The 112,810-nt window shown below is 65.7% G+C and carries 103 protein-coding genes and 1 tRNA gene (2 of these 104 running past the window's edge); 55 read left to right on the top strand and 49 right to left on the bottom strand.

What is annotated here, in order from left to right; all coding sequences use genetic code 11:
* The 4 genes from XH93_RS13275 to XH93_RS13260 all read right to left on the bottom strand — a co-directional run.
* Positions 1-43: the beginning of an ABC transporter ATP-binding protein gene (locus XH93_RS13275; RefSeq protein ID WP_139481698.1), read on the bottom strand. Its footprint begins 743 nt before the window's first position; 43 of the gene's 786 nt are visible here — the first part of the coding sequence; it begins with the start codon at positions 41-43; its stop codon lies off the left edge, out of view.
* The gene (locus tag XH93_RS13270) at positions 40-2,010 is read right to left on the bottom strand and encodes a long-chain fatty acid--CoA ligase (RefSeq protein ID WP_194473845.1); all 1,971 of its coding nucleotides are present in this window, start codon (positions 2,008-2,010) and stop codon (positions 40-42) included. Before XH93_RS13270 ends, XH93_RS13275 begins: the two co-directional genes overlap by 4 nt.
* An 802-nt stretch (positions 2,011-2,812) precedes the next feature.
* Entirely contained in the window at positions 2,813-3,751 is a 939-nt protein-coding gene (gene puuE / locus XH93_RS13265; RefSeq protein ID WP_194473844.1) for an allantoinase PuuE, read from the bottom strand.
* A gap of 1 nt (position 3,752) precedes the next feature.
* The gene (locus XH93_RS13260) at positions 3,753-4,166 is read right to left on the bottom strand and encodes a DUF3830 family protein (protein ID WP_194473843.1); all 414 of its coding nucleotides are present in this window, start codon (positions 4,164-4,166) and stop codon (positions 3,753-3,755) included.
* A 199-nt stretch (positions 4,167-4,365) separates the two neighbouring features.
* On the opposite strand from XH93_RS13260, the gene XH93_RS13255 reads away from it, so the two are divergent.
* The 3 genes from XH93_RS13255 (at position 4,366) to XH93_RS13245 (ending at position 6,645) form a co-directional block, all read left to right on the top strand.
* Entirely contained in the window at positions 4,366-5,100 is a 735-nt protein-coding gene (locus tag XH93_RS13255; protein WP_194473842.1) for an SDR family NAD(P)-dependent oxidoreductase, read from the top strand.
* Between the two features lie 259 nt (positions 5,101-5,359).
* A complete protein-coding gene (gene trpS, locus XH93_RS13250) occupies positions 5,360-6,361 on the top strand; it encodes a tryptophan--tRNA ligase (RefSeq protein ID WP_194473841.1) in 1,002 nt (333 codons plus the stop codon).
* Between the two features lie 83 nt (positions 6,362-6,444).
* Entirely contained in the window at positions 6,445-6,645 is a 201-nt protein-coding gene (locus XH93_RS13245; protein WP_194473840.1) for a hypothetical protein, read from the top strand.
* 12 nt (positions 6,646-6,657) lie between these two features.
* On the opposite strand, the gene XH93_RS13240 is transcribed toward XH93_RS13245, so the two are convergent.
* Positions 6,658-7,527, bottom strand: coding sequence for an aldose 1-epimerase family protein (locus XH93_RS13240; protein WP_194473839.1), 870 nt, complete (start codon positions 7,525-7,527; stop codon positions 6,658-6,660).
* A gap of 278 nt (positions 7,528-7,805) precedes the next feature.
* Here XH93_RS13240 and XH93_RS13235 point away from each other — a divergent pair, with 278 nt between their 5' ends.
* From XH93_RS13235 to XH93_RS13200, 8 genes are all read left to right on the top strand, one after another.
* A complete protein-coding gene (locus XH93_RS13235) occupies positions 7,806-8,705 on the top strand; it encodes a CHAD domain-containing protein (RefSeq protein WP_246799609.1) in 900 nt (299 codons plus the stop codon).
* Positions 8,706-8,834: 129 nt separating this feature from the next.
* On the top strand, positions 8,835-9,107 hold the full coding sequence (locus tag XH93_RS13230) for a helix-turn-helix transcriptional regulator (protein WP_194473838.1): 273 nt from the start codon (positions 8,835-8,837) through the stop codon (positions 9,105-9,107).
* Positions 9,104-11,119 (top strand): hydrogenase 4 subunit B, encoded by a 2,016-nt coding sequence (gene hyfB, locus XH93_RS13225; RefSeq protein WP_194473837.1) that lies wholly within the window; start codon positions 9,104-9,106, stop codon positions 11,117-11,119. Before XH93_RS13230 ends, hyfB begins: the two co-directional genes overlap by 4 nt.
* On the top strand, positions 11,110-12,066 hold the full coding sequence (locus XH93_RS13220) for a respiratory chain complex I subunit 1 family protein (RefSeq protein WP_194473836.1): 957 nt from the start codon (positions 11,110-11,112) through the stop codon (positions 12,064-12,066). The genes hyfB and XH93_RS13220 overlap by 10 nt, the downstream gene beginning before the upstream one ends.
* Positions 12,066-12,728 (top strand): hydrogenase-4 component E, encoded by a 663-nt coding sequence (locus tag XH93_RS13215; protein WP_194473835.1) that lies wholly within the window; start codon positions 12,066-12,068, stop codon positions 12,726-12,728. Before XH93_RS13220 ends, XH93_RS13215 begins: the two co-directional genes overlap by 1 nt.
* On the top strand, positions 12,725-14,173 hold the full coding sequence (locus tag XH93_RS13210; RefSeq protein WP_194473834.1) for a hydrogenase 4 subunit F: 1,449 nt from the start codon (positions 12,725-12,727) through the stop codon (positions 14,171-14,173). The genes XH93_RS13215 and XH93_RS13210 overlap by 4 nt, the downstream gene beginning before the upstream one ends.
* Before the next feature lie 14 nt (positions 14,174-14,187).
* Positions 14,188-15,702, top strand: coding sequence for an NADH-quinone oxidoreductase subunit C (locus tag XH93_RS13205; protein ID WP_194473833.1), 1,515 nt, complete (start codon positions 14,188-14,190; stop codon positions 15,700-15,702).
* A gap of 13 nt (positions 15,703-15,715) precedes the next feature.
* Complete coding sequence (locus XH93_RS13200) at positions 15,716-16,249, top strand: NADH-quinone oxidoreductase subunit B family protein (RefSeq protein WP_194473832.1); 534 nt, start codon at positions 15,716-15,718, stop codon at positions 16,247-16,249.
* Positions 16,250-16,319: 70 nt separating this feature from the next.
* On the opposite strand, the gene XH93_RS13195 is transcribed toward XH93_RS13200, so the two are convergent.
* Positions 16,320-17,327, bottom strand: coding sequence for a LacI family DNA-binding transcriptional regulator (locus XH93_RS13195; RefSeq protein WP_194473831.1), 1,008 nt, complete (start codon positions 17,325-17,327; stop codon positions 16,320-16,322).
* A 110-nt stretch (positions 17,328-17,437) separates the two neighbouring features.
* Between XH93_RS13195 and XH93_RS13190 the strand changes: the two genes are divergently transcribed.
* The 4 genes from XH93_RS13190 (at position 17,438) to XH93_RS13175 (ending at position 22,424) form a co-directional block, all read left to right on the top strand.
* On the top strand, positions 17,438-18,310 hold the full coding sequence (locus tag XH93_RS13190; RefSeq protein ID WP_194473830.1) for a phytanoyl-CoA dioxygenase family protein: 873 nt from the start codon (positions 17,438-17,440) through the stop codon (positions 18,308-18,310).
* Between the two features lie 138 nt (positions 18,311-18,448).
* A complete protein-coding gene (locus XH93_RS13185; RefSeq protein WP_139486197.1) occupies positions 18,449-19,792 on the top strand; it encodes an MFS transporter in 1,344 nt (447 codons plus the stop codon).
* A gap of 3 nt (positions 19,793-19,795) precedes the next feature.
* Positions 19,796-20,665 carry a sugar phosphate isomerase/epimerase gene (locus tag XH93_RS13180; RefSeq protein ID WP_194473829.1) on the top strand — a complete coding sequence of 290 codons (870 nt, stop codon included), beginning with the start codon at positions 19,796-19,798 and terminating at the stop codon, positions 20,663-20,665.
* 307 nt (positions 20,666-20,972) lie between these two features.
* Positions 20,973-22,424, top strand: a complete 1,452-nt coding sequence (locus XH93_RS13175) for a hypothetical protein (RefSeq protein ID WP_194473828.1) — start codon at positions 20,973-20,975, stop codon at positions 22,422-22,424.
* Between the two features lie 2 nt (positions 22,425-22,426).
* On the opposite strand, the gene XH93_RS13170 is transcribed toward XH93_RS13175, so the two are convergent.
* The gene (locus XH93_RS13170; protein WP_194473827.1) at positions 22,427-23,278 is read right to left on the bottom strand and encodes a division plane positioning ATPase MipZ; all 852 of its coding nucleotides are present in this window, start codon (positions 23,276-23,278) and stop codon (positions 22,427-22,429) included.
* 204 nt (positions 23,279-23,482) lie between these two features.
* Positions 23,483-24,271 carry a crotonase/enoyl-CoA hydratase family protein gene (locus tag XH93_RS13165; protein ID WP_194473826.1) on the bottom strand — a complete coding sequence of 263 codons (789 nt, stop codon included), beginning with the start codon at positions 24,269-24,271 and terminating at the stop codon, positions 23,483-23,485.
* Positions 24,272-24,383: 112 nt separating this feature from the next.
* On the opposite strand from XH93_RS13165, the gene XH93_RS13160 reads away from it, so the two are divergent.
* The 3 genes from XH93_RS13160 (at position 24,384) to XH93_RS13150 (ending at position 27,001) form a co-directional block, all read left to right on the top strand.
* Positions 24,384-24,953, top strand: coding sequence for a TetR/AcrR family transcriptional regulator (locus XH93_RS13160; RefSeq protein ID WP_194473825.1), 570 nt, complete (start codon positions 24,384-24,386; stop codon positions 24,951-24,953).
* A 37-nt stretch (positions 24,954-24,990) separates the two neighbouring features.
* Positions 24,991-25,749: an SDR family NAD(P)-dependent oxidoreductase gene (locus XH93_RS13155; protein WP_194473824.1), complete on the top strand. Its 759-nt coding sequence runs from the start codon at positions 24,991-24,993 to the stop codon at positions 25,747-25,749.
* Positions 25,750-25,966: 217 nt separating this feature from the next.
* Complete coding sequence (locus XH93_RS13150) at positions 25,967-27,001, top strand: LLM class flavin-dependent oxidoreductase (RefSeq protein ID WP_194473823.1); 1,035 nt, start codon at positions 25,967-25,969, stop codon at positions 26,999-27,001.
* Positions 27,002-27,106: 105 nt separating this feature from the next.
* Here the strand turns inward: XH93_RS13150 and XH93_RS13145 are convergent, their stop codons facing one another.
* Together XH93_RS13145 and XH93_RS13140 are read right to left on the bottom strand one after the other, a co-directional pair.
* Positions 27,107-28,672, bottom strand: coding sequence for a porin (locus XH93_RS13145; RefSeq protein ID WP_194473822.1), 1,566 nt, complete (start codon positions 28,670-28,672; stop codon positions 27,107-27,109).
* 736 nt (positions 28,673-29,408) lie between these two features.
* Positions 29,409-29,483: transfer RNA gene (locus XH93_RS13140), tRNA-Gln, on the bottom strand.
* 226 nt (positions 29,484-29,709) lie between these two features.
* On the opposite strand from XH93_RS13140, the gene XH93_RS13135 reads away from it, so the two are divergent.
* A complete protein-coding gene (locus XH93_RS13135; RefSeq protein ID WP_194473821.1) occupies positions 29,710-31,488 on the top strand; it encodes an acyl-CoA dehydrogenase in 1,779 nt (592 codons plus the stop codon).
* A 427-nt stretch (positions 31,489-31,915) separates the two neighbouring features.
* Here XH93_RS13135 and XH93_RS13130 read toward each other — a convergent pair whose 3' ends face one another.
* Both XH93_RS13130 and XH93_RS13125 read right to left on the bottom strand, forming a co-directional pair.
* Positions 31,916-33,232, bottom strand: coding sequence for an ATP-binding protein (locus tag XH93_RS13130; RefSeq protein ID WP_194473820.1), 1,317 nt, complete (start codon positions 33,230-33,232; stop codon positions 31,916-31,918).
* Entirely contained in the window at positions 33,229-33,939 is a 711-nt protein-coding gene (locus XH93_RS13125; protein WP_139486282.1) for a response regulator, read from the bottom strand. Before XH93_RS13125 ends, XH93_RS13130 begins: the two co-directional genes overlap by 4 nt.
* A 526-nt stretch (positions 33,940-34,465) precedes the next feature.
* Between XH93_RS13125 and bamA the strand changes: the two genes are divergently transcribed.
* From bamA to XH93_RS13110, 3 genes are all read left to right on the top strand, one after another.
* The gene (gene bamA, locus XH93_RS13120; protein ID WP_194473819.1) at positions 34,466-36,982 is read left to right on the top strand and encodes an outer membrane protein assembly factor BamA; all 2,517 of its coding nucleotides are present in this window, start codon (positions 34,466-34,468) and stop codon (positions 36,980-36,982) included.
* A gap of 106 nt (positions 36,983-37,088) precedes the next feature.
* Positions 37,089-37,652, top strand: a complete 564-nt coding sequence (locus XH93_RS13115) for a DinB family protein (RefSeq protein WP_194473818.1) — start codon at positions 37,089-37,091, stop codon at positions 37,650-37,652.
* Between the two features lie 110 nt (positions 37,653-37,762).
* Positions 37,763-38,491, top strand: a complete 729-nt coding sequence (locus XH93_RS13110; RefSeq protein WP_139486183.1) for an alpha/beta fold hydrolase — start codon at positions 37,763-37,765, stop codon at positions 38,489-38,491.
* 186 nt (positions 38,492-38,677) lie between these two features.
* Here the strand turns inward: XH93_RS13110 and XH93_RS42725 are convergent, their stop codons facing one another.
* Positions 38,678-38,809, bottom strand: a complete 132-nt coding sequence (locus XH93_RS42725) for a hypothetical protein (protein WP_256436608.1) — start codon at positions 38,807-38,809, stop codon at positions 38,678-38,680.
* 223 nt (positions 38,810-39,032) lie between these two features.
* On the opposite strand from XH93_RS42725, the gene XH93_RS13105 reads away from it, so the two are divergent.
* Entirely contained in the window at positions 39,033-39,419 is a 387-nt protein-coding gene (locus tag XH93_RS13105) for a VOC family protein (protein WP_194473817.1), read from the top strand.
* A gap of 241 nt (positions 39,420-39,660) precedes the next feature.
* Here the strand turns inward: XH93_RS13105 and paoC are convergent, their stop codons facing one another.
* The 3 genes from paoC to paoA are packed head-to-tail and all read right to left on the bottom strand — an operon-like array spanning position 39,661 to position 43,475.
* Positions 39,661-41,868, bottom strand: a complete 2,208-nt coding sequence (gene paoC, locus XH93_RS13100; RefSeq protein WP_194473816.1) for an aldehyde oxidoreductase molybdenum-binding subunit PaoC — start codon at positions 41,866-41,868, stop codon at positions 39,661-39,663.
* Between the two features lie 15 nt (positions 41,869-41,883).
* Positions 41,884-42,834: a xanthine dehydrogenase family protein subunit M gene (locus tag XH93_RS13095; protein ID WP_194473815.1), complete on the bottom strand. Its 951-nt coding sequence runs from the start codon at positions 42,832-42,834 to the stop codon at positions 41,884-41,886.
* Complete coding sequence (gene paoA / locus XH93_RS13090; protein ID WP_194473814.1) at positions 42,831-43,475, bottom strand: aldehyde dehydrogenase iron-sulfur subunit PaoA; 645 nt, start codon at positions 43,473-43,475, stop codon at positions 42,831-42,833. Before paoA ends, XH93_RS13095 begins: the two co-directional genes overlap by 4 nt.
* Positions 43,476-43,903: 428 nt before the next feature.
* Here paoA and XH93_RS13085 point away from each other — a divergent pair, with 428 nt between their 5' ends.
* The 11 genes from XH93_RS13085 to XH93_RS13035 all read left to right on the top strand — a co-directional run bounded on the left by XH93_RS13085 (position 43,904) and on the right by XH93_RS13035 (position 54,787).
* Positions 43,904-44,665, top strand: coding sequence for an enoyl-CoA hydratase-related protein (locus tag XH93_RS13085; RefSeq protein WP_194473813.1), 762 nt, complete (start codon positions 43,904-43,906; stop codon positions 44,663-44,665).
* A 62-nt stretch (positions 44,666-44,727) separates the two neighbouring features.
* Positions 44,728-46,395 (top strand): bifunctional UDP-sugar hydrolase/5'-nucleotidase, encoded by a 1,668-nt coding sequence (locus XH93_RS13080; protein ID WP_194473812.1) that lies wholly within the window; start codon positions 44,728-44,730, stop codon positions 46,393-46,395.
* A 241-nt stretch (positions 46,396-46,636) separates the two neighbouring features.
* Positions 46,637-47,563: a histone deacetylase family protein gene (locus XH93_RS13075; RefSeq protein ID WP_194473811.1), complete on the top strand. Its 927-nt coding sequence runs from the start codon at positions 46,637-46,639 to the stop codon at positions 47,561-47,563.
* A gap of 144 nt (positions 47,564-47,707) precedes the next feature.
* Positions 47,708-47,959 (top strand): exodeoxyribonuclease VII small subunit, encoded by a 252-nt coding sequence (locus tag XH93_RS13070; protein ID WP_139486281.1) that lies wholly within the window; start codon positions 47,708-47,710, stop codon positions 47,957-47,959.
* 552 nt (positions 47,960-48,511) lie between these two features.
* Positions 48,512-50,440, top strand: a complete 1,929-nt coding sequence (gene dxs / locus XH93_RS13065; protein WP_194473810.1) for a 1-deoxy-D-xylulose-5-phosphate synthase — start codon at positions 48,512-48,514, stop codon at positions 50,438-50,440.
* 36 nt (positions 50,441-50,476) lie between these two features.
* Positions 50,477-51,046, top strand: a complete 570-nt coding sequence (locus XH93_RS13060) for a nucleoside 2-deoxyribosyltransferase (protein ID WP_194473809.1) — start codon at positions 50,477-50,479, stop codon at positions 51,044-51,046.
* Complete coding sequence (locus XH93_RS13055; RefSeq protein ID WP_194473808.1) at positions 51,043-51,801, top strand: TlyA family RNA methyltransferase; 759 nt, start codon at positions 51,043-51,045, stop codon at positions 51,799-51,801. Before XH93_RS13060 ends, XH93_RS13055 begins: the two co-directional genes overlap by 4 nt.
* Positions 51,794-53,035 carry a class I SAM-dependent RNA methyltransferase gene (locus XH93_RS13050; RefSeq protein ID WP_194473807.1) on the top strand — a complete coding sequence of 414 codons (1,242 nt, stop codon included), beginning with the start codon at positions 51,794-51,796 and terminating at the stop codon, positions 53,033-53,035. The genes XH93_RS13055 and XH93_RS13050 overlap by 8 nt, the downstream gene beginning before the upstream one ends.
* Before the next feature lie 52 nt (positions 53,036-53,087).
* The gene (locus XH93_RS13045; protein WP_194473806.1) at positions 53,088-53,921 is read left to right on the top strand and encodes a nucleotidyltransferase domain-containing protein; all 834 of its coding nucleotides are present in this window, start codon (positions 53,088-53,090) and stop codon (positions 53,919-53,921) included.
* Positions 53,922-53,987: 66 nt separating this feature from the next.
* Positions 53,988-54,290, top strand: coding sequence for a DUF1778 domain-containing protein (locus XH93_RS13040; protein ID WP_139486170.1), 303 nt, complete (start codon positions 53,988-53,990; stop codon positions 54,288-54,290).
* A gap of 2 nt (positions 54,291-54,292) precedes the next feature.
* Entirely contained in the window at positions 54,293-54,787 is a 495-nt protein-coding gene (locus XH93_RS13035) for a GNAT family N-acetyltransferase (protein WP_194475133.1), read from the top strand.
* A gap of 5 nt (positions 54,788-54,792) precedes the next feature.
* On the opposite strand, the gene XH93_RS13030 is transcribed toward XH93_RS13035, so the two are convergent.
* Complete coding sequence (locus tag XH93_RS13030; protein ID WP_139861118.1) at positions 54,793-55,644, bottom strand: DUF1194 domain-containing protein; 852 nt, start codon at positions 55,642-55,644, stop codon at positions 54,793-54,795.
* A gap of 228 nt (positions 55,645-55,872) precedes the next feature.
* Here XH93_RS13030 and clpS point away from each other — a divergent pair, with 228 nt between their 5' ends.
* Both clpS and XH93_RS13020 read left to right on the top strand, forming a co-directional pair.
* Complete coding sequence (gene clpS, locus XH93_RS13025; protein ID WP_139486168.1) at positions 55,873-56,178, top strand: ATP-dependent Clp protease adapter ClpS; 306 nt, start codon at positions 55,873-55,875, stop codon at positions 56,176-56,178.
* A 231-nt stretch (positions 56,179-56,409) separates the two neighbouring features.
* Complete coding sequence (locus XH93_RS13020; protein ID WP_246799608.1) at positions 56,410-57,174, top strand: hypothetical protein; 765 nt, start codon at positions 56,410-56,412, stop codon at positions 57,172-57,174.
* Between the two features lie 17 nt (positions 57,175-57,191).
* On the opposite strand, the gene XH93_RS13015 is transcribed toward XH93_RS13020, so the two are convergent.
* The 4 genes from XH93_RS13015 to XH93_RS13000 all read right to left on the bottom strand — a co-directional run bounded on the left by XH93_RS13015 (position 57,192) and on the right by XH93_RS13000 (position 61,522).
* Entirely contained in the window at positions 57,192-58,070 is an 879-nt protein-coding gene (locus tag XH93_RS13015; protein WP_194473805.1) for a DMT family transporter, read from the bottom strand.
* Positions 58,071-58,341: 271 nt separating this feature from the next.
* On the bottom strand, positions 58,342-59,535 hold the full coding sequence (locus tag XH93_RS13010; protein WP_194473804.1) for an adenylate/guanylate cyclase domain-containing protein: 1,194 nt from the start codon (positions 59,533-59,535) through the stop codon (positions 58,342-58,344).
* 50 nt (positions 59,536-59,585) lie between these two features.
* Positions 59,586-60,674, bottom strand: coding sequence for a chorismate synthase (gene aroC / locus XH93_RS13005; RefSeq protein WP_194473803.1), 1,089 nt, complete (start codon positions 60,672-60,674; stop codon positions 59,586-59,588).
* A 248-nt stretch (positions 60,675-60,922) separates the two neighbouring features.
* Positions 60,923-61,522 carry a histidine phosphatase family protein gene (locus tag XH93_RS13000; protein WP_194473802.1) on the bottom strand — a complete coding sequence of 200 codons (600 nt, stop codon included), beginning with the start codon at positions 61,520-61,522 and terminating at the stop codon, positions 60,923-60,925.
* Positions 61,523-61,697: 175 nt separating this feature from the next.
* Here XH93_RS13000 and XH93_RS12995 point away from each other — a divergent pair, with 175 nt between their 5' ends.
* Together XH93_RS12995 and XH93_RS12990 are read left to right on the top strand one after the other, a co-directional pair.
* Positions 61,698-62,186, top strand: a complete 489-nt coding sequence (locus XH93_RS12995; RefSeq protein WP_139487421.1) for a sigma-70 family RNA polymerase sigma factor — start codon at positions 61,698-61,700, stop codon at positions 62,184-62,186.
* A 69-nt stretch (positions 62,187-62,255) separates the two neighbouring features.
* On the top strand, positions 62,256-63,020 hold the full coding sequence (locus tag XH93_RS12990) for an anti-sigma factor (protein WP_139487420.1): 765 nt from the start codon (positions 62,256-62,258) through the stop codon (positions 63,018-63,020).
* A gap of 579 nt (positions 63,021-63,599) precedes the next feature.
* Here the strand turns inward: XH93_RS12990 and XH93_RS12985 are convergent.
* Both XH93_RS12985 and XH93_RS12980 read right to left on the bottom strand, forming a co-directional pair.
* Positions 63,600-64,556: a DnaJ C-terminal domain-containing protein gene (locus XH93_RS12985; RefSeq protein WP_139860518.1), complete on the bottom strand. Its 957-nt coding sequence runs from the start codon at positions 64,554-64,556 to the stop codon at positions 63,600-63,602.
* 174 nt (positions 64,557-64,730) lie between these two features.
* On the bottom strand, positions 64,731-65,138 hold the full coding sequence (locus XH93_RS12980) for an RT0821/Lpp0805 family surface protein (RefSeq protein WP_233286747.1): 408 nt from the start codon (positions 65,136-65,138) through the stop codon (positions 64,731-64,733).
* A 105-nt stretch (positions 65,139-65,243) separates the two neighbouring features.
* Between XH93_RS12980 and pdxH the strand changes: the two genes are divergently transcribed.
* Both pdxH and XH93_RS12970 read left to right on the top strand, forming a co-directional pair.
* Positions 65,244-65,885, top strand: coding sequence for a pyridoxamine 5'-phosphate oxidase (gene pdxH / locus XH93_RS12975; protein WP_194473801.1), 642 nt, complete (start codon positions 65,244-65,246; stop codon positions 65,883-65,885).
* Positions 65,886-65,985: 100 nt separating this feature from the next.
* The gene (locus XH93_RS12970) at positions 65,986-66,738 is read left to right on the top strand and encodes an SDR family NAD(P)-dependent oxidoreductase (RefSeq protein ID WP_139487416.1); all 753 of its coding nucleotides are present in this window, start codon (positions 65,986-65,988) and stop codon (positions 66,736-66,738) included.
* A 142-nt stretch (positions 66,739-66,880) separates the two neighbouring features.
* On the opposite strand, the gene XH93_RS12965 is transcribed toward XH93_RS12970, so the two are convergent.
* Together XH93_RS12965 and XH93_RS12960 are read right to left on the bottom strand one after the other, a co-directional pair.
* Positions 66,881-67,102 carry a hypothetical protein gene (locus tag XH93_RS12965; RefSeq protein ID WP_194473800.1) on the bottom strand — a complete coding sequence of 74 codons (222 nt, stop codon included), beginning with the start codon at positions 67,100-67,102 and terminating at the stop codon, positions 66,881-66,883.
* Between the two features lie 222 nt (positions 67,103-67,324).
* Complete coding sequence (locus tag XH93_RS12960) at positions 67,325-68,302, bottom strand: magnesium transporter CorA family protein (RefSeq protein ID WP_139487414.1); 978 nt, start codon at positions 68,300-68,302, stop codon at positions 67,325-67,327.
* A 341-nt stretch (positions 68,303-68,643) separates the two neighbouring features.
* On the opposite strand from XH93_RS12960, the gene XH93_RS12955 reads away from it, so the two are divergent.
* A complete protein-coding gene (locus tag XH93_RS12955) occupies positions 68,644-69,321 on the top strand; it encodes a L,D-transpeptidase (RefSeq protein WP_139487413.1) in 678 nt (225 codons plus the stop codon).
* Between the two features lie 23 nt (positions 69,322-69,344).
* On the opposite strand, the gene XH93_RS12950 is transcribed toward XH93_RS12955, so the two are convergent.
* Entirely contained in the window at positions 69,345-70,508 is a 1,164-nt protein-coding gene (locus XH93_RS12950; protein WP_371814996.1) for an extensin family protein, read from the bottom strand.
* Positions 70,509-70,584: 76 nt separating this feature from the next.
* Between XH93_RS12950 and XH93_RS12945 the strand changes: the two genes are divergently transcribed.
* Both XH93_RS12945 and XH93_RS12940 read left to right on the top strand, forming a co-directional pair.
* A complete protein-coding gene (locus XH93_RS12945) occupies positions 70,585-72,213 on the top strand; it encodes a fatty-acid--CoA ligase (protein ID WP_194473799.1) in 1,629 nt (542 codons plus the stop codon).
* Between the two features lie 244 nt (positions 72,214-72,457).
* The gene (locus tag XH93_RS12940; protein ID WP_194473798.1) at positions 72,458-73,312 is read left to right on the top strand and encodes a DUF1499 domain-containing protein; all 855 of its coding nucleotides are present in this window, start codon (positions 72,458-72,460) and stop codon (positions 73,310-73,312) included.
* A gap of 173 nt (positions 73,313-73,485) precedes the next feature.
* On the opposite strand, the gene XH93_RS12935 is transcribed toward XH93_RS12940, so the two are convergent.
* From XH93_RS12935 to XH93_RS12920, 4 genes are all read right to left on the bottom strand, one after another.
* On the bottom strand, positions 73,486-74,406 hold the full coding sequence (locus XH93_RS12935) for an MBL fold metallo-hydrolase (RefSeq protein WP_194473797.1): 921 nt from the start codon (positions 74,404-74,406) through the stop codon (positions 73,486-73,488).
* A 135-nt stretch (positions 74,407-74,541) separates the two neighbouring features.
* Entirely contained in the window at positions 74,542-75,756 is a 1,215-nt protein-coding gene (locus XH93_RS12930; RefSeq protein WP_139487409.1) for an acyl-CoA dehydrogenase, read from the bottom strand.
* Between the two features lie 188 nt (positions 75,757-75,944).
* Complete coding sequence (gene ribB / locus XH93_RS12925) at positions 75,945-77,021, bottom strand: 3,4-dihydroxy-2-butanone-4-phosphate synthase (RefSeq protein ID WP_194473796.1); 1,077 nt, start codon at positions 77,019-77,021, stop codon at positions 75,945-75,947.
* A 244-nt stretch (positions 77,022-77,265) separates the two neighbouring features.
* Positions 77,266-79,017 carry a cation:proton antiporter gene (locus tag XH93_RS12920; RefSeq protein ID WP_194473795.1) on the bottom strand — a complete coding sequence of 584 codons (1,752 nt, stop codon included), beginning with the start codon at positions 79,015-79,017 and terminating at the stop codon, positions 77,266-77,268.
* Between the two features lie 58 nt (positions 79,018-79,075).
* Between XH93_RS12920 and XH93_RS12915 the strand changes: the two genes are divergently transcribed.
* Together XH93_RS12915 and XH93_RS12910 are read left to right on the top strand one after the other, a co-directional pair.
* Positions 79,076-79,618 (top strand): DUF3124 domain-containing protein, encoded by a 543-nt coding sequence (locus tag XH93_RS12915; protein ID WP_371814994.1) that lies wholly within the window; start codon positions 79,076-79,078, stop codon positions 79,616-79,618.
* Between the two features lie 60 nt (positions 79,619-79,678).
* A complete protein-coding gene (locus XH93_RS12910) occupies positions 79,679-80,917 on the top strand; it encodes a PLP-dependent aminotransferase family protein (protein WP_194473794.1) in 1,239 nt (412 codons plus the stop codon).
* A gap of 115 nt (positions 80,918-81,032) precedes the next feature.
* Here the strand turns inward: XH93_RS12910 and XH93_RS12905 are convergent, their stop codons facing one another.
* Positions 81,033-82,313 (bottom strand): amidohydrolase family protein, encoded by a 1,281-nt coding sequence (locus XH93_RS12905; protein WP_194473793.1) that lies wholly within the window; start codon positions 82,311-82,313, stop codon positions 81,033-81,035.
* Positions 82,314-82,540: 227 nt separating this feature from the next.
* On the opposite strand from XH93_RS12905, the gene XH93_RS12900 reads away from it, so the two are divergent.
* Complete coding sequence (locus XH93_RS12900; protein ID WP_194473792.1) at positions 82,541-82,768, top strand: hypothetical protein; 228 nt, start codon at positions 82,541-82,543, stop codon at positions 82,766-82,768.
* A gap of 144 nt (positions 82,769-82,912) precedes the next feature.
* On the opposite strand, the gene XH93_RS12895 is transcribed toward XH93_RS12900, so the two are convergent.
* From XH93_RS12895 to XH93_RS12885, 3 genes are all read right to left on the bottom strand, one after another.
* Positions 82,913-84,487 carry an alkaline phosphatase gene (locus XH93_RS12895; protein WP_194473791.1) on the bottom strand — a complete coding sequence of 525 codons (1,575 nt, stop codon included), beginning with the start codon at positions 84,485-84,487 and terminating at the stop codon, positions 82,913-82,915.
* Between the two features lie 398 nt (positions 84,488-84,885).
* Positions 84,886-85,356 carry a hypothetical protein gene (locus XH93_RS12890; protein ID WP_194473790.1) on the bottom strand — a complete coding sequence of 157 codons (471 nt, stop codon included), beginning with the start codon at positions 85,354-85,356 and terminating at the stop codon, positions 84,886-84,888.
* Positions 85,357-85,483: 127 nt separating this feature from the next.
* Positions 85,484-88,957 carry an indolepyruvate ferredoxin oxidoreductase family protein gene (locus XH93_RS12885; protein ID WP_194473789.1) on the bottom strand — a complete coding sequence of 1,158 codons (3,474 nt, stop codon included), beginning with the start codon at positions 88,955-88,957 and terminating at the stop codon, positions 85,484-85,486.
* 210 nt (positions 88,958-89,167) lie between these two features.
* On the opposite strand from XH93_RS12885, the gene XH93_RS12880 reads away from it, so the two are divergent.
* The 4 genes from XH93_RS12880 (at position 89,168) to XH93_RS12865 (ending at position 91,956) form a co-directional block, all read left to right on the top strand.
* Positions 89,168-90,121: a hypothetical protein gene (locus XH93_RS12880; RefSeq protein ID WP_194473788.1), complete on the top strand. Its 954-nt coding sequence runs from the start codon at positions 89,168-89,170 to the stop codon at positions 90,119-90,121.
* 46 nt (positions 90,122-90,167) lie between these two features.
* Positions 90,168-90,722, top strand: coding sequence for a carboxymuconolactone decarboxylase family protein (locus XH93_RS12875; protein WP_194473787.1), 555 nt, complete (start codon positions 90,168-90,170; stop codon positions 90,720-90,722).
* Position 90,723: 1 nt separating this feature from the next.
* A complete protein-coding gene (locus XH93_RS12870) occupies positions 90,724-91,524 on the top strand; it encodes an SDR family NAD(P)-dependent oxidoreductase (protein ID WP_194473786.1) in 801 nt (266 codons plus the stop codon).
* A gap of 213 nt (positions 91,525-91,737) precedes the next feature.
* Complete coding sequence (locus XH93_RS12865; protein ID WP_194473785.1) at positions 91,738-91,956, top strand: hypothetical protein; 219 nt, start codon at positions 91,738-91,740, stop codon at positions 91,954-91,956.
* Positions 91,957-92,056: 100 nt separating this feature from the next.
* Here XH93_RS12865 and XH93_RS12860 read toward each other — a convergent pair whose 3' ends face one another.
* Complete coding sequence (locus XH93_RS12860) at positions 92,057-95,239, bottom strand: efflux RND transporter permease subunit (RefSeq protein WP_194473784.1); 3,183 nt, start codon at positions 95,237-95,239, stop codon at positions 92,057-92,059.
* A 106-nt stretch (positions 95,240-95,345) separates the two neighbouring features.
* Positions 95,346-96,590: an efflux RND transporter periplasmic adaptor subunit gene (locus tag XH93_RS12855; protein ID WP_194473783.1), complete on the bottom strand. Its 1,245-nt coding sequence runs from the start codon at positions 96,588-96,590 to the stop codon at positions 95,346-95,348.
* A gap of 207 nt (positions 96,591-96,797) precedes the next feature.
* On the opposite strand from XH93_RS12855, the gene XH93_RS12850 reads away from it, so the two are divergent.
* Positions 96,798-97,403: a TetR/AcrR family transcriptional regulator gene (locus tag XH93_RS12850; RefSeq protein ID WP_194473782.1), complete on the top strand. Its 606-nt coding sequence runs from the start codon at positions 96,798-96,800 to the stop codon at positions 97,401-97,403.
* A 205-nt stretch (positions 97,404-97,608) separates the two neighbouring features.
* Here the strand turns inward: XH93_RS12850 and XH93_RS12845 are convergent, their stop codons facing one another.
* From XH93_RS12845 to phnG, 9 genes are read right to left on the bottom strand one after another with little or no spacing between them, the layout of a single operon-like run.
* On the bottom strand, positions 97,609-98,220 hold the full coding sequence (locus XH93_RS12845) for a pyridoxamine 5'-phosphate oxidase family protein (protein ID WP_194473781.1): 612 nt from the start codon (positions 98,218-98,220) through the stop codon (positions 97,609-97,611).
* The gene (gene phnN, locus XH93_RS12840; RefSeq protein ID WP_194473780.1) at positions 98,207-98,836 is read right to left on the bottom strand and encodes a phosphonate metabolism protein/1,5-bisphosphokinase (PRPP-forming) PhnN; all 630 of its coding nucleotides are present in this window, start codon (positions 98,834-98,836) and stop codon (positions 98,207-98,209) included. The genes XH93_RS12845 and phnN overlap by 14 nt, the downstream gene beginning before the upstream one ends.
* Positions 98,833-99,987 (bottom strand): alpha-D-ribose 1-methylphosphonate 5-triphosphate diphosphatase, encoded by a 1,155-nt coding sequence (locus XH93_RS12835; protein ID WP_194473779.1) that lies wholly within the window; start codon positions 99,985-99,987, stop codon positions 98,833-98,835. The genes phnN and XH93_RS12835 overlap by 4 nt, the downstream gene beginning before the upstream one ends.
* A gap of 13 nt (positions 99,988-100,000) precedes the next feature.
* Entirely contained in the window at positions 100,001-100,699 is a 699-nt protein-coding gene (phnL, locus tag XH93_RS12830; RefSeq protein WP_194473778.1) for a phosphonate C-P lyase system protein PhnL, read from the bottom strand.
* Between the two features lie 8 nt (positions 100,700-100,707).
* Positions 100,708-101,505, bottom strand: a complete 798-nt coding sequence (gene phnK / locus XH93_RS12825; RefSeq protein WP_194473777.1) for a phosphonate C-P lyase system protein PhnK — start codon at positions 101,503-101,505, stop codon at positions 100,708-100,710.
* A complete protein-coding gene (locus tag XH93_RS12820) occupies positions 101,498-102,382 on the bottom strand; it encodes an alpha-D-ribose 1-methylphosphonate 5-phosphate C-P-lyase PhnJ (protein ID WP_194473776.1) in 885 nt (294 codons plus the stop codon). The genes phnK and XH93_RS12820 overlap by 8 nt, the downstream gene beginning before the upstream one ends.
* The gene (locus tag XH93_RS12815; protein WP_194473775.1) at positions 102,379-103,482 is read right to left on the bottom strand and encodes a carbon-phosphorus lyase complex subunit PhnI; all 1,104 of its coding nucleotides are present in this window, start codon (positions 103,480-103,482) and stop codon (positions 102,379-102,381) included. The genes XH93_RS12820 and XH93_RS12815 overlap by 4 nt, the downstream gene beginning before the upstream one ends.
* A gap of 3 nt (positions 103,483-103,485) precedes the next feature.
* Positions 103,486-104,094 (bottom strand): phosphonate C-P lyase system protein PhnH, encoded by a 609-nt coding sequence (gene phnH, locus XH93_RS12810; protein ID WP_194473774.1) that lies wholly within the window; start codon positions 104,092-104,094, stop codon positions 103,486-103,488.
* A gap of 4 nt (positions 104,095-104,098) precedes the next feature.
* Complete coding sequence (phnG, locus tag XH93_RS12805; RefSeq protein WP_194473773.1) at positions 104,099-104,560, bottom strand: phosphonate C-P lyase system protein PhnG; 462 nt, start codon at positions 104,558-104,560, stop codon at positions 104,099-104,101.
* 116 nt (positions 104,561-104,676) lie between these two features.
* Between phnG and phnF the strand changes: the two genes are divergently transcribed.
* The gene (gene phnF / locus XH93_RS12800; protein WP_194473772.1) at positions 104,677-105,402 is read left to right on the top strand and encodes a phosphonate metabolism transcriptional regulator PhnF; all 726 of its coding nucleotides are present in this window, start codon (positions 104,677-104,679) and stop codon (positions 105,400-105,402) included.
* Between the two features lie 217 nt (positions 105,403-105,619).
* Complete coding sequence (locus XH93_RS12795; RefSeq protein ID WP_194469913.1) at positions 105,620-106,972, top strand: ISNCY family transposase; 1,353 nt, start codon at positions 105,620-105,622, stop codon at positions 106,970-106,972.
* Positions 106,973-107,334: 362 nt separating this feature from the next.
* Here the strand turns inward: XH93_RS12795 and phnE (XH93_RS12790) are convergent, their stop codons facing one another.
* The 4 genes from phnE (XH93_RS12790) to phnC form a co-directional block, all read right to left on the bottom strand.
* Complete coding sequence (phnE, locus tag XH93_RS12790; protein WP_194473771.1) at positions 107,335-108,183, bottom strand: phosphonate ABC transporter, permease protein PhnE; 849 nt, start codon at positions 108,181-108,183, stop codon at positions 107,335-107,337.
* Complete coding sequence (gene phnE / locus XH93_RS12785; protein WP_194473770.1) at positions 108,180-109,064, bottom strand: phosphonate ABC transporter, permease protein PhnE; 885 nt, start codon at positions 109,062-109,064, stop codon at positions 108,180-108,182. Before phnE (XH93_RS12785) ends, phnE (XH93_RS12790) begins: the two co-directional genes overlap by 4 nt.
* Positions 109,065-109,150: 86 nt before the next feature.
* Positions 109,151-110,086, bottom strand: a complete 936-nt coding sequence (phnD, locus tag XH93_RS12780; protein ID WP_194473769.1) for a phosphonate ABC transporter substrate-binding protein — start codon at positions 110,084-110,086, stop codon at positions 109,151-109,153.
* A 75-nt stretch (positions 110,087-110,161) separates the two neighbouring features.
* Entirely contained in the window at positions 110,162-110,977 is an 816-nt protein-coding gene (phnC, locus tag XH93_RS12775) for a phosphonate ABC transporter ATP-binding protein (protein ID WP_194473768.1), read from the bottom strand.
* Between the two features lie 190 nt (positions 110,978-111,167).
* Between phnC and XH93_RS12770 the strand changes: the two genes are divergently transcribed.
* Entirely contained in the window at positions 111,168-111,833 is a 666-nt protein-coding gene (locus tag XH93_RS12770; RefSeq protein WP_194473767.1) for a chloramphenicol acetyltransferase, read from the top strand.
* On the top strand, positions 111,830-112,810 hold the 5' portion of the coding sequence (locus XH93_RS12765; RefSeq protein WP_194473766.1) for an alpha-D-ribose 1-methylphosphonate 5-triphosphate diphosphatase. Its footprint extends 192 nt past the window's final position; 981 of the gene's 1,173 nt are visible here — the first part of the coding sequence; it begins with the start codon at positions 111,830-111,832; its stop codon lies off the right edge, out of view. The genes XH93_RS12770 and XH93_RS12765 overlap by 4 nt, the downstream gene beginning before the upstream one ends.

Raw genomic sequence — 112,810 nt, 5'->3', positions numbered from 1 at the left:
CCTCGACCTGCAGCAGGATTTCGTTGCTGTCCGGCGCTCTCATGCCGCTCGTCCCAACGCTTCTGCCGGACCGACGACTTGCATGTCGCGAACCTTGACCCGCGCCGCGATCGTGCCCTTCCGGCCATCCTCAAACGTCACTTCCGTGGAAATGTCGGCGTCTTGCGCTCCGCTGTAGAGTGCCGTGATCAACGAAGCATAGCGTTCGGCAATGAAGCGGCGGCGCACCTTCTGCGTGCGGGTCAGTTCGCCGTCATCCGCATCGAGTTCCTTGTGCAGAATGAGGAAGCGGCGAATCTGGGCGCCCGCAAGCAGCTTCTCCGCGGCCAGGGAGCGGTTCACCGCGGCAACGTCCTTGGCGACCATATCGTAGACCAGCGGATGCCCGGCAAGCTCGTGATAGGACCCGTAGGCGACGTTGTTGCGTTCCGCCCAATTCGCGACCGCGACCGGGTCGATGTTGAGCATCGCGCATACGAAATCCCTGGAGTCGCCGAACGTGATCGCTTCCTTGATGTTGGGATAGAACTTCAGCTTGTTCTCAAGGTACTTGGGGGCAAACATCGTGCCGTCAGCCAGCCGACCGACGTCCTTCGCACGATCGATGATCTTCAGATGCCCGGTCTTCTCGTCGAAAAAGCCGGCATCGCCGGTCCTGACGTATCCGTCGGATGTGATGGCCTCCGCCGTTTTTGCCTGATCCTTGAAATATCCGAGGAACATGCCGGGCGAGCGAAACTGCACTTCGCCCGATTCCGCGATGCGGATGTCGACATTGGGCGCCGGCGGACCAACCGTATCCGAGTAGATTTCGCCATCGGGCTGGCACGTCACATAGAGGAACGCTTCGGTCTGGCCGTAGAGCTGTTTCAGGTTCAGTCCGATCGAGCGGTAGAACGCGAACAGATCCGGGCCGATGGCCTCACCTCCGGTGTATGCGACCCGCAGCCGGGACATGCCAAGAACGTTCTTGAGGGGCTCGTAGACCAGCCAGCGCCCGAGTGCGTAGAGCAAGCGGCCTGACAGCGGCACCGGCCTTCCGGTCAGGACCTGCTCGCCATACCGGCGCCCGACGTCGAGGAAGTAGTTGAACATCCGCCGCTTGATCGGCGCAGCGTCCTCCATGCGGACCATCAGCCGGGTCAACATGGCCTCGAAAATTCGTGGCGGAGCCAGGTAGAAGGTTGGTCCGATCTCATGCCGGTCCTGCTCGATCGTGTCGCGGCTTTCGGGACACGCCATGCAGTATCCAGTCACGAGGCCCTGCACATAGCTGACGTAGTGATCGCCCGCCCAGGCAAGCGGCAGATAGGCGAGCACCACGTCCTGGTCGGTCAGTCGATCGAATCGCGTGGTATCGATTGCGGCATCGATGCCGCCTCGCGACGACACCATGACGCCCTTCGGCGCGCCGGTCGTTCCCGAGGTGTAGAGGATGACCGCGACGTCAGAACCGTCGCCTGTCCGAACCAGTTCATCGATCCGTTCGCCCAGCGCGGCGTCGGCGGCAAGGGCCGCGCGACCGTCCTCGATGACATCGTCGATCGCAATCGATCGATCATGATCGTAGCCCTCAAGCCCGCGCCGCTCGTCATAGACGATCTTGTCGAGTTGCGGCAGTCGATCGGACACCGACAGGACCTTGTCGACCTGCTCCTGGTCTTGCGCGGCGACCAGCTTCGCCTCGGCATGGGCGAGAACAAAGGCAAGTTCGTCGGCCACCGCATCCGCGTAGACCGGAACGGGAATTGCGCGCAGCACCTGCGCTGCCATCATGGTCCAGTAAAGCTTCGGCCGGTTGGAGCCGACCACGGCGATCGTGTCGCCCGGCCGCAGGCCCAGGCGATGCAAACCCGCGGCATAGGCGCGCACGACCCCGGCAACTTGCGCCCAGGTCCAGCTCTGCCAGATGCCAAGATCCTTGTGCCGATACGCCGGACGCGTGCCTAACTGCGCTGCATTCCGCAGCAGCAATTTGGGGAACGTGTCAAACGATCCGCCACCGGCCATGTCGGTCTCGATCCCAAAAACCGGCGCGTTGGTTCGCTCCTGTTTTGGTGACGCCTGCCCTCTACTGGCAACAGCCATGCGAGTGCCGCATGTTCCAACATTACAGCGGATCGAAAATCCTACAAGTCCCACATTGATGGATCTTCCTCGGATCCGCAGGGGAGACCCTCGCGATAGCGGACTGGCCATCGAGCCCCGAAGCAAATCTCATGGACGACCAATCCGGAAAAGTCTTGCCTGCAAGGCGGACGCTGATCGGCTCGGAAGGGGTAGTCCCAATGGCTGGCAGGCCTACTGTTCGGCCGGCGGAGTGCCAGACTGAATTCTCCGTCGTTCGATCTGCCCTTCCCCAGTCTGTGGCGCGCTGTCACCAATTGAAGATCGCCGTCTCGGCGTCTGCATTCCGCCGAGGTTTGCCGCCTCATCGACTGAGTCACCGACCTTGGGGTAGCCGGACAAGACTGGATGCTGCTGAAGGTCTGTATCGGGGTGCTTGGGAGCAGGCGGATCGCGTGCAGGACGTCATTCGGCGGGCAACTGCTGGGCCGCTAACGCACAGAATCGGCGATCGCTTCCGGTATCGGTGCAACGCAGCAATTCATCCAATGCATCTCGGGGTGCAATGGAACCATGGTCGCGCCGGCACGATTTCGGAATATTGGAAGATTAACCCTGACTTGCCCGACGTGTCAAGTCGCTACGGACAGCCGCCTTCTCGAACGCCGGCCGCCGCCGCCGGCTACTTTGCATGGGGTTGTTTTTCGGCATTTGTTCAGCGCCCCCTGCGGGAGGGTATCGCAACTCAGCTGATCTCGAACGCGTGCTCGGCGAGGTGCTTCAGATTGGCGTGCCAGTGCTCGGCGATCGCAAGCCGAGTCGGCACCCAGACATGCTCGTGCTTGCCGATGTAGTCGAGAAACCGCATCAAGGCGGCGGCGCGGCCGGGACGGCCGACGACGCGGCAATGCAGCCCGACCGACATCATCCTGGGCTGCGTCGCGCCCTCGGCGTAGAGCACGTCAAAACTGTCCTTCAGATAGGTGTAGAACTCGTCGCCGCCGCCAAAGCCCTGCGGGTTGATGAAGCGCATGTCGTTGGCATCGAGCGTGTAGGGGATCACGAGATGCGGCTCGGTCCCCGGGGCCTTGATCCAGTACGGCAGGTCGTCGGCATAGGAGTCGCAGAGATAGCGCAGGCCGCCCGCTTCCATCAAAAGCCGCAGCGTGTTGATCGAGGAGCGGCCGGTGTACCAGCCGAGCGGCCGCGCGCCGGTCGCCTCGGTGTGCACGGCAATAGCGCGCGCGATCTCGTCGCGCTCCTCGACCTCGGTCATGTCCTTGTGCTCGACCCAGCGCAGGCTGTGGCTGGCGATGTCCCAGCCTGCCTCCAGCATCGCCGCGACGGCGTCCGGATTGCGCTTCAGCGCCATCGCGACGCCGAACACAGTCGCCGGCAGCCTGCGCTCGCTAAAGATCCGCCACAGCCGCCAGAAGCCGGCGCGTGAGCCATATTCGAACATCGATTCGATATTGGCGTGGCGCTTGCCGATCCAGGGCTTTGCGCCGAGCACGTCGGACAGAAAGGCTTCCGAGGCGGCATCGCCGTGCAGGATGTTGTTCTCGCCGCCCTCCTCGAAATTGACCACGAACTGCACCGCGACCCGCGCCGCATCCGGCCATTTCGGATCGGGCGGGTTGCGGCCGTAGCCGCGGAGATCGCGCGGGTAGCGGGGCTCGGTCACATCAAACTTCCTCGAAGCGGATCTTTTGCGCGCCCTTCCACAGCACCGTTTTGCCGAACGTGGTGAGGTTCTCCAGGCCCGAGGTCAGCGTGATAAAGTGGTTGCCGGCGAGCTGGCCCATCTTGCTGGCGAAATGCACGCCGCCATAGGCGAGCAGGATCTCGGTCTCGCTGATGCCGCCGGGATAGAGGATGATCTGGCCGGGCGCCGGATAGCTGGTGTGGTTCTCGTAGGGGACGCCGAAATCGAGATCGCCGAGCGGCATCCAGACGCCCTCGCCGCTCCAGCGCACATGGATCGCCTGGCTTTCGAACGGCATCGCCTTGCGGAACGCAGCGACCGTCTTCGGCGCCAGCTGCTCCTCGAAACGGGCGTCAAAGGTGAAGTCGCCGGCGTGGACAATCAGTTTGCTCATCGATCTCTCGTGGGTGCGCTTTTGAGGAAATGACGCCCCAGCATTGCCGCCGGGTGGCGCCGGACGCAAGGCCGATTCCGGCAATTTGGGCCGCTTTTCGTCACCCTGGGTCTTCGCAACGCAGATGTGAGCGCCGTCGCGTTGCGCCCCGCCGTCCCGTTTGCGAACCTGACACCGAGCGCCAAATCAGGAGATCGCGATGACGACAGGCAGCCTGCACGGACATGTGGCCCTCGTGACCGGAGGCTCGCGCGGCATCGGCGCCGCCATCGTCAAGATGCTGGCCGAGGCCGGCGCCGCGGTCGCGATCAACTATCGCGAGCGCGCTACCGAGGCGGAGACGCTGGCCAAGGGCATCGTTGCGGCCGGTGGCCGGGCCGTCGCGATCGCCGCCGATGTCTCCGAGGCCGCCGCCGTCACGGAGCTGGTCGAGCGCGCCAGGAACGAGCTCGGTCCGCTCGACATTCTGGTCAACAATGCCGGCATCGCCATCGTGCGCGGCGTCGACGATCTCACCGAGGAGGATTTCGACCGCACCATCACGGTCAACCTCAAATCGGCGTTCCTGTGCACGCAGGCCGTGCTGCCGATGATGCGTACAAGGAAATGGGGCCGCATCGTCAATATCTCCTCCGGCGCCGCGCGGGGCGGCGGCGCGATCGGGCCGCATTACAACGCGTCGAAGGCCGGCATGGAGGGAATGACCCGCGGCTACGCGGCGCGCCTGGTCAAGGAAGGCATCACCGTGAATGCGGTGGCGCCCTCGCTGATCGAGACCGACATGATGAAGGGACAAAGCAGCCTGGTCGGCCGGATTCCGATGGGCCGCTTCGGCACCGCCGAGGAGGTCGCGCAAGCCGTGATGCTGCTGGTCAACAATCCCTACATGACCGGGCAGACCATTGCGATGAGCGGCGGCATGGCGTTCAACTAGAGCATGATCCGGAAAGTGCGTTGCGGTTTTCCGAAAAGATCATGCTCAACAATGAGCCGGCGGCTTGACCACACGGTCGGTTTGCCTTAACGGCTTGCCGCATGAAGCGCTCGATCCTCATCGCCAATTTCTGGTGGCTCGCCGACTGACCGGCGGGCCGAAACGCGTTCATGCATTTTCGGGGCCGCCGCATGGGGCGGCCTTTTTCATGTCAGCAACCCGCATGCGGTGCCCCCGTTCAACCGAAACGGAGACACCTATGGCAAAACCAATCATTCTCACCGGCGACCGCCCCACCGGGCCGCTGCATCTCGGCCACTATGCCGGCTCGCTCAGAAGCCGGCTTGCGTTCCAGGACACCCATCAGCAATTTCTGCTGCTGGCCGACATGCAGGCGCTCACCGACAACGCCCATGACACCGGCAAGGTCCGCAACAACGTCGTCGAGGTCGCGCTGGATTACCTTGCCGTCGGCATCGATCCCGAACGCAGCTCGATCTGCCTGCAATCGCAGCTTCCCGCGCTTGCAGAATTGTCGATGCTCTATCTCAACCTCGTCACCGTGGCGCGGCTGGAACGCAATCCCACCATCAAGGACGAGATCCGCGCGCGCGGCTTTGGACGCGACATTCCGGCGGGTTTTCTGTGTTATCCGGTGGCGCAGGCGGCTGACATCACCGCGTTTCGCGCCACCGTGGTGCCGGTCGGCGAGGACCAGGCGCCGCTGATCGAGCAGACCAACGAGATTGTCAGGCGCGTCAATGCGCTGGCCGGCCACGCGCTGCTGCCGGAAGCACAGGCGATCATTCCGCGCGCGGGACGGCTGCCCGGCGTCGACGGGCGCGCCAAGATGAGCAAATCCGCCGGCAATGCGATTGCGCTCTCGGCTTCACCAGATGACATCACCGCCGCCGTGCGCGCGATGTTCACCGATCCCGACCACCTGCGGGTCGCCGATCCCGGCAAGGTCGAGGGCAATGTCGTCTTCACCTATCTCGACGCGTTCGACGACGATCACGATGCCGTCGCCGAATTGAAGGCGCGCTATCGGCGCGGCGGCCTCGGGGATTCCACCGTGAAGCGGCGGCTGGAGGATATCCTGCAGGCGCTGATCGCGCCGATCCGCGCGCGCCGCGCCGAACTCGCGCGCAATCGCGATCATGTCGTCGACGTCATCAGGCGCGGAACCCTCAGGGCGCGGGAGATCACGGAGCGCACCAAGCGCGACGTCATGCAGGGGCTCGGCCTGTTCCAGCTCTGACGCACTTGTCATCAAACCATGGGGGAACTGTGCTTGCCTCGGCGCCGTTATCTCTCGGGCGAAAACTGAATCTGGAGTTCGTCGTGATCGAACCGAAAGCGCTTCTCGAGCGCGCCGCGCAACTGGCCGATCAGGCCAAGAGCGAAGAGGACGCCGCCATCCGCGAACGGCTGCTGCGCATGGCCGACCATTACCGCGATCTCGCCGCGCATGAGGCCTGGGCCAGCGAGAACCCGCCGTCGGTCTCGGCGCTCACGAGCGCACTCGGCAGCCGGGCGCAGTAGCCTGATCTTCTTTCAGCTGACGCGGATGCGGTAGCTCAGCGAGCGGCGCGCGCCCGGCGCGATATGCATCAACCCGGGCTTGTCGGCAAACTCGCCGTCGAACGCCGCGGGGCTCGCAAAACCGTGCCACGGCTCGATGCACAGGAAAGGGGCGCCGCCCGGCTTCGACCAGATGCCGAGCTCGCGAAAGCCGCTCCAGGACATCTCAATCGCAGGGCCTTGCATAGCCGCAAAGCGGACCGACGGGCTCGCGACCTGATCGAGGATCACCGCATCGTCATCGAACAGCCGCTCCGACAACACGAGCGTCCTGCCTTCGACCGGACTTGGTTCGGCCTGCGGCCGCATCAGCCCGTCCTGCAGCCTCCGGACCGGCGCAGGTTCTTCGTTTGCGAAGGTCAGCGTGTAGGCTTCCTTCGGCAATCCCGCACGCAGCGGCCAGTTGAAGGCGGGGTGACCGCCGAGCGAGGCGGGCAGCATCTCGTCACCGGTGTTGATGACATCGAAAGCGACCTCGAGCGCGGCGCCGGCAACGGCGTAGGTGACCTCGAGTTTGAAAGCGAAAGGATAGCGCGCCCTGGTCTCCGCATCGTCGGTCAGCACCAGCTTGCAGGCGCGCGCTCCCTGCTCCAGCCAGGCGAAGCGTCGGTCGCGTGCGAAGCCGTGCTGCGTCATCCGATAAATCTTGCCGTGGTGACGCAGCGTGTCGCCCTTCAGCTTGCCGACGATCGGGAACAGCACGGGCGCGTGACGCGGCCATTGCGCGCCCGCCTGCCAGAGCAGTTCGACGTCTTCGGCGTTCCTGAGTGACGATAGTTCGGCGCCTTGCGCCAAAATGGTCGCGGCGATCCCCTCGCCGCGCAGCGTGTGACTGTCGCTCATTGCCTCACCTCGCCGGAACGCACTCTGCCGGGAAGCAGATGTTGGATCTTCGCGGCGGCGTCAACCCCGGCCGATCCGCAACTCCTGCGAGCGAGCACCGGTATCGACCGCAAAACCTTCTCCAATAGGCGATTTCTGTTGCGACATTTTGATCGCGCACCCCATCAATGCGGCGTCCAGGGGTAGAAACCCCTTGATCGAGATCGATCAAACGGGAATTCTTTCCGCCCGGGACGCCGCGTGTTGCGTTGCGGCACCGACCGGGATCAGGGAGAGTGATGACGTTAACGGCAAGTCCGGCCAAGGAGCGCGCTGTCCGCCCGAAACGGCCACGCCAACTCAGCCAGGCGATGCGTTGCGAAACCGCGTTTCGTCTGATCCTGTCAGAATGCCTCGAGGAAGTGGCGATCAACCACGCGGCAGTCCTTGCCGGCGATCCCAACGCGCTGCACCACACCCGTATCGCGCTGACGCGGCTGAAGGCGGCGATCGCGTTCTACGGACCGATGGTGGCGGACGGCGAATGGACGCGGCTGAAGGCCGAGCTGAAATGGCTGAGCGTCTTTCTCGGCGCAACGCGCGACCTCGACGTCGCGATCGAGAACAGCAAGGGCTCGCCGGAAGAGCGGATGTTCAGGACGGCGCGGACCGAGGCGTTCGAAGCCCTCAAGGACACGCTGCAGAGCGAGCGCTACCAGCAATGGTTCGACGGCATGTGGGACTGGGTCGGCAGCGGGCCATGGACCACGACCCAGGATCGCCGCGCCGCGCAGCGGCGGGCCGTGCCGGTCGCGGTGTTTCATGCCCGCCGGCTGGCACGGTGGCATCAAAAGCTCTGTCAGAAGAGCCGCGGGCTGCAGGGCATGGGCAGAAACAAGCGCCACCGCGTGCGGCTCGCCAGCAAGCGGCTGCGCTATGCCATCGAGTTTTCCGAGGGCGGTTTGCCTGCCGACGAATACGCCTCGTGGCGCATCGTCCTGAAGCATCTGCGCAAGGGGCAGCAGCTCCTCGGCGAGCTGAACGATGACGAGGTGCGCCGCGAACTGGTCGAGAGCGCCGACGCGCGCGAATTGCGGAAGCGCAAGCGCAAGGCGAAGCGCCGCAAGGAGCACGAGCGGAAGCGCAGGAGCCACCTGCTGCGCCGCGCCGCGTCGGTCTATCGGAAGGTCGCCGGATGATTGCCGCGCCGCGGCGTCCAGCGCGCGAATATGATGTATAAAACATCATATATCCCACTTGCAGCATCATTAGTTGGCGTGCATAAATGAAAATCGAATTCACGCCAGCCTCAATCGACGACCGGATCGATGATCACTGCGGCGCAGCTCCGGGCTGCCAGAGCCTTGCTTGGTATCGACCAGCGGCAACTCGCCGAACTGTCGGACCTCTCGGTACCGACCATCCAGCGCATGGAGGCGAGCGAAGGCACCATTCGCGGCAACGTTGACTCGCTCGTCAAACTGATCGACGCGCTCGGCGCGGCCGGCGTCGAGGTCATCAACGAGGGAGCGCTCAGCAGCGGCGGAGGCCGCGGCGTGCGGCTCAAGGCCGGATCGAGCTCGCCGAAGGTGCGGACGTGACGTCGGCGGTCGCCCAGCAGTTATGGTGTGTAGCCACGCTGCTGGGAACGACCGTTCTGGCGATTGCAACAAGCCGGTCGCGCAGATCGACGGCGATTGTCTATGGCGCAACGCTGGCGATTTCGCTGATCGCGCTGTCGCGGTGCCTGCCCGTGCTTGTGGCGGGCGGCAATGCGACAGAACTGGTGCTGCCGGTCGGCCTGCCCTGGCTCGGGGCGCATTTTCGCCTCGACGCGCTCGCCGCTTTCTTTCTTGCGGTGGTCAATCTCGGCGGCGCGGCAGCCAGCCTTTACGGCCTCGGCTACGGCCGCCACGAAACCGCGCCGCATCGCGTGCTTCCCTTCTTTCCGGCATTCCTCGCCGGGATGAACCTCGTCGTGCTTGCGGACGATGCGTTCAGCTTTCTGCTGTGCTGGGAATTCATGTCGCTGGCATCGTGGGCGCTGGTCATGGCGCACCACCGCGAAGCGGACAATGCGCGGGCGGGATATGTCTATCTCGTGATGGCAAGCTTCGGGACGCTGGCCTTGCTGCTGGCCTTTGGCCTGCTGTCGGGGGCCGGAGGCGGCTATGGGTTTGCCGCCATGCGCGCCGCCCAGCATTCGCCGTCCGAAGCTGGGCTGGTGCTCGCGCTGATGCTGCTCGGCGCCGGATCGAAGGCCGGGCTGGCGCCGTTGCATGTCTGGCTGCCGCTCGCCCACCCCGCGGCGCCGAGCCACGTCTCGGCGCTGATGAGCGGTGTGATGACGAAGGTCGCGATCTACGGATTTATCCGCGTCGTGTTCGATCTGCTTGGACCGCCCAACTGGTCGTCGGCCGTCGTCGTGCTCGTCCTCGGCAGCGCCACCGCGGTGCTGGGAATCCTCAGCGCGCTGATGGAGAAGGACCTCAAGCGTCTCCTCGCCTACTCCACCATCGAGAACATCGGGGTGATCTTCGCCAGCCTCGGCCTCGCGCTTGCCTTTCAGGCGAACGGCCTCGGCCTCGCCGCTGCCCTCGCCTTCACGGCGGCGCTCTTCCATATCCTCAACCACTCGTTCTTCAAGAGCCTGCTGTTCTTTGGCGCCGGCGCCGTGCTGTCGTCGACCGGCCAACGCAACATCGAGACGCTCGGCGGCCTGATCCACCGCATGCCGCTCACGAGCTTTGCCTTTCTCGTCGGCTGCGTCGCAATCTCGGCGCTTCCCCCGTTCAACGGGTTTGCGTCCGAATGGCTGGTCTTTCAGGCCATCCTGCAGAGCCCCGACCTGCCGCAATGGGGCCTCAAGGTCATGGTGCCGGCGGTCGGCGCGTCATTGGCGCTGGCCGCGGCGCTGGCGGCGGCGTGTTTCGTCAAGGCCTTCGGCATCACTTTCCTCGGCCGCGCGCGGAGCCCGGTCGCGGAGGCCGCCGGCGAGGTCGATCGTTGCTCTCTCGCCGCGATGTTCGCCCTGGCGGTGCTGTGTTTCCTGGCCGGAATTCTGCCGGGACTCGTGATCGACATCCTCTCACCGGTCGCCCAGGCCCTGCTCGGTCATCGCATGCCGGTCCAGGCAAGCGACCCCTGGCTTTCGATCGTTCCGATCGAAGAGAGCCGCAGCTCCTACAACGGGCTGCTCGTCTTCGTCTTCATCACGGCAACGGCCTCGCTTGCGGTCTACTTCATCCATCGCTTTGCGTCGCACGCGATCCGGCGGGGGCCGGCCTGGGGTTGCGGCTTCACCGACCCCACGCCGGCGGCGCAGTATTCTGGCGTCAGTTTCGTCCAGCCGATCCGCCGGGTTTTCGGAACGCTGGTGTTTCAGGCCCGCGAGCATGTCGAGATGCCGCCGCCCGGCGACCTCCGGCCGGCCCGCCTCAAGGTCGAGATGCATGATCCGGTGTGGGAGGGGCTGTACGCACCGGTGAGCGGGGCGGTGTGGTTTCTTGCCGATCGACTGAACCAGCTCCAGTTCCTGACCATCCGCCGCTATCTCAGTCTGGTCTTTGCCACGCTCGTCACGTTGCTGCTGGTGCTCGCGATATGGTCGTGATCTCGGACATCCTTGTGCAGTTGGTGCAGATGACGCTGGTGCTGCTGCTCGCGCCGCTGTTCACCGGCTTCGTTCGCAAGATCAAGGCCCGCCTGTTGCGCCGCAAGGGAGCGTCCGTCTTCCAGCCTTACCGGGACCTGCTGCGATTGCTGCGCAAGGAGGTCGTGCTCGCCGAGAACGCGTCGTGGCTGTTCCGCGTTACGCCCTATATCACGTTTGCCGCGATCTGGGTCGCAGCAGCGCTGGTCCCGACCTTTGCGACCGGCCTGCAGTTCAGCTGGAGCGCCGATCTGATCGCGATCGTCGCCCTGCTCGGGAGCGCGCGCTTCTTCCTCGCGCTCGCCGGCATGGATGTCGGCACCAGCTTCGGCGGCATCGGCTCCAGCCGCGAGGTGATGATCGCCGCCCTGGCGGAGCCCGCCATGCTGCTGATGGTGTTCTGCGTCGCGCTTATTGCCGGCTCGACCCAGCTCTCGACCGTCGCCACCTTCATGGCGTCGTCCGAAGTCGGACTGCGCATCTCGCTCGGCATGGCGATGATTGCGCTGATCATGGTGGCGCTCGCGGAAAATGCGCGCATTCCGGTCGACAATCCGGCGACGCATCTGGAGCTGACCATGGTGCACGAGGCGATGATCCTCGAATATTCCGGACGCCATCTGGCGATGATCGAGTTCGGCGCCTTTCTCAAGCTGCTGCTCTACGTCTCCCTGATCATCTGCGTGTTCTTTCCTTGGCAGATCACCATCGTCGGCGCGGGCCCCGCATCCTACCTGGCCGGCGCCGGCGCCTACATTTTCAAGCTCGCGGTCGCCAGCCTGCTACTTGCCGCGTTCGAGACCGCGACGGCGAAGATGCGGGTGTTTCGTGTCCCCGAATTTCTCGGCGCGGCGCTCATGCTCGGCCTGCTCGGGACGCTGCTTCGGTTCGTGTCGCGGAGCTTCTGATGCCTAATCTCGCCTTCGACATCGCCCATCTGCTCGCCGGCAGCCTGGTCCTGGTCAGCTTCATGATGCTGTATCAAGACCGGCTTTACGCGCTGCTCAACGTGTTCGCGCTGCACGCATTGGTGCTGGCCTGCTCGGTCGCCTGGCAGGCATACATCCAGAATGCGCCGCACCTCTATGTGACGGCGGTCATCGCGCTGGTGTTCAAGGCGGTCATCATCCCGGTGGCGCTGCACCGGATCATCAAGCAGCTCGGCATCCATCGCGACATCGAGACCGCGGTCGGCATCGGCCTTACCATGCTGGCGGGAATGGGATTGGTCGCCCTTTCCATGGTGCTGATGCTGCGGGTGACCGGCACTGCCGATCCGCTGGCGCGGGAAGATCTGGCGTTCGCGTTGTCGGTCGTGCTGCTCGGGCTGCTGGTCATGGTGACGCGGCGCAACGCCGTCAGCCAGGTCGTCGGCTTCATGTCGCTGGAGAACGGGCTGGTGCTGGCGGCGACGGGCGCCAAGGGCATGCCGCTGGTCGTGGAGATCAGCGTGGCATTCTCGATCCTGATCGCGTTCATCGTGATCGGCGTGTTCCTGTTCCGCATTCGGGAAAGGTTCGACACCGTCGACGTCGGCGCTCTCGACGAATTCAGGGGGGAGCGACGATGACCGCCGCGTCGGATGCCGCGGCCTGGGTTCTGCTGATACCGATCGGCGCCGCGGCGGTGCTTGCGGCGCTGCCCGGCTACCGGCTGACCGCGGGGCTCAACATCCTCGCGAGCCTCAGCACGTTTCTGGCCGCGCTGTCGCTGTTCGTCCTCGAGCGCCCGCAACCCGGGCACTACCTGCTGGTCGACGACCTCAACATCGTCTTCATCGTGCTCAACACCTTCGTGGGCTTCACCACCAGCGTTTTCAGCGCGAGCTATATTGCCCACGAGATCGAAACCGGGCGACTGACGCCCGGTTACCTGCGCTTCTACCATGCCATGTACCAGATCATGATGTTCGGCATGAACCTCGCGTTCGTGTCGAACAATATCGGCCTGATGTGGGTCGCGGTGGAGATCGCGACCCTCACCACCGTCCTGATGGTCGGCATCTACCGAACCCACGCCGCGCTCGAGGCCGCCTGGAAATATTTCATCCTGGGCAGCGTCGGCATCGCGCTCGCGCTGTTCGGCACCATCCTCGTCTACATGGCGGCACGGCCCGTCGTCGGCGAGGGCCAGGACGCGATGGTCTGGACGCTGCTGATCAACCAGGCGGCGACGTTCGACCCCGCGCTGCTCAACCTCGCCTTCATCTTCCTGCTGCTCGGATACGGCACCAAGGTCGGCCTCGCGCCGCTGCATGCCTGGCTTCCGGACGCGCACGCGGAGGGCCCCACTCCGATCTCCGCCGTGCTCTCCGGCCTGCTGCTGAACGTCGCGCTTTATGCGGTGCTTCGCTTCAAGATCCTGCTCGCCGCCAACCCTTACGCGATATCGCCGGGCCCATTGATGGTGACGATGGGACTGACCTCGCTGCTGTTCGCGGCCTTCATGCTTTACCGGCGCCGCGACATCAAACGGCTGTTTGCCTATTCCTCGATCGAGCACATGGGCATCATCGTGTTTGCGTTCGGAATGGGCGGCCCGCTCGCCAACTTCGCGGGGCTGCTTCACATGGTGATGCATAGCCTGACCAAGTCGGGAATCTTCTACGCGGTGGGCCACATCGCCCAGGTAAAGAGCACGCAGCGGATTGCCGACATCCGGGGCCTGACCGAAACGCATCCCGCGCTCGGCTGGGGCCTCGTGGTCGGTGTTGTTGCGATCGCCGGCCTGCCGCCGCTCGGCATCTTCATGACCGAGTTCCTGATCGTCAGCTCCACGTTCGCACGCCAGCCGCTGCTCGCCATTCCGCTCGTTCTTGGTCTCCTGCTCGCCTTTGGCGCCTTGATGCTGCGCCTCACCGGCCTTGCCTTTGGTGAACCGGAGGGCAACGCCAAACCCGCCGAAGCGTCCTACGTGCCGATGTTCGCGCATTTCGCGCTGGTCCTGACAGCAGGCGTGTACCTTCCGGGACCGCTGGTCGTCTGGTTCCAGCATGTCGCCAGCCTTCTGGGTTAGCGAGGGAGAACGGTATGCGTTCATTGATCGACGTGATCAGAGCGGGCCGTACAGTTGAACGGCACCATCCGTGGCCGCGCGTCACAGTCGATGGCGATAGCTGGCTTGCCGTCGCCGGCCTGCTCGCGGACGGCCGGTTGAGCCTCTGCGGACTGTGGGGCGAGCCGTCGCGCGTGCATATGGCGATCGGCGCGGAGGATGGATCCGACGTCTGCGTGATCAGCCTTGACTGCCCCGATCGGCGCTTTCCCTCGATCGCGGCGCATCACAGGCCGGCGCTTCGGTTGGAGCGCACGATCCACGACCTGTTCGGACTGGAAGCGATCGGCACGCCGGATGCCCGTCCCTGGCTCGATCACGGCCGATGGCAAATGCGCTTTCCGCTGGGCGAACGCCGCGCGGCGGCAGCGCCGGATGCGCCGCCGTATCAATTCCTTTCAGCAGAAGGCGAAGATCTGCACCAGATTGCGGTCGGTCCCGTGCATGCCGGCATCATCGAGCCCGGGCATTTCCGCTTCACCGCGAGCGGAGAAGCGGTGGTCAGGCTGGAGCAACGGCTCGGCTACACCCACAAGGGCGTCGAAGGATTGATGGCGGGAAGCAGCGTTGAACGGGCCGCGCGGCTCGCCGGGCGGGTGTCCGGCGACAGCACGGTCGCCTACGCCCTGGCGTTCTCGCAAGCTGTCGAGGCCGCGCAGCAGATTGCCGTGTCGCCGCGCGCGCTCTGGCTGCGCGCGCTGTTGGCCGAGCTCGAACGTCTGGCCAATCATCTCGGCGACATCGGCGCGATCTGCAACGATGCGTCGTTTGCGCTGATGCACGCGCATTGCGGTATGCTGCGCGAACGCGTGCTGCGCGCCGCCGACATCGCGTTCGGCCACCGCTTGATGCGCGACGTTGTCGTTCCGGGAGGCCTGGCGCACGACATCGCCGACGCAGGACCGGCCGCAATCCGCGCCGCGCTCGGCGAAATTCGCCGGCATTTTCCCGCGCTGATCGATCTCTACGACAACACCGCGTCGCTTCAGGACCGCACCGTCGGCACCGGCAGCCTCAATCCCGCGCTCGCCAGGCAATTCGCGGCCGGCGGCTATATTGGACGCGCGAGCGGCCGCAACCACGACGCTCGACGCAAGCCGGGCTATCGCCCCTACGACGTGCTGCGCTTCGAGGTTCCCGTCCTGGACGACGGCGACGTCAACGCCCGAGTCTGGATTCGGATCCGGGAGGTCGAGCAAAGCCTTTCGCTGGCGGATCAGATCATGGACGGGCTCGAAAGCGGCCCGGTCAGGGTGCCGCTGCAAAACCCCGCAGAGCCGACGGAAGGCATGGCGATCGTCGAAGGTTTCCGCGGAGACATCCTGGCATGGCTGCGCCTCGACGGCGACCGGATCGAACGATGTCACTTGCGTGATCCGTCGTGGTTTCAATGGCCGCTGCTCGAAGCCGCCATCGAAGGCAACATCGTGGCGGACTTCCCGCTCTGCAACAAATCGTTCAACTGCTCCTATTCCGGGCACGACCTCTGAAGAGCCGGACGACATGCGCAAACTCCTGTTTCAGAGCCTGTTCCGCCAACCGCTGACCGAGCAGGCGCCGCGCCCGGACGACGCCGCGCTGGCGGAGCTGGCAGCCATGGTCGGCGACAGCGCAAGACGGCGCCTCGGCCGCAGCCTCTCGATCCGCGAGGTCGATGCGGGATCATGCAACGGATGCGAGCTGGAAATTCACGCCCTGAACAACGCGTATTACGACGTCGAGCGGTTCGGAATCCGGTTCGTCGCCTCGCCGCGTCACGCCGATGTCCTGCTGGTGACCGGCCCGGTCACACACAACATGCGCGAGGCGCTGGAGCGCACGTATCATGCGACCCCTGATCCGAAGTGGGTTGTCGCGGCGGGCGACTGCGCCAGGGACGGCGGATGCTTCGCCGGCAGCTACGCCGTGGTTGGCGGCGTCTCCGCGGTCGTACCGGTTGATCTCCACATTCCAGGCTGTCCTCCGCCCCCAATGGCGATTCTGCGCGGCCTTCTTGCCTTGCTTGAGCAGGTGGACACCGCAAGCGCGGCACGGTGAAAGCAGAGCTGGCGACGATCGCGCAACGCTCGCTCCAGGTTCGTTGCATCGGTCAATGGGCTCTCTGCATCTAGCCGCTGTCGCGCAGCACCAGCTCGAAGCCGAGATCGACGCGGCGCTCGCCGCCGCGCTCCAAGGTCAGCGTCGCCGCGGTGCGGCCGATCGCATCGCCATGCACGCTGATCGTGCTTAGTGTCGGCGAGATCAGCCGGCCCATTTCGAGATCGCCGAGGCCGATCACCGCGACCGGCTGCTCCGACGCCGGCCCGTCGCGCAGCAGGCCGGCGCTGCGCAAGCCCGCCATGAAGCCGATCGCATGCGCGTCATTGGCGGCGAACACCGCGTCGACGTCAGGCAGCCGCGCATGCGCCACCACACTGCCCGAGGCGTTGCGCTCGAGGATCAGCCGGCGCGGCTCGGCAAGACCGCTCGCCAGGATCACGTCCCTGAAGCCGGACCAGCGCCGCGTCGCGCGCGGATCGTCGCCGCCGATGAAGGCGAGGTGCTTGCGGCCCTGCGCGACCAGATGTTTCGCGACCGCTACGCCGGCCTTGTAATTGTCAAAGCCTGCGACCGCGTCGATCGGCGCCGGCGGCAGCTCCCAGGTTTCCACGATCGGGATGCGCGCGTTGCGCAGCAGGCGGCCGCCCTCCTCGGTCGCGGGCGAGCCGACCATGATGATCGCCTCCGGCCGCCGCGACAGCAGCGCCGCCAGCATGCGATCCTCGCGCGCCGCGTCGTAGCGCGACTGCGCCAGGATCACCGAGAAGCCGCGCGGCTCGAGCGTGTCGGACAAGCCCTGCACGGTGTCGGCGAAGATCGAGTTGGCGATGGTCGGCACCAGCACGCCGACCGAATTGGTGCGCGCGCTCGCCAGCGCGCCCGCCACCAGGTTCGGCACATAGCCGAGCTCGCGCATCGCGCGCTCGACCCGCGCGCGGGTCTCCGGCGCGACCAGATCGGGCAGCCGCACCACGCGGCTCACCGTGATCGAGGAGACGCCGGCGCGCTTGGCCACCGCTGACAGCGTGGGCGCGGCGTCGGCCGGGCCGATCTCGGGAGGCAGGTCGGAGCTCATGGGCAGAGGGTGCACGATTCCGGGTTGCCAAGCCATGATGTTAGCGCTAACATGACCTTATGTTAGCGCTAACATAGCGTCAACCGACTGAAGTATAGGGAGAAAGCGGGATGATTTCGGACGAGCAGGTTCAGGCCTACAAGCGCGACGGGGTGATCGTTGTCCCCGAAGTGCTCGATCAGGAGACGCTCGGGCGGGTGCGCACGGTGCTCGCGGAGCTGGTGGCCGGCGCCGCCGCGGTGACCGAGCACACCGACGTCTACGACCTCGAGCCGGGTCACACGCCGGAAAATCCGCGGGTCCGCCGCATCAAGGCGCCGCAGAAGGTGCATCCGATCTTCGACGAGATCGTGCGCAGCCCGGCGGTGATCTCGATCCTGACCAAGCTGATCGGCCCCGGGCTTCGCCTGCACGGCTCCAAGCTCAACATGAAGTCGGCGCAGTACGGCTCGCCGGTCGAGTGGCACCAGGACTGGGCGTTCTATCCGCACACCAATGACGACATCCTCGCGATCGGCGTGCTGCTCGACGATTGCGATATCGAGAACGGCCCGATGCTGGTGACGCCTGCAACGCACACCGGCGATACGATGTGGGACCATCATGGCGACGACGGCCACTTCGCCGGCCTGATCGATCCCGATCTGATCCAGGACGAGATCAAGCGCGCGGTGCCCTGCATGGGCAAGGCCGGCAGCATGTCGTTCCACCACGTCCGCGCGCTGCACGGCTCGGCGACCAACACCTCGAACCGGCCGCGCAACCTCTTGCTCTACGAAGTGGCGGCGAGCGATGCCTGGCCGCTGATGGGCGTGAAGGATTTTGACGAGTTCAACAGCCGCCTGCTCGCGGGCCCGCCGGTGGTGACGCCGCGGCTCACCGATGTGCCGGTGCGGATGCCGCTGCCGCCGGCGAAACGGCAGGGCTCGATCTACGAGACCCAGTCGGCGTCGAAGAAGTCCTACTTCACGCGCGCCGCCTAGAGAACGACGACGATGCCCGCGGCCACGCCGCGGGCATTGCTGCTTCACGAGCATGATCCGGTAAAGTGGGTACCGGTTTTCCGAACGGATCATGCTCAAACAAGACGATCCATAAAAACAGACATAACGGGGAAACGAATGACCAAGATGGCAGATGGCGCCAGCAAGTCGCGGTTGCGTGTGATTCTCGCCGCCAGCGTCGGATCCGCGCTCGAATGGTATGACTTCTTCCTCTACGGCACCGCCGCGGCACTGGTGTTCGGCGAGCTGTTCTTTCCGAAGAGCGATCCGGTGGTCGGCACGCTGCTGTCGTTCCTGACCTTCGGCGTCGGCTTCGTGGTGCGGCCGCTCGGCGGCCTGCTGTTCGGCATCCTCGGCGACCGCTATGGCCGCAAGCCGGTGCTGGTCGCAACGCTGCTGATGATCGGCATCGGCACCACCGCGATTGGTTTCCTGCCGACCTATGCGCAGATCGGCATCTGGGCGCCGATCCTTCTGGTCGCGATGCGCGTCGTGCAGGGTCTCGGTGCCGGCGCCGAGTACGGCGGCGCGGTGATCTATCTGGTCGAGAACGCGCCGCCGAAGCATCGCGGCTTCTGGGGCGGCTTTGCGCCGCTCGGCGTGTCCGTCGGCAATCTGCTCGCCGCCGCCGCGTTCGCGCTGGTGACCATGCTGCCGCGGGAGGATTTGATGAGCTGGGGCTGGCGGCTGCCCTTCCTGGCGAGCTTCCTGTTGATCCTGGTCGGCATCTTCGTCCGCATGCGGGTGAGCGAGACGCCTGTTTATACCGACGCGGTGGTCGCGCGCGGCAAGGTCGAGAGCAATCCGGCGATGGAGGCGTTGCGCCGCCACCCGCGCAACTTCTTCGTCGTGCTCGGGGCGCGGATGGCCGAGAACGGGCTCGGCTATTTCTTTCCCGTGTTCGGCCTAAGCTACATCATCAACACCGTCGGCGTGCCGAAGGCGGACGCACTCAGCGCGCTGATGCTGGCCTTCGCCATCGAGCTGTTCGCGATCCTCGGCTTCGCGGCGCTGTCGGATCGGATCGGACGGCGGCCGGTCTACATGTTCGGCGCGCTGGCCGGCGTGGTGCTGGCCTTCCCGTTCTTCTGGATGGTCGGCACCAAGCAGTGGATCATGATCGCGCTCGCCTTCATCCTGGCCCGTGCGGTGGTGACGGCGGCGATGTTCGGACCGCAGGCGGCGTATTTCGCCGAGCTGTTCCCGCCGCAGCGCCGCTTCGCCGGCTTTGCGTTCGCGCGCGAGCTCGGCTCGCTGCTGTCGGGCGGCCCGGCGCCGTTCGTCGCCACCGCGCTGGTGGCGGCCTACGGCACCTGGTGGCCGGTCGCCTGCTACGCGATGTTCCTGTCGCTCTGCACGGTGGTGGCGATCTGGATCGGGCCGGAGACCTATCAGGAGAACATCGAGGCCGACGAGACCACGGCGAGCGAATTGCCCGCGGCGATGCCGGCGCGGGCCTGATCCGTGGCGCAGCAGCTTCGTGTCCTGCAGTCGCTCTGGGCGATGGAGCGGCGGCTGGCCGATGAAGGCGAGTGGCCGCTGCAAACCCAGCTCGCGATGATCCGCGACGCCGGGTTTGACGGCGCCGGCGTCCGCTTCATCGATCCTGCCTTCGCGCGCGAGGTGACGAACTTCCTTCGCGCGCACGGCATGATCTGGCAGGCGCAGTGCTACCCGAAGACGGTGGACGATCTGAAGCCGGTGCTCGAGCTGGTCAGCCAGCTCGGCGCCGATCACGTCAATCTGCAGCCCGACGTCCGGCCGCGCCGGCTCGCCGACTGCATTCCGCTGCTCGAAGGCTGGCGACGGCTGGCCGAGCAGGCCGGCATCGCCGTGCATGTCGAAACCCATCGCGACCGCATGACGACCGATTTGTTCTTCATGCTCGACCTGCTCGACTGCTTCCCCGATCTGCGACTGACCGCCGATCTCTCGCACTATCTGGTCGGCCGCGAATTCGCCTGGCCGGTCGATGACATCAACCACGCAATGATGCATCGCGTCCTCGACCATAGCTGGGGCATCCACGGCCGCGTCGCGAGCCGCGAGCAGGTGCAGATCTCGCATCGTTTTCCGCAACACCAGGGCTGGGTGTCGCTGTTCATGGGCTGGTGGGAATATGCCATCCGCTCCTGGCGCAAGCGCGCCGGCCCCGACGCGACGCTGACCTTTTTGTGCGAACTCGGCCCGCCGCCCTATGCCATCACCGGGCCTGACGGCAAGGAGCTGTCCGACCGCTGGCAGGACGCGCTGGTCATGAAGGACATGATCCGCGCACTGTGGGACCGCATCGCACGCGAGCCGGTCAGGCGTCAGGCGCCGGGACTTCGGTAAGGGACGCACCGGCGAAAGGGTTCCCCCTCCCCCTTGCGGGGTCCGAGGCGAGCGAAGCTCGCTCTCGAGGTTAGGGAGAGGGGTTCACACGGCGTACTCTCTCGACATGTCCCTTGACGACCCGCGATTGTTGATTGCGATGGCAGCGCATCCCGACGATCATCTCACCCGGGGCTCACCCCTCTCCCCAACCTCGAGAGCGAGCTTCGCTCGCCTCGGACCCCGCAAGGGGGGAGGGAGCCTGACCGGAGTGCTCGCCTTACGCCGTGCATCTGCGCTCAAACGTCTCCCAGGCGTCGTCGCTTCGATGATCGTCGCCTTTGCCGGCGCACAGGCGCTCGCGGCCGAGCTCGTGCTCGATGTCGCGACCATGCCGCGCGTTGCCGCGATCGATCCGCGCTTCCAGTCGTACAATATCGAGATGGTCGAGGTGACCGGCGGGCGTTTCTGGAAGCCCTATGCCGAGGCACGGGCCGGCACCAAGGCCGGCCGGCTCGCTCCGCGTTCGCCGATCGATCTCGGCGACAGCAGGCTGCGCAACCTCGCAGCTGCGCTGGCGCCGGCCTATCTCCGCGTCAGCGGGACCTCGGCCAACAGCACCTTCGTTGCGGATTCCGACACGCCGTCAGCCGCCGCGCCCGGCGGTTTCAATAGCGTCCTGACACGGCAACAATGGCAAAGCGTGGTCGACTTCTCGCGCGCCGTCGACGCGCCGATCGTGACGTCCTTTGCGATCAGCGCCGGCACCCGCGATGCCGGCGGACGCTGGACGGCGACGCAAGCCGAACGCCTGCTCGCGCACACGCTGGCCTTTGGCGGGCACGTCGCTGCAGCCGAGTTCATGAACGAGCCCGACCTCCCGGCGATCGGCGGCGCCCCAAATGGCTACAACGCTGCGGCCTACGCGCGAGATTTCGCCACGTTCCGCAACTTCATAAAGCGCGCCGCGCCTGATGTGACGATTCTCGGGCCGGGCACCGCAAGCACCGGCGCAGATGCCGCCGCGCTGTTTGCCGCGACCGCGCACGGCATCGATGCGGTCTCCTATCACCACTACGGCGCACTCTCGGCCCGATGCGGCAGCGATCGCACGGCGGAGGCCGCGCTGTCGGACGAATGGCTGGCACGAACCGGCAAAGCCCATGCGTTCTATCGAACGCTGCGCGACCGTCTCGCGCCGCGCAAACCGATCTGGCTCACCGAGACCGCCGAGTCGGCGTGCGGCGGCAACCGCTGGGCCGCGACCTTCCTCGATACGTTCCGCTATCTCGACCAGCTCGGGCGGCTCGCAAAAGCCGGCGTTCAGGTGGTGATGCACAACACGCTTGCCGCGAGCGACTACGGCCTGCTCGACGAGCGAACCCATCTGCCGCGGCCGAACTACTGGGCCGCGCTGCTGTGGCGGCGCCTGATGGGAATGACCGTGCTGGATGCCGGCGTCGCGCCGTACCCCGGGCTGCACGTCTATGCCCATTGCGCCCGTGACATACCGGACGGCGTCGCGCTGCTCGTCATCAACAATGATCGAAAGATCGAGCGCAAGCTGACGCTGCCGGCCGGCGCGCTGCGCTATACACTGACAAGCGCGACGCCCGAGGACGGCACCGTTCAGCTCAACGGCAATACGCTTTCGCTGGGAACCGAAGATCAGATTCCACCGCTCGCCGGGGAAGCCACTGCAGCAGGGACGATCACAATAGCACCGGCAACGATCAGCTTCCTGATCGTTGCCAATGCGGGGAATGCCAACTGCCGGTAGCGCTAAGCCGCGTAGCGGCTGACGTCGGACACCTCAGGCGGCCGCGCAATCAGATGACCGAGCATGATCGCGGTCATCAGCCGCTCCATCTCGAGCCGGGCGGTGACGTGCGACATCGTCGGCCGCGCGCCGAGCGCGAGCTGATTGACCTCGTCGATCGCGGTCAATCCGCGCGGGTAGAACTCGCGGAAGATCACCCGCTCGGCCAGCCCATCGACCAGGCGGAAGTTCAGCGTCTTCGACAGTTCGCTCAGGGCCTCGCCGACCAGGCGCTTGTTGCGCGAGCCGAGCGTGGAGAGGCGATTGCGCAGCACCACCCACTCGAACGCCGGCTGTTCGTGGCTGGCGCGCTCGCGCCGCGCCTCCTCCACCATCTTCGAATAGTGGCTGATGCCGGTCACCTTGAAATCATTCGCGTCGACCATGCCGAGCACGTCGAAATCGACAAAGCTGTCGTTGAGCGGCGTGATCAGCGTATTGGCGAGCGAATGCGTGAACGTGGTCAGGTAGGTGTCGTGGCCGGGACAGTCGATGACGACGAAATCATGGGAACGGCCGAGCCGCTCGACGATCTCGGCCAGCGCGCTGCGGCCGAGCGTCTCGACCTCGCTGCTCCTGCCGCTCACCGTCTCGAAGCACATATGCGTCGGGACACCGAGTTCCTGGTCGGTCTCCCGCGCCCAATCCCGCCGATGATCGACGTAATGGGTGAGCGATTTCTGCTTGTTGTCGAGATCAATGGTGGCGACACGCTGACCCGCCTTGATCAGCGCGATGGCGACGTGCATGGCAATGGTCGATTTGCCCGAGCCGCCCTTGTTGTTTCCTACGACAATTATGCGTGCGTTTGTCATGCGAATCCATACCGGACGCTTGAGCCAAAGCGGGACGAAATTGACTAAATGAATGTTTGCTGATTACCGAATCGAATCTCGCTGATTCGACGAATCTCGACAAGAGTCGTCGCAGCAACGTCACGAATAAAATGCGGCGGTTGCGACATCATAGTCACAACCACCTCTTGCACATATCGTGAACGCAGCTAGCGGCCTTAAAATCTAGCGGCCCTGGAATATTGCGGCGCGGCGTTCGACGAACGACTTGATGCCTTCGGCCGCATCTGCGGTGTTGAGCACGCGATTGCGGATCTCGGGAATGATCGCGATCGCGGCCTGCTCGCCGGCCTCGATGAATTTGCGGCCCGCCTCCTTCGTCACCTGGATGCCAAGCGGCGCGTTGCGCGCGATGATCGCGGCCAGCGCCATCGCGCGCTCGATCTGCTGGCCAGCGGGGACGACCTCCTGCACGAGACCGATGCGATGCGCCTCGGCCGCTGAGAACTCGTCGCACAGCAGCAGATGATACATCGCATCGCCCCATCCGGCGCGGCTGATGTAGCGGAAATGCGCGCCGGCCAGCGGCGCGATGCCGCGCTTGGCTTCCATCTGGCAGAAGCGGCTGTCGTCCGCGGCAATCACGATATCGCCGGCCAGCATCATCTCGATGCCGACCGTGAACACGATGCCCTGCACCGCGGTGATGATCGGCTTCCGGCACCGCTTCGAGAGGCCGAACGGATCGACATTGCCCTCCGGCAACGGCTTGCGTGACGCGGTCGGGCCGAAGAACTTTGGCATGTCGAGGCCCGCGGTGAAGCTGCCGCCGGCGGCGCAGAGCACGCCGACCCAGAGGCCGTCGTCATTGTCGAGCAGCGTCAGGGCGTCGGACAGCTGCTCCATCATCTCCGGGCTGAAGGCGTTCTTCTTGGCGGGATTGTCGATGATGATCTTCAGGATGCGGTCATGCCGTTCATGATGGACCCGCCCTTCGCTCGCGCTGCCGGACATCCGTTCCTCCCGTCCTTGTGATTGCCGAATATTCTGGATGATGCTTGTCATCCAGATGGATGATGGTCATAATCCTGACTGAGAGTCAAACGCCGGCGCGAGGTGACGCGAGATGGGCCATTCCCAGGCCGACAAGGCCAGGAGCCGCGAACGCATTCTGAACGAGGCCGCGACGCAGATCCGCGATGCAGGGCTGGATGCGCTCAGCATCGGCCGCCTGATGCAGCGGGTGAAGCTGACCCATGGCGGCTTCTACGGACATTTTGCCTCGCGTTCGGAGCTGATCGCCGCGGCGCTCGAGCAGGCGCTGGCGGCGGGCGAAGCCGCGGCACACGCAGCGCGCGCCCCCGACAAACCGGTCAGCGTCAACGCGATGGCGCGCAGCTATCTCAGCCGCACCCATCGCGACAGCCGCAAGTCCGGCTGCGCGATCTCCGCCCTGATCTCCGATGTCGGTCGCGCCGACGCAGAGTGCCGCGCGGTGATGGAGCCGCACATCGAGGCTTTCATCGCCAAGGTCGCGGAAAGCTTCGGCGACGATGACGACGCCCGCGCCACCATGGCGGTGAGCGCAATGGTCGGTGCGCTCGCGATCTCGCGCGTGCTGACCGATCAGAAGCGCTCCGACGCCGTGCTGCGTACGGTGCGCGACGCCGTCATCGCGATGGAATCGGATGAGTGAATTGCCCGCGACGCGGGCGCATTGACGGAGTGAAGCCATGAACGATCGAGCTGTCCTCGAGCCGACTGCGGTGCAGGGAAGCGTGCTGATTGCCGGCGTCGGCGCCTCGCACGGACTGGGCGCTGCGATCGCGCGCCGCTTTGCCGCCGGCGGCTATCCGGTTGCGATCGCCGGCCGCAACGCCGACAAGCTTGCCGCGACCGCGGCCGAGCTCGCCGCCACCGGTGCGAAGATCGCGCACGTGGTTGGCGATGCCTCCATCGCCGCGGATGTCGCGCGCTTCGTCGCGGCGGCTGAAAAGCTCGCGCCGCTCGCGATGGCCGTGCACAATGCCGGCTCCAATCGCCCGGCGCCGTTCCTCAAGGTCAGCGAGCAGCGCTTCGAGGAGCATTGGCGCGAGCACGCGCTCGGCGGCTTCCAGCTGGCGCAGGCTGCGATCCCGGCGCTGCTCAAGCGCGGCGGCGGCACGCTGGTGTTCACCGGCGCCTCCGGCTCGCTGCGCGGCAAGGCCAACTACTCCCCGTTCGCCTCGGCCAAGGCCGCGCTGCGGGCGCTGGCGCAGAGTGTGGCGCGCGAATTCGGGCCGCAAAACATTCATGTCGGGCACGTCGTCGTTGACGGCGGCATCGAGGGCGATCGCCTGTTGAGCCTGCGTCCGCAATTGAAGGATGACCGCGGACCGGACGGGCTGCTCAACATCGCCGCCATCGCCGACGCCTATTGGGTGCTGCATCACCAGCACCGCAGCGCCTGGACGCTGGAGCTCGACCTGCGGCCGTGGGCGGAGCAGTTCTGAGGGGCGCTGCCCTGCATCGCTCCATCCCGACGGAAACCCAGCGTTTCGCGACACGGCCTTGTTCCGCCGTGAACAGTCTCTAGTTGCTCGGTATCTCCAACCGAAGGCTCCACAGCGCAGGCTTGCGGACATGTCCGCATCAATACGACCTCTCAGCCCTGCGTGCGATGGGTGGCCCGTGGCGGATGCTCCGCCACGTCGACAACTGGACTGACCGATGACGACCTCTCTCGAATTTGGCCTCGACACATTCGGCGACGTCACCAAGGACGCCGCCGGCGCGCCGCTGCCGCATGCCCAGGTGATCCGCAACGTCGTCGACGAGGCGGTGCTGGCCGATCAGCTCGGCATCGATTTCATCGGGCTCGGCGAGCACCACCGGGCCGATTTCGCGATCTCCTCTCCCGAAACCGTGCTGGCAGCGATCGCCGCGCGCACCGAGAAGATCCACCTCGGTTCGGCGGTGACGGTGCTGAGCTCGGACGACCCGATCCGGGTGTTCCAGCGCTTTGCCACCGTCGATGCGGTCTCGAACGGCCGTGCCGAGGTGATTCTCGGCCGCGGCTCCTTCACCGAATCGTTCCCGCTGTTCGGCTTCGATCTGCGCCAGTACGGCGAGCTGTTCGAGGAGAAGCTCGACCTGTTCACCGCGCTGCTCAAGCAGGAGCCGGTGAGTTGGCAGGGCAAGCTGCGTCCGCCGCTGCAGAATCAGTCGGTCTATCCGCCGGTCGAGCGCGGCCGGCTGAAGACCTGGATCGGCGTCGGCGGCAGCCCCGAATCGGTGGTGCGCGCGGCGCATTACGATCTGCCGCTGATGCTCGCCATCATCGGCGGCGATCCCAGGCGGTTCGCGCCCTATGTCGACCTGCACAAGCGCGCCTACGAGCAGTTCGGCCGCGCGCCGCAGCCGATCGGCGTGCATTCGCCGGGATATGTCGCCGAGACCGACGAAAAGGCCCGTGAGGAGCTGTGGCCGGACTACAAGGTGATGCGCGACCGCATCGGCAAGGAGCGCGGCTGGCCGCCGATGGGCCGTGACGAGTTCGTCTCGGAGGCCGAGCACGGCTCGCTCTATGTCGGCTCGCCGGAAACCGTGGCGCGCAAGATCGCGGCGACGGCGAAGGCGCTCGGCATCGCGCGCTTTCAGCTGAAATATTCGGCGGGGCCGCTGCCGCACGAGAAGCTGATGAAGAGCATCGAGCTCTACGGCCGCAAGGTGGTGCCGCTGGTGCGCGAGCTGCTCGCGGCGTGAGCCGCAGGCCTGTGCCGGATTCAAGGGAAACTTTCTGTCAAAAGCAAAACCCCCGGCGGTCTCCCGCCGGGGGTTCTGTTTCTATCGAGATCAGATCAACCGGTATTACCAGTTGCGCTGAGCGCGCAGGAGCAGCTGATAGGTCTCCTGATCCTTCACTTCGTACAGAGCAGCCGGCTTGCCGATCGATCCGCTCGGGGCAGAGACGACACCCGCATACTTCTGGTCCAGGTGGGTGTACACGAAGTCGGCCGAGAAGGTCAGGTTCTTGACCGGGGTCCAGCGAGTGATCACACCGATCTGGGCAATGTTGTAGTCGGGGTTGCAGGAGGTGAGACCCGTACCAGCCGCCGAAGCGAACGTGGTGCGAACCGTACCGCCGACGCCACCGACGCCGCAGAGCAGGGTCTTGGACGTGTCGTTGTACATGATCTGGGCGTAAGCGCCGTAGATCGCAGTGTTCCAGTAGGCGTTCCAGTTGTGGGTGTAACCACCACGGAAGCCCCAGGTCTTGATGGTCTGCTGCTGACCGCCGGCCACGAAGACCGTGTCAGGAGCGAAGCCGAAGCCAACGCTCTGATAGAGGCCGGGAACGCCCGTGCCGCTGTAGATCGTGTTGGCACCAGCACCACCCGCCAGGTCCTGGATGTTGTAGCGCGTCGCACCGTCGGTGTAGACGCCCTGGACGTTGATGGTGTCGCCAGGTCCGGTCGGGATGTTCTTGATCGACAAGGCCAACTGACCAGCCCAGCCCCACTTGTCGTCCGGATGACCGGTCAACTCGGTCCCGCCGTAGTAGGCCGCGTGGTTGTCATGCGCAGCGACCGATGCCTGGAACAGACCCCAAGCCTGGTCAACACGCAGCATACCGACGAAGTCCGGCGAGATCGTGCCGGCATAGTCGCTGAGGCCGTAAGCACCACCGGCGCTGAGGTTGTTCACGCCAGCCTGGTAGTAGGCAGCCTGATCCTGAGCCGAGACCGAGAGCGACACGCCGTTGCCGAACTCAGCGGTGTAGGTGAACTGGTTCACACCAGTGACCGTGCCGCCGCCGCCGACGAGACCGTCGTAGATGTTGCCCGGATAGTTGGTCCAGGGAGCGCTGAACTGCGAGACAGCCTTACCCATGGTGAAGCCGGCGAACTGGATGAAGGCGTAGTAGACGCCGACCGTGCCGTAGGAACCGTTGCCGGCGCCCGCGTTGTTAGGAGCCGAAGCCGGAGCAACCGTGCCGCCGCCGCCGAGCGGAGCATAGACGGTCGCGCCAGGAGCCGCACCGTTCACGCCGTAGTTGTCGGTGGTCCAGGTGAAGGTCGCATCGAAGAAGGTGCGGACCACGCCGTACTCGGTCGCGGTGCGCGTATCGATGTTGAGGTCTTCACGCGAACGCCAGGTGTAGCCGTTGGTGAAACGGTTGTTGGCGCCGCCGGCGCCGCTGGTGTTGCCGGTGTAGACCGAGTTGGTGTTCACCGCGATTTCAGCACGCAGGTAGCCACCCAGCTTGATGCAGGTGTCGGTGCCCGGGATGTAGTAGAATCCGGGACCATACAGGGAGCAAACCTTCACGTACTCGACCGCTTTGGCCTTGACGGGAAGATCGGCCGCCTGAGCTCCGCCGACCGCGACGAGAGCCGCCGCCGAGCCGAGGATAAGGCTCTTAACCATCTTCATGTTAAACCTCCAAGTTGCTCTATCTCAGGGAAGGTTCCGGATCCGCCGGGTTAACACCCTCAGGTTGGTTCCCTTGTCCCCATATCCCCGCTTAGCCATTTCGCGCCTTCGGACACACCCGCTGAACGCGAGGGACTTAAGCGAACCACCTAGAACGGGACGACCTTGGGATGCCCCCCTCCGTCGCAGTTCCATATGAGACAGAAGGCCCCCGATCACGCAACAAAAGACCGCTCGGTTTCGGCCCAGTTGCGGCTGTTTTCGGGCAAATGTTGCACAAATATCACGGGCATTTGAACTCCCGTGTCCTCACAAGCTATTGAAATATAAAGATAATATTTCCAATACCGGCGACCGGCGGAAATTTGGGCAACACCGAGTGGAACGGTGTGTAAAACGCGTAGTCCTACGGAGAAAACGAAAATCGAGGCGGGCTGCAGCCGCGGTGATTCCAGCGCGCCGGCCGGCCGGCGGCGTCAAAAACACCGCCATCTGAGCAACATAACACGCCCCCACGGACGCCGGCCGATCCCCGGAATCGGCGCCGGCAGAGCGTCCTGCACAGCGCGGCAGACCGCAGGCGGATCGCGGCAGTCGCCGGATACTCGAGTTCCATGTCAGGGAGATGTCGCCGCGGAGACTCGATCGGTTTGTTCTCCGCGGGCGCGATCCGATGAAAGATATCAACTCCCGGCGAAGCGCCGGAGAGGGACGCGCGTACGGCTGCGATCACGACTGGCTGGGGCGGGAGGGATCGAACCTCCGAATGGCGGAATCAAAATCCGCTGCCTTACCGCTTGGCTACGCCCCAATGCGCCGACCGAAGGCCACGCCGGTCTACAGAGTGCAACAGGCCATTTCAACAGGGCGACGATCGAAATCAGGCGAAAGCCGCCTGCTGATGTCGGCACCGTCATTATAGAGAGACGCTGCGACGGCTGAAACCCGATCCTGCTGCGCGAGCCCGCTCCGCAGAGTTGAGAGGCGGCGGGTTTCATGGGATGACAATCGGCAAACGCCTCATCGGGAGTAACGCCATGACCTACCGTGCACCGATCAACGACATCCTGCTGTCTCTCAATCATGGCGCCGGGCTCGCGGCCGCCGTGCAGGCCGGCCACTACGGCGATTTCGATGGCGATATCACCGCCGCCGTGCTCGAAGAGGCCGGCAAGTTCGCCTCCGATGTGCTGGCGCCGCTGAACAAGGTTGGCGACGAGCATGGCATCAAGCTCGACGACGGCAAGGTCACCACCGCGCCCGGCTGGCCCGACGCCTACCAGCGCTGGACCGCCGCGGGATGGAACGCAGTGTCGGGACCGGAAGCGTTCGGCGGCCAGGGCCTGCCGCTTGCGATCAACGCCGCCTGCACCGAGATCTGGAGCGCCTCCAATGTCGCCTTCGGCCTCTGCCCGCTGCTGACGCTGTCGGCGATCGAGGCGCTCGACGCCCACGGCAATGCCGAGCTGAAGCAGATCTATCTGGAAAAGCTGGTCACCGGCGAATGGACCGGCACGATGCAGCTCACCGAGCCCAATGCCGGCTCCGACGTCGGCGCGCTGCGCACCCGTGCCGAAAAGCAGGCCGACGGCACCTACCGGCTCAAGGGTACGAAGATCTTCATCACCTATGGCGAGCACGACATGACCGACAACATCGTGCATTTTGTGCTCGCGCGATTGCCCGATGCGCCCGCCGGCACCAAGGGGATCTCGCTGTTCCTGGTGCCGAAATTCCTGGTCAATGCCGACGGCTCGCTCGGCGCGCGCAACGACATCCATGCGAGCGGCGTCGAGCACAAGCTCGGCATGCATGCGTCGCCGACCTGCACCATGACGATGGGCGATAAGGGCGGTGCGATCGGCTATCTGATCGGCGAAGAGAACCAGGGCATGCGCTGCATGTTCACGATGATGAACCAGGCCCGGCTCGGCGTCGGCCTGGAGGGTGTCGGCATCGCCGACCGCGCCTATCAGCAGGCGCTGGCCTATGCCCAGGAGCGCCGGCAGGGCAAGGCGCTCGGCCGCAAGGGCGACGGCATGGATCCGATCATCGTGCATCCCGACGTCAAGCGCATGCTGATGCAGATGCGCAGCCAGACGGCGGCGGCGCGCACCATCTGCTACGCCACCGCGGTTGCGCTCGATATCTCGGTGCGCGCCAAGGACGCCAAGGTGCGCGCAGACGCCGCCGCGCGCGGCGCGCTGCTGACGCCGATCGCAAAAGCGTTCTCCACCGACACCGGCAACGAGGTCGCCTATCTCGGCGTCCAGGTCCATGGCGGCATGGGGTTCATCGAGGAGACCGGCGCCGCGCAGCACTATCGCGACGCCCGCATCACCTCGATCTATGAGGGCACCAACGGCATCCAGTCCATCGACCTCGTCACCCGCAAGCTCGGCGCCAATGGTGGCGCGTCGGTGTGGGCGCTGCTCGACGAGCTCGATGCAACCGTCAAGCAGGTCGAAACCTCCAACGACCCGGCCTTCGGCTCAACCGGCGCAAAGCTGCGTGACGCGCTCGGCGCGCTCGAGCGTTCGAGCAAATGGCTGCTCGAGCGTCTCGCCGCATCCCCGAACGATGCGCTTGCCGGCGCGACGCCGTATCTGCGGCTGTTCGGCGCCACGCTCGGCGGCTGCATGCTGGCCGGCGAGGCGCTGGCCGCCAAGGCCAATGGCGAGGCCGAGCCGCAGCGCTACGTCGCGCTGGCGCGGTTCTTCGCCGAGAACATCGCGGTGCAGGCGCCGTCGCTGGAGAAGACGGTGACGGAAAGCGCCGAAGCGGTGACCGGCGCGGACGTGGTGCTGGCGGGGTAAGGCGCGCATCACGACGTGAAGGGCGCTGCTGTTCGTCCCGTCATCCTGAGGTGGCCACTTCTTCAGCATCCTTCGAGGCTCGCCGAAGAGGCTCGCACCTCCAGCGACAAAGGCGAAGCCTTTGCGCGGGGATGACGGGTTGGTTTGGTTCGATGTCGAACAACTTTCTCGGTGTCATCACCCGCGCAGGCGGGTGATCCAGTATTCCAGAGGCAGTGGTGAATGAACCGAAAGGCCGCGGCGTACTGGATCGCCCGGTCCATGTGCGCAGTTGCGCACAGGCCGGGCGATGACAGGTGTGGGTGAGGACAAAGCTTCACACCCTCTCAGGATGACGGCTTGGTTTGGTTCGATGTCAAACAAACTTGTTCGGCGTCATCACCCGCGTTGAGTTGCCCGTCGGGCTGTTTTGCGCACCTCGGCACCGTCAAGCTGGATGAGCGCGCGGCAGACGAATGCTGACGCGGAGCCCCTGGGGCGCGTTGTCGTGCAGTGAAAATTCCCCGTCATGGGCCTGGACGACGGCCTGCGCGATCGACAGGCCAAGTCCGAAGCCGCTGCTCTCGTCCATGGTGCGGGCCTCGTCGCCGCGCACGAAGGGCTCGAGCATGGCGGACTTGCTGTGCTCCGGGATTCCAGGCCCGTTGTCTGCGATCTCGATGGTCGCGGCTTTGTCGGTCTCGGTCAGCGTCACCGTCACCTCGCTGGCGAAGCGGACCGCGTTCTCGACCAGGTTGGTGACGGCGCGCCTGATCTCGTCGGGCCTGACCGTCAGCTTGCAGCGCTTCGGACCATCATAGCGAACGGCGTGGCCGCAGTCGGAAAACTGCTCGCAGACCAGCTGCACCAGCGCCGCGACGTCGACCAGCGTCGGCGTGACCGCATTGCCGCTGCGCAGCAGCGTCAGCACGGATTCGAGCATCGACTGCATCTGGTCGAGGTCGCGCAGGGTTTGCGTCCGGTGCGCCTCGTCCGCGATGAATTCCGAGCGCAGCCGCAGCCGGGTGATCGGGGTTCGCAGATCGTGACTGATCGCGGCGAGCATGCGGGTGCGGTCGCGCATCAGCGCCGCGATCCGGTCCTGCATCGCATTGAGCGCCCGCGCCGCCGACCTGATCTCCTCGGGACCGCTCTCGGGAAACGGCGGCGAGATCCGGTCGACGTTAAAGCTCTCCGCGGCACGGGCGAATGCCGACAGCGGCGCGCGCAGCGCGCGGCCGGCCCAGACCCCGAGCAGGGTCACGCTCATGATGAGAAACAGCAGCGTAGAGATCCACAGGCCGGTGAAGAACGGCGGCATATGCGGCTTGCCGACGGTGGCCTCGAGCAGGCCGCCATCCGCGAGATGAAACAGCACGCTTTCTGCCTCCGAGGCCGATCCGCGCACCAGTTCGATCTGGCCCTCGAACAGCGTGCGAATGACGATCGGCGTTGCCGCAGTCAGGCGTGCGGCGGCGGACGCAGCGTCCTCGATCAAGCGCAGCTGCAGGTTCGGAAGTCCGCGGCCGATATTGCTGACCAAGAGCGGGCGCTCGGCCGCGGGCGTCCGCGAGACGATGCGTGCGATCAGCACGAACTGCTGCACCGGCTCATCCGTCAGCAGCCGTGGCTCCTGGCGGCGGAGCAGGAAATATCCCGCCATCAGCACGTGAATCAGCACCAGCGTGATCAGGATCAGGGCGGCAATCTGACCACTGATGCGCCGGAAGCTGAAGAGGCCCGCGAGCTTGCCGGACCAGCTCACGCGTCTTCCACCAGCGGCGTGAAGATGTAGCCGCCGGTCCGCACCGTCCTGATCATGGACGCCCCCTCGGCACGGTCGAGCTTGCCGCGCAGCCGGCTGACCAGCACGTCGACGCTGCGCCCGAACGACCCACCCGGGCGTCCGGTCAGGCTGAGCAGACTGTCGCGGCTGAGGATGCGGCCGTGCCGCTCGCAGAACGCCTGCAGCAAGTCGAACTCGGCGCTGGTCAGCGGAATCTGCGCGCCTTCCGGATCGCGCAATTCGCGTAGCCGGAAATCGATCGTCCAGCCCTCGAAGCGCAAGCGCTGCGATCCGCTCCCCACCAGCGCAGTCAGGCCCGCCGCCTGCCGCCGCAGCACGGCGTTGATGCGCGCCAGCAATTCGCGCGGATTGAACGGTTTGGTCAGGTAGTCGTCGGCGCCCATCTCGAGGCCGAGGATGCGATCGACCTCGTCGCCCTTCGCGGTGAGGAAGATGATCGGCGTCGAACGGTCGGCGCGAATCCGACGGCACAGGCTGAGGCCGTCCTCGCCGGGCAACATCAGATCGAGCACGACGAGGTCGACGCGATGCTGCGCCATGTAGCGATCCATTTCGCGGCCGTTCGCCACCATGCCGACCGAGAAGGCGTGCTCGCTCAGATAGCGTGCGATCAGATGGCGGGTCTCCTGATCATCTTCGACGATCAGGACGGTCTGCGGGGTCATGGAACGGTCGAGGCCGTGCTTGCGTTCAACTACGTGCGAATCGATGCGGTCGAAATTCATCGTCCAGTCCGGTGGGTGAGATCTGAACCGCGGCTGGCGCGGCAAAATCCGGTCGCGTACGGCGAGCGAAACAAACGCCAATAGCATGCCGATCGTGGCCATTCAGCAACCTGAATGTTGCGTAATGTAGACTAATATTGCCGCTTTGTTGCCGTCCTGAGCTTGGGCCCAATCCGGCGCTTCCGCCTAGCTGCGCAAAAACGCATCGCGAAAAGCCCGTGACGCGACCGCTTCGCTTGTTGCCGAAGTTTGCTTGCGCCGCCGGCATGTGAGCCCGCGTCGGCGTGGCGGCGTGCGTTCAAGGCAATGAATTGCGAGGCGCCGCCGATCCGCCCGCTACTCGCCGCGCACGGCCGCGATGACAAATCCAAACCACTTGAAACGAACCCGCAACCGACAAGCCACACCGCCGCCATCGCGCTCCCGTTTCACAACGGAGGGACGTTGATGTGGAAGGATTCAGTTGATGCGGGGCGCGACGTTCGCGGTGGCGATGGCCGGATTATTGCTTGTGGCGTCACCGCTTGCGGCGCTGCTGCCGGCGCGGGCGATCGCGCAGACCGCGCAAGGGACCGTTCAGGGCATCGTCGTGGAGGGCAATCGCCGGATCGAGGCCGAGACCGTGCGGTCCTACTTCAAGGCCGGCAGCGATGGACGGCTGGACCAGGCGGCGATCGACGACGGGCTGAAGGCGCTGATCGAGACCGGGCTGTTCCAGGACGTCAGGATCGACCGCAACGGCAGCCAGATCGTCGTGCATGTGATCGAGAACGCAGTGATCGGCCGCCTCGCCTTCGAGGGCAACAAGAAGATCAAGGACGAGCAGCTCTCCGCCGAGATCCAGTCCAAGCCGCGCGGCACCTTCTCGCGCGCCACCGTGCAATCCGACACGCTGCGCATCGCCGAGATCTACCGCCGCTCCGGCCGCTACGAGGTGCGCGTCACGCCGGAAATCATCGAGCAGCCGAACAACCGCGTCGATCTGATCTTCAACATCGAGGAAGGCGCCAAGACCGTGGTCAGGACGGTCGAGTTCACCGGCAACAACGCTTATTCCGCAGCGCGGCTGCGTGACGTCATCAAGACCCACGAGAGCAATTTCCTGAGCTTCCTCGGCAATAACGACGTCTACGACCCCGACCGCGTCGAGGCCGACCGCGACCTGATCCGGCGCTTTTACCTGAAGAACGGCTACGCCGACGCCGTCGTGGTCGCGGCGCTGACCGAATACGACCCCGGCAAGAAGGGCTTTCTCGTCACCTTCAGGATCGAGGAAGGCCAGCAGTACCGCGTCTCCTCGGTCGACTTCCGCTCCAGCATCGCCAATTTCGACATCTCGACCCTGCGCGGCTATTCGCGCGTCAGCGTCGGCTCGCTGTACAATGTCGAGCAGGTCGAGAAGTCGGTCGAGGAGATGCAGATCGAGGCGTCGCGCCGCGGCTTTGCCTTCGCCATGGTCCGCCCGGCCGGCGACCGCAACTTCGATGCCCACACCGTGTCGATCGTCTTCAACGTCGACGAAGGGCCGCGCAGCTATATCGAGCGCATCAATTTGCGCGGCAATACGCGGACCCGCGACTACGTGATCCTGCGCGAGTTCGACATCTCGGAAGGCGATGCCTACAACCGCGCGCTGGTCGACCGCGCCGAGCGGCGGCTGAAGAACCTCGACTTCTTCAAGTCGGTCAAGCTGACGACCGAGCCGGGCTCCTCCAGCGACCGCGTCGTCCTCAACGTCGACATCGAGGAGAAATCGACCGGCGATTTCTCGATCTCGGGCGGCTATTCGACCACCGACGGCGCGCTGGCCGAGGTCTCGATCTCCGAACGCAACCTGCTCGGACGCGGCCTCTACGGCAAGGCATCGGTGACCTACGGCCAGTACACCCGCGGCGCCTCGCTGTCGTTCGTCGAGCCGTATCTGTTCGGGCAGCGGCTGGCGCTCGGGCTCGACCTGTATTATCGGCAGCAGCTGGCCAGCGACTACACCAGCTACGGCGTCACCACGCTGGGGTTCTCGCCGCGGATCGGGCTGGCGCTGCGCGAGGATCTCTCGCTGCAGCTGCGCTACTCGCTCTATGAGCAGAACATCTCGCTGTCGAGCGCGTACAACAACTGCAACAACAACCCGAACAACGCCTCGCTGGCCTTCAATCCGACGCCGAACTACATCAAGAACGTGCTCGGCGGCGTCGATCCGACCAACGCGGTCGATTCCGGCTTCTACGGCTACGGCTGCTATGCCGACGGCGAATCCGCGCTGCCGGTGCGCAAGGAACTCGCCGACGGCACGTCGTGGACCTCGTCGGTCGGCTACACGCTGACCTACAACACGCTCGACAACAACAAGAACCCGACCGACGGCCTCCTGATCGACTTCAAGCAGGACTTTGCCGGCGTCGGCGGCGACGTCAGCTATCTGAAGACCGCGGTCGACGCGAAATACTATACGCCGCTGGTGTCCGACCTGGTCGGGCTGATCCATCTGCAGGGCGGCATCCTGAGCAAGATCGGCGACCAGGACCTGCGCATGCTGGACCACTTCCAGATGGGTCCGAACCTGGTGCGCGGCTTCGCCACCAACGGCATCGGTCCGCGCGACATCACCTATTGGAATTTCGGCGCCGCCGGCGACGCGCTCGGCGGCACCAAATACTGGGGCGCCTCGTTCGAGCTGCAGATGCCGTTCTGGTTCCTGCCCAAGGAAGTCGGCCTCAAGGGCGCGGTCTATGCCGACGCCGGCTCGCTGTGGGACTATCAGGGGCCGACGTCCTGGAGCGCGACCGGCGAAGTGAACACCGCGGCGTGCCCGAACTGCGGCCTGCAGTATGACGACAGCAGCATCGTGCGCACATCGGTCGGCGTCGGCCTGATCTGGGCCTCGCCGTTCGGACCGCTGCGCTTCGACTACGCGGTGCCGCTCTCCAAGGGCAAATACGACATCGTGCAGGAGTTCAGGTTCGGCGGCGGCACGTCGTTCTAGGGCTGCGTTTCGGGGCGGGAGCGTGCGGCAGCAAGAGGCGCGCCGTCGCACGCCATGCGTGCTAGGATTCTCATCGGTATCGAGCGCTCACCTGATGAGGACAGACATGCCGCCAAGCCTGGTTCAGACGTTTCGCGCCTTTGCCTATAACAATGCATGGGCCAACCACCGCCTGCTCAAGGCCTGCGCCGCCCTGAGCCAGGCGGAGTTTGCCGCCGCGCGAACCGGGTTCTTCCCAAGCCTGCAGGCAACGCTGAACCACATCTACATCATCGACCACTTCTACATCGATGCGCTCGAGGGCGGCTGGCTCGGACCGGCGGCGTGGGCCAACGAGGTGCCGTTCCGGTCGATCGCGGGCCTGAAGCCGGCGCAGCGCGCGATGGACCAGCGCCTGATCGACATCTGCGACGCGCTGACGCCGGAGCGGCTGGAGACCATCGTCAAGATCAATCGCGACACCTCGGTGCAGACCGAGCGGCGCGACCGCCTGCTGATGCATCTGTTCCAGCACCAGATCCATCACCGCGGCCAGGCCCACGCCATGCTGTCGGAGACATCCGTCAAGCCGCCGCAGCTCGACGAGTTCTTCGCCGCCGGCGAAGCGCCGCTGCGGGCGCAGGAGTTCACCGAGCTCGGCTGGACCGAAACCACGGTGTGGGGCGGCTGACGGCACGGCGCGCAGACCGATGCGCATGACGGGTTCCCGCATGCAACTGGGGGCTTGAATCCCGCGCCTTCCACCCTCACCTCCCGTTGGAACGTGGGGAACCTGCCAAAATGCCATTTGCCTGCCATCGCGGCCAACGCATCCATTATACGGTCGAGGGAACAGGGCCGCTGATCGTGCTGCAGCACGGCCTGCTGCTCGACGCCGCGAGCTGGCGAGAATGTGGCGTTGTTGCGGCACTCGCCGATCGCTTCCGCGTCGTCTGCGTCGATTCACTCGGCCATGGTCTGAGCGACAAGCCGGCCGACCCTGAGCTGTACGGCCAGGCGCAGCGCGCCGGCGACATCGTCGCCGTGCTCGATGATCTCGGCTGCGAGCGCGCGCATGTCGTCGGCCACTCGATGGGCGGCTGGCTCGCCGTCGGCGTCGCCAGGTATTTCCCGAAGCGGCTGGCGTCGCTTGCGATCGGCGGCTGGGATTTTCAAACCGGACTGCCGCGCGGCAATAGCGGCCCGTTGACCTACAGCGCCTTCATCACCTTCGCGCGGCGCACGGTGCCGGAGCTCGTGGCATGGGTGACGCCGGATCTCGAAGGCGGCGTGCGCGCCTGCTTCAATGCGCTGGACCAGCTCGACGGCGCGGAGGATGCCGTGCTCGCCTCCCGAGTGCCGGTGCTGCTCTGGAACGGACGCGAGGATGGACCGCACGATCCGATGCTGCGCTTTGCCGAGGACAATGGCCTGCATGCGATGTCGATCCCCGGCGACCACCTCGGCGCGCTGTATCAGAACGGCGCCGTGATCGGCGAGCGCATCGGCGCCTTCATCAGGCAAAGCTAGCGAGCGATGAGATTAGATCAAGCTGGAGCGGCATCGGAGGCTTCACCTCTCCCTTGGGAGAGGTCGATTTGCGCAGCAAATCGGGTGAGGGGTTACGGTCCATCGAGAGAGCGAGCGCCCTCACCCGGCGCTTCGCGCCGACCTCTCCCCGAAGGGGAGAGGTGAACTGAGACCGCAGCAGCCGCGTCACGAAAACAGAAAGGTGCCGATCAGCAGCCCCGCCGCAAACGCCCACAGCCCCAATGTGCAGGCTGAAATGACGCGGACGAGGTTGCGCAGATCTACGTCCTGGAAGGTCTCGTAGAAGCGATCCGGCAATTGCAGGCACCCCCCTGTGGTGGCCGCCGTGGCATTCCGTTTGCACCCTGCGTAACGGAACCAGTGTCCTCCCCGGGAACGCCCAAATCAAGGCGTCAATGATCACGCCGGATCACGGATTCGCACGAGCTGCGCTGCAATATTTCGAGGCCGGCAGGCCTCAGGCCGGTATGATTGCCAAAAAAGCCGGCGCATCGTCGCCTGCGACCACAGCGGAGGCATCATGAAGCGGATCTGGACGATCATCGGTGTCGCCGACGTGCCACAGAGCTTTGCATGGTACCGGTCATTGCTTGGCTTGCCGGCGGCGGCGCCGGCCCACGACTATTTTGGCCAGATCGTCGATTCCGACGGCACCGTCCTGCTCTGCCTCCATGCCTGGGGCGCCCATGAGCATCCTACGCTGACCAGCCCGCGCAACGCCACGCCGGGCAACGGCCTGCTGCTGTTCTTCCGGGTCGACGATTTTGAGCTGGCCTTGCCGCGGGCACGCGCGCTGGCCGAGCGGCTGGACGAGGAGCCGCATGTCAATCCGAACACCGGGACGATGGAGTTCTCGCTCCGCGACCCCGACGGATACTATGTGACGATCAGCGCGCTCGCCTCGTAGCCCACACGAGCAGAGCGACATGCAGGGCCGCCACCCGGATATCGCGGAGCCTGTCATCGGGCGCGTTCGCGCGACCCGTCGGGACGCCACCCTCCGCCACGTCATTGCGAGCCACCCGGTCGGCGCAAAGCGCCGCCGGATGACAGGCTCCGCGAAGCAATCCATTCTCACCGCGCGTGAGGAGGGATGGATTGCTTCGCTGCGCTCGCAATGACGGGAGATCCGGGCTACGCTTCCGGGCTCACCCGACCTCCGGCATCTTGTCCAGCAGCTTGTCGAGCATGATCGGATAGTCGCGCACGCGAATGCCGGTTGCGTTGTAGACCGCGTTGGCGACCGCGGCGGCGACGCCGCAGATGCCGAGCTCGGCGACGCCCTTGGCCTTCATCGGCGACGACATCGGATCGGTCTCGTCGAGGAAGATCATCTCCTGATGCGGGATGTCGGCATGGACCGGCACCTCGTAACCGGCGAGATCGTGGTTGATGAACAGGCCGTGCCGCTTGTCGACCACCAGATCCTCCATCAGCGCCGCACCGACGCCCATGGTCATGGCGCCGATCACCTGGCTGCGCGCCGCCTTCGGATTGAGGATGCGGCCGGCAGCACACACCGCGAGCATCCGCCGCACGCGAATTTCCGCGGTGTCGGCATCGACGCCGACCTCGACGAAATGCGCCCCGAAGGTCGACTGCTGATAGGTTTTGGCAAGGTCGCCATATTCGATGGCGTCCTCCGCGACGATGCCGTCGCGGCCGGCGGCCTGCGCCAGCGGCACGCTGCGGTTTCCGGCGCGCACCAGGCCGTCGGTGAACTCGGCCTCGGCCGAGTTAAAGCCGAGCTTCTGCGCGATCGCCTCGCGCAGCTTGATACAGGCGGCATAGACGCCGGCGGTGGAGTTGTTGCCGCCCCACTGCCCGCCGGAGCCGCAGGAGACCGGGAAGTCGGAATCGCCGAGATGAACCGCCACCTTCTCCAGCGGCACGCCCATCATCTCGGCGGCGGTCTGCGCGATGATGGTGTAGGAGCCGGTGCCGATATCGGTCATGTCGGTCTCGACCGTCACGGTGCCCTGCTGATCGAGCCGCACCCGCGCCGCCGAATTGGTCAGGAGGTTGTTGCGGAAGGCCGCGGCAACGCCCATGCCGACCAGGAAGCGGCCGTCGCGCAGCTTGCCGGGCTCGGCATTGCGCCGGCCCCAGCCGAAGCGCGCGGCGCCGTCGCTGAGACAGCGCACCAGTTGGCGCTGCGAGAAGCGCCGCTCCGGATGCTCGGGATCGACCTGGGTGTCGTTGACGATGCGCAGCGCGACCGGATCCATGCCGAGCTTCTCGGCGAGCTCGTCGATCGCGATCTCGAGCGCCATCATGCCGGACGCTTCGCCGGGCGCGCGCATCGCGTTGCCCTCGGGCAGATCGAGCGCGGCCAGCCGCATCGCCGTCATCCGGTTGGCGCCGGCATAGAGCAACCGGGACTGGCTGACGGCCGTCTCCGCCTCGCCGTCCTTGACGTTGCCGGACCAGCTTTCGTGGCCAATCGCGGTGATCTTGCCGTCGCGCTCGGCGCCGATGCGGATGCGCTGGATCGTTGCCGGCCGGTGCGTGGTGTTGTTGAACATCAGCGGCCGCTGCAAGGCGATCTTGACCGGGCGCTTCGCCGCACGCGCCCCGAGCGCCGCGAGCAGCACGTCGGCGCGCAAGAACAGCTTGCCGCCGAAACCACCGCCGATATAGGGCGACACCATCCGGACCTTGTCCTTCGGGATGCGAAGCGTTTTCGCCAGATCGCCGGCACCCCAGGCGATCATCTGGTTGGAGGTCCAGACCGTCAGTCTGTCGCCATCCCAGGCGGCGATCGAGGCGTGCGGCTCCATCATCGCGTGCCCCTGGTCGGGCGTCGTGTAGCGCGCGTCCAGTTGCACCGGCGCGGCCGCGAAAGCCGAACCGAACTCGCCGACGGCCGTGTCCGCCGGACCGCCGAATGAAGGCTTCGGCGTGATGGCACCATCAGCGGCCGCCGCGAGATCGAACTTGCCCTCGCCCTTCGCATAGTCGATGCGGACCAGCTGCGCCGCGGCGCGTGCCTGTTCAAAGGTCTCGGCAACGACCACCGCGACAGCCTGATGATAATGCGCGATCTCGGGGCCGCCGAGCAGCGGCGCCGCATTGCGCTCGCCCTTGTCGAGCTTGCCGGCGTTCTCGGCCGTGACGATGGCGAGGACGCCGGGCGCATCGCTAGCGGCGGCGAGATCGATCGCCTTGATCCGCCCTTTGCCGATCGCCGATCCGATCACATAGCCGTAGGCCTGGTTCGGCACGACATCATGCCGCTCATAGGCGTAGGGCGCGGTGCCGGTGGTCTTTTTCGGTCCGTCGATCCGGCTGGTCGGATGGCCGACCACCTTGAGCTGGTCGATCGGGTTGAAGGTCGCGGGATGTTCGAAGCGCATGGATTATCCCCTCCTCTATCCCCTTGCCTCGCGCAGCACCGCCGCCAGCGTTCGCTCGGCGAGCGGCAGCTTGAATGCATTGTCCTGTGTCGGCTTGGCATCGGCGAACAGCCGCGCGGTGACCGCCCTGGCGCCGCGCGGTAATTCCGCATCCGCCGCCTCGACCCGCCACGGCTTGTGCGCGACACCGCCGAGCGCAACAGAACCGGTGCCGTCGCGCTGCACGATCGCGGCCACCGACACCAGCGCAAACGCATAGGAGGCGCGGTCGCGCACCTTGCGGTAGGCCTGGGTGCCGCCGACCGGCTTTGGCAGCGTCACCGCGGTGATCAGCTCTCCTGATGCCAGCGTGGTCTCGATCTCTGGGCTGTCGCCCGGGAGCCGGTGCAGCTCGGCGATCGGAGTGCTGCGGGTGGCACCATCAGGGCGCACCGTCTCCACCGTCGCGTCGAGCGCGCGCATCGCCACCGCCATGTCGCTTGGATGGGTCGCGATGCAGGCCTCGCTGGCACCGATCACCGCGTGCTGGCGGCTGAAGCCGCCGATCGCGGCACAGCCGCTGCCGGGCTTGCGCTTGTTGCAGGGCAGATTGGTGTCGTAGAAATAGGGACAGCGCGTCCGCTGCAGGAGATTGCCGGCCGTTGTCGCCTTGTTGCGCAACTGGCCGGAGGCGCCGGCGAGCAGCGCACGCGACAGCACGCCATAGTCGCGGCGCACCCGTGCATCGGCGGCCAGATCGGTATTGCGCACCAGCGCCCCGATGCGCAGCCCACCTTCCGACGTCTCCTCGATCCGGTCGAGCGCAAGGCCATTGACGTCGACCAGGTGCGTTGGCGTCTCGATCTCGAGCTTCATCAGGTCGAGCAGGTTGGTGCCGCCGGCGATGAATCTTGTGTTCGCATCGCGCGCGCCGGCCGCAGCCGCCGCGGCCGGCGACGTGGCGCGCTCATAGCTGAATGATTTCATGCACTCCTCCCGGCGACCTCGCCGATCGCATCCGCAATGTTGGAATAGGCGCCGCAGCGGCAGATGTTGCCGCTCATGCGCTCGCGCAGCTCGGCATTGGTCAGGCGCAGCGGCGCGGTGAGATCGGCGGTCACATGGCTCGGAATCCCGGCCCTGACCTCATCGATCACGGCAACCGCCGAACAGATCTGGCCCGGCGTGCAGTAGCCGCATTGATAGCCGTCATGCTTGACGAAGGCCGCCTGCATCGGATGCATCCCGTCCGGCGTGCCCAGCCCCTCGATCGTGGTGATCTCGTCGCCCTCATGCATCACCGCGAGCGTCAGGCAGGAATTGATCCGCCGGCCGTCGACGATGACCGTGCAGGCGCCGCACTGGCCGTGGTCACAGCCCTTCTTGGTGCCGGTCAGATGCAGGTGCTCGCGCAGCGCATCGAGCAGCGTAGTCCTGGTATCGAGCTCGAGCTGATGGGTCTCGCCGTTCACGTCAAAGGACACTTTTGCCATTACGGGCGCTCCGGTCGGGGCAGGTTGGGCAGCCGCGTACGCCGCAGGCGGCGCGACGGACGACGCGGCCAGCGAGGCGGCTCCCACAATCAACAGATTGCGCCGCGATAGTTCCAAACGTCCGGAAATTTGCATGCCGCGCTCTCCTGATGCGCAGCCGTGCCTGGCGGAACCGAGCGTGATCGCCGCACGCGCCTGTCGGCTGCATCGAATGAATGCGTCGGCATGGGGAATGTTTCTGCGCGGGACTTAAACAAGTCGCGAGCGGAGCGTGAGGCTGGCGCGACGCCGTAAAGCGGCATCGCTCACTTTGACTTGCGCTCTTGCTCCCCGTCCGAACGGCCGCCATGCGGCATATCGCCCGAGCCCGGCGTCCGGCCAAACTCCCCGCTCGCGAGAAGGTGAATTCCGGTTAACTGCCCTGCGTGGCCGACATGCTGGCCGGTGGGAAAAGCCGTCGGCATCATTTGGGGCTAGCGGCGGATCATGTAGGATGACCGGCACGCGCCGGCGGCAACGATGCCGCCCGCCGACGTGTTGACCGGGTGACTGGGGACTGGCCGATGACCGCGCATGTCATAGTGACCGACGACGCCGCTGCTCGCGTGATCAAGCTGCGCCGGCCCGAGAAGAAGAACGCGATCACCCAGGACATGTATCGCGCGATGAGCGACGCGATCGACACCGCGCAGAACAATCCGAAGATCCGCTGCCTGATCATCACCGGCGGCTCCGGCGTGTTCACCGCCGGCAACGATATCGAGGACCTCTTGAGCGAGGGCACCTCGAGCGCCGACCCGCCGGTCGCCTCCAACCTCGTCAAATTCCTCTACTCGCTGGCCCATAACGTCAAGCCGATCATCGCCGCGGTCGACGGCGTCGCGATGGGCATCGGCACCACCATGCTGTTTCACTGCGACTACGTGCTGGCCAGCAAGACCGCGCTGTTCTCGACCCCGTTCTCCAATTTCGGCCTGGTGCCGGAGGGTGCCTCGAGCCTGCTGATGCCGCGCACGATGGGCCACCAGCTCGCCTTCGCGATGCTGGTGATGGGCCGCACCATGACCGCGGACGACGCCCGCGTCGCCGGCTTCGTCAACACGGTGGTGGCGGCGGGCCATGCCGAGGTCGAGGCACACAAGGTGGCGCGCGAGATCTGCGCGCTGCCCGCCGAGGCGGTCGCGATCTCGCGCCGGCTGATCCGGCTGCCGCCCGAGGACGTCACCCGCCGCATCGATCAGGAGAACCATCTGTTCACCGAGCGGATGCGCTCCAGCGAAGCCGTCGCCGCCTTCAAGGCGTTCATGGCGCGCACGAAGGATTGAACGGCTGCGTCGCAAAAATGTTGTGGCGCCGCGTCATGGTCGCGTGCTCCCATGGACAGGTCATGAGACATCACCGCCTCTCGCTCGCCGTCGCCCTCTACACGCTCGCGCTCGGTGCCGGCCCCTTGCTGGCGCAGAGCACCGCGCCGGTGGATTTGCGCATTCTCGCCATCAACGACTTCCACGGCTATCTGCGGCCGCCGCCCGGCGGCATCCGCATCACTGATCCCTCCGACGCCACCAAGAAGATCATGGTGCCGGCCGGCGGCGCCGAACGCGTGGCGAGCGCCGTCAAGGCGCTGCGCGACGGACACAGGAACAACATCTTCGTTGCGGCCGGCGACCTGATCGGCGCCAGCCCATTCCTGTCGGCGATGTTTCATGACGAACCGACCATCGAGTCGCTGTCGAAGATGGGGCTTGCGATCTCCTCGGTCGGCAATCACGAATTCGACGAGGGCAAGGACGAGTTGCTGCGGATGCAGAACGGCGGCTGCCATCCGGTCGACCATTGCCAGGGGCCGCATCCGTTCATCGGCGCCAAATTCCGCTACCTCGCCGCCAGCACGATCGACAGGGCCACCGGCAAGCCGGTGTTTCCGCCTTACGAGATCAAGCAGTTCGACGGCATCCCGGTGGCGTTCATCGGGCTGACGCTGAAGAACACGCCGAACCTGGTGTCGCCAGCCGGCGTCGCCAGCCTGGAATTCCGCGACGAGGCCGACACCGTCAACGCGCTGATCCCGGAATTGAAGGCGAAGGGCGTCGAGGCGATCGTGGTGCTGATCCACGAAGGCGGCTTTCCGACCGGCGACTACAATGAGTGCCCCGGCATCTCCGGACCAATCGTCGACATCGTCAAAAAGTTCGACAAGGCGGTCGACGTCGTGATCTCCGGCCATACCCATCAGGCCTATATCTGCGAGATCGACGGGCGGCTGGTCACCTCCGGCGACAAATACGGCACGCTGGTCACCGCCATCGATCTCAAGCTCGATCCGAAGACCCGCGACGTGATCAGCGCCAAGGCCGACAACACCATCGTGAAGATCGACACCTATCACCGCGATCCCGAGCAGAGCGCGCTGCTGGAAGCCTATGACCGCCTCGCCGCGCCGATTGCCAACCGCCCGGCCGGCTCGGTCACCGAGACGCTGTCGCGGATGCCCGGCGACACCGGGGAAAGCGTGCTCGGCGACATCGTCGCCGATGCGCAGCTCGCCGCGACCAGCGCCGAGCCGAACGGCGGCGCGGTGATCGCCTTCACCAATCCGGGCGGCGTGCGCACCGACATCGTCAAGCGCGATGACGGCGCGGTGACCTATGCCGACATCTTCGCCAGCCAACCGTTCCGCAACCAGCTGGTGACGATGACGCTGACCGGCAAGCAGCTCAAGGACATGCTGGAGCAGCAATGGGCCGACCCGAAGCGGCCGCGGCCGCTGCAGGTCTCCAAGGGCTTTGCCTATGCCTGGGACGCCAGCAAGGGCGACGGCGCGCGCATCGTCGCCGCGCGGATGTCGCTCGACGGCCGGCCGATCGACCCGGCCGCGAGCTATCGCGTCACCGTCAACAACTACCTCGCCGAGGGCGGCGACGGCTTTACCGTGTTCAAGGACGGCAAGGCCCAGCAGTTCGGCATCTACGACGTCGACGCGCTCTATGCCTATTTCAAGGCCAAAAGCCCGGTTGGCCCGACCGCCGGCAAGCGGATCGAGCGGATCAATTGAGGCTGCGGGGATGAAGCACCAGTCCCTCCCCGTCATTGCGAGCGCAGCGAAGCAATCCATCCCTCCGCGTGCGCGGTGACAATGGATTGCTTCGCTTCGCTCGCAATGACGGGGAAAGAGCTCGGCTTTTCTCGGCGTTTCCGTCGGCGGGAACGGAGATAAAGTCGGCCCTTTCCGCACGGCCGGTAACGGCCTACATTGGGGCCTCCTCGCACGCGCATTTGTTGCGCCGGGAATTTGCATGACACTGCTTCTGACGCATTCCGCCTGTCTCGACCACCTGACCCCTCCCGGACATCCCGAACGCCCCGATCGGCTGCGCGCGGTTGCCGAGGTGCTCGGCGAGGACCGCTTCAAGGCGCTGGTGCGCGATCTCGCGCCGGAGGGTGACCTCGAACAGGTGCTGCTGTGCCACGGAGAGCATTATGTCGGCGAGCTCCGCCACATCGCGCCGACCTCGGGCCTGATCTATATCGACGGCGACACCTCGATGTCTCCAGGCACCTGGGAAGCGGTGATGCGCGGCGTCGGCGGCGCGGTGGCCGCGACCGATGCGGTGATGCAAGGCGAGCATGCCAACGCCTTCGTCGCGGTGCGCCCGCCCGGCCATCACGCCGAGAAATCGACGCCGATGGGATTTTGCTTCTTCGACAATGTCGCGATTGCGGCGCGCCACGCCCAGCGCAAATACGGCATCAAGCGCGCGGCGGTGATCGACTTCGACGTCCATCACGGCAACGGCACCCAGGACATCTTCTGGGCCGATCCGACCGTGATGTACTGCTCGACGCACCAGATGCCGCTGTTTCCCGGCACCGGCGCGATGAGCGAGCGCGGCGAGCACGACACCGTCGTCAACGCGCCGCTGGCGCCGGGCGACGGCAGTGCCAAATTCCGCTCCGCGTTCGAGAACCTGATCCTGCCGCAGCTGGAAAAGTTCTCCCCGGAACTCGTCATCATCTCCGCCGGTTTCGACGCGCACCAGCGCGATCCGCTGGCGTCGATCAACCTGAAGGGCGAGGATTTCGGCTGGGTCACCCGCAAGGTGATGGACCTCGCCGACAAGAGCGCCGGCGGCCGCGTGGTCTCGGTGCTGGAGGGCGGCTACGACCTCGAAGGCCTGAAAGAGTCGGTGGCTTCCCACGTCACCGCATTGATGGGCGGCTGAATCCCCGCCACAATAAGCCCGCAAAACTTCGATTGATTCTGCGCCTTGGCGAGCATGATTCCAATCAGTGGGGAACCGGTGACGGACGCATGGCGTTTGCGCCGGGATCATGCTCAAACCGAAGGGCGCAGCCGGGAACACGAGATGGCCGAAACCACCCAAGCCGACGTCAAGAAGCTCTCCTTCGAACGCGCGATGGAGGAACTCGAATCGATCGTGAAGCGGCTCGAGGACGGCAAGGTCCCGCTTGAGGAATCGGTGGCCATCTACGAACGCGGCGAGGCGCTGAAGCGGCGCTGCGAGGAATTGCTGCGCCAGGCCGAAGCGCGCGTCGACAAGATCACCACCGATGCGTCGGGCCAGCCGACCGGCACCGAACCGCTCGACGTGCAGTAGCCGCTTCAAGCGGCCCACCATCGCCATCGCGCGTCAGAATGCCCGCCGCCGCGGCGGGCAGGCCGGCCTTTATTGCTGGGTGTTTCCGACGACAGTTGGGTGACAGCCAGGTCGGTTGTGGCCCGCGAATCGGGCCGATCCGGACCGGCCGGCCGCCATCAAAATGGGCGGAATGGAACCGCGGTCCGCCGCAAGCATTGAAAAGTCTAGGTTTTTCAACGCGGGGCATAGGAACCCAGCGCACCCTGTGGGTTGGCTTTGACGACCGCTTTGGTGTAATGCTTGCCGTTCTATGGGCATTTGAGGTTGGCGGGCGGCCGGATTCTTCTGGCGGCAGGCATCTCGAATGGTTCGATAAACTGAACCGGGACGGGTGAAATGCGACCAAGGTGATGCGTATCACGTGGTCCAATCCGGAGTGAATCTAGGCTTACACCAGACACGGTCTGCTGCCGGGGCGGCATCCAGTGTCAGGCTTTCGCTGCGCGCGGAGCGCGCCAACCCATCTCGCGTCGGGCCGTTCGCTCCGACAGGCAAAAATTGGAATATGCTGTGACCACATTTAGTAAAACGCCGCTTCTAGACACTATTCGGACGCCGGATGACCTACGCAAGCTGAAGGTCGAGCAGGTGCGGCAGGTTGCCGACGAGCTCCGCCAGGAAACCATCGACGCGGTGTCGGTGACCGGCGGCCATTTCGGCGCCGGCCTCGGCGTGGTCGAACTGACCACCGCCATCCACTACATCTTCGACACGCCGCGCGACCGCCTGATCTGGGACGTCGGCCACCAGGCCTACCCGCACAAGATCCTGACCGGACGCCGCGACCGCATCCGCACGCTGCGCACCGGCGGCGGCCTCTCCGGCTTCACCAAGCGCACCGAGAGCGACTACGACCCGTTCGGCGCCGCGCACTCCTCGACCTCGATCTCGGCCGGCCTCGGCATGGCGGTGGCGCGCGACCTCTCCGGCGGCAAGAACAACGTTATCGCCGTGATCGGTGACGGCGCGATGTCGGCCGGCATGGCCTATGAGGCCATGAACAATGCCGGCGCGATGAACTCGCGCCTGATCGTGATCCTCAACGACAATGACATGTCGATCGCGCCGCCGGTCGGCGCGATGAGCGCCTATCTGTCCCGGCTCTATTCCGGCAAGACCTACCGCACACTGCGCGAGGCGGCCAAGCAGATCAACAAGCGGCTGCCGAAGATCCTCGCCAACCGCGCCAACCGCGTCGAGGAATATTCTCGCGGCTTCATGATGGACGGCGGCACGCTGTTCGAGGAGCTCGGCTTCTACTATGTCGGCCCGATCGACGGCCACAATCTCGACCATCTGCTGCCCGTGCTGAAGAACGTCCGCGACATGGAGACCGGCCCGATCCTGGTCCATGTCGTGACCCAGAAGGGCAAGGGCTACGGCCCGGCCGAAGCCTCCGCCGACAAGTATCATGCCGTGGTCAAGTTCGACGTCGCGACCGGTACGCAGGCGAAAGCCAAACCGAATGCGCCGGCCTACCAGAACGTGTTCGGCCAGAGCCTCGTCAAGGAAGCGCAGAAGGACGACAAGATCGTCGCCATCACCGCGGCGATGCCGTCCGGCACCGGCGTCGACATCTTCAACAAGGCGTTCCCGGACCGCACCTTCGACGTCGGCATTGCCGAGCAGCACGCGGTAACCTTCGCCGCCGGCCTCGCCACCGAGGGCTACAAGCCGTTCTGCGCGATCTACTCGACCTTCCTGCAGCGCGGCTATGACCAGGTGGTGCACGACGTCGCGATCCAGAGCCTGCCGGTCCGCTTCGCGATCGACCGCGCGGGCCTGGTCGGCGCCGACGGCGCGACCCATGCCGGCTCGTTCGACAACGCCTATCTCGGCTGCCTGCCGAACATGGTGATCATGGCGGCCGCCGACGAGGCGGAACTGGTCCACATGGTGGCGACGCAAGTGGCGATCAACGACCGTCCGAGCGCGCTGCGCTATCCGCGCGGCGAAGGCCGCGGCGTCGATATGCCCGAAGTCGGCGTGCCCCTGCCGATCGGCAAGGGCCGCATCATCCGCGAAGGCAAGAAGGTCGCCCTGCTCTCCTTCGGCACCCGCCTCGCGGAGTGCGAGAAGGCGGCCGACGAGCTCGCCGCCCACGGCCTCTCCGCGACGATCGCGGACGCGCGCTTCATGAAGCCGCTCGACGAGGACATGGTGCTGAAGCTGGCGCGCGACCACGAGATCCTGATCACCATCGAGGAAGGCTCGGTCGGCGGTTTCGGCTCGCATGTGGTGCAGTTCCTGACCGACAACGCCATGCTCGACAGCGGCATGCTCAAGTTCCGCTCGATGGTGCTGCCCGACGTGTTCCTCGACCACGACACGCCGGCGGCGATGTATGCCCGCGCCGGTCTCGACGCCAAGAGCATCGTTGCCAAGGTGTTCGAAACCCTCGGCAAGGATTTCAAGACCGAGACCGTCAAGCTCGCCTAATCCTTTCGGGCGGCGTCTTTGGGCGCCGGCAAGTCGATGAAAATCTATCTGGCAGGTCCTGACGTGTTCCTGCCGGATGCCGTCGAGATCGGCCGCCGCAAGGCTCAGATCTGCGCGCAGCACGGGCTGACCGGGCTCTATCCGCTCGACAACAGCGTGGACCGCGAAGCCGCCGTGGCTTCCCTGATGATCTTCAAGGGCAACGAGGCGATGATGGAGTCTGCCGACGCCATCATCGCCAATTTGACGCCGTTTCGCGGCCCCAGTGCCGACGCAGGCACGGTCTACGAACTCGGCTACATGGCGGGACGCGGCAAGCTCTGCCTCGGCTATACCAACGATCCCGTGTCCTACGCCGAGCGCGCGGCGCGGCACTATCAGGTGGCGCCGACGGCAGACGGACGCCTGATCGACGCGGAGGGGCTGACCGTGGAAGATTTTGGATTGCCCGACAATCTGATGATGATGCACGCGCTCGACCTGCACGGCGCGCCGCTGCTGACGCCGAAGGCGCCGCTGGCCGACATCTGGCGCGATCTCACCGCCTTCGAGGCGTGCGTGCGGCTCGCCGCCGCCCACGCACAACGCCTGCCGGGCTCTCTGTGACCCGGGCCGGCGACAACGACAACGAAGCGGCGAGCAAGCGCATCGACGTGCTGCTGGTCGAGCGCGGCCTGTTCGAGAGCCGGGCACGGGCGCGCGCGGCGATCGACGCTGGTCTGGTCACTGTCGACGGCAAGGTCGTTGCAAAAGCCTCGGAGATCGTGCCGGCAAATGCCGCGCTGTCGGCAGAGCCCGCCCATCCCTACGTGTCGCGCGGCGGCGTCAAGCTCGCCGGCGCGCTGGAACACTATCCGATCGAGGTCGAGGGCCATGTCTGCCTCGATGTCGGCGCCTCGACCGGCGGCTTCACCGAGGTGCTGCTCGCCAATGGCGCGAGCCTGGTGTTTGCCATCGACGTCGGCCACGGCCAGCTGCATCCCTCGCTGCAGGGACACCCGAAGGTCGTCTCGATGGAGGAGACCGACATCCGCAATTTCGAGGGCAAGCGGCTGCCGGCGCGGCCCGATGTCGTGGTGATCGACGTCAGCTTCATCTCGCTGAAGCTGGTGCTGCCGGTGGCGCTGTCGCTTGCGGCGGCGCCGATGCAGCTGCTGGCGCTGATCAAGCCGCAATTCGAGGCCGCGCGAAAACACTCCAAGCGCGGCATCATCCGCAATGCGATGGTGCACCAGGAAATCTGCGACGACATCGCCGCTTTCGCCGCCTCGCTCGGCTGCACCGACATCCAGGTGTTCCCGTCGTCGATCACCGGCGGCGACGGCAACATCGAATTCTTCCTCGGCGCGCGCCGTGGCTGAGCTACTCACCATCGACCATGTCGGCCATCGCGGCGACGGCGTCGCGACCAGCGGCGGCCAGGCGATCTACGTGCCCTACGCGCTGGCGGGCGAAACCGTCGAGGTCGCCGAGGTTCCCGGCAACCATCCCGACCGGCGGCGGCTGCTGCGGGTCGCACGCGAAAGCGCCGAGCGCATCACGCCGTTCTGCCCGCATTTCGGCGTCTGCGGCGGCTGCGCGATCCAGCATTGGAACGATGCGCCCTACCATGCCTGGAAGCGCAACCTCGTCGTCGAGACGCTGGCGCAGGCGAAGATTACCGCCGAGGTCGCAGCCCTGGTCGACGCCCACGGCGCCGGTCGCCGCCGCATCACGCTGCACGCGCGGGTGGGCACCCATGGCGTCCTCAAGGTCGGCTTCGCCGCGGCGGGCTCGCACGACATCATTCCGGTCGATCGCTGCCCGATCCTCGATCCCGCGCTCGATGGCGCGCTGAAAGCGGCCTGGGCGATCGCCGAGCCGCTGACTGCGATCGGCAAGCCGCTCGATATTCAGGTGACCGCGACGGGCAACGGCCTCGACATCGACGTGCGCGGCTCGGGACCGGTGCCGACCGCCATGATCACCACGCTGTCGCGGATCGCGGAGCAGCAGCGGCTGGCGCGGCTGACCCGCCACGGCGAGCTGGTGCTGCTGCGCGGCGCGCCGGATGTGGCGATCGGCAAGGCGAAGGTCGTGCTGCCGCCGGGCTCGTTCCTGCAGGCGACCGTCAAGGGCGAGGAGACGCTGGCCGCGCTGGTGCGCGAATATGGTGGCCGCGCCAAGCGGATCGCCGACCTGTTTTGCGGCGTCGGCCCGTTCGCGCTTCGCCTGGCGGAGAAGGCGCAGGTGACGGCCTTCGACAGCGACGCCGGCGCCGTCGCCGCCCTGCAGAAGGCGGCGCAGGCGACGCCGGGGCTGAAGCCGGTCAAGGCCGAAGCGCGCGACCTGTTCCGCCGCCCGCTGATGCCGCAGGAGCTGCGCGACTTCGATGCCGTCGTGTTCGATCCGCCGCGGCAGGGCGCGCAGGCGCAGGCGACGCAGCTCGCGGCGAGCAAGGTGCCGGTCGTCATCGCGGTCTCCTGCAATGCCGCGACGTTCGCGCGCGACGCAAAACTCCTGATCGACGGCGGCTACCGGATCGAGGGCGTCACGCCGGTCGACCAGTTCCGCCACACGCCGCATGTCGAGCTGGTGGCGCGGTTTGCGCGCTGAGGCGAATGGGCGGCTAGCGCAGCGCGCGGTCGCCTCGCTATAGTCTCGCGCGATGTCTGACGATCCCCTTCTCGCGCGCATCATCCCCGTCCTCGCCGGCGTTCCAGGCGTTACCGCCATCGTGCTCGGCGGCTCGCGGGCGCGCGGCACGGCGCATGCGGCATCGGACCATGATATCGGCCTCTATTATGCGGATGCGACCGGTCTCGACACCGATCGGCTGCGCGAGGCGGTCGCTGCGCTCGTCGACAAGCCCGACGCGGCGCAGGTGACGCCGCTCGGCGAATGGGGACCGTGGATCGTCGGCGGCGCGTGGCTCACCATCGATGGCCGCAAGGTCGACCTGCTCTACCGCAGCATCGACCGGGTCGCCGCGGTGATCGACGCCTGCCGGAACGGCGATGTCACCATGCACTACCAGCCCGGCCATCCGCACGGCTTCTGCTCGGCGATCTGGATGGGCGAGGTCGCGCTCTGCAAGCCGCTGCACGATCCCGCCGGCCGCATCGCGGCGCTGAAGGCGAAAACACAGCCCTACCCGCAGGCACTGCGCGATGCGCTGATCCGGCGTTTCCAATGGGAAATCCTGTTCAGCATCGAGAACGCCGAGCTCGCACTGCCGCGCGGCGACGGCACCTACATCGCCGGCTGCGCCTACCGCGCGCTGGCCTGCATCGGCCAGGTGCTGTTCGCGCTGAACGGGCAGTATCTGATTAATGAGAAGGGCGCGCTGAGCGCGGCGGCGAACTTTCCGGTGACGATCGGCGGACTGACGGAGCGCGTCGCTGATATCTGGAGATTGATCGGGTCCGGGGAACACGCCGCCGCCTTACAGACGCTGCGTTCGCTCGAGCGGACTTTGGGCCAAATGTCACCAAAAGCCTGATCTGCGTGCCTTAGCGTATTGCAAAATGCGCTACATAGCTTAGATTATCGAGGGAGGAGATTGCGCATGCCCCGGAATGTTCGACACAAGGATCATCCACTTTCCATGCGATTACCCGACGCGGATATCGCCATCATCGACAGAGCGGCGACATTGCGTGGACGTTCACGCACCGACTTCGTGCGCGAAGCGGCCGTTCGCGCCGCCGAAGATGTGTTGATGGAGACAATCCCAATCCGGATGAGCCCAGCGGGCTTCAAAGCCTTCATGGCGGCCGTGACCGGGCCGATCACGCCCGTGCCGGAGATGCAGGAGCTTTTCCGGCGCGCTGCACCATGGGAGACCGGTGCCGCGAAGAAAAGGAGCTGAGGCTGGCCATCTCTGGGCCCGAGCCGCTGACGCGCGAGCATGAACTCGAACCATTCTCTTGTGGCAAACCATCGCTCGACCGGTGGCTCAAGACACGGGCGCTCTCAAATCAGGAAAAGGGCTTCACAGCAGTCTTGGTGGTCCACGAAGCCAATCGCGTGATCGGCTACTACGGCCTTGCACCGACCGCGATCGTCCCGACGAGCCTGCCGCGGGCCATCCGAACTGGTCAACCGCCTGATCCCGTGCCCTGCTTACTGCTGGGACAGCTTGCAACGGACCGGAGTTGGGTTGGCAAAGGGGTCGGCACCGGCTTGCTCAAGCATGCTCTGCAACGTTGCGTCACAGCCGCCAGCTTAATCGGTGGCCGCGCATTGATCGTGAATGCAGTCGACAGCGAGGCTGCCGCGTTCTGGCAGCGACGCGGATTCATCCCGTCGAAGGATGACCCGCTGATCCTGTTCAGATCAATCGCAGATATAGCTGCGTCCCTATAACCGCCTCACCGCCCCCAGCGGTCCTGCCAGATCTTCTCGCCGATCAGGCAATTGACCCGCGGCTCCTTGTCGGCGACCGGCACGACGTGGTGCTCCGGCGTGCGCCCGGCGACCTCGAGCAGCAGCTTGGTGCGGATCGCCTCCTTGAACTTTTCGCGGTCCTTGATCGAGACCACGAAGGAGCCGGGACCGCCGATCACGCAATCCTCGTAATAATAGTCGAGATTTTCGATATCCATCGTGGAGTAGGACGGCTCCTTCACCATGATCGGCAGGCCGTTGATGACGATGCCTTTCTCCAGCGCCGCATCGCGCGCCGGCCTGATCGGCATGCCGTCATTGTTCGGCCCGTCGCCGGAAATATCGATCACGCGCCGCAGCCCGCGATGCGGATTCTCGTCGAACATCGGGATCGCGTAGTAGATCGCACCCGAGATCGAGGTGCGCGAGGCGCGGCGGACCGGCGTCTTCATGATCTCGGCGGCGACGGCATCCGCAGTCTCCGGGCCGTCGATCACGCGCCAGGGGATGATGAGCTTCTGGTCCTTGGAGGCGGCCCATTCGAAATAGGTGATCGAGATCCTGCCGTTCGGGCCGGCCTTCAGCGCCTGCAGGAATTCCTTGGACATGATCGCCTGGGCGTAGCCTTCGCGCTGCACCGCGAGCTCGTCCATGTCCATCGAATAGGAAACGTCGACCGCAATGATCAGCTCGACATCGACGCTCGGGTTCGATTCCTTGTCCGCAAACCTGTGGCCGGATTGTGCAGCCACGCTGGGCGCGGCAACACCCGCCACATCGCCGCCGGCCAGCATGCCGGCGACAAGCACCGCTCCGATCGAGACATACCAGCGCATTCGCGGCCCTCCCGTCGTGTGAGTGTCATGGTGACACGCAAATCAGGCGGCGAAAAGTGCTGATCTCATCTATCCTTCACATTCAGGTTAGACGCCGCTCGCCGCGGAGCGACAACGCGTTGCACGCCGTGTCGTTGCCGCAAGGAGCCCGTGCAAATCGGCCGGTTCCAACAAGGAGCGGAAGGCAGTAGTCTTACGGATGCGCAACGTGTCAGGAGGTGGCGGGCAATGCCCGATACCGTCGTCAAACCGAAAACCAGGACGAAGACCAAGGTCGAACGGCCGCGCCTGCACAAGGTGATTCTGATCAACGACGATTACACGCCGCGCGAATTCGTCGTCACGGTGCTGAAGGGCGAATTCCGCATGACCGACGACCAGGCCTACAAGGTGATGCTGACCGCGCACCAGCGCGGCGTCTGCGTGGTCGCGGTCTTCACCAAGGACGTTGCCGAGACCAAGGCGACGCGCGCCACCGACGCCGGCCGCGCCAAGGGCTACCCGCTGCTGTTCACCACCGAGCCCGAGGAATAGAGCATGATCCGGAAAAGTGTGAAGCGGTTTTCCCTCGCGACAAACGCGAAGCGTTTGCGCGGAGATCATGCTCAAACAAAGAGCTAAAGCGCGATGACGATTCAACCCAATCTCATCGCGCCAATCTCATCGCGCTTTAGCGGCTCAGCGCCAGATTGCCGCAGGCCTTGCCGTCAATTTTAGCGATCGCCGTGACGCACGCTTTAGGTGTTGCGTGGCACGACACACGCCATGTCAATCGCACTGCGTCAGCAATTATCCTACCGGAAAACCCGCCCGGAAACCTCGTTCGGTCCGTTCCGCCCCTTCCCCGCCCTGCCCTGGCTGATCATGGCGGCGGCGCTGCGGATCGTCGCCTATGGCAAGGGCGCGGGACTGGCGCTTCCCGCCATCGTGCTGGCCGACGTCTCCGTGCTGCTCGCCTTCTTCGCGACCGCGCGGCGTTCGATCCAGGCCGCCGGCGGCCAGTCGTCGCTGGGTGATTTGAGCCTCGCCGAGCAGATCAGGCTGTCGCTGTCGATCCTGTGGCGGGTCACGCTGGTGATGGCGGCGGCGACCCTGGCTGCCGCCGGGCTCGGCTTCACGACGTTTGCACCGAACCTGATGGCGGGCCTCGACGGCATGGCCTTCGACCAGTTCACCGATGCCGGGCGATACTGGAGTGCCGCCATCGCCGCGCTGGTGCTCATGATCATCGTCCATGCCGAGGCCAATGCCGGCCGGGTCGAGCTGTTTGCCGCCGTCAGGGCGCTGGCGCAGCACGCCTTTTGGCTGGCGATCGCCGTGCTCGCGCTCGGCACGGTCAACATCGCGCTGGGCCTCGGGCAAGGGCTGGTTCGCAACGCGATCTGGCAGTTCTGGCAGACCTCGCCGGTGAGCGAGCCGGTCAAGAGCGTGGTCTACTTCACCTTCATCTTCAGCTTCGCGATGCTGCGGCTCTGGATCACGCTGTCGATCCTGACCTTCGGCCTCAAGCGATCCTACGCAGGCAGATAGCTCGCCGCGCGCGTCCGTCACTGGTCCGCCGGCGGCGCCCGCATGCCGGCGGTGATGTCGGCAATGACGGCGCCGATCACCAGCGCGCCGCCGAGCAGCGCGTGGCCCGACGGCGCCTCATGGAACGCGAGCCACACCCAGAACGGCATCAGCGGCGTCTCGATGGTGGCGATCAGCGAGGCTTCGCCGGACGGCAGGTGCCTCGAGCCGACGGTGAACAGGGTGAGACCGAGACCGACCTGGCAGACGCCGAACAGCGCGAGCACGCCGAGATCGGCAGCGGTGACAGCGGCGATGCCGTGCCCGAACGGAATGCTGACCGCGCTGCCGAGAAAATTCGAGAGCGCCGCGGCGGCGATCATCGGCGTGTCCCTGTGCCGGCGGATCACCACCGTCATCAGCGCAATCGCCAGGATCATCACAAGGGCGAGGCCGATCCCCCGGTAATCCGCGACGCCTCCGGCCCCGCTGACGGTGATGGCGACACCGGCCATCGCGACCAGGCTCGCCAGCAATGTTGTGGGCCGCGCCCGCTCCCGCAGCCAGATCCAGGCGATCGCCGCGGCGGCAAACGGCTGCATGGCGATGATGACGGCGATATTGGACGCGCTGGTCAGCTGCAGCGCCGGGATGAAGGTGACCATGCCGAAGGTCGATAGGCCGGCGACCAGCCAGCCGCTCGCGGGCATTGCGACGAGGTCGCGCGCGCCGCGTCGGCCCTGCGAGGCGAGGAGAAACAGCGCGATCGCGCCGCCGCCGAACAGCCCGCGCCAGAACAGGATGGTCCAGGAATCGAAATGCAGCAGCCGGGTGAAGAACGCCGCGGTGCTCCAGGCCACCGCGGCCGCGACGATCATCGCAATGCCGGCGCGATGCTGGGCGTCGGCATCCGACATGTTGCCTCTAGCTCCCGCTGAGGTGCTGTTGCTCCCTCTCCCCGTTCTTACGGGGAGAGGGTTGGGGTGAGGGGCTGCCTCCGCGAGGACGGTGAAAGATGCATTTGTGGAGGCTCCCGCTCACCCGAAACGCATCTAGCGATGCGGCATAGCCGAGGCTTCGCCTCGGCGTTCTAAGAGACGGCCGCCAAAGGCGGCCTATGCCTCTCCCCGCACGCGGGGCGAGGTGAAGCGGAGCCTGCGGCACAATCCAATGGAAAGTCATTTCGCCTTAGCCGGCGGCGGCGCGCGGCGCCTCGTCGTGCAGGCCATAGACCCGCTCGGCCTTGGCGAATCCGGCGATCGGAAACTCGCCGAGATCGCTCCAGCCGCCCTCGCAGATGCCGGCGAAGCGTTCGGAGGCCACCACCGTGCGGCCGAGCTTGCCCGCGATCTTCTCCAGCCGCGCGGCTAGATTGACCGCGGGCCCGATGCAGGTGAAGTCGAGCCGGTTGCCGCCGCCGATATTGCCGTAGAGCACGCGCCCGAGATGCAGCGCAACGCCGAAGCGGAAGCGTTCGACGGCCTCGCCATTGGGAAACTGCAGCGCTGCGACGCCGGCGCGGGATGCGCGCGCCGCCTCCAGCACCCGCGAGCAGACCTGGGCCTCGTCGCCGACATATTCGTCGACCGGAAACACCGCGAGCAGGCCGTCGCCCATGAACTTCAGCACTTCGCCGCCCTGGTCGCGGATCGCCGCCACCTGACAATCGAAATAGAGATTGAGGATCTCCACCACCGTCTCGGCCGGCAGGCGGTCTGACAACGCCGTGAAGCCGCGCAGGTCGGACAGCCAGATCGCCGCATCCATCGTATCGGCATGGCCGCGCCTGATCTGGCCCCCCAGGATGCGTTCGCCGGCCCGGTTGCCGACATAGGTGTCGAGCAGCAATGTCGCCGTGCGACGCAGGGTGACGATCTCGATGTAGCGCGCCAGCGGCACGGTGATCGATCGGATCGCGTTCAACTGCTCCTCGGTGAAGCCACCCGGCTGCTTGGTGGTCCAACTCGAGGCATTGGGGGGCCCATCGGTGTTGATCAGCGGCAGGGCGATATAGTCGGTGACGCCTTCGGCCTGCAAATCCTGGACGACCGGAAAGCGCGTGCTGGCGGGATCATCGAGCCGCGCCCTCACTTCCACTCCCTGCTTGAACACGATCGAAAGCGGGCTGACAGCGAACTCCGGCGAGTCCAGGATATCGTGAGCGACGGAGCCGACTTCGACCTCGCCACCGGGTTTCCAGAAAAAATGCCGGCCGTAGATCTCGGGATGCAGCGTGCGCACGAAGACGCCGACACGCCACAACGGCAGGCCGGCCCGGACCGCGCGTTCGCAGGATTCCGCCATCATCTGCGCCGGGGTCGGCGCCGACCGCGCGCCATCGATCATCCACTCGTTGATCTCCCGCAGTGCCGACATGTCCATGGCAGTCCCCCAGGCGCGCACCTGATCTGGCGACCATCACTATATAGTGTTCAGCGCCCGATCTGCCCGCGATCGCGCAGAAAATGATCGGCCAGCACGCAGGCCATCATCGCCTCGCCGACCGGCACCGCGCGGATGCCGACGCAGGGGTCGTGGCGCCCCTTGGTCAGGATGTCGGTGTCGGCGCCCTTGCGGTCCACGGTGCGCCGCGGAGTGAGGATCGAGGAGGTCGGCTTGACCGCGAAGCGCACCACCACCGGCTGCCCGGTCGAGATGCCGCCCAGAATGCCGCCGGCATTGTTGGACAGGAAGCGCGTGCCGTTGTTGCCGGTGCGCATCTCGTCGGCGTTCTCCTCGCCGGAGAGCTCGGCGGCGCCGAAGCCCGCGCCGATCTCGACGCCCTTCACCGCATTGATGGTCATCATCGCAGAGGCCAGGTCGCTGTCGAGCTTGGCGTAGATCGGCGCGCCGAGCCCGGCCGGCACGCCCTCGGCGACGACCTCGATCACCGCGCCGATCGAGGAGCCGCTCTTCCTGATACCGTCGAGATAGCTCTCGAAGAACGCCGCCTTGTCCTTGTCGGGGCAGAAGAACGGGTTGTTGGCGATCTCGTCCCAGTCCCATTTGCCGCGGTCGATCTTGTGCGGGCCCATCTGCACCAGCGCGCCGCGCACCTTCACGTCCGGCAAAATCTTGCGCGCCACCGCGCCGGCCGCGACGCGGGTCGCGGTCTCGCGCGCTGAGGAGCGGCCGCCGCCGCGATAATCGCGCAGGCCGTATTTCGCCTCATAGGTGAAGTCGGCGTGGCCGGGGCGGAACTTGTCCTTGATCTCGGAATAGTCCTTCGAGCGCTGGTCGGTGTTCTCGATCAGAAGCGCGATCGGCGTGCCGGTCGTCACCTGCACGCCGGTTTCCGGATGCGCCATCACGCCGGACAGGATCTTGACCGCATCCGGCTCCTGGCGCTGCGTGGTGAAGCGCGACTGGCCGGGTCGACGGCGGTCGAGGTCGTGCTGGATCTCCTCCGCCGTCAGCGGGATCAGCGGCGGGCAGCCGTCGACGACGCAGCCGATCGCGACCCCATGGCTCTCGCCGAAGGTCGTGACGCGGAACATATGGCCGAAGGTGTTGAAGGACATGGCTGTGTGGTAACGCGCGGGGTCAGCAGCGTCAAACAGGTTCGTCATGCCCGGGCCCAGGGGGCGAGCCGCGCCTGCAGTTTTCGGAATAATGGAAGAATACCCCTGAGTTGCCCGACGTGTCAAGTCGCCGTGTCGGTCGACGGGGGGCCGCCGGCTACTTTGCATGGGGTTGTTTTGCGCATATTGGCAGTGCGCCTCCCTGCGACGGCAGACTGTCGCACGCGAGGGAGGGAGTTGCGCGTCCCTTAACTATATTTCCGCAAGCCCTGCTCGCCGAACACATACACCGCACCCTGCTCGATGAAGAGATCCGCGGCGCTGACCGGGGTCTCGTGGCCGAGCGCGACCATCAGCGCCCGCGCGGTGCCGCCATGGGCCACAGTGACCGTGTCCGCGGTGACCGAGCGGTGCCAGTCGGTCATCCGCGCCTGCACCTCGACATAGCTCTCGCCACCCGGCGCCGACACCGTCCACTTGTCGGCCTGGCGGCGGGCATAGAGCGCGGGCTCGGCGGCTTGCGCCTGCGCCAGCGTCGAGCCCTCCCACGCGCCATAGCCGATCTCGCGCAGCCGGCTGTCGAGCGCGTAGTCGCCCGGCGGCAGGTCAAGCTCGCCGCGCACCAGCTCCATGGTGGCGCGCGCCCGGATCAGCGGGCTTGCGACGAACACGAGCCGCGCCTTGTCGCGTCGGTCGCGCGCGAGTAGATCGGCGAGGACGCGCCCGGCATGCGCTGCCTGCCGGCGGCCGAGCTCGTTGAGCGCGATATCCTGCACGCCCTGCAGCCGGCCCTCTGCATTCCATGACGTCTCGCCGTGGCGAATGTAGTAGATCGTCGGCATTGGCATTACGTATTCGCTGCTTGCGGGGGTCGAGGTACACCAGCACTCCGGCCGGGTACAGCCCAAATCGGTCGCGGCGACGGTGCCATGCGCGCACGACGGCGCTGCCGGAATAGGCACGCAATTGGGGTGTTATGTTGGATAAGGCGGTTGCCGCCGAGATAAGCGAAGACTGGAATACATGACCGCGTTTCGTCAAAGCATCGAGGCCATGATTCCGGCGCTCCGCCGCTACGCGCGCGCGCTGACGCGTGACGGCGATATTGCGGACGATCTGGTGCAGGATACGCTGGTGCGGGCGCTGCGCTCGGAGCGGCTGTTCCTCGGCGGCGACATCAGGAGCTGGCTCTACACGATCCTGACCAATTTGAACAAGAACCGCCGCCGCTCGCTGGCGCGGCGGCCGCCATTGATGCCGCTGCTCGACAACAACGCCGACGCCAGCGGCACCGAGGCCGAGGGGCGCGACATCGAGCGCGCGCTGTCGACGCTGGTCGAGGAGCAGCGCTCGGTGCTGCTCTTGGTGATGCTGGAGGGCATGAGCTACCGCGAGGTCGCCGATATCCAGGGCGTGCCGATCGGCACCGTGATGTCGCGCCTCGCCCGCGCCCGCGCCCATGTCAGGGCGGTGCTGGACGGCGAGCGCCCGGCGCTCAGGCGGGTGAAATGATGACAGAGTGCGTGACGACAGCGTTGTGCATGGGTGTTTTTCGAACAGGATTTGACAGAGACAACTGATATGACCGAGCCGAATATCCCCGTCACCGAAGACGAGCTGCATGCCTACGTCGACAACGAGCTGCCGGCCGAACGCCGCGGCGATGTCGAGGCCTGGCTCGCGGCGCATCCCGACGAAGCGGCACGGGTCCACTCCTGGCGCGCGATGGCCGACGCGCTGCATGCGCGCTACGACGGCGTGCTGGACGAGGCGGTGCCGAAGCGGCTCGAGCTGGAGCGGCTGGAGCGCCAGCCGCGGCGCTGGATCTATGGCGCGGTGGCGGCGACACTCGCCGCCTTCATCGCCGGCGGCGGCATCGGCTGGGTGGCGCGCGGCGCTGCGGCGGCGCCGTCGACCTTCCAGAGCTTTACGGTCGATGCGCTCGACGCGCACCGACTGTATGTGGTCGAGGTGCGCCATCCGGTCGAGGTGCCCGGCAGCGAGCGCGACCATCTGCAGGCCTGGCTGACCAAGCGCTGCGGCTGGGCCGTCCGCGCGCCGGAGCTCGCCGGGCTGAAGCTGGTCGGCGGCCGGCTGCTGCCCGGACCGAGCGGCCCGGCTTCGTTCCTGATGTATGAGGGTGCGTCCGGTGAGCGCTTCACGGTCTATACGGCGAAGGCGAAGACCGAGGCGACCCAGATGCGCTACGCCGTCCAGGGCGGCGACGGCGCGCTGTTCTGGGCCGATCGCGGCGTCGCCTATGTCGTCTCAGGCGGCAACGACCGTAACCGCCTGACCCAGGTCGCGCAGTCGGTCTACGACCAGATGGAGAAAAGCGGCGGCTAAAGCATGATTCGGAAGATGCGAAGCGGCCTTGCAGCCTCAAAGCGCGAGAGATCGTGGGCGACGACGCTAGAGCGCGATGCCGATTCATCCCATTCTTTGCGCCGTCCCGTAGTTCTACGGGAGCCGAAACACGAGCTATGCCGGTGAGTGAATCCGGCCTCACTCAGCGTCCCAATTCCGACATCGAAAATTTCGAGTCGCGCCATTGCCGCGTCTCAATATCGTACCGGATGATCACGCGAAGATGATGCCGCGCACGATCCGCCGATCGGCGCACGCGGCCTCGATTGGGGTTTGGTACCGCGCTGGTCCCCCTCTCGAGGCCGCACTCCTTTTGGGAGCCGCCGGCGTGACCGCTCTGCTCGCCGCAGAAGCGGACGCTGGCGTCTGCCACCTATAGACGCGTTCGCGGCACGTCCTGTCTACCCGCAAGAATCCGGAGCAGAGCAGTTTTCGCGCCTCGAGCGCGCGCGGCGGCGAGAGCGTTTGCCAGCGAAGCGGATGCCGGTTCGCGTAGCGAAAACGCCTCGGGACAAGAACCCAGAGCTCCGTTCCGATCCCATCGGAACGGAAATAGCTCTAGCCCAGATCGCGCGGATTATAGGGGTGTTGATCCCGCCACTTCTGCATCAATGCCTCAAGCTCGGCATCGTTCCCGTCGGGAAGGATGATGCGGGTGGTGACGTAGAGATCGCCTGTGGCGCCCGCCTTCGGCAGACCCTTGCCCTTGAGGCGGAAGGTGCGGCCGCTGGAGGTGTTCTTCGGGATCGACAATTCGACCGCACTGCCGAGCGTCGGCACGCGGACCTTGCCGCCGAGCACCGCTTCATAGAGCGTGACCGGCAGATCGACCCTGAGATCGTTGCCGTCGACCTTGAAGAACGGATGCGGCGCGATCGAGATCGTGATCAGGAGATCGCCGGGCGGGTGGCCCTGCGCGGTCTCGCCCTGCCCCTTCAGCCGGATCTGCTGGCCGGCGACGACGCCGGCGGGGATCTTGACGTTGAGCTCGCGGCCGGTCGGCAGGCGGACGCGCTTGTCGCCGCCATTCACCGACTCCTCCAGCGTCACCGTCATCGCAACCGACAGATCGAGATCGACGCCGACCCCGCCGCCATCGAAATCGAACGGGTTGGACCGTCCCGCGCGGGCACCGCCGCGGCTGGCATTGCCGAACATGCTGTTGAGGATGTCCTCGAAGCTGCCGCCGCCCATGGTGCCGCTGCCGCCCGGTCCGGTGCGGAAGCTGTACTCAAAGCCGCCGGGACCGGCACGGCCGCCCGCGCCGCCGCCAGGAAAGCCCTGGAAGCGCGGCTTGCCTTCGGCATCGATCTCGCCACGGTCGAACTGCTTGCGCTTGTCCTCGTCGCCGATGATCTCATTGGCCGAATTGATTTCCGCAAAGCGGTTGGCCGCCTTCGGGTCATTCTTGTTGCTATCGGGGTGATGCTTCTTGGCGAGCTTGCGATAGGCGCTCTTGATCGCTGCGGCACTGGCGCTCCTCGGCACCCCCAAGACCTCATAGGGGTCGCGCATCCGTCACGTCTCCTTCACGGGAATAATCAGGTTCGGAACCCATTGGGCCCGCTTTCTCTTCATCTGGGGCCTCAGTGGCATTTTTGCAACTAGCGAACCGGTATCCGCGCTCGAAAACGCTTCTAGTCCGGCGCTGGCTTCGTCTCAATGGCCAAGACCAACGGCCAAGGCGCTTCAGGACTTGGTCCAGGGCTTGAGCGTATGGATTTCCCACCGCCCCTGTCCAGTCTTGCAAGCGGCGCCCTGCAGCCAGCTCTCGGTGGTTCCATTGACATAGCTGGCGAGGAAATCCCGGCAGGTGCGGCCGTCCTCGCCGGAATAGGCCTGGGCCAGCGGCGTCACCGAGCCGCGCGCGCCGGTCTCGGGATTTTCCCAAGGCTGGCTGGAATCCTTGTTGCCCCTTGTCAGCACGTCGGAGGCAGCGTTGCGGGCAAACGCCAGATCGCTGTCGGTCGGCGGCGCGCTGACCTGGGTTGGCTTGAGCGCGCCGGTGACGTCCTTGTCGTCCATCTTCGCGAAGGCATCGCCGCGCGACAGGCTGCAGCCGCTGGCGCCGACACCGATGAGAATGAGCGTCACCATCGCGCCCGCGGGGCGGATCGCCGATAGGCCAACGCCTTCCCATGCCCTATATAGGGCTAACAACGCGTTCTGTGACGCGGGCGGACGCAAATCGGGACTCCTGCCATGACCGACACGACCTCCATCAAACACCCGGCACCGTTAACATCGGGTGATTTTACCGCAGCAGAGGAGCCGTTTGCCCTGTTTGCCGAATGGTTTGCCGAAGCGGTCAAGTCCGAGCCGAACGATCCGAACGCGATGGCGCTCGCCACCGTCGATGCCGACGGTCTGCCCGACGTGCGGATGGTGCTGATGAAGGGTTTTGATGCCGACGGTTTTGTCTTTTACAGCCACATCGCCAGCGCCAAGGGCCGCGAGCTCGCCGCAAATCCCAAGGCCGGCTTGCTGTTCCACTGGAAATCGCTGCGCCGCCAGGTCCGCATCCGCGGGCCGGTGACACCGGTGACCGACGCCGAGGCCGACGCCTATTTCGCCACCCGGCCGAAGCAGGCGCAGATCGGCGCCTGGGCCAGCAAGCAGTCGCAGCCGCTGGAGAGCCGCTTCGCCTTCGAGCAGGCCATTGCAAAGGTCGGCGCGCGATACATGATCGGCGAAGTGCCGCGGCCGCCGGGCTGGAGCGGCTGGCGGATCACGCCGCAGCGTTTCGAGTTCTGGCACGACCGCCCGTTCCGCTTGCACGACCGGATCGAATTCCGCCGCGACGGCGCGGATGGCGCATGGTCGAAGGTGCGGCTCTATCCCTGACGCCCTATGGTTGACGCGTTTTCTTTACGCGAACCGGTACCCACTTCGCTTGAAAACGCTCTATTAGACGCGCGACGCCGTTCAACGCTGAAAGGTCGACATGCCCCCGTCATCCAATGCTCCGCGGCGCACGCTGCTCCTGACCGGCGCCAGCCGCGGCATCGGCCATGCCACCGCGATCCGTTTTTCCTCCGCCGGCTGGCGGGTCATCACCTGCTCGCGGCACGCCTTCCCGGAAGTCTGCCCCTGGGGCGCGGGCCCGGAAGACCACATCGAGGTCGACTTCGGCGACCATGACGACACCGTTCGAGCCATCGCGGAAATCCGCAAGCGGCTGGTCAATGACGAACTGCACGCGCTGGTCAACAATGCCGCGATCTCGCCCAAGGGCGCCGGCGGCGCGCGGCTCGGCACCATGGACACCGACGTCGAGGCCTGGCTGCACGTCTTCCGCGTCAACTTCTTCGCCCCGATCATGCTGGCCCGCGGCCTGCTCGAAGAGCTGAAGCACGCCAAGGGCGCCGTGGTGAACGTCACCTCGATCGCTGGCTCGCGCGTCCACCCGTTCGCAGGCGCGGCCTACGCGACCTCGAAGGCGGCGCTGGCGGCGCTGACGCGCGAGATGGCCTCCGACTTCGGACGCGTCGGTGTCCGCGTCAACGCCATCGCGCCAGGCGAGATCGACACCTCGATCCTGTCGCCGGGCACCGAGAAGATCGTCGACCAGCAGATCCCGATGCATCGCCTCGGCACGCCGGACGAAGTCGCCAAGATCATCTACGTGCTGTGCACGGAAACCAGCTCCTACGTGAACGGCGCGGAAATCCACATTAACGGTGGTCAGCACGTCTGAGCGATGGATAGGCTGGTCTGTTCGGGGAAGGGGTCGAAGCGATCCCGGCCGCCGCCGCGGCCGCACTCCAGGGATGGCTTCACTTGGCAGGCATAAGCGTAACAACGCAAACGAGGCTTCTGCCTCTCCGAGGCGAGAGCCTCTAGTCTGCGTAGAACCGACGCGGCTTCTTCTCGCGCGGCTGCAGCGCGATGTCGTTCAGCGCGCTGGAGCACTCGTCTTCGTTCTCACCATCAAGCAGCGCAGCGCCACAGTAGCGGCAAAGCTTCGGCGAGATCGCCTGCACCTTGCCTGAAGCGCGGTCCTGTTGATAGCGCGCAAAGTCGATGACGTTACGCCGTGGCGTTATGATTTTCGCAACCATTGCTGTCCTCCGGCTTTCGAGGCGGGCGTTATCGCAGACAAGTTTCGCCCAAACGTTCAGCGCAACACTCAAATTTTAGCAGAGGAAATAAGGCAGTTGCCTCAATCCCAAAATGCGACGCGCGCGTTTCTCGTTTGAGCATGATCTCCGCGCAAACGCTCCGCGTTTGTCGCGAGGGAAAACCGCTCCACGCTTTTCCGGATCATGCTTTGAAAATAGGCCCTACAGCCACTTCTTCCACTTGAAGATCCAGTACGGCACGACCGCCGCGGCGAGCATGGCGACGAGCGCCAAGGGATAGCCGTGCACCCATTCGAGTTCCGGCATCACCTTGAAGTTCATGCCGTAGATCGAGGCGATCAGCGTCGGCGGCATCAGGACAACCGCCATGACCGAAAACAGCTTGATGATGTTGTTCTGTTCCAGATTGACCACGCCGAGCATGGCGTCGAGCACGAAGGTGATCTTGTTGGAGAGGTAGGAGGCGTGGTCGGTCAGCGACGAAACGTCACGCTGCATGGTCTTGAGCTGCTCGCGCATGTCCTTCGACCATTTCACGCCTTCCACCACCGCCGAGAGGAAGGTGACGAGGCGGCCGATCGAGACCAGGCTTTCGCGGACCTTCGAGGTCAGGTCGCCCTTGCGGCCGATCGCGATCAGGATTTGCGAGTACCGCTTGGCCTGGCCGTGGCGCTCGCTCTCGGGCTCGAAGATGTCGTGGGAGACCTCGTCGATGTCGGCGCCGCAGCGTTCCAGAATGTCGGCACAGCGGTCGATCACGGCATCCAGCAGTTCCATCAGCACCTGCTCGCCGGTGATGGTGGGCGCGCAGGAGCGGGCCAGCTTGTTCTCCACCAGCGCGAACGGCTTCGGCAGGTCGTAGCGGACGGTGACCAGGCGGTGGCCGGTCAGGATGAAGGTGACGGCCGTGGTGCGCGGCATGTCGGTGTCGGATTGGCACATCAGCGTCGCGGTCATGTAGCGCGCGCTGTTCTCGATATAGAGGCGGCTGGAGATCTCGATCTCCTGCATGTCTTCGCGGGTCGGAACCGCGATCCCGGCCAGCTTCTCGACCGCCCGGTCCTCCTCCACCGTCGGGTTCACCAAATCGACCCAGACCGCTGCCTCAGGCAGCGCCGCCAGGTCGTTGGTGGCGCCCTTCTTCAGGGCGAAATCGGACGGGACGTACACCGACAGCATCAGGAACTCCACGAAACGGGGCGGGCAGGACCGGCGGACTTAACGCGATTCTGGTCGGCGCTTCATGACCGGCGCATTAACCGGGCATCCATATTTGTGGCGGCCAAAGGGCGGTAGCGCGGCGCCGACTCGGGGCGACCGTTGCCTGTTTGCACAAAAACCGGCCCGGCGCCAGAACACTTGCGGCAAAAAAGCCACAGATTGTGTCCCGCGATGCGGGAGAAGCATCTAAACGCTGGGAAGAATGGCAGGTTTCGGCAATAATGCCATTAATGGAATCGTGGCGTTTGGGGCGCGATATTGGCGCTTTGAGGCGCAGATTTTCGATTGGAATTTAAATCATGTCGTCGCTGAAAGTTACCCTGGGTATCCTGGCCGCGGGCCTGATGCTGTCTGGTTGCATGCAGGCCACAACCTACGAGGCAACCAACACTTCGAACTTCAAGCCCCGCGACAAGGAACTGCTGGCCAAGACCACCTACGTCAAGACCCCGGTCGCCGAGCCGTTCCGCCGCGCCATCGTCGAGTATCACCGCAAGGAAGCCCCCGGTTCCATCGTGGTCGATTCCGACAACCACTACCTCTATTACGTGCTGAACGACGGCAAGGCGATCCGCTACGGCATCACCGTCGGCGAAGAGGCGATGGCCTGGTCCGGCATCGCCAAGGTCGGCAGCATGACCGAATGGCCGGCCTGGCACCCGACCCCGGGCGAAATCTCCCGCCTCGGCGTCCCGACCTTCGTCGCCCCCGGCCCGGACAATCCGATGGGCTCGCGCGCGATGTATCTCTACTCGGGCGGCAAGGACACGCTGTTCCGCATCCACGGCACCAACCAGCCGGAATATATCGGCGCCTCGATCTCCTCGGGCTGCATCCGCATGACCAATGAGGACGTCATCGACCTCTACAACCGCGTCAAGCTCGGCACCATCGTGGTGGTGCTGGAGCCGAAGCACGGCGATAGCCCCTACAAGCCGCAGATGGCGCTGCAGGGCGGCGGCGGCGCCACCTACTGATCCGCACACCATCGCCAACGCGATCAAGGGCGCCGGCTTTGCCGGCGCTTTTTTGTTGGCTGCGATTTCGCTTCGGCTGCGCCCTTGGGTGCGGCCGCCTCGCCTGACCTTGCCGCATCCGGCTTGCCGTCGTCGGGCTTCGACGTGTCGGCCTTCGACCTTTCGTCCTTGCCGCCGTCGGATTTGGCGGCGACCTCGCGCGGCGGCGCCTCCTCGGGGCGCTCGGCCGGCAACAGCGGCGCTGTCTGCGGCAGCGGGTCATACACGTCCCACTGGCAGATCCGGTAGTTGTTGCGGCGCTCCATCAGGTCGAGATGGATGTGGTCCTCGTGATACCAGTCCGAGCCGGGACCGAGCACGGTCGAGAAGCGGGTGCAGACTGAATGCAGCACGGTCTCCCGCAAGCTGCGCGGCACGCTGCGGTCGGTCAACGAGATCGACTTGCCGTCGGCAAGGCCGAAGGCGCGCACGTCGAGCGCATTGGCGCGGCCGTGCTCGGAGAGCAGCGCACCGGCGACACGGTTGCGGCCGCGGCACTCGAACGAGTCGAAATTGTCGAGCGCGCTGATCGCGCCGCCCTGCCCCTGCACCAGCGGTGCGATGTCGGAGCGGATCCAGTCGGCGACCGCGCTCGCCATCTTGCAGCGGAGAATCGCGGCCGGCTTCACCGCGACCTTGCGCTTGTCAGAAAGCACGATCGCCTCCAGCCGCACCAGATCCTCGCCGCCGCAGCCGCCCGCGCCGTGAATGTCGGGAATGCTCGGTGCGATCGCGATCTCCTCGGTCAGCGCCTGCCGGCAGGCCGAGGGCTGCGGCGTGGCTGTTTCGGCCGGCTTGGCTGCCTCGGCAGGTTTGCTGGTCTCAGCAGGCTTGGCCGCCTCGGCGGGCGCTGCCGATGGCGCCGGCTTGGCCGCGGGCCGATCGGGCTCGGCCGCAGCCGGCGCCTCCGCCGGGCGCGGCTTCGGCAACGGCACGACGGCGCGGCGCACGGGCGCGCGCGGCCGGTGCGGCCGTGTGCCGAACAGATCGTCCCACGGAAAGCCCGCCGAGCGACGGGCGGCGTCGGCGGGACCCGCTTGCATGCCAAGCCACAGCAGCGCGACCGTAGCGGTAACCATTGCCGCGCGGGCGCGACCAAACGCGCCAACAGGCCATTTTCGGCTTGCTTTCTCCGCGCTACAGTTCATGTCAGTTCCATGATTTCACTGCCGGCCGCCCAAGATGCCGGCAGATCATGCGCGAGGATTGAGGAGGGATTTGCGTATGCTTGGCTTGATGCAAGACTGGCCTTTGCTGTGTCACAAGATTATCGAGCACGCCGCGAAATATCACGGCACGCAGGAGGTGGTGACGCGGTCGGTCGAAGGTCCGATTCATCGCACCAACTACGCCGAAATCCATGCCCGCGCGCTGAAGGTCTCGCAGAGCCTGGAACGCGACGGCATCAAGCTCGGCGACCGCGTCGCCACCATCGCCTGGAACACCTGGCGCCACCTCGAGGTCTGGTACGGCATCATGGGGATCGGCGCGATCTGCCATACGGTCAATCCGCGGCTGTTTCCAGAGCAGATCGCCTGGATCATCAACCACGCCCAGGACCGCATCGTCATCACCGACCTGACCTTCGTTCCGGTGCTGGAGAAGATCGCAGACCAGTTGCCGAGCGTCGAGCGCTACATCGTGCTGACCGACAAGGCGCACATGCCGCAGACCACGCTGAAGAACGTGGTCGCCTATGAGGACTGGATCGCGGCCTCCGACGGCAAGTTCGAGTGGAAGACCTTCGACGAGAACACCGCGGCGGCGATGTGCTACACCTCCGGCACGACCGGCGATCCCAAGGGTGTACTGTATTCGCACCGGTCCAACGTGCTGCATGCGCTGATGGCGAACTCGAAGGACGCGCTCGGCACCTCCGCCTCGGACACAATGCTGCCGGTGGTCCCCTTGTTCCATGCCAACAGCTGGGGCATCGCCTTCTCCGCGCCCTCAATGGGCACCAAGCTCGTGATGCCCGGCCCCAAGCTCGACGGCGCTTCGGTCTATGAGCTGCTGTCGACCGAGAAGGTCACCCACACCGCCGGCGTGCCGACGGTGTGGCTGATGCTGTTGCAATACATGGCCGCCAACAATCTCAAGCTGCCCGACCTGCAGATGGTGATCTGCGGCGGCTCGGCGATGCCGCGCTCGATGATCAAGGCCTTCCTCGACATGGGCAGCCAGGTGCGCCACGCCTGGGGCATGACCGAGATGAGCCCGCTCGGCACGCTCGCCACGCTGAAGCCGCCGTTCACTACGCGCACCGGTGAGGAGCGGCTCGACATCCTGCAGACCCAGGGCTACCCGCCGTTCGGCGTCGAGATGAAGATCACCGACGATGCCGGCAAAGAGCTGCCGTGGGACGGCAAGACTTTTGGCCGCCTCAAGGTCTCGGGTCCTGCGATCGCCAAGGCCTATTTCCGGCTCGATGCCAGCATCCTCGACGACGCCGGCTATTTCGACACCGGCGACGTCTCGACGATGGACGAGCACGGCTACATGCGGATCACCGACCGCTCCAAGGACGTGATCAAGTCCGGCGGCGAATGGATCTCCTCGATCGATCTGGAGAACCTCGCGGTCGGCCACCCGGCGGTGGCGGAGGCCGCCGTGATCGGCGTGCATCACCCGAAATGGGACGAGCGGCCGCTCTTGATCGTGCAGCTCAAGCAGGGCCAGAGCGCGACGCGCGAGGACATTTTGAAGTTCATGGACGGCAAGATCGCGAAATGGTGGATGCCCGACGACGTCGCCTTCGTCGATGGCATTCCGCACACCGCCACCGGCAAGATCCTGAAGACCGCGCTGCGCGACCAGTTCAAGGACTACAGTTTCCCAAACGCCGCAGCGTGACGATTTACCCTCTCCCCTTGTGGGAGAGGGTGCCGAGCGAAAGTGAGGCGGGTGAGGGGTTCTCTCCGCGGAGACAGACCCCTCATCCGGCGCTTCGCGCCACCTTCTCCCACAAGGGGAGAAGGGAAGAACACGCCCGCCGTGGCCCAAATCCCTTGAATTTGCCGCAGGTCCATGGTCTCACGGGGCCATTGGCGCCCGGCCTCATGGCCCGGCAAGCAGCAACCGGCAGATTTGAGCGATAATGGCCCGCAGGTTTTCCGCTCCCTACCAGGAGGAACCCTTCTCCGGTCTCGCCACCTGGTCGCGCAACCTCGCCATCTTCTCCGTCGTCGCGGTACTGGTCTCGATCATCATCGTCCGCTTCGGGTTCCTGGAGGTGAAGCCGGCGCTGGCGACCTTCTTCGGCGCGCTCGGCTGCGCTGCGCTCTCGATCCTGATCGGGCTCGGCGCCTTCGCCGCGATCTGGCAGAACGGCACCCGCGGCATGGGCCGCATCCTGCTCGCCTTCCTGATCGACGCTGCCGTGCTCGCCTACCCCGGCTACCTCGCCTATCAGTACCGCAAGCTGCCGCGGATCTACGACATCACCACCGATCCGATCGACCCGCCGAGATTCGAGGCGCTGGCGCGCCTGCGCACCGGCGAGGGCACCAATCCCGCGGTCTATGCCGGCCTCTATTCGGCCGAGCAGCAGCGCCGCGCGTATCCCGATATCGAGACCGTCGAGCTCGAGATTCCGGTCGACCGCGCCTATGAGGCGACGTTGCGGCTGGTGCATCGCCGCAAGTGGCTGGTCATCGACGAGCGCGCACCGCAGCTGCCGCGCCGCATCGGCCGGATCGAGGCGGTGGCGCGCACGCCGATCATGGGACTGCGCGAGGACGTGTCGATCCGCGTCACGCCCGACGGCGACGACTCGCGCGTCGATATCCGCTCGGCCTCGCGCTATTTCGACACCGATCTCGGCAGCAACGCCGCGCGGGTCAAGAAGCTGATCGAGGACATCAACACCGCGGCCGAGAACGACAAGGACAAGCCGGCAAAGAAGGCGCCCGCTGCGCCGAAGGCGCCGCCCGCGAAGACGGTGAAGAAGTAAGGCGCCGCCATACCACTGGTGCGCTCCCTCGCCCCGCTCTTGCGGGGAGAGGGTTGGGGTGAGGGGCCTCTATCCGCGGGCACCACGGTGAGATCGAACCTGTGGCCTGCCCCTCACCCGAAATTCGAGCTGCGCTCGAATTTCGACCTCTCCCCGTGAAGTACGGGGAGAGGTTAAGAGGCCAGCCGGTACGTCCCGCCGATCACGGGATCGCCGTCCGTCACTACGATGCCGCGTCCGACCAGGTCCTCCAGATGCGCCAGCACCGAATAGCCGGCGGCCGTGGCAAGCCGCGGATCGAGGCCGATATAGATCGCACGCACCATGGTCGGGATGTCGGCCTCGCCCTTGCCGAGCCGATGCAGGATCGACGTCTCGCGCGCCCGGCGGTGACGCGCCAGGAAGCGCACGAAGCGCGGGCCTTCCGGAATCTCGGGGCCGTGGCCAGAGAAATAGAGCTGCTCGGGCCGCTGCTCCAGCCGCTCCAGCGAGGCCATGTAGTCGATCATCGAGCCGTCGGGCGGCGCCACGATCGAGGTCGACCAGCCCATCACATGGTCGCCGACGAAATTGATGCTGCGCTCGGGCCAGGCAAACGCCAGATGGTTGGCGGTGTGGCCGGGCGTGGCGACCGCCTCCAGCGCGAAGCCCGCGCCCTCGATGACGTCGCCATGCTTGACCTGCACATCGGGACGGAAGTCGCGATCGGCACCGGATTCCGGATTGTGCTTCTCGCTCTCGAAGCGCGGCCGCGAGGCGCGGTGCGGCCCCTCGGCATAGACAGGCGCGCCGGTCGCGGCCTTGATCCGCGGCGTATTGGGCGAGTGATCGCGATGGGTGTGGGTGACCAGGATATGCGTCACGGTCTCGCCCTTGACCGCATCAAGCAGCGCTTTGGCATGCGCCTCGTCATCCGGACCGGGATCGATGATCGCGACCTTGCCCGTTCCCACGATGTAGCTGACCGTGCCGGTGAAGGTGAACGGGCTCGGGTTGTTGCAGAGCACGCGGCGCACGCCGGGGCGGACCTCTTCGACCACGCCCGGCTTCAGCGGAAAATCGCGGTTGAACGGGATGTCGTCGTTGTCGGTCATGGTGACCTCCCTGGCGTCATTCCGGGGCAGCCCGACAGGGCTGAACCCGGAATCTCGAAGTGAGGGAAAAGAATGCGGCGCGAGATTCCGGGTTCGATGCTGACGCATCGCCCCGGAATGACGGCGCCAGGGACCTTACGAAAACGCCTGGATGCCGGTGATCGCGCGTCCGAGGATCAGGGCGTGGACGTCGTGGGTGCCCTCGTAGGTGTTCACGGTTTCCAGGTTCGCGGTGTGGCGCATCACGTGATACTCGATCTGGATGCCGTTACCGCCGTGCATGTCGCGCGCGACGCGGGCGATGTCGAGCGCCTTGCCGCAATTGTTGCGCTTGACGATCGAGATCATCTCCGGCGCCATCTTGCCCTCGTCCATCAGGCGGCCGACGCGCAAGCTGGCCTGCAGGCCGAGCGCGATCTCGGTCTCCATGTCGGCGAGCTTCTTCTGCACCAGCTGGGTGGCGGCGAGCGGCCGGCCGAACTGCTTGCGGTCGAGCGTGTACTGGCGCGCGCGGTGCATGCAGTCCTCGGCGGCGCCCATCGCGCCCCAGGAGATGCCGTAGCGGGCGCGGTTGAGGCAGCCGAACGGGCCCTTGAGGCCGGAGACGTTGGGCAGCAGCGCGCTCTCCGGCACCACGACGTTGTCGAGCACGATCTCGCCGGTGATCGAGGCGCGCAGCGAGAGCTTGCCGCCGACCTTCGGCGCCGACAGGCCCTTCATGCCCTTCTCCAGGATGAAGCCGCGGATCTGGTTGTCATGCGCGGCCGACTTGGCCCAGACCACGAAGACGTCGGCGATCGGCGCGTTCGAGATCCACATCTTGGCGCCGTTCAGCTTGTAGCCGTCGGCGACCTTCTCGGCGCGGGTCTTCATGCCGCCGGGATCGGAACCGGCGTCCGGCTCGGTCAGGCCGAAGCAGCCGACCCACTCGCCGGTCGCAAGCTTCGGCAGGTACTTCTTGCGCTGGGTCTCGTCGCCATAGGCGTAGATCGGATACATCACCAGCGAGGTCTGCACCGAGTTCATCGAGCGATAGCCGCTGTCGACGCGCTCGATCTCGCGCGCCACCAGGCCATAGGCCACGTAGCTCGCATTGGCGCAGCCATATTCCTCCGGCAGCGTGACGCCGATCAGGCCGAGCTCGCCCATCTCGTTGAAGATCTCGCGGTCGGTCTTTTCTTCCAGATACGCCTTGGTGACCCGCGGCAGCAGCTTGTCCTGCGCATAGGCCCGCGCGGTGTCGCGGATCAGCCGCTCGTCTTCGGTGAGCTGGTCGTCGAGCAGGAACGGATCATCCCACTGGAAGCTGGCCGCAGCCGGCTTGTCCTTGGCCTTGGGGCTCACGCTCATGAAACATCCTTTCGCATCGTGTCTCGGAAATTGGCGGATAAATTAAAGCGCTATGCTGCAAAGCGCAATTGGTGATCCCTTCACCGTCATTCCGGGGCTCGCGAAGCGAGAACCCGGAATCTCGAGATTCCCCGGGGCGCAATTGCGCCCCTGAGGTTCTCGCTTCGCGAGCCCCGGAATGACAATCGTCAGCTATCGAACTTCTCGTTCGACACGATCTCGATGCCGAAGCCGGACAGGCCCTTGTAGTCGTGCACCGACGAGGTCAGGTTGCGGATCGAGGTGACGCCGAGATCGCGCAGGATCTGCGCGCCGACGCCGACTTCGCGCCACTGCTTGTGGCGATCGGCCTCCGCCGATTTGCTCTCGCCGACCGGCTCGACCGGAACGCCGGCCGCGCCGTCGCGCATGTATACCAGCACGCCGCGGCCGGCGTCCTTGAATTGCCGCAGCACCGCTTCCATTCGCGCCTGGCCGGTGAACAGGTCTTTCACGATGTTGGGCTTGTGCAGCCGCGTCAGCACATTCCGGCCGTCGCCGATGCCGTTATAGACGAAGGCGGCATGCATGATCTCGTCGAACGGCGAGCGATAGGCATAGCCCTGCAGCGGGCCGATCGGGCTTTCGGTGGTGAAGGTCGCGACCCGCTCGATCAGCTTCTCGCGCGCCTGGCGGTAGGCGATCATGTCGGCAATCGTGACGTGCTTGAGCTTGTGGGCGGCGGCGAATTTCGCGACCTGCTCGCCCTTCATCACGGTTCCATCGTCGTTCATCAGCTCGCTGATGACGCCGACCGGCGGCAGGCCGGTGAGCTTGCAGAGGTCGACCGCGGCCTCGGTATGGCCGGAGCGCAGCAGCACGCCGCCGTCGCGGGCGATCAGCGGGAAGATGTGGCCGGGGCGTGCGAAGTCGGCGGAGCCGGCATTTGGATTGGCGAGCGCGCGGCAGCAGGAGGCGCGTTCCTCGGCGGAGATGCCGGTGCCTCCATCGGGCTTGTAGTCGATCGAGACGGTGAAGGCGGTGGTGTGATTGGACTCGTTGTGCGCCACCATCGGGTCGAGCCGCAGCCGGCGCGCATCTTCGGTGGTGATCGGCGCGCAGACGATGCCGGAGGTGTGGCGGATGATGAAGGCCATCTTTTCCGCCGTGCAGAACGACGCGGCGACGATCAGATCGCCCTCGCCTTCCCGATCGTCATCGTCGGTGACGACGACGAGTTCGCCCTTCGCAAAGGCTTGCAGCACTTCCTGGATCGTATCGGCCATTGTCCTGACGTCTCACTGTTCGCAGCCAGTGGATTAGCCGGGTTCCGAACGGCGCGCCAGTATCATTATGCAACCCGCCATGCGTTGGACAGGTATGCCAGGGCCTTTCACCTCTCCCATAGGGAGAGGTCGGATCGCATCGCTAGATGCGATCCGGGTGAGGGGTTGCGATCTCTCGCGGGACCTGAGCCGGCGCTACGCGCCGACCTCTCCCCGATGGGGAGAGGTGAACCAGTGCGCCGCCTTACGGCAGCACCTCGCGGCGGTCGCTGAGCTTGCCGTCCATCTCGGCGCGCTTGTCGTCGAGCAGGCCGGCGTCCACGGCCTCGATCACGGCATAGAGCTCGCCGGCGTCGCTGAGCCGGGTCACCGTGACGTAGTCGGCGCCGGCGGCATAGAGGTCGTCGACATCGGCCAAGAGGTCGGCGGTGGCGACGACCTTCGCGGTCGGGTTCAGGGCGCGGACATGGCGCACCAGCTTCTCGTTGTCGGCGCCGACCAAGAGGAAATCCGGCACGCTCAGGATGATGATCTCGGCCTTGCCGATCCCGGCATGGACCAGGGTGTCGACATTGCTGATGTCGCCATAGATCACGTGCAGGCCGCGGTCGCTCAATGTGCGGAACACCAGCGGATTGAAGTCGACGACGCTGATCTGCTCGAGCAGCGACTGGTTCTGCCGCTCGATCTGGCTGAGCAGCGCGCTCGCCGCGCGGAAGAAGCCGAGAATGACGATGCGCCTGATTTCGCCATGACCGCCCTCGTGACCAGCTTCTTGGCCGCCCTCGCCCTTGGCCTCACCGGCCTGGCCGTGATCGAGGTCGCGCAGCCCGATCCGCTTCAACGGCCCGATCAGGCCGCGCACGATCTGGTCGCTGCGGCCCATGGCAAAGGTCGAGAGCACCGCCAGCACCACGAAGGCGAACGAGGCCGCGCTCGCGGTCTCGGTCGCGATGTGGTTGGCGGCGGTTCCGGTCTGGATGATCACCAGCGAAAACTCGGAAATCTGCGCGAGGTTGATCGCCGGCAGCAGGCTGGCGCGCAGGCCCTGCTTCATCAGGTAGAGAGGCGTGAAGGTCGTCAGCAGCCGGCTCGCCACCGTGAACGCCGCGATGATCAGCGCCAGCCCGATCACCGAGAGTCCCGGAATCGGGATCGTCATGCCGAGCGCGACGAAGAACAGCGTGATGAAGAAATCCCGCAGCGTCGTCACCTTGGCGGTGACGTCGAGCGCGTAGGGGAAGGTCGAGAGCGAGACGCCGGCGACCAGCGAGCCCATCTCGCGCGACAGATGCAGCCGCTCGGCGATCTCGCCGATCAGGAAGCACCAGGCCAGCGCGCCGAGCAGCACGAGCTCCGGCCGGCGCGCGATCTGGTGGAACAGCTTTGGCAGCATGTATCGGCTCAGCACCAGGGCAGTCGCGACCAGCACCGCGACGCGGGCGATCGAAATCAGCACGACACTGATCTGCAGATTGTCGAGGCTCGGCTGCACCGCCAGGAACAGGATTGCGAAGATGTCCTGCAGCACCAGGATGCCGAGCGTGATGCGGCCCGGCAGTGTGTCCAGCTCGCGCTTCTCGTACAGCACCTTGACGATGATCACAGTCGAGGACAGCGCACAGGCCACGCAGAGATAGATCGCGTCGAACTTGCCGCCTCCGAGCGCGAGGCCGATAGCGGCAAAGAACAGCGCCCCGATCAGGCAGCCGCCCAACAGCTGGCCGGCGCCGGCGAACAGGATCACCTTGCCGGCGCGGATGATTTTCTTCAGGTCGATCTCGAGCCCGATCATGAACAGCATGAAGATCAGGCCGAGCTCGGAGATGACGCTGATCGATTCCTGGGACTTGACCCAGCCCATGCCGAATGGACCAATGAAAAAGCCGGCGATAAGGTAGGCCAGGATCAGCGGCTGCCTGGAGAAATGGGCCATCAGCCCAATGCCCCAGGCAAACAGGATACAGAGGGTGATATCGCGAATAAGTTCGTGCATGCGCCAAGTTTTTCTGTTGCCGCAACCTAGAGGGCCCGGCGTGAGGATCAAACGAGCAATGTGTCACATCCGCGCAGGCGGCATTTTTCTGGCGATTCTCAGCTGCCTGCTTACCCTGCGCATGGGCGAGGCTGTAGCGCAAGGCGCCGGAAGTATTGAGCAAAACTTTGCAAGTTCGCTGACCGCGATGCCCTCGGAAAATCTCGCCGCCTCCGGGGCCTTCTACGTGCCGGTCTATTCCAGCGTGACGATGAGCCAGGGCAAGCTGCGGGCCGATTTCTCGGCGACGCTAAGCGTGCACAACGCCTCCGAGACCAAGCCGCTGGTGCTGAAGCGGATCGCCTATTTCGACACATCAGGCAAGATGGTGGAGAGCTACCTGAAATCGCCGGTGGCGCTAAAACCGTTTGCGACCATCGAGATCTTCATCGCCACGGCGGATACCCGTGGCGGCACCGGCGCCAATTTCGTGGTGGATTGGGCGGCCGCGGGCGAGATCGCGGAACCGGTGGTCGAGGCCCTGATGGTCGGCAGCGTCGGCCCCGGGCACTATGCCTTCATCACCCAGGGCCGGCCGATCAGGCTGGTCGGCAAGAACTGACCTCAGGGAAGGCCGCTCCCGGCGGCGTTCTCAATGACAACAACACGGAGCGAAACAGCCATGTCCACCTCAGCCCAGTTCGATTTTGCACCCCTGCTCCCGGCCGGCCTGCCTGCGCCGGCGGCGCGGTGGACCGGGCTCGCCAAATACAGCTTCGTCGGCGGCAACAACGATCCCGACCAGGTGCCGGTCGATGGGCTGCTGGAAGCGGTCAACGCCGTGCTGAAGCGCGAGGGCCGGAATCTGGCGACCTACAACCTCGCCCACGGGCCGCAGGGTTATCTGCCGCTGCGCGAATTCCTCACCAAGAAGCTCAAGCGCGACGCCGGCATTGCCTGCACCGCGGACGAGATCATGATCGTCTCCGGCTCGCTGCAGGCGCTCGATCTCGTCAACCACACCCTGCTCGCCAAGGGCGACACCGTGCTGATCGAGCAGGAGACCTATCAGGGCTCGCTGAACCGGCTGACCCGGCTCGGGGTCAACGCGGTCGGCATTCCCCTCGATGCCGAGGGCATCCGGATCGACGCGCTGGCAGCAGCGCTCGCCGACCACAAGCGGCGCGGCATCACGCCGAAATACACCTACACCATCCCGACGGTGCAGAACCCGACCGGCTCGATCCTGCCGGAAAGCCGCCGCGCCGAGATGCTGAAACTGTCGCGGGAATACGGCGTGCCGATCTTCGAGGACGATTGCTATGCCGACCTGATCTGGAGCGGCCAGCGGCCGCCGGCGATCTACGCCATGAGCAGGCATGGCGGCGTGATCCATATCGGCTCGTTCTCGAAGTCGATCGCGCCGGCGCTGCGCGTCGGCTTCATCGTCGCGCCCTGGGAAATGATGTCGCGGATGCTGGCGCTGAAGACCGACGCCGGCTCCGGCGCGCTGGAGCAGATGGTGCTCGCCGAATATTGCGCGCCGCATTTTTCCACCCACGTGCCGAAGCTGACCAAGGGCCTGCGCGCAAAGCTCGACACCCTGATGGAGGCGCTCAACGAGCAGTTCGGCACCGCGGCCGAGTTCGAGGCGCCGCAGGGCGGCATCTTCCTCTGGGTCAAGCTGCCCGACCATGTCGATACGCTCAAACTCTATCAGGCGGCGCTCGCCGCCGGCGTCTCGATCAACCCGGGGCCGGAATGGTCGACCAGCAAGGCCCACTCCGGCAGCCGGCTGCGACTCTGCTTCGCCAGCCCCTCGCATCAGCAGATCCGCGAAGGCGTCGCCGTGCTCGCCGAGGTCTGCCGCAAGGAGTTCGGCGTGCCCGCGCGCAGCAGCAACGTGGAGAAGCGTGGTTAGCTGTTCGCTTGCGGCGCGATGGATTGCTTCGCTTCGCTCGCAATGACGGGGTGACTTCTATCCACGTCATTGCGAGGAGCGGAGCGACGAAGCAATCCATCTCTCCGCGTGCTCCTCACCTCACCGCAAACGGCGACTGGTAGGGCCGGCCGAACGGGACGCCGTTGACCACGGTCTGCACCGGCTTCAGCAACAGATTGCCGTCGCGCTTGTTGTTGCGGGTGTCGACAAAGGACACCGGGCCCTCGACGAGGTCCATGATGGCGACGTCGCCGGGCGCGCCGCGCTGCAGCGTGCCGAGCTTGGGCGTGCGGTTGATGATCCGCGCCGGCCCTGACGTCGCCATCGCCACCACCTGCTCCAGCGAGGAGCCCATCGCCAGAAACTTGCTCATCACGTTGGGCAGGAACGGGATGCCGGGCGAATTGCCGGAGAACACATGGATGTCGGAGGAGATGGTGTCCGGTGTGCAGCCGCCGGGAATGGCGATCTCGGCGACCGTGAAATCGAAACTGCCGCCGCCATGGCCGACGTCGAACAGCACGCCGCGCTGCTTGGCCGCGAGCGCCGCCGGCAGCAGCCGGCCTTCCTGCACGATGTTGGTGAAGGCGCCCGACATGTTCGGCGCGCCGGAATAGGCATGCGTCAGGATATCGCCCGGCCGCAGCAAATCGAGGATGTCGCTCATCAGCTCTTTGGTCTCGACGCCGCCGATATGGACCATCATCCGCGCCGGCCAGCCGCACATCTCGCAAGCCTGGATGCCGCGCTTCAGCGGCTCGAGCCCGTGCTTAAAGATCACGTTCTCGGACATCCGCACCTTGACCCCGATCAGGAAGTCCGGGTTCTCGGCGAGCGCCATCGCACAGGCTTCGACCTGGGCGTTGTCGATGTTGTAGAGCTCCGCCACCGGAAACGCCGACAGGCCGTTGTTGGCGATGTGGACGAAGGCGTAGATCCGCGCCCGCGACTGCGCCACGATGTAGCGCCGCAGCGCGGCGAGATTGTTGACGCCGGCATCGCCCGCCGACACCACGGTGGTGGTGCCCTGGAATTGCACCAGCTCGTCGGCGGGAATCCCGATCGCCGAGCCGTAGGGGTAGACGTGGCAGTGCAGGTCGACGAGCCCGGGCATCACGAGCTTGCCGGACGCGTCGATGGTCCTGGCGGCGCGGTCCGCCGCAATCTCGTTGTCGATAGCTTCGATCACGCCCCAGCGGATGCCGATGTCGCGCTTGCCGCGCAGCGACTGGCTCGGATCGATCACGTCGCCGCCCTTGATCACGAGGTCGAACTTGTCGTTCGGCCCCATCGCGGCAGCGGCGGGCCCCGCGATCGCAGCGGCGGCGGCCGATCCTGTTACTTTGAGAAAACCACGGCGTGAAAATCCGCTCATTGGCAAGCCCCCCAGTATGATTTTTATGGCGCGATGATGCGTCGGGTGGGGTGGTTAGGCAAGACCGCCGACACGGCCATACGCGCTCGCTCATGGGTTGTGCGCGGCAACCAACCGAGCTGAGCTGCGGCCGTCCTGCTGAACAGCCGTTCAGAAAACTCCTCAGGTTCCGGAGGAACGTTTCAATCGCTGTCCTGTTTGATCCTCACCCAATTGAGGAGGATGAGATGAAAAGGATTAGCTTCGTTCTTGCGGCGATCGGTGCACTCGCGGTGGCGGTTCCGTCGATCGCGAGTGCCGAGACCGTCGTGATCAAACGCGGCGGCTACCATCATCACTGGGATCGCGGCTACGGCGTCTATGGCGCGATGCGCCATGATCGCGGCTGGCACAATGGCTGGCGCCACCATCATCACGACCGGACCGTGGTGATCAGGCGGTCCCACGGCTACTAAGCAAAAAGACTACTGAGACCGACACAACGGAAATGGCTCCCTCGCGGAGCCATTTTCTCTGCGCAGATTCGTAGCGCGGGCAAGGGTGCGCGTTAGCGATGTGCCCACCATCACGAGCACGCAAAATGCCGCGACGAAAATGACTCAGATGTGCTGCGCCATGATCCGGCCGGGCCGCGCGTCCGGCCGCGGCTCGATGTCGACCGACCACAAATCGTGGTTGTCGACATCCTTCAACGTCACCGTCATGACACCGGTCTTGCCGTCGATATCGACGCGGCCGAAGAATTGCAGGCCGAAGCACGGCGCGAGGTTGTCGCCCTGCTCTGCGTTGCAGCCCTTCTGATACATCGCCTTCGGGCCAAAGGTGTTGTCGAGCTCACCCGGCGACCAGGTGCCGGCATGCAGCGGGCCGGAGACGAATTCCCAGAACGGCTCGAAATCCTGGAAGACGGCGCGGTCCGGATCGTAGTGATGCGCGGCGGTGTAGTGCATGTCGGCGGTGAGCCACACTGTGTTACGGACGCCCGCGCGCTTCATGAAGGACAGCAGATCGGCGATCTCGTGTTCGCGCCGCGCCGGCGGCCCGTCGCCGAGCGCAACGGCATCGAGGCTGATCAGCCCGATCGGAAGATCAGCCGCGATCACCTTCCAGGTCGCGTCCGACGCCACCAGTTCGCGCTTCAGCCAGGCGAGCTGGCTCTGGCCGAGGATGAACGCCTGGTCCGGATCGCCCTCCTTGTTCCAGCTGGCATCGCGATAGGAGCGCATGTCGATCATGAAGACGTCGAGCAGCGGCCCGTAGCCGATCTTGCGATAGATCCGCCCGTCGCGCTCCGGCATCAGCCGCATCGGCATGAATTCGTGGAAGGCGCGGCGCGCTCGCGCCACCAGGCGCGACGTGCCGTCATCGTCGTAGCCGGTCGCATCGGTGGTGCCGACCGGCGACCAGTCGTCGGCGACCTCGTGGTCGTCCCATTGCGCGAACATCGGCACCTCCGCATGGAAGGCGCGAAAATGCGCGTCGAGCCAATTGTATTTGTAGTTGCCACGAAACTCGTCGAGGCTGTGCGCGACCACGGATTTTTCCACCGTGACGATGTTGCGCCAGACTTCGCCGTTCGGCAGCGCCTGCTCGGCCGGCACCGTGCAGTCGGCATAAATGTGGTCGCCGGAATGGATGAAGAAATCGGGGCGCGCGTTCAGCATGGTGCGGTAGCTGCGCAGGCCCCCGCGGGCGGGATCGATGCCCCAGCCCTGCCCGACCACGTCGCCGGACCAGACGAAGGAGACCGAGCGCCGGTCGACTGGCGCGGTGCGGAAGTGCCCGACACGGCTCTCGCCGGCGACGCCGTCGCCGTCATCGAAGCGCACGCGATAGAACAGATCCTGCCCCGGCGGCAGGCCGTCCAGCAGCAGCTTTGCGGTGAAGTCGCGCTCGGGCAGTGCATCGGCGGACGCGGTGCGCAGGACGGTTGCAAAGCTCTCGACCGCGGAGCATTCGACCTGCATCCGCGCGGCGCGATCGGCGCGCGCCCAGATCACCGCGGAGTCGCTCGCGACGTCGCCGGACTGAATGCCCGCGAGCCCAGGCCGATCGGCGGCCCCGCTCAGATAGGGTTTTGCCAGCGCCCCCAATCCCGCCAGCGCCGCCGTCGACGCCGAACGCACCAGCAGCTGACGCCGGGTGAGGCCTCGCCTCCTCGCGCAGATCGCCATCGAACAACCTTCGTCGAATCGCGACGACGGTTGTGCCTGCGCTGCTTGACTCCACCCTTACGGTTTCTTGACTCCACGCCGACGGTTTTGCGACAGCGGGATGACGTGGGCTGTGATTGCGAGGAGCGACAGCGACGAAGCAATCCATCGTTCCGCATATGCGGACCCATGGATTGCTTCGCTTCGCTCGCAATGACGGTGCGGCAACAATTGTGCACCTCCATCACCGTCACCCTGAGGTGGCCGCTTCTTCAGCGGCCCTCGAAGGGTCGACGGCCCGGCTGGTGGCCGATTCATCCTTCGAGGCTCGCCGAAGAGGCTCGCGCCTCAGGATGACGGGTTCGTAGGGGTGCGCGGGCTATACCGACAAGCGCGGCGCGGCCTAGCAGCCGCGCGCGTCAGCGCCAGTTGCAGATGCCGCCGGAGCGGCAGGGCCAGGTCTGGATCCTGACGTCGCGGGCTTGGGCATCGAGCGGGTTGCTGTGGCGCCGGGTCAGTTTGGCGCGGGCGGGAAAGTGGGTGGCTGCACGCCGCTTCTCATGCGCCGCGGGCTTCTCATGCGCCGGCGTCTTCTCATGCGCCGCTGGCGGCTCCACACGAGTGGTCTGCACCGCCTTCTTTGGCGCGACCTTGGTCTCCTCGACCTTCGGCGCCACACTGGCCTGCGGATCGCTGCTGTGGTCGGCCTTGGCTTCGACCGGGACCGGCTCGAACTGCGCCGGCGGGCCGAGCCGTTTCGGCGACAGCACCGCCTTGGAGAGGTCGAGGCTGAAATACTCGTTCGGGCGATACTCGTCGGCCAACGCCACGCCGCCCAATGCCAGCGACGCGGTACAAATAGCTGCAACACAAAGGTTTTTCAGAACCATGAAAAACGGCCTCCCGAAATACACACGGGAACATCGATCATGTAGGAACCCGGCCGCGCAAATCCAGCCGATGCTGCAAGCACGGTTACCGGTCAACTATAGCGGCCCAGAGCAAGTTCCCTAAGCCCTATTCCGCCGCCTGCGCCAGCGGCCGGCCGATCGCGCTTTGCAGCCGCGCGCATTCGGTCCGATAGCGGGCGACGTTGGCCTCCTTGATGTGGCCGTAGCCGCGCACGAGATCGGCGGCCTTTGCCAGCGCCACCAGCCGCGGCAGGTCGAGCTGCGTCTTGCCGTCGAGATGGCGCAGAATCATCGCCGCATACTCGACCGGCAGCGCGCGCTCCATCTTGCGCTCGGCGGTGTAGCCGAAGATGTCGAACGCGGTGCCGCGCAGGCGCTTCAGCCCCGCCAGCATGCCGAACGCCTTGAACACCCACGGTCCGAACTCGCGCTTCTGCAGCCGCCCGGTGACGGGATCGCGCGGCGCCAGCAGCGGCGGCGCCAGCAGCACCCTCACGCCGGAATTGCCCTCGAACTGCTCCTTCAGCGCCTTGCTGAACTCGCCGTCGGAATAGAGCCGCGCGACCTCGTATTCATCCTTGTAGGCCATCAGCTTGAACAGGCCTTTTGCAAAGGCCTCGGTCAGTTCTTGCGAGCCCGGCGCCGCGGCGGATTCGGCGGCGCGGACGCGTGCGACATCGTCGAGGAAGCGCTTGGCATACGCCTCGTCCTGATAGTCGGTGAGGAATTTGGCGCGGAACGCGATCGCCTCGTCCAGCGTGCGCTTCGCGGGCGCGGCGCCTGCGCTCTTGAAGCGCGCGGCGCTGACCACGCGCGGCAGATCGTGCGCGGCGAGCCGACCCCAGGAGAACGCCGCCTTGTTCATCTCGATCGCGGCGCCGTTGAGCTCGATCGCCCGCAGGATCGCCTGTAGCGACAGCGGGATCGCGCCACGCTGGAACGCAAAGCCGAGCATGAAGGCGTTGGTGGCGATGCTGTCGCCCATCAGCGCGGTGGCAAGCCCGGTGGCATCGAGAATGTCGAGATCGGCAGGCGTCATCGCGCCGTTCAATGCCTCGCGCATCGAGTTGGCCTCGAAATCGATGTCGGGATCGATCACGAAACTCGCGGTCGGCAGCAGATCGGCGTTGACGATGGCGCGGGTGACGCCGCGCTCGGCACGGCTCAACGCCGTCGTGCTGGTGGCGACGACGATGTCGCAGCCGAGGATCAGATTGGCATTGCCGGGCGCAATGCGCACCGTGGTCAGCATGTCGGCCGCCGGCGCCAGCCGGACGTGGCTCATCACCGCGCCGTTCTTCTGCGACAGGCCGGTGAAGTCGAGCGTCGAGCAGGCCAGCCCCTCGACATGCGCGGCCATGCCGAGCAGCGCGCCGATGGTGATGACGCCGGTGCCGCCGATGCCGGTGATCAGGATGTTGTAGGGCGCAGTCAGCGCCGCGGCAGGCGGCGTCGGCAGGTCGGCGAACAGCGCCTTGGGATCGGCCGCGCTGCGATCGGCCTTGCGCAGCTTCGGATCCTGCACCATCACAAAACTCGGGCAGAAACCCTCGATGCAGGAAAAGTCCTTGTTGCAGTTCGACTGATCGATGCGGCGCTTGCGGCCGAGCTCGGTTTCCAGCGGCTGCACCGAGACGCAGTTCGACGCCACCGAGCAGTCGCCGCAGCCTTCGCAGACGCGCTCATTGATGAAGACCCGCTTTGCGGGATCAGGGAACAGGCCGCGCTTGCGGCGGCGGCGTTTTTCGGCGGCGCAGGTCTGGTCGTAGATCAGGACGGTGAGGCCCTCGATCTCGCGCAGGGTCCGCTGCACGGCGTCGAGCTCGCGGCGATGATGGATGGTGGCGCCCGACGGGAAATAATTGGCGGGATACTTGTCCGGATCGTCGGAGACGATCGCGAGCCGCTTCGTTCCCTCGGCGGCGACCTGGTGTGCGATCTGCGACACGGTAAAACCGCCTTCAGCGGGCTGGCCGCCGGTCATCGCCACCGCGTCGTTGTAGAGGATCTTGTAGGTGATGTTGACGCCGGCCGCGGCCGCGGCACGCAACGCCAGCAAACCGGAATGGGTATAGGTGCCGTCGCCGAGGTTCTGGAACACATGCGCTTCATCGGTGAACGGCGCCTGCCCGATCCAGGCGACGCCTTCGGCGCCCATGTGCGAGATCGTCTGGGTGTTGCGGTTGGGCACCGACAGCGCCATGCCGTGGCAGCCGATGCCGGCCATTGCGCGGCTGCCCTCGGGAATCTTGGTCGAGGTGTTGTGCGGGCAGCCCGAACAGAAATACGGCGTGCGCTGCAGCTTTGCGGTGCCGGTGCCCTCGGCCGGGCGATCGAACGCCTCGAGTTTTGCCAGCCGCTGTTCCAGCATCGGGCTGCGGTGACCGAGCTTGCGCAGCCGCGCCACCACGGCGGCCGCGACCATCGTTGGAGTCAGTTCGCCCTCGCTCGGCAACAGCGGCGCGCCGCTCTCGTCGCGCTTGCCGACCACCGAGGGCCGCCTGTCAGCGTCCGTGTTGTAGAGGATGCGGACCAGCTGGTCCTCGATGAAGCCGCGCTTCTCCTCGACCACCAGCACGTCCTTGAGGCCTTCGGCGAAGGCGCGCGCGCCGCGCTGCTCCAGCGGCCAGGTCAGCGCCACTTTGTAGATGCGCAGGCCGAGCGCCTGCGCCTCGGCATCGCTGATGCCGAGATCGGCGAGCGCCTGGCGCAGATCGAGATAGGCCTTGCCGGTCGCCATGATGCCGAGCCGCGCCGGCTTGGAGTCCAGCACGATGCGGTCGAAGCGGTTGACGCGGGCGAAGGCGGCGATCGCCTGCATCTTCGGCCCGTGCAGCCGCCGCTCGGCCTCGAGCGGCGGATCCGGCCAGCGGATCGAAAGGCCGCCCGGCGGCATCTCGAAGTCGTCGGGCATGATGATCTTGATGCGGTCGGGATCGCTGACAATCGACGCCGAGCTCTCCACCGTCTCCGAGATCGCCTTGAAGCCGACCCAGCAGCCGGAGAAGCGCGACAGCGCAAAGCCGAGGATGCCAAGATCGAGATAGTCCTGCAGTGTCGCCGGATTGACCACCGGCATCAGCGCGGACGCGAACACCTGCTCGCTCTGATGCGCCAGCGTCGAGGACTGGCAGCCATGGTCGTCGCCGGCCAGCGCGATCACACCGCCATTCGGCGAGGTGCCGGCCGAATTGGCATGCTTGAGCGCATCGAGCGAACGGTCGACACCGGGGCCCTTGCCGTACCAAATGCCGAACACGCCATCGACCTTGGCGCCGGGGAACATGCCGACCTGCTGGCTGCCCCATACCGCCGTTGCCGCGAGATCCTCGTTGAGGCCGGGCACGAAGGCGATGTCATGCTGTTTCAGGAAGGATTTCGCGCGCCACAGCGCGTGATCATACATGCCGAGCGGCGAGCCGCGGTAGCCGGAGATGAACCCTGCCGTGTTCAGCCCGTGCGCGCGGTCCCGTTCGCGCTGCAACATGGGCAGTCGGACCAGCGCCTGGGTACCGGAGAGGAAGATTCGCTTGCTGTCCAACCGGTACTTGTCGTCCAGTCCAACGTCCATCAAGGCCATCAGTCGCAGCTCCCCGTCAATCTCGCGCCGGTCCGCACCGGTCTGATTTTCTGCGCATCATCATGCATCAGCATGCACTGATTTTGCTATGCATGAACAGCCCCGTTCCATGGCCGCAGCACATATCTCATGTTGCGCATGCGAGCCTTGCCGCGGCCGCGCATCTTTGAAACGGTGGCGCTCAAAGGAAAACTCAAGGGAGATCCAGGGATGATCCTGCTGGAAACCGCGTTCACGACGGAAATCCTGGAAAGTGGCAACCTGCTGGTCGGGCCGTGGCGGCGCCCGAAGCAGATGCTGCAGGCGCAAACCTACGACGCGCACGCCTCGATCCACGACGACGCAACCGCGCAAAAGCTCGGCTTCCGCGGCGGCACCATCGAGGGCCCGACGCATTTCAGCCAGTTCGCGCCGCTGTGCGAGCGGATCTGGGGGCGGACCTGGTTCGAGACCGGTTGCCTGTCGGCGCATTACCGCAACGCCGTGTTCGAAGGCGAGGAGGTACAGGCGCAAATCGAGAAGCCGCAAGACGGCCAGACCGTCTGCACGATCGGGATGATCAAGCGGGATGGAACGGAAGTGCTGCGCGGCACCGCCTCGATCGGCGGCGACGGCACGGAGACCGCGCTGAGCCAAAGGCTCGGCGAGTTGAAGCCGCTGGCCGATCCCGTGATCCTCGCCGACATCAAGGTCGGCATGACCACCGCGCGGCAGCCGATCAGGATGGATTTCGACCAGCATATGGGCGACCTCTATCCGTTCTCGCTCGCCGACAAGCTGAAGGTGATCACCGAGCCCTCCGACGCCTATTATGCGCAGGAGCACAATCCCTGGGGCCGCGCCATCATTCCGATGGAGATGCTGAGCGTCCTGTTCCAGTACCGGGCGCGCGAGGACCGGCTGCCGGTGCGCGGCCCCGCGGTCGGGCTGTTCGCCGACCAGGAGATCCGCCTATTGCGCGGGCCGCTGTTTCCGGGCGAGACCTACTGGGCCGAGCGCGAGGTGGTCGCGCTCTCGGGCAGCAAGCGCACCGAGAGCATGTGGGTGCGTACCACCGTGTTCGACGCCGACAATACGCTGGTTGCGACCATGCTGCTCAACGGCGCAAGCATGAAGGATTCCTACGCCAATTACGCAAGCGAGTACAAAGCGCTCTACGGCTGAAGCCGCAGCCACCCTCCCGCAAGCCGCCGAACCAAGGACAACAACAATGGCCCGCCTGCCCTATCTCGAAGCCGAGCAAGTCGCCCCCGAATATCGCGACATGCTCAAGCGCAACACCAATCTGCACAAGCTCTTGGTGAACTCGCCGGACATGGCGCGCGCCTTCAACGGCGTCGGCAGCTACATCCGGTTCAAGAGCAAGCTCGATCCGCGCCTGCGCGAGCTGGCGATCCTGCAGGTCGGCTGGCTGGAGAAGTCGGAATACGAGTTCACCCACCATGTGAAGATCGGCAAGGAGTTCGGCGTCACCGACGCGGATATCGAGGGCCTGATCGCGGAGACCGACGGCAAGCCGTCGAAGCTCGAGCCGCTGGCGAAAGCGATCCTGAAAGGTGCCCGCGAGATGGTGCGCGAGCTCGCGATGTCGGACGCGACCTTCGCCGAGATCAAGCAGCAGCTCTCCGACGAGCACATGACCGACCTGGTGCTGACCATCGCGTTCTACTGCGCCGTGGTGCGCGTGCTCGCCACCATGCAGATCGACAACGAACCTTATTACAAAGAGGTACTGCAGCAGTACCCAATTCCGGGAGTGAAGTGAGATGCGCCTCAAAGATCGTGTCGCCATCGTCGTCGGCGCCGGACAGAGCCCCGGCGAGGGCATCGGCAACGGCCGCGCCACCGCGCTGACCTTCGCCCGCGAAGGCGCCAAGGTGCTGTGCGTCGATCACAATGTGGGCTCGGCGCAGGAGACCGTCGACCTGATCGCGGCCAAGGGCGGCATCGCCGTCGCCTTCAAGGCCGACGTCACCAAAAATGCCGACCTCAAGGCGATGGTGGCGGACGCGCACAGCCGCTGGAGCAGCGTCGATATCCTGCACAACAATGTCGGGGTCAGCCTGTCCGGCGGCGACGCCGAACTGCTCGACATCACCGAGGAAGCGTTCGACCGCTGCGTCGCGATCAATCTGAAGAGCTGCATCCTCGCCGCCAAGCATGTGATCCCGATCATGCGCCAGCAGCAGCGCGGCTCGATCATCAACATCTCGTCGATGGCCGCGATCACCACCTACCCTTACGTCGCCTACAAGGCGACGAAGTCGGCGATGATCGCCTTCACCGAGCAGCTCGCCTACCAGAATGCGCAATACGGCATTCGCGCCAATGTGATCCTGCCGGGATTGATGAACACGCCGATGGCGGTCGACACCCGCGCGCGTGAATTCAAGAAGAGCCGCGCCGAGGTCGAGGCCGAACGCGACAGCAAGGTGCCGCTGCGGAAGAAGATGGGCACCGGCTGGGACGTCGCCAACGCCGCGCTGTTTCTTGCTTCAGATGAAGCCAGTTTCGTTACCGGTGTAACGTTGCCGGTCGACGGCGGCGCCAGCGTGCGGCGCGGTTAATCCGCAGGATTAACCTGTGTGATCTTCCACGGTTAATCTCTGTGACGAGATCACGCGTCATTGCGCCGCAACGATTCGAAAAACTTGAAACATTCCAATGACACGGCGATGTGACGAGGCATCCACATAAATCGAAATCCTGACTCGTTGTGGTCGCACGAAATTCATCTGCGCTCTGTATCTGGCTGGCCAGAAATTGGAGTGGCTAGACCCATGAGCGAAGAACTCGAACTCAGACCAGATCAGTGGGAGGCGTTGAAAGCGCTGCGGGCGCCCGCGGCAAACCCCTCACGCCTGAACCGGTTTGCGGTCGACAGCCTGGTGACGCTCGGCTTTGTTGCGCTGCGGGGAGATTCGTTTGCGTTGACGCCCGCGGGCCGCAAGATGCTGATCCGCGGCTCGTCACAATTGCTGCTGGATATCGCAGCGTAAAATCTCTCAAAAATGTCATAACGAGAGCCTCGGCCCCGATGGAACGTGATCAAGGCTCTCGTTTTCTTTTTGACGCATTTTCTTCATGCGACACGCGGCATCATGCCGCGTGTGCTTTTCCGGGAATGGTCGCCTCGCCGTGCTGGGTCAGCGGCTTCATGCCGGTGAGCGTGCGCAGCAGCACATAGAACACCGGCGTCAGGAACAGGCCGAAGATCGTGACGCCGATCATGCCGGAGAACACCGCGACGCCCATCGCGCGCCGCATCTCCGAGCCTGCGCCGGTCGAGAGCACCAGCGGCAGCACGCCCATGATGAACGCCATCGACGTCATCAGGATCGGCCGCAGCCGCAAGCGGCTGGCCTCGATCGCGGCTCTGATCGGCGAGCGCCCGGCGAATTCGAGCTCGCGCGCGAATTCGACGATCAGGATGGCGTTCTTGGCCGACAGTCCCACCAGCACGATCAGGCCGATCTGGGTGAACACGTTGTTGTCGCCCTTCGACAGCCAGACGCCGAACATCGCAGCGAGCAGGCCCATCGGCACGATCATGATGATCGAGAGCGGCAGCGCGAGGCTCTCGTAGAGCGCCGCGAGCACCAGGAACACCAGCAGGATCGCCAGCGGGAACACCCAGATGCCGGAATTGCCGGCGATGAACTCCTGATAGGTCAGGTCGGTCCATTCGAAGGCAAAGCCGGGCGGCAGCACTTCGGCCGCGATCCGGGTCGCCGCCTCCTGCGCCTGGCCGGAGGAATAGCCGGGCGCCGCAGCGGCGTTGATGTCCGACGACAGGAAGCCATTGTAGCGGATCGCACGTTCCGGGCCCGCGCTCTGCCGGACCTTCAGCAGCGCCGACAGCGGCACCATGTCGCCGGACGACGAGCGCACCTTCAACTGCCTGATGTCGTCGGCCCGCGCGCGGAACGGCGCGTCGGCCTGCACATAGACCGAATAGGTGCGGCCGAATTTGTTGAAGTCGTTGACGTAGTACGAGCCGAGATAGATCTGCAGCGTGTTGAACACTTCCGACACCGGCACCCCGAGCTGCAGCGCCTTGGTGCGGTCGATGTCGGCAAACAGCTGCGGCACGTTGACCTGGAAGCTGGAGAACACGCCGGCGATCTCCGGTGCCTTCTGCATCGCCGCCATGAACGCCTTGGTGGCGTCGTTCAGCGCCTCGTAGCCAAGGCCGGCGCGGTCCTCGATCTGCAGCTTGAAGCCGCCGATGGTGCCGAGGCCGTTGACCGGCGGCGGCGGGAACATGGCGATGAAGGCCTCCTGGATGCCGGCGTATTTCTTGTTCAGCTCGGCCGCGATCGCAGGACCACTGAGCGACGGATCCTTGCGTTCGTCGAACGGTTTCAGCGTCGAGAACACGATGCCGGCGTTGGAGGAGTTGGTGAAGCCGGAGATCGACAGGCCCGGGAACGCCACCGAGCTCTCGACGCCGGGCTGCGTCAGCGCGATGTCGCTCATCTTGCGGATCACCTCCTCGGTGCGATCGAGCGTCGCGCCGTCGGGCAGCCGGGCAAAACCGACCAGGTACTGCTTGTCCTGGCCCGGCACGAATCCACCAGGCACCTGCTTGAACAGCACGCCGGTGAGGCCGATCAAGAGCACGTAGAGGCCGAGCACGATGGCCTTGCCGTAGATCACCTTGGTGACGGTGCGGCCGTAATTCGCGGACGACTTGGTGAACACCTTGTTGAAGCCGCGGAAGAACCAGCCCAGCGTCTTTTCGAGGATCCGGGTCAGCCGGTCCTTCGGCTCGTGATGCCCCTTCAAGAGCAGCGCCGACAGCGCCGGCGACAGCGTCAGCGAGTTGACGGCGGAGATCACGGTCGAGATCGCGATCGTCAGCGCGAACTGCTTGTAGAACTGCCCGGTGAGGCCGGAGATGAAGGCCAGCGGCACGAACACCGCGATCAGGACCAGCGCGATCGCGATGATCGGGCCGGACACTTCGCGCATCGCCTGGTTGGTGGCGTCGCGCGGCGACAGCCCGGACTCGATGTTGCGCTCGACGTTCTCGACCACGACGATGGCGTCGTCGACCACGATGCCGATCGCCAGCACCAGGCCGAACAAGCTGAGTGCATTGATGGAAAAGCCGAACACATGCATCACCGCGAAGGTGCCGACGATCGACACCGGCACCGCGAGCAGCGGAATGATCGAGGCGCGCCAGGTCTGCAGGAACAGGATCACGACCAGCACGACCAGTGCGATCGCCTCGAGCAGCGTATGGATCACGGCCTCGATCGAGGAGCGCACGAACTGGGTCGGATCGTAGACGATCTGGTAGGACACGCCCTCCGGCATGTTCTTCTTGATCTCGGCCATGGTGGCGCGGACGTTGTCGGAAATCTGCAGCGCATTCGAGCCGGGCGCCTGGAAGATCGGGATCGCCACCGCCTGCTTGTTGTCGAGCAGCGAGCGCAGGCCGTATTCGGAGGCGCCGAGCTCGATGCGGGCGACGTCGCGCAGCCGCACCACCTCGCCCCCTGCTCCGGTCTTGACTACGATGTCGCCGAACTGCTCCTCGGTCGACAGCCGGCCCTCGGCGTTGACCGAGAGCTGCAGGTCGATGCCCTTGACGCTCGGCGAGGAGCCGACCACGCCGGCCGCGGCCTCGACGTTCTGCGCCTGGATCGCCTTCACGATGTCGTTTGCAGTCAGCGCGTGCTCGGCGGCCCGCTGCGGATCGACCCAGACCCGCATCGAATAGTCGCCGGCGCCGTACAGCTGGACGTCGCCGACGCCGTCGATCCGCGCCAGCCGGTCCTTGACGTTGAGCACCGCGTAGTTGCGCAGATACGTCATGTCGTAGCGGTTGTTCGGCGACAGCAGGTGCACGACCATGGTGAGGTCGGGCGAGCTCTTCTTGGTGATGATGCCGAGCTGGCGCACCACCGCCGGCAGCCGCGGCTCGGCCTGCTGCACCCGGTTCTGCACCAGCTGCGTCGCCTTGTCGGGGTCGGTGCCGAGGCGGAACGTCACCGTCAGCGTCATCGCGCCGTCGGTGGTGGCCTGGCTCGACATATAGAGCATGTTCTCGACGCCGTTGATCTGCTCCTCGATCGGGGTCGCGACCGTCTCGGCGATCACCTTCGGGTTGGCGCCGGGATAGGTCGCGCGCACCACCACCGATGGCGGCACCACGTCGGGATATTCCGAGATCGGCATCGCCAGCAGCGAAATCAGGCCGGCAAGGAAGATCAGGATCGATAGCACGCCGGCAAAGATCGGCCGGTCGATAAAGAACTTTGAGAGATTCATGGGTCCGCCCCCGCGCGCGTTGCTTTAGTTGAGCATCATCTCCGCGCAAACGCGTTTCGCGTTTGTCGCGAAGGAAAACCGGTTTCCACTTTTCCGGATCATGCTGTTAGCGCTGCGCGACGTGTTGGTTGGTTTCGGTGGATGCCTGTTTCATACCGCGGGCGCCCATCTCGGCGACTTCCAGTTTCAGAAGCGCACCGGGACGCACGCGCTGCAGGCCGTTGACGACGATGCGTTCGCCGGACTTCAGGCCGGCGGTCACGATCCGCAGACCATCGACCGCGCCGCCGAGCGTGACCGGGCGATAGAGCGCGCGGCTGTCGTCGCCGACCACCATCACGAACTTCTTGTCCTGGTCGGTGCCGACGGCGCGTTCGTCGATCAAGACCAGCGTCTGCTGCTTCGGCTGGCCCATGCGGACGCGCGCGAACTGCCCGGGGATCAGCCGGCCGTCGTCGTTGCGGAAGGTGGCGCGGACGCGGATGGTGCCGCTCTGGCCATTGACCTGGTTGTCGATCAACTGGATGTGCCCCTTGGCGCCGAGGCCGCCCGAGGTCGTCATCTCGACCGGGATCTGGTCGAGATTGCCGCGCTTGCCCGAGGCATCCGCGATCGAGTTCAGCGCGCGCAGCACCACCTCTTCGTCGGCATCGAAGCTCGCATAGATCGGATTGACCGAGACCAGCGAGGTCAGCACCGGCGACGAGGTGCCGGCGGCGACGAGGTTGCCGACGGTGACCTCGATCCGCCCGACCCGGCCGTCGACCGGCGCCCGCACCTCGGTGTAGTCGAGATTGAGCTTTGCGGTCTGCAACGCGGCTTCCGCGGCCTTCACATTGGCAATCGCCTCGCGATTGGCGTTGTCGCGCTGGTCGAAGTCGCGCTTGGTCACGATGTTGTTGCCGACCAGCTGCGCGCCGCGCTCGACCTCGCTGGTGGTGAACACGACGCGGGCCTTGGCGGCCTCGAGCTGCGCCTGGGCGCGATCGACCTCGGCGGCGTAGGGCGCCGGATCGATCTTGAACAGGACGTCGCCGGCCTTCACCAGCGCGCCTTCGGTGAAGTTGGTCGAAAGGATCGCGCCGGCAACCCGGGGCCGGAGCTGGACGCGGTCGACCGCCTCGAGCCGGCCGGAAAACTCGTCGAACAGCGTGGTCGGGCGCGGCTGGACCACGGCGACGGTGACCGGCACCGCCTGCTCGGCGGGCGCGGCGGTGGCGGTCGCCTGCGCGGCATGAAAATAGCGGCCGGTCGTGATCGAACCGGCCACCGCGAGGGCGCCGAGGACCACGACACCTCCGACGATGGATCGGAAACGGCCGGAACGGGGATTTTTGGTTGACGAAGGCATGAACGCGCTCCAAATCGATCTGTAGTGCTTGCTACAGATGTGGAGCTGGACGCCGGTCCGCAAGATACTTATGTATCGGACACTATGAATTTCTTAGCGCATCCGTGGGGAAATGAGAAGCCGGGAAAAAACGTCACGTCTAACAACAGGATAGGCTAGGGATCATCCGTCGCAGAAACGGCACCCGGGCTTAGGGAGCTTAAAGAAATGGGAATGGGACGCCCCCGCGGATTCGACGCGGACGCCGCACTGGACCAGGCCATGGAGGTGTTCTGGCGGCATGGCTACGAGGGCGCGACCATCGCGCAGCTCACCGAGGCCATGCACATCAATCCCCCGAGCCTCTATGCCGCGTTCGGCAGCAAGGAAGGCCTGCTGAAGGCTGCGCTCGACCGCTACACCGAAAAGCGCGACGCCTGGATGGCAAAGGTGCTGGGCGCGCCGACCGCCCGGGAGGTGGCCGAACGATTTCTGATGGAACACGCCGACGCCCAGACCGACCCCGCCAACCCGCCCGGCTGTCTGCTGGTGCAGGGTGGCCTCGCCTGCGGCACCGGCTCGGCGAACGTGCCGTTCGAGCTGGCGGCGCGCCGCAACCGCACCGAAGACCAGTTGCGTGAACGTTTCGTCCTCGCCAAGGCCGAGCGCGATCTCGGCGACGGCGCCGACCCGGCCGCGCTGGCGCGCTATCTCTCAGCGGTCACGTCAGGCATGTGCGTGATGGCCTCCTCCGGCGCCGACCGCGCCGCGCTGCGCGAGATCGCAATGGTGTCGCTGAAGGCGTTCGAGGAGCAGTCGAAGGGCGATGTGTAAGCCCGGCGACTTCGGCGCAGCCGTTAAAAGTCACCTCTCCCCTCCTGCGGGGAGAGGTCGAATTCGAGCGTAGCTCGGATTCGGGTGAGGGGGAGCTTCCGCGAGCACAACGCCCACCGCCAACGCGGCAAGAGCCCCTCACCCCGACCCTCCAAGAGCGAGCTCTGCTCGTCTCGCCCCCGCAAGAGCGGGGCGAGGGAGTTGCTCACCACATCGTCTGCCGCGCGCGCTCCGGCCATTCGCGGTCGTACTTCTCGCCGCCGACCGTGTTCTCGCTCATCTCGGCGAGGATCTGGCCCGGCGTCGGCAACGCCCTCGGATCGACCCGCTTGTCGGGATTCCACAGATCGGAGCGCACGATGGCGCGGGCGCACTGGAAGTAGACCTCGTCCACGGTCATCACGATGACCGTGCGCGGGGTCTTGCCCTCCATCGTGAAGGAGGCCAGCAATTCCGGCTCGGCCGTGACATAAGCGCGGCCGTTGACCCGCAACGTGCTGCCCGAGCCCGGGATCAGGAACAACAGCCCGACGCGGGGATCGCGCACGATGTTGCGCAGCGAATCGCAGCGATTGTTGCCGCGGCGGTCCGGCATCATCAGCGTCTTGGCGTCGTGAATGCGGACGAAGCCCGGCAGATCGCCGCGCGGCGAGCAGTCGAGGCCCTCGGGCCCTGAAGTGGCAAGCGACACAAAGGGTGATTTCTCGATCAGCACACGGTAGAGCGGCGTCACGTGATCGGCGACCTTCACGGTCGACGCATCGTTCGGGAAGCCGTAGATCGCCTCGAGCTGCTCGATCGTCTCAATCACCGACATTCGCGTCCTTTCCTTCGCTGCTGGGGTCCCAGCGCTCACCCTTGATGATGCGAGCCAGCTGCCGCGCGTGATACTCGGCGGTGCCGGAATTGACGATGGTGAAGTCAGGCGCCGCGGTGGTCTCGTCGACGGTGCGAGCCAGCCTCTGCGCGAGCACGCCGTCGCTGGCGCGCGCCCGCGCCGCCAGCCGCGCGGCGAGCACCTCCGGCGGCGCGGTGATCGAGACCACGACGACGTTGGCATAGTTGCGGCGCGCTACGGCGATCACCGTGCGTGAGACGTTGGCGATCACAGTGCGGCCGGCGCGGATGTCGTCGTCGATCGCCCGCGACAGCGCGTAGCGGTGGCCATGGGCTTCCCAGTGCATGGCGTAGTCGCCGCCGGCAACGGCAAGCTGGAAGGCCTCGGCGCTGACCTGCTGATTGTCCTCCGACGCCGAGGCCTCGCGGGTGATCAGGCGGCGCGGAAACACGATGTCGCTGTTGTCAGCGCACGCCGACTTCGCGAGCCCCAGCAGCGTGTCCTTGCCGGCACCGCTGGGACCAACCACCAGCACGAGGCGACCCGGCCCAATGCCGGCGGCGTGAGGCTCGGCGATCGCGGAGACGTCGGTCACGCGACCCTCCCTCCTTCGCGCCAGACGCTGCGCACCACCGGCAGGTCGCGGGCGATGTGGACGCGGATCAGGTCGGCGCGCTTGCCGGCCGCGATCTCGCCGCGATCGGACAGCCCGACCGCCTCGGCCGGCGTCTTGGTCACGGTGCGGATCGCGGAGGCGAGATCAATCGCCGGCACGTGCTTTGGCAGCTGCAGCGCCGCCATCAAGAGGCTGGAGGGGATATAGTCCGACGACAGGATGTCGAGCATCCCCTCATGGGCGAGATCTACCGCAGCGATGTTGCCGGAATGCGAGCCGCCGCGCACCACGTTCGGCGCGCCCATCAGCACGTCGATGCCGGCCGCATGCAGTCCGCGCGCGGCCTCCATCGTGGTCGGGAATTCCGCGACCGCGACCTTGTCGTTGATGGCATCAGCCACGTTCTCGTCGGTGGTGTCGTCATGGCTCGCCAGCGGGATGCCGTATTGCTGCGCCAGCGCGACGATGGCGCGCACATTGGTTGCGGCATACTGCTTCTGATAGTCGAAGCGGCGCGCGAACAGCACGTCGAGCTCGGCGTCGGTCATGCCGCCGCCCTTGCCGCGGTAATAGTCGCGCAGCTTGACCTCGTCGCGGAACTGGCGCTGGCCCGGCGTGTGATCCATCAGCGACATCAGTCGCACGTCGGGGCGGCCGATCAGCTCCTTGGCCTCCTCCACCACCGAAGGCATCGGCACCTCGCAGCGCAGATGCAGGAAGTGATCGGCGCGCAGCAGGTTTTCCTCGCGCGCGGCGGAGATCGCCGCGGCCAGCACGCCGGCGCGGCCGTCGACCTCCTCGGCGCCGTCCTCGCGCCAGACTCTTAGCGAATCCAGCACCGTGGTGATGCCCGAGGTGGCGAGCTGGCCGTCATAGGAGATCACGGCGGCGACCGGATTCCAGAACACCTTTGGCCGCGGCACGTAGTGCATCTCGAGATGGTCGGTGTGCAGCTCGATCAGGCCGGGCATGATCAAATCGCCGCCGGCATCCTCGGCTGCCTCGGGCGCCCTGCCCTCGCCGAACTCGGCGATCCTGCCACCGGCAATGGCGACCCAGCCCTGCTCGATCACGCGATCGGCGAGGACGAGCCGGGCGTTGCCGATGATGGTGTCTTGCTTGGCGGTCATTGCAGTCGGTCCTTCAGGCAGCAGCGGCGAACGAGGTCACGTCGACGATGCGGTCGGCGATCAGGTGACGGATCTCGTCGTCATGGACGATCGCGACCATCGCGACGCCCCGGGTCTTCTTCTCGGCAATCAGTTCGACGACAACTGCGCGATTCGCCGCATCGAGCGAAGCGGTCGGTTCGTCCAATAGCAAAATCGGCAGGTCGGAGATGAAGCCGCGCGCGATGTTGACGCGCTGCTGCTCGCCGCCGGAGAAGGTCGAGGGCGGCAGCGACCACAGCCGCTCGGGAATGTTGAGCCGGCGCAGCAGCGCCCCGGCGCGCCCGCGGGCCTCCTCGCGCGCCACGCCGTTGACGATCAGCGGCTCGGCGACAACGTCGATGGTCGCGACCCGCGGCACCGCGCGCAGGAACTGGCTGACATAGCCGATGGTCGAGCGGCGCACGCTCAACACCTGGCGCGGCTCGGCGGTGGCGAGATCGATCACCGTGCCGCGGTGGCGGATGCCGATTCGGCCGCTGTCGCAGCGGTAGTTGCCGAAGATCATCTTGAGAATGGAGGATTTGCCGGCGCCCGACGGGCCCGACAGCACCACGCATTCACCCGGCTCGACATGGAACGAGACGCCGCGCACCACCGGCAGCTCGACGCCGCCCTGCAGGTGCATGGTGAAGGTCTTCTGGGCGTCGGCTAGTTCGATCATTGCAGTCATTGGCACGCTCATGGCGGAAGGATCGAGGAAACGAGCAGCTGGGTATAGGGCTCGCGTGGATCGTCCAGCACCTGGTCGGTGAGCCCGGTTTCGATGACGCGGCCGCCCTTCATCACCATCACCCGGTGCGACAGCAGCCGCGCCACGGCGAGATCATGGGTGACGACGATGGCGGCAAGGCCGAGCTCGCTGACCAGGTTGCGCATCAGGTCGAGCAGACGGGCCTGCACCGAGACGTCGAGGCCGCCAGTCGGCTCGTCCATGAACACCAGCCGCGGCTCGGTAACGAGGTTGCGCGCGATCTGCAGCCGCTGCCGCATTCCGCCGGAATAGGTCTTTGGCGCATCGTCGATGCGGCCGACATCGATCTCGACCCGCTCCAGCCAGGTCGAGGCGGTGTCGCGGATCCTGCCGTAGTGATTCCACCCCACCGCCATCAGCCGCTCACCGACATTGGCGCCGGCCGAGACCGCCATGCGCAGCCCCTGCGCCGGATCCTGATGCACGAAGCCCCAGTCGGTGCGAAACAAAAAGCGCCGCTCGGCCTCGCCGAGATCGGCGAGATCGCGCAGCACGCCGTCGCGCATCCGGTAGGACACCCGCCCCGCGCTCGGCGCGAGCTGCGCCGACAGCAATTGCAGCAGCGTCGACTTGCCCGAGCCGGATTCGCCGACGATCGCCAACACCTCGCCGGGATAGAGCGCGAACGAGACGTCGCGGCAGGCGGCGATCGGGCCGTAGTTCTTGCCGAGCCCCTCGGCGACCAGCAGCGGCTCGTCGTTGTCGAGATGGGACGGCTCAGACATGCGCCTTCTCCTTGTGCGGCGCCGCGCTCTCGGTGCCGTGATGGCCGGCGGCCTGGCGCTGCTCGCAGAAATCGGTGTCGGAGCAGACGAACATCCGCCCGCCTCTGTCGTCGGTGACGATCTCGTCGAGATAGGAATTATCGGCGCCGCACAGCGCGCAGGGCGCATCGAAGCGGTAGCGCGTGAACGGATGATCCTCGAAATCCAGCGACACCACCGTGGTGTAGGGCGGGATCGCATAGATACGCTTCTCGCGGCCGGCGCCGAACAGTTGCAGCGCCGCGCAATTGTCCATCTTCGGATTGTCGAATTTCGGCGTCGGCGACGGATCCATCACATAACGCGCGTTGACCTTCACCGGATAGGCGTAGGCGGTCGCGATGTGGCCGAAGCGCGCGATATCCTCATACAGCTTGACGTGCATCAACCCGTATTCGGCGAGTGCATGCATGCGCCGCGTCTCGGTCTCGCGCGGCTCGAGGAAGCGCAGCGGCTCGGGGATCGGCACCTGATAGACCAGCACCTGCCCGCTATGCAGCTCGGCCTCGGGAATGCGGTGCCGGGTCTGGATCACCGTCGCATCCGTGGTCGACGTCGTGGTGGCGACGCCGGCGGTCTTGCCGAAGAATTTGCGGATCGAGATCGCGTTGGTGGTGTCGTCGGAACCCTGGTCGATCACCTTCAAGATGTCGTCGGGGCCGAGGATCGCAGCGGTCACCTGCACGCCGCCGGTGCCCCAGCCATAGGGCATCGGCATCTCGCGGCTGGCGAACGGCACCTGGTAGCCGGGGATCGCGATCGCTTTGAGGATCGCGCGGCGGATCATCCGTTTGGTTTGTTCGTCGAGATAGGCGAAGTTGTACGTCGGCGCGTTCATTCCGCGGCCTCCCGCAGTTCCGGGGCCTCATTGGCTTCGGCGAATTCCTGACGCAGCTTGCGGAGCAGGCCGAGCTCGGACTGGAAGTCGACGTAATGCGGCAGCTTGATATGCTCGACGAAGCCGGTCGACTGCACGTTGTCGGAGTGCGACATCACGAACTCCTCGTCCTGTGCCGGCGACTTCGCCTCCTCGTCGAGCTCACGCGCGCGCAGCGCGCGGTCGACCAGCGCCATCGACATGGTCTTGCGCTCGCTCTGCCCGAAGGCGAGGCCATAGCCGCGGGTGAAGCACGGCGCCTCGGTCGCCGAGCCCTTGAACTGGTTGACCATCTGGCACTCGGTCAGTTCGATCGCGCCGAGCGGCACCGCGAACCCGGCGTCCTCGGCAAAGAACTCGACCTCGACGTCGCCGAAGCGGATCTCGCCGGCGAACGGATGGTTGCGGCCATAGCCGCGCTGCGTCGAATAGCCGAGCGCGAGCAGGAAGCCTTCGTCGCCGCGCGCGAGATTCTGCAGCCGCAGATCGCGGTCGGCGGGAAAGCTCAGCGGTTCGCGCGTGAGGTCGCCGACCGGCGCATCAGGCTCGGCCTGCGGCGAGGATTCGATCAGGCCGTCGCGGCCGAGAATGTCGGTCACCCGCGGCGCCGGCGTCTGCGGTGCCTCGGCGGTGGCCGGCTGCTCCGGCACGAAACCTTCGGCGAGCTGCGGATCGAGCAGGCGGTGGGTGTAGTCGAAGGTCGGCCCGAGGATCTGGCCACCGGGAATGTCCTTGAAGGTCGAGGAGATCCGGCGGCGCACCTGCATCTCGCCGGTGTTGACCGGCTCGCTGGCGCCGAAGCGCGGCAGCGTGGCGCGGAACGCGCGGACCAGGAAGATCGCCTCGATCATGTCGCCGCGCGCCTGCTTGATCGCCAGCGCCGCAAGCTCGCGGTCGTAGAGCGAGCCTTCGGTCATGACGCGGTCGACGCCGAGCGAAAGCTGCTCGGAAATCTGCGCCAGCGTCACCTCCGGCACATCGCGATCGCCGCGCCGCTCATGCGCGAGCAGGCGGTGGGCGTTCTCGATGGCGCGTTCGCCTCCCTTGACGGCTACATACATCGCTTACACTCCACTTGCGACCAGCCGCGTGGTGCGCGGGATCGCGACAATGCTGTCGTCATGCACCAGCACGACGTCGATGCCGCGCGGGAACAGGGCTTCGTTGATGGCCAGCCGCGTGAACAGATCGCGCGGCCGGATCATCGCCTGCAGCAGCGCGCTGCCGTCGATGCCGGGCCCCCTCAGCTCGAAGGCCGGCCCCTGGGTCAGGCTCTCGACCTGCAGGATCAGCGTGGTCGACCTGTCAGGATATTCGCTGCTGCCGAACGCGAAACGCTCGAGCGGCGGCAAGTGCTCGGCGTCGCCGATCAGCGCAAAGCTCGCAATCGAGGGCTCCTCGATCACAGGCGCGCTGGCGTGAAACTTCAGCCATCGCGCGACATCTGTTGTTGCCGACATCGCGGCGTCGATCCAGATCGGCGTGTCGTGATCGAACAGCGTCAGCGCGATCGCGGCCGCGCCGCGCATCAGGCCGGCGGGCGTGCCGACGCTTGCGGTGACCCGCTGCACGCTGCCGGGACGGGCCATCGCGTCCATCACCGAGCGGAAGGTCGACTGCGCCGACAACACCTTGTCGGCAAAGCCAGCGGGCAGTTCGGCAACTGTCGTCATCGCATCACCCCTCACCGCGCACCATGGTGTAGAAATCAACCCGCGTCGCCGCGGTCTCCTCGGCCTTGCGGTTGCGCTCGGCGAGCATCGCGGCCCGCAGCGGCGCGATCACCTTCGCCTCGACCTCGCTGGAAAAATCCGTCGACTGCACCATGGCGTCGCACAGCGCGATCATCCGCGCCTTCTGCGCATCGCGGCCGAGCGTGTAGCCGAAGCCGACCTCGCCGGTCGCCAGCCGCACCGCCGCGCGCGACACCGTCGCCTCGCCGAGATTAAACGGCGCGCCGTCGCCGCCGATCCGGCCGCGCAGCATCACAAGGCCGTTTTCCGGCTCGCGCAGGTTCTCGTGCGCGGGCACTGCAATATCGGCGAGATGGCCGGCGATCTCGGCAGCGCCGGAATGCGCCAGCACCGCCATGGCGGCCTTGCGCTGGGCCTGTTTGCTGTTCCGTCCGGTCGTGGTCATGTGCAGCTCTCGGGCAACCTTGCCTGAATCAAGTTGTCTATGGTAATAGACAACTTCTTAGCCAAGCGCCATGACTGTTTCGTGACAAATCCAAGGTTTCTGGCTATCACCGCGGCATGAGCATGCAGGAAAGTTCCGGCGTCGCCTTGTGGCGGCAGGTCGCTGACGGCATCGAACGCGGCATTGCCGACGGCCGCTTTCCCGCGGGCGAAAAGCTGCCCGGCGAGATGGAGATCGCCGAGACCTACCGAGTCAACCGCCACACCGTGCGGCGCGCGATCGCGGCGCTGGCCGAGCGCGGCCTGGTGCGCGCCGAGCGCGGCAGCGGCACCTATGTCGAGGCCCAGCGCCTCGCCTACCCGCTGCGCTCGCGCACCCGCTTCTCCGAGATCGTCGGCGCCGGCGGCCACGAGCCGCGCGGCCAGCTGATCGAGGCCGGCGACGACATCGCGACCCGCGAACTCGCGCAAGTGCTGGGACTAAAGACCGGCGCGCCGCTGATCCGGATCGAGGCGCTGCGGCTCGCCGACCGCACGCCGATCTGCGTCTCCACCACCTGGCTGTCGGCCGAACGCTTTCCCGATGCCGGCAGCGTGTTCGCCAACCTCCGCTCGATGACCAAGCTGCTGGCGCATTACGGCATCAGGGATTACCGGCGCTCCACCACCCGGATCACCGCGGCGATCGCCGACGCCTCCGACGCCGCGCGGCTCGATCTCGCGCTGGGCCGCCCGGTGCTGGTGGTCGACGCCACCGACGTCGATCCCGCCGACAAGCCGCTGGTGACCAAACGCTCGCGCTTCGCCGCCGAGCGCGTCGAGTTCCTGGTGGAGAACAGCTAGCTCTCCCTCGCCGCGCGCCGTTGCCCGCCGCAGCCCGCCTTCCGGCGAAGGGGCCGGGGCGACGAGCGTCCACGATTTCGGAATATTGGAAGATTACCCCTGACTTGCCCGACGTGTCAAGCGGCCAGGTCGAACGATGTCAGTAGCTCGTGATCTGTCGCCTGTTTGTAGCTCGTGAAGTGTCGTGTTTTTGGTGCCCCGGGACAAAGGGGGCACGATGGGCACGGCATCCATTCACGAGGGTGTACGACGGATGCGGTTTTCAGATTTGCTGGAACGGACGGAGGCGAGGGAGCTGACGCAGGAGGCTGCTGCGGAGTCTCTCGGGATCAGTATTCGGACCTTCCAACGCTGGGCGGAGCGTTATGAAGCGGAGGGCGATATCGGGCTGGTGGACCGGCGCATGGGACGGCGATCGCCGCGGCGGGCACCGGAGGAAGAGCTGGAGCGGATGCTGGGACTGTTCCGGGACAAGTACGCGGACTTCACGGTGAAGCACTTCCACGAGCAGTTGCAAAAGCGGCATGACTATGTGCTGGGCTATACGGTGACGAAGCTCGCCCTGCAGGCGGCGGGCCTGGTACGGAAGGCGCCGAAGCGTTCGGCGCACCGTAAGAAGCGCCCACGCCGGCCGCTGCCGGGGATGCTGCTGCACCAGGACGGGTCGCGCCACGTCTGGATCGAGGATCTGCCGGCGATGGACCTGATCGTGACGATGGACGATGCGACCAGCGAGGTCTACTCGATGCTGCTGGTCGAGGAAGAAGGCACGGCCTCGACGTTCCTGGCCCTGGGCGAGGTGATTGGCGAGCGCGGCTTGTTCTGTGCGCTCTACACCGATCGCGGCAGCCATTATTTCCTTACCCCGAAGGCTGGCGAGAAGGTCTCGAAGACGCAACAAACCCAGGTGGGACGGGCTTTATCGCATCTTGGGATCGAGCATATCGCGGCCTATTCGCCGCAGGCGCGGGGGCGCTCCGAGCGGCTGTTTGGCACGCTGCAGGACCGCCTGCCAAAGGAGCTGCGGCTCGCCGGGATCAAGACAGTCGAAGCCGCCAATGCGTGGTTGAAGGCGCACTACATCGCCGAACACAACGCCGCATTTGCGATCAAGGCCGAACAGCAAGGCACCGCCTTCGTTGCCGACCGCCACGAGGCCTGGCGCGAGGCGCTGTGCGTGATCGAGGAGCGAACCGTCGCCAACGACAATACCGTCGCATGGAAAGGTCGCCGGCTGCAGTTGCCGGAGAGCCGCCTGAGGCCTCACTTCGTCAAGGCCCTGGTGCGGGTGCATGAGTATCCCGATGGCACCGTCAGCGTGTTCCTCGGCCCGCATCGATTGGCGAGGTTTAGCGCCAACGGACAGCAGATCAGCCCCGACGCGCCTCAGCCTGGCAGCGTGCTCGGAGCCGTCAAGGACAAGCCCTGGCGGGCGCGCAAGCGCGCGTCCTTGACCGCTCCTGCGCGCGCCGCCGTCGAGAAAGCGCGGGTCGGGACGGAGAAACGGGCTTCAAATCGAACAAAGAAACCCGCCCGCACGGCTGACCAGACCGCTCTATCCATGGCATGACAAACCCGGCGCTCCCGTCCACGCCTTCCGCGGGCGCCCAAAACTCCAAAACGAAGGCGACAGATCACGAGCTACAAAAACACGACATCTTCACCCGCTACGGACAGCGGCCAAGTCGAACGACCGCCGCCGGCTACTTTGCATGGGGTTGTTTTTCATGATTTGGCTCTGCCCCCTCCGACGGAGGGCGGAACCGATGATGGCGAACTTGTTTCTCCCTCTCCCCGTTCTTACAGGGAGAGGGTTGGGGTGAGGGACTGTCACCGCGAAATTCGGACTTTGGGAGTGTGCGGAGGGTCCCCCTCACCCGGATCGCATTGCATGCGATCCGGCCTCTCCCCGCACGCGGGGAGAGGCGAAGGCTACACCACCGCCCTTTGGCCGATGATGGCGAACCGCAGCTTGGTCGAGATGAAATCGATCGCGGCGACCGCGATCAGGATCATCAGGATCAGGAACGACACCTTCTGCCACTCCAGCACCCGGATCTGCTCGGCGAGTTGCAGGCCGATGCCGCCGGCACCGACGATGCCGATGATGGTGGCCGAGCGCGTGTTCGACTCGATGAAGTAGAGCACCTGCCCAGCGATCACGGGCAGCACCTGCGGCAGCAGGCCGAAGCGGATCTCATGCAGCGCGTTGCCGCCGGAGGCGCGGATGCCCTCGACCTGCTTGCGGTCCGCGGCTTCGATCGCTTCCGAGAACAGCTTGCCGAACGCGCCGAAGTCCGAGACCATGATCGCGAGCACGCCGGCGAACGGGCCGAGGCCGACGACGTTGATCCAGACCAGCGCCCAGATCAGGGTGTCGACGCCGCGGATCGAGTCCAGGAAGCGGCGCACGGGAAAGCGGATGAAGTTGGACGGAATGATGTTGCGCGCCGCCAGCAGGCTGACCGGCAGCGCCAGCACCGCCGCGAGCGTGGTGCCGAGCAGCGCGATCGACAGCGTCTCGCCAAGCGCCTGCATGTAGAGCGGGAACGACGAACCGGGGTTCGGCGGGATCATCAGCATGGTGATCCAGCCGAGCTGGCTGATCCCCGACAGCAGTTTTGACGGCGAGAAGTCGAGATCGACCAGCCCGAACACGAAGATCGCCAACGCGGCGATGATCATTGCCGGCATCGCCAGCCGCGCCGAGGCGGGCCGCGCGAAGACGTCAGGGTATTTCGTGCGCAGCCCGTCGGTGTCCGGCTTCGGCAGCTGGCTCATCGGCGCGTCTCCTTGCCGAACAGCCGGCCACGCAGCCAGCCGGTCGAGATGTCGATGATGAAGACGGTGACGATGATGGTGACGAGGATCGCGCTGACGTCCGAGTAGTAGAATTTGCGGATCGCGACCACGAGCTCCTGGCCGATGCCGCCGGCGCCGACAAAACCCATCACCGACGCCTCGCGGACATTGATCTCGAAGCGCAGCAGCGCGTAGCTGGCATAGCCGGCCGAGACCTGCGGCAGCACCGCAAAGCGCATGCAGGACAGCCAGCTCGCGCCGGTCGAGCGGATGCCCTCGACCGGTTTCATGTCGGCGTTCTCGACGATTTCGGCGAACAGTTTGCCGAGCGCGCCGGTCGAGTGGATCGCAATCGCAAGCACGCCGGCCATCGGCCCGAGGCCGAACGCGATCACGAAGATCAGCGCGAACACGATGCCGGGCACGGTGCGGGCGAATTCCAGCAGGCGGCGCACGGCGAAGCGCAGCCACGGCCCCGGCGAGGTGTTTTGTGCGGCGAAGAAGTTCAGCGCAAAGGCGAACACCGCGCCGGTGAGCGTGCCGACATAGCTGATCAAAATGGTTTCGCCGAGCATCCGCAGCCATTTCTGCCAGCCCCAGAACCACTCGGCCGGATCGGTCCAGACCCGCGCGCCGGAATCGAGGGTGAGAATGCGGTCGAAATAGCTGATGAAGTTGCCGAAGTAGGTGAACAGCGTGCGCAGGTTGACTTCCGCGCCGACCGCCGCGACCGCGAGCGCCGCGCAGAACAGCGCGGTCGCCAGCGCCGCCTTCAGCCGCTTGCGCGAGACCGCCTTGCGGTAGGCCTCCTCAAGCGTCGCCAGTTGCTGGGCGGGGAGAATCGATACGGCGGTTGCCATCGTCGCGGGCCACTCGGGCTGAAAGGGTTGAACGGAAAAGGGCCGGGTTGTCGCAACCCGACCCGGCTCGTTTCCTTAAGGAGCGATCAGGTCGCCTTCTTCTTGCGCAGGCTGTCGACGAACTTGATCAGTTCGATGGTGCCGTCCCAATCCTTGGTGGTGGCGGGATGGAAGCCCTTCTTCTGGCCGTCGGAGAGGCGATCGAACGCGGCCTTGTCCTTGGTCGGCGACTCGAAGAAGGCCTTGGCGATCGCGGCCTTCAGGTCCTCGGGCAGGTCGGCGTTATAGGCGTAGGGCCCGTTGATGATCGGCGCCGACTTGTGGATGATGCGGAAGTCGTCCTTCTTCATCGCCGAGCCGTCGGCATTCTTCAGCATGCCCTTGGTCAGCATCTGGGCCAGCGTGGAATCGTCGTCGCTTGTCCACTGGTTGGCCGCCATGTCGACGGTGCCCTGCGACAGCGCCAGCACGGCGTTCTCGTGGCTGCCGGTGAACACGACCTTGCCGAAATAGGTTTCGGCGTCGTGGATGCCCATCTTGTCGAGCTCGAAGCGCGGCACGTTGTTGCCGGAAGTCGAATTCGGATCGACCAGGCCGAGGTTCTTGCCCTTCAGATCGTCGACGCTCTTGTAGGGGCTCGAGGCCTTGACGAAGAACACCGAGTAATAACCGGTCGAGCCGTCGGCGTTGATGTCGTTGGCGAAGGCGTCGGTCTTGACGCCGGTCAGCCGGGCGCGGGCGAACGAGGCCGAGCCGTAGCTGGCGATCTGGATGTTGCCGGCGCGCTGACCCTCGATGACCGCCGCATAGTCGTTGGCGATGCGCAGGTTGACCTTCACGCCGAGCTCCTTGGAGAGATAGGCGACGAACGGCGTCCAGCGCTCGGTGACGCCGGAGGCGTTCTCCGCCGGAACCACGGCGAAGGTCAGCTCCGGATACTTTGCCTTCCAGTCCTGCGCCGAAGCCGAGCCGACGAAGGCCAGCACGGCGGCGCCGGCCAGCACGATGCGACGAGTGATCATGATTACCCCTCTTGTTGTAGTTACACCTGTTGGCCGGGCGATATGCCCGGCCGTCCTGGTCGGAAACGGCGACGCTCAGGCCGCGGCGACGGAGCCGAGCGCCGGAACGGTCGCGCCGTCGGGCGCCGGCAACGGTGCCGCGCCGATGACGTCATTGGCCTCGAGGTCGTAGAGCTCGCGGGCGATGTGGTCGGTCAGCGCGGCCGGCGCGCCATCGAACACGACACGGCCCGCGGCCATGCCGACCAGGCGATCGCAATAGGTGCGCGCGAGGTCGAGCGAATGCAGGTTGCAGAGCACCGTGATGCCGAAGTGCTTGTTGATGCGCAGCAGCGCGTCCATCACGATCTTGGTGTTGCGCGGATCGAGCGAGGCGATCGGCTCGTCGGCGAGAATGATGTCGGGCTCCTGCACCAGCGCGCGGGCGATCGCGACGCGCTGCTGCTGGCCGCCGGAGAGCTGGTCGGCACGCTGCGCCGCGAGCTGGGCGATGTCGAACTGCTCGAGCGCGGACATCGCGAGCGCCCGGTCCTGCTCCGGCCAGACCTGCGCAAGCGAGCGCCAGGACGGGATCTGGGCGAGCCGGCCCATCAGCACGTTGGTCAAGACGTCGAGCCGGCCGACCAGATTGAATTGCTGGAAGATCATCGCCGAGCGCGCCCGCCACTGCCGCAGCGCCTTGCCGCGCAGCGCGGTGACGTCGGTGCCTTCGAACAGGATGCGGCCGGAGGTCGGTTCGGCGAGGCGGTTGATCATGCGCAGCAAGGTCGACTTGCCGGCGCCGGAGCGGCCGATCACGCCGACGAACATGCCCGGCGCGATCGAGAAGGATGCGTTATCGACTGCGGCTTTCGTGCCGAAACGGCACGTCAGACCTTCCACCACCAGCATGCAATGCTCCAATCGCGACGCGTTGGGCCACCGCTATCCCCGGTGTTTTACAGTTATGTGACGTGACTGCTGCGCTGCGGCGGTCGTCCACACCCCGCTCGACCATTGTCATTGCGACGTCATGATGCTGTCATGATGCATCTTGATGACACGCGCATCTCCCCCGAAGCCATGATTTGCGGAGGCTCTGATGGCCGGAAAAGCACTCTCGGTCGTGCCGACCATCGATCCCACCGCATCGGTGCGCGAGAGCAAACTCGGCAAATATACCGAGGTCGGCGCACGAACCATGCTGCTCGAAGTCAGCATGGACGACTATTCCTATGTCGTGAACGACAGCCAGATCACCTACACGTCGATCGGAAAATTCTGCTCGATCGCGGCGATGACCCGCATCAATCCCGGCAATCATCCGATGCATCGCGCGACGCAGGCGCATTTCACCTACCGCGCCAGCGCCTATTTTCCCGGCGAGAGCGACGACACCGAGTTCTTCAACTGGCGACGTGCGCATCACGTGCATATCGGCCATGACGTCTGGATCGGGCATGGTGCGATCCTGCTGCCGGGCCGTAATGTCGAAACCGGCGCAGTGATTGCCGCCGGCGCAATCGTGACCAAGGACGTGCCGGCTTATACTATTGTCGGGGGCAATCCGGCGCGGCCGATCAAGCGTCGCTTCCCGGAAGCCGTCGCGGAGCGACTGACTGCACTGGCGTGGTGGGACTGGGACCATGAGACGCTTCGCCGCGCCCTGCCCGATTTCCGCAAGCTTTCGGCAGAAGAGTTTTTGGACAGATACGAGGCCGAGGGCGCGGCCCAATCACATAACAAACAGCGGAGTGCCGCATCGTGACTGACATTTTCATCGCAGGCGGACGCACGCTCGTCGACGGCACCTTGGTCGAGACCTCGCTGCGCACCGCGGGGCTTGATATCGCCGCGCTCGACGCCGAACAGGGCCGTGCCGCGCTCCAGATCGATGCGAGCGGGTTCTTGGTGCTGCCCGGCATCGTCGACCTGCACGGCGATGCCTTCGAGCGCCAGATGATGCCGCGCCCGGGCGTCGACTTTCCGACCGACGTCGCACTGATCGACAGCGACCGCCAGGTGATCGCCAACGGCATCACCACGGTGTTCCACGGCACGACCTGGTCGTGGGAGCCCGGCCTGCGCAATGCCGAGAACGCGCGAAAGCTGCTCGAAACGATCGAGGCGCTGCGGCCGCAGCTCGCCGCCGACACGCGCTTCCATCTGCGTCACGAGACCCACAATCTCGAGGCCGAGGCCGAGATCATTCAATGGCTCCGCGAGGGCCGCATCGACCTGTTCGCCTTCAACGACCACAGCAACGTCAAGCCAAAAAAGCGCAACCAGTCGGCCGAACGCGCCGGGCTGTCGCTCGAGGCGTTCAACGAGCTGATCGATCAGGTCGTCGCGCGCCGCCCCGACGTGCCGGCCTCGATCGCACGTCTCGCTTCTGCTGCGCGCGACGCCAGTGTGCGCATGCTCTCGCATGACGACAACAGCCCGGCGATGCGCCAGGAGTTTCGCGCGCTCGGCGTCACCGTCGCCGAATTCCCGGTCAACGAGGAGACGGCGCGCGACGCCGCCGCGGCCGGCGACTTCATCGTGTTCGGCGCGCCCAACGTGGTGCGCGGCGGCAGCCACACCGGCTGGACCAAGGCATCCGACATGATCGCAAAGGGCCTCTGCTCGGTGCTGGCGTCGGACTATTACTATCCGGCGCAGCTGCTCGCGGCATTCCGCCTCGCCGCCGACGGCATCCTGCCGCTGGCCAAGGCCTGGGACCTGATCTCGGCGGGACCGGCG

This window comes from Bradyrhizobium sp. CCBAU 51753, from assembly GCF_015291565.1.
GTDB lineage: Bacteria > Pseudomonadota > Alphaproteobacteria > Rhizobiales > Xanthobacteraceae > Bradyrhizobium > Bradyrhizobium ivorense.
Note: the sequence above shows the minus strand (reverse complement) of the source record. Positions and strands in the feature narration are given on the sequence as shown.

Excerpts from the sequence above, each read along its gene's own strand:
- XH93_RS13270 (WP_194473845.1), bottom strand. The coding sequence starts at position 2,010 with ATGGCCGGTGGCGGATCGTTTGACACGTTCCCCAAATTGCTGCTGCGG.
- XH93_RS13260 (WP_194473843.1), bottom strand. The coding sequence starts at position 4,166 with ATGAGCAAACTGATTGTCCACGCCGGCGACTTCACCTTTGACGCCCGT.
- XH93_RS13255 (WP_194473842.1), top strand. The coding sequence starts at position 4,366 with ATGACGACAGGCAGCCTGCACGGACATGTGGCCCTCGTGACCGGAGGC.
- trpS (WP_194473841.1), top strand. The coding sequence starts at position 5,360 with ATGGCAAAACCAATCATTCTCACCGGCGACCGCCCCACCGGGCCGCTG.
- XH93_RS13240 (WP_194473839.1), bottom strand. The coding sequence starts at position 7,527 with ATGAGCGACAGTCACACGCTGCGCGGCGAGGGGATCGCCGCGACCATT.
- XH93_RS13235 (WP_246799609.1), top strand. The coding sequence starts at position 7,806 with ATGACGTTAACGGCAAGTCCGGCCAAGGAGCGCGCTGTCCGCCCGAAA.
- XH93_RS13230 (WP_194473838.1), top strand. The coding sequence starts at position 8,835 with ATGATCACTGCGGCGCAGCTCCGGGCTGCCAGAGCCTTGCTTGGTATC.
- XH93_RS13220 (WP_194473836.1), top strand. The coding sequence starts at position 11,110 with ATGGTCGTGATCTCGGACATCCTTGTGCAGTTGGTGCAGATGACGCTG.
- XH93_RS13215 (WP_194473835.1), top strand. The coding sequence starts at position 12,066 with ATGCCTAATCTCGCCTTCGACATCGCCCATCTGCTCGCCGGCAGCCTG.
- XH93_RS13210 (WP_194473834.1), top strand. The coding sequence starts at position 12,725 with ATGACCGCCGCGTCGGATGCCGCGGCCTGGGTTCTGCTGATACCGATC.
- XH93_RS13205 (WP_194473833.1), top strand. The coding sequence starts at position 14,188 with ATGCGTTCATTGATCGACGTGATCAGAGCGGGCCGTACAGTTGAACGG.
- XH93_RS13200 (WP_194473832.1), top strand. The coding sequence starts at position 15,716 with ATGCGCAAACTCCTGTTTCAGAGCCTGTTCCGCCAACCGCTGACCGAG.
- XH93_RS13195 (WP_194473831.1), bottom strand. The coding sequence starts at position 17,327 with ATGAGCTCCGACCTGCCTCCCGAGATCGGCCCGGCCGACGCCGCGCCC.
- XH93_RS13190 (WP_194473830.1), top strand. The coding sequence starts at position 17,438 with ATGATTTCGGACGAGCAGGTTCAGGCCTACAAGCGCGACGGGGTGATC.
- XH93_RS13185 (WP_139486197.1), top strand. The coding sequence starts at position 18,449 with ATGACCAAGATGGCAGATGGCGCCAGCAAGTCGCGGTTGCGTGTGATT.
- XH93_RS13175 (WP_194473828.1), top strand. The coding sequence starts at position 20,973 with ATGATCGTCGCCTTTGCCGGCGCACAGGCGCTCGCGGCCGAGCTCGTG.
- XH93_RS13170 (WP_194473827.1), bottom strand. The coding sequence starts at position 23,278 with ATGACAAACGCACGCATAATTGTCGTAGGAAACAACAAGGGCGGCTCG.
- XH93_RS13165 (WP_194473826.1), bottom strand. The coding sequence starts at position 24,271 with ATGTCCGGCAGCGCGAGCGAAGGGCGGGTCCATCATGAACGGCATGAC.
- XH93_RS13160 (WP_194473825.1), top strand. The coding sequence starts at position 24,384 with ATGGGCCATTCCCAGGCCGACAAGGCCAGGAGCCGCGAACGCATTCTG.
- XH93_RS13155 (WP_194473824.1), top strand. The coding sequence starts at position 24,991 with ATGAACGATCGAGCTGTCCTCGAGCCGACTGCGGTGCAGGGAAGCGTG.
- XH93_RS13150 (WP_194473823.1), top strand. The coding sequence starts at position 25,967 with ATGACGACCTCTCTCGAATTTGGCCTCGACACATTCGGCGACGTCACC.
- XH93_RS13145 (WP_194473822.1), bottom strand. The coding sequence starts at position 28,672 with ATGAAGATGGTTAAGAGCCTTATCCTCGGCTCGGCGGCGGCTCTCGTC.
- XH93_RS13135 (WP_194473821.1), top strand. The coding sequence starts at position 29,710 with ATGACCTACCGTGCACCGATCAACGACATCCTGCTGTCTCTCAATCAT.
- XH93_RS13125 (WP_139486282.1), bottom strand. The coding sequence starts at position 33,939 with ATGACCCCGCAGACCGTCCTGATCGTCGAAGATGATCAGGAGACCCGC.
- bamA (WP_194473819.1), top strand. The coding sequence starts at position 34,466 with ATGCGGGGCGCGACGTTCGCGGTGGCGATGGCCGGATTATTGCTTGTG.
- XH93_RS13115 (WP_194473818.1), top strand. The coding sequence starts at position 37,089 with ATGCCGCCAAGCCTGGTTCAGACGTTTCGCGCCTTTGCCTATAACAAT.
- XH93_RS13110 (WP_139486183.1), top strand. The coding sequence starts at position 37,763 with ATGCCATTTGCCTGCCATCGCGGCCAACGCATCCATTATACGGTCGAG.
- XH93_RS13105 (WP_194473817.1), top strand. The coding sequence starts at position 39,033 with ATGAAGCGGATCTGGACGATCATCGGTGTCGCCGACGTGCCACAGAGC.
- paoC (WP_194473816.1), bottom strand. The coding sequence starts at position 41,868 with ATGCGCTTCGAACATCCCGCGACCTTCAACCCGATCGACCAGCTCAAG.
- XH93_RS13095 (WP_194473815.1), bottom strand. The coding sequence starts at position 42,834 with ATGAAATCATTCAGCTATGAGCGCGCCACGTCGCCGGCCGCGGCGGCT.
- paoA (WP_194473814.1), bottom strand. The coding sequence starts at position 43,475 with ATGCAAATTTCCGGACGTTTGGAACTATCGCGGCGCAATCTGTTGATT.
- XH93_RS13085 (WP_194473813.1), top strand. The coding sequence starts at position 43,904 with ATGACCGCGCATGTCATAGTGACCGACGACGCCGCTGCTCGCGTGATC.
- XH93_RS13080 (WP_194473812.1), top strand. The coding sequence starts at position 44,728 with ATGAGACATCACCGCCTCTCGCTCGCCGTCGCCCTCTACACGCTCGCG.
- XH93_RS13075 (WP_194473811.1), top strand. The coding sequence starts at position 46,637 with ATGACACTGCTTCTGACGCATTCCGCCTGTCTCGACCACCTGACCCCT.
- XH93_RS13070 (WP_139486281.1), top strand. The coding sequence starts at position 47,708 with ATGGCCGAAACCACCCAAGCCGACGTCAAGAAGCTCTCCTTCGAACGC.
- XH93_RS13060 (WP_194473809.1), top strand. The coding sequence starts at position 50,477 with ATGAAAATCTATCTGGCAGGTCCTGACGTGTTCCTGCCGGATGCCGTC.
- XH93_RS13045 (WP_194473806.1), top strand. The coding sequence starts at position 53,088 with ATGTCTGACGATCCCCTTCTCGCGCGCATCATCCCCGTCCTCGCCGGC.
- XH93_RS13040 (WP_139486170.1), top strand. The coding sequence starts at position 53,988 with ATGCCCCGGAATGTTCGACACAAGGATCATCCACTTTCCATGCGATTA.
- XH93_RS13030 (WP_139861118.1), bottom strand. The coding sequence starts at position 55,644 with ATGCGCTGGTATGTCTCGATCGGAGCGGTGCTTGTCGCCGGCATGCTG.
- clpS (WP_139486168.1), top strand. The coding sequence starts at position 55,873 with ATGCCCGATACCGTCGTCAAACCGAAAACCAGGACGAAGACCAAGGTC.
- XH93_RS13020 (WP_246799608.1), top strand. The coding sequence starts at position 56,410 with ATGTCAATCGCACTGCGTCAGCAATTATCCTACCGGAAAACCCGCCCG.
- XH93_RS13015 (WP_194473805.1), bottom strand. The coding sequence starts at position 58,070 with ATGTCGGATGCCGACGCCCAGCATCGCGCCGGCATTGCGATGATCGTC.
- XH93_RS13010 (WP_194473804.1), bottom strand. The coding sequence starts at position 59,535 with ATGGACATGTCGGCACTGCGGGAGATCAACGAGTGGATGATCGATGGC.
- aroC (WP_194473803.1), bottom strand. The coding sequence starts at position 60,674 with ATGTCCTTCAACACCTTCGGCCATATGTTCCGCGTCACGACCTTCGGC.
- XH93_RS13000 (WP_194473802.1), bottom strand. The coding sequence starts at position 61,522 with ATGCCAATGCCGACGATCTACTACATTCGCCACGGCGAGACGTCATGG.
- XH93_RS12995 (WP_139487421.1), top strand. The coding sequence starts at position 61,698 with ATGACCGCGTTTCGTCAAAGCATCGAGGCCATGATTCCGGCGCTCCGC.
- XH93_RS12990 (WP_139487420.1), top strand. The coding sequence starts at position 62,256 with ATGACCGAGCCGAATATCCCCGTCACCGAAGACGAGCTGCATGCCTAC.
- XH93_RS12985 (WP_139860518.1), bottom strand. The coding sequence starts at position 64,556 with ATGCGCGACCCCTATGAGGTCTTGGGGGTGCCGAGGAGCGCCAGTGCC.
- XH93_RS12980 (WP_233286747.1), bottom strand. The coding sequence starts at position 65,138 with ATGGTGACGCTCATTCTCATCGGTGTCGGCGCCAGCGGCTGCAGCCTG.
- pdxH (WP_194473801.1), top strand. The coding sequence starts at position 65,244 with ATGACCGACACGACCTCCATCAAACACCCGGCACCGTTAACATCGGGT.
- XH93_RS12970 (WP_139487416.1), top strand. The coding sequence starts at position 65,986 with ATGCCCCCGTCATCCAATGCTCCGCGGCGCACGCTGCTCCTGACCGGC.
- XH93_RS12965 (WP_194473800.1), bottom strand. The coding sequence starts at position 67,102 with ATGGTTGCGAAAATCATAACGCCACGGCGTAACGTCATCGACTTTGCG.
- XH93_RS12960 (WP_139487414.1), bottom strand. The coding sequence starts at position 68,302 with ATGCTGTCGGTGTACGTCCCGTCCGATTTCGCCCTGAAGAAGGGCGCC.
- XH93_RS12955 (WP_139487413.1), top strand. The coding sequence starts at position 68,644 with ATGTCGTCGCTGAAAGTTACCCTGGGTATCCTGGCCGCGGGCCTGATG.
- XH93_RS12950 (WP_371814996.1), bottom strand. The coding sequence starts at position 70,508 with ATGAACTGTAGCGCGGAGAAAGCAAGCCGAAAATGGCCTGTTGGCGCG.
- XH93_RS12945 (WP_194473799.1), top strand. The coding sequence starts at position 70,585 with ATGCTTGGCTTGATGCAAGACTGGCCTTTGCTGTGTCACAAGATTATC.
- XH93_RS12940 (WP_194473798.1), top strand. The coding sequence starts at position 72,458 with ATGGCCCGCAGGTTTTCCGCTCCCTACCAGGAGGAACCCTTCTCCGGT.
- XH93_RS12935 (WP_194473797.1), bottom strand. The coding sequence starts at position 74,406 with ATGACCGACAACGACGACATCCCGTTCAACCGCGATTTTCCGCTGAAG.
- XH93_RS12930 (WP_139487409.1), bottom strand. The coding sequence starts at position 75,756 with ATGAGCGTGAGCCCCAAGGCCAAGGACAAGCCGGCTGCGGCCAGCTTC.
- ribB (WP_194473796.1), bottom strand. The coding sequence starts at position 77,021 with ATGGCCGATACGATCCAGGAAGTGCTGCAAGCCTTTGCGAAGGGCGAA.
- XH93_RS12920 (WP_194473795.1), bottom strand. The coding sequence starts at position 79,017 with ATGCACGAACTTATTCGCGATATCACCCTCTGTATCCTGTTTGCCTGG.
- XH93_RS12915 (WP_371814994.1), top strand. The coding sequence starts at position 79,076 with ATGTGTCACATCCGCGCAGGCGGCATTTTTCTGGCGATTCTCAGCTGC.
- XH93_RS12910 (WP_194473794.1), top strand. The coding sequence starts at position 79,679 with ATGTCCACCTCAGCCCAGTTCGATTTTGCACCCCTGCTCCCGGCCGGC.
- XH93_RS12905 (WP_194473793.1), bottom strand. The coding sequence starts at position 82,313 with ATGAGCGGATTTTCACGCCGTGGTTTTCTCAAAGTAACAGGATCGGCC.
- XH93_RS12900 (WP_194473792.1), top strand. The coding sequence starts at position 82,541 with ATGAAAAGGATTAGCTTCGTTCTTGCGGCGATCGGTGCACTCGCGGTG.
- XH93_RS12895 (WP_194473791.1), bottom strand. The coding sequence starts at position 84,487 with ATGGCGATCTGCGCGAGGAGGCGAGGCCTCACCCGGCGTCAGCTGCTG.
- XH93_RS12890 (WP_194473790.1), bottom strand. The coding sequence starts at position 85,356 with ATGGTTCTGAAAAACCTTTGTGTTGCAGCTATTTGTACCGCGTCGCTG.
- XH93_RS12885 (WP_194473789.1), bottom strand. The coding sequence starts at position 88,957 with ATGGCCTTGATGGACGTTGGACTGGACGACAAGTACCGGTTGGACAGC.
- XH93_RS12880 (WP_194473788.1), top strand. The coding sequence starts at position 89,168 with ATGATCCTGCTGGAAACCGCGTTCACGACGGAAATCCTGGAAAGTGGC.
- XH93_RS12875 (WP_194473787.1), top strand. The coding sequence starts at position 90,168 with ATGGCCCGCCTGCCCTATCTCGAAGCCGAGCAAGTCGCCCCCGAATAT.
- XH93_RS12870 (WP_194473786.1), top strand. The coding sequence starts at position 90,724 with ATGCGCCTCAAAGATCGTGTCGCCATCGTCGTCGGCGCCGGACAGAGC.
- XH93_RS12865 (WP_194473785.1), top strand. The coding sequence starts at position 91,738 with ATGAGCGAAGAACTCGAACTCAGACCAGATCAGTGGGAGGCGTTGAAA.
- XH93_RS12860 (WP_194473784.1), bottom strand. The coding sequence starts at position 95,239 with ATGAATCTCTCAAAGTTCTTTATCGACCGGCCGATCTTTGCCGGCGTG.
- XH93_RS12855 (WP_194473783.1), bottom strand. The coding sequence starts at position 96,590 with ATGCCTTCGTCAACCAAAAATCCCCGTTCCGGCCGTTTCCGATCCATC.
- XH93_RS12850 (WP_194473782.1), top strand. The coding sequence starts at position 96,798 with ATGGGAATGGGACGCCCCCGCGGATTCGACGCGGACGCCGCACTGGAC.
- XH93_RS12845 (WP_194473781.1), bottom strand. The coding sequence starts at position 98,220 with ATGTCGGTGATTGAGACGATCGAGCAGCTCGAGGCGATCTACGGCTTC.
- XH93_RS12835 (WP_194473779.1), bottom strand. The coding sequence starts at position 99,987 with ATGACCGCCAAGCAAGACACCATCATCGGCAACGCCCGGCTCGTCCTC.
- phnL (WP_194473778.1), bottom strand. The coding sequence starts at position 100,699 with ATGACTGCAATGATCGAACTAGCCGACGCCCAGAAGACCTTCACCATG.
- phnK (WP_194473777.1), bottom strand. The coding sequence starts at position 101,505 with ATGTCTGAGCCGTCCCATCTCGACAACGACGAGCCGCTGCTGGTCGCC.
- XH93_RS12820 (WP_194473776.1), bottom strand. The coding sequence starts at position 102,382 with ATGAACGCGCCGACGTACAACTTCGCCTATCTCGACGAACAAACCAAA.
- XH93_RS12815 (WP_194473775.1), bottom strand. The coding sequence starts at position 103,482 with ATGTATGTAGCCGTCAAGGGAGGCGAACGCGCCATCGAGAACGCCCAC.
- phnH (WP_194473774.1), bottom strand. The coding sequence starts at position 104,094 with ATGACGACAGTTGCCGAACTGCCCGCTGGCTTTGCCGACAAGGTGTTG.
- phnG (WP_194473773.1), bottom strand. The coding sequence starts at position 104,560 with ATGACCACGACCGGACGGAACAGCAAACAGGCCCAGCGCAAGGCCGCC.
- phnF (WP_194473772.1), top strand. The coding sequence starts at position 104,677 with ATGAGCATGCAGGAAAGTTCCGGCGTCGCCTTGTGGCGGCAGGTCGCT.
- XH93_RS12795 (WP_194469913.1), top strand. The coding sequence starts at position 105,620 with ATGGGCACGGCATCCATTCACGAGGGTGTACGACGGATGCGGTTTTCA.
- phnE (WP_194473771.1), bottom strand. The coding sequence starts at position 108,183 with ATGAGCCAGCTGCCGAAGCCGGACACCGACGGGCTGCGCACGAAATAC.
- phnE (WP_194473770.1), bottom strand. The coding sequence starts at position 109,064 with ATGGCAACCGCCGTATCGATTCTCCCCGCCCAGCAACTGGCGACGCTT.
- phnD (WP_194473769.1), bottom strand. The coding sequence starts at position 110,086 with ATGATCACTCGTCGCATCGTGCTGGCCGGCGCCGCCGTGCTGGCCTTC.
- phnC (WP_194473768.1), bottom strand. The coding sequence starts at position 110,977 with ATGCTGGTGGTGGAAGGTCTGACGTGCCGTTTCGGCACGAAAGCCGCA.
- XH93_RS12770 (WP_194473767.1), top strand. The coding sequence starts at position 111,168 with ATGGCCGGAAAAGCACTCTCGGTCGTGCCGACCATCGATCCCACCGCA.